Raw genomic sequence first — 109764 nt, 5'->3', positions numbered from 1 at the left:
GTTGTTGCTTCCGGAAACGAAGGTCACCGCGGTGCCGGTGAGGCCCGTGATGCTGCCGGCATTGATGACCGTCGAGACGCCGCCCGTGAACGTGCTGACACCACCCACGTTACCGATGATCGTGCCGCTGTTCGCGATCGTGACATTGCCCGTCGTAGAAAATGCGTCGACGCCGATACTGCCGCCACTGTTCCATGTGCGCAAGGTCGCGGCCGATCCGATCGTGACGTTGATGGCGCCGCTGCCCGACCCCACACTGATGGCGTTCGAGCCGGGAAAATTTGAGCGGACCGTGCCGCTGGTGACGGTCACCGTATTGGTTCCGGCTTGTGTGATGGCCAACACGCCTTCGCCCGTGCTCGCCGTCACGTCCCTGGAGGTGGTCACGGTCGACGTACCCGCACCGACGGCCGTCGCCACGATGGCAATCCCGGCGGCGGAGATGACGCCGTCACGTGCGATCACGATGTTGCCGTTGCCGCCGGATGCCGTCGCGTGAATGCCCTGGCCCGCGGTGATCGTGCCGCTTCCGGTCACCGTCACGTCGCCGCCACCGCTTGCGACTGCACTGATGCCGAGACCCGACGTCACGTTGCCGCTGCCGCTGACGGTCACGCTGCCGGTGCCGCTGGTCGCAGCATCAATGCCGGTGCCTCCGCCGACGGTGGTCACGCTGCCGTCGCTCGTGACGAGCACGGAGCCACTGCCTGTATTGGAGGCACTGAGGGCCGTGCCGGCGGCCGTGTTGATGATGCTGCCGCTGCCCGAGTAGCTGACGGCCCGGCCGTTGCCGACAAGGCCGATTGCGGAGACGGCCGCCTGGTTCGTCGTCACGATGCCGCTGTTGGTCATCGTGATGGTCTGGCCGGAGCCGGTCGGAGCAAGCTGAAGACCGAACCCGTTGACGGTGGTGTTGGCGGTGACGGTGCCGATCGTATCGGCATTGAACGATTGCACCCGGTCGTTGGTCGCGGCGTTCGGGCTGGTGTTGTTGGTCGTATTCGTGGTCGTGATCGTGCTGCCGGGCGCGTCGCACAGCACGGTGACCGGGCTGGAGCCGCTGGTCGAGCAGGATTGCGCCAGCGCGCTCCCGGGATGGCCGGCGATCATTGCGACGAACACGCCTGCACACGCCGTGCTCGCGAGCAGCGAGCCGCGCCGCTTCGACGCATCAAGATCAATCGGCGATGAAAGGACGCGCGGCGCGCCATGCGCCGGAATCTGTTTCGACATGCCCCCGCCCGCTTTTTGCCGCCGAGTCGGCTGAATATTGGAGGCCTTGCCGGCAGATTACTGGAGATTGCAGGGGGCACATGGAGCCCGCAAGATGTGCCACCAGCTCCGTTACCAATTCACTTTTTCTGTGTCCGACCGGACACAGTGTTGCCAGAGCGCGTTCGTCCGGGGGCAGCGCAATCCAGGTGGCGGCCAACCTTTGCCTTAGCCTCAGGAGACAGGACCATTCAGACTATCGCAGCGAACGCGCATATCACTGAATACATGGTCAAAATTGAACCGACGAGCACTCCGGGGACGGATCTTCCGGATGCGGCATGGGACAGGAAGCGTGAGGTATCGGCCACTCGACCGTCATTCTGAATGCGATCCCATGCTATCGGATTGATCGAAGCTGGCACACGCCGCTCGCCCATCACTTCACAAAGCCAAGCCCTTCGCGCGCCGTGTCGACGGCCCATTTGTCGGTCGGCGGCAGCGCGAGCACGCTGTTGAAGTCCGTGCGCGCATGCTTGGCGTCGGACATCATCATGTAGAGGAGGCCGCGATTGGCCAGGGCGGACTGGCTTTTCGGATCGAGCCGGATCGCCTCGTTGTAGTCGGCGAGCGCGCGGTCGTGCTGTCCAAGGTCGCGAAACACGCTGGCGCGATCGTTGTAGACCGCCGAATCTCGCGGCTGTAGCCGAATCGCTTCGTCGAAATCGGCAAGGGCCCGTTTATCGTCGCCCTTCCTGTGCAGGACGACGGCGCGAATGCGATAGGCCTTCTGGAACGACGGCGCCATTCTCGTGACGTCGTCCAGCTCCCGGATGGTACCGTCGGTGTCATCCTTGTTCAGGAACACGATGGCGCGGCAATAATGGCCGCCGGCACTTCCGGGCTCGAGACGGACCGCGCTGTCGCAGTCGTCCATGGCTGCATCGACCTCGCCCTTGTTGAGACGAACGTTGCTTCGCAGCTCGTAGGGCCCGGCAGCGGCTGGATTCCGCTGCATCGCCTCGGTGTAATCGGCGGCAGCGCGATCGGCGTCGCCCTTCACCGCATAGACCTGCCCGCGCATCGTGAGCGCACGGTAGGCCTGCTTGGGGCTGCGTTCGATGGCCTCGGTGAAGCCGGCGATCGCGAGATCGAAATCGCGGTGATTGAAATATTCCTCGGCGCGCGAGGTGTAGGGCGCGCCATAGTCGGGATCGAGGCGGATGGCCTCGTTGTAATCGGCCATCGCGTGATCGCGGTCGCCTTTCGCGGAATAGGCGCGGCCGCGGCAATGATAGGCACGCCCGAAATTCGGGTCGATCCGGATCGCAGCGCTGCAATCGTCGAAGGCGCGATTCCAGTCGCGCTTGAGATAATAGGCTTCTCCCCGCGACTCATAGGCGGCCGCATTGGCCGGATCGGAGGCGATGATCGCGGTCTTCTCGGCGATGACGCGGTCGTTCGACGCCTCGTCGGCATGCGCCGCGGCCGTGGCGGCAATGGTGACCGAGCAAAGCAGACCGAAGAATCGTCCTTTTGAGCCGCAATTCATGCCTCAAAATCCCGCATCGAATCCGAGCCGCCGGCAGGATACCTCGTCGGCCCGGATGGGGAGAAACCTCCCGGACGGCATCGCAGCCCCGGCTGAGACATAAGTCGCAGGCGAGGCCGCGGGCGTTCAATCCCGGCACGAGAGAGGGGGACGCCATCGCACCAACGTCCGCAATGGCGGCAAGACGGACGCTATCTCGCGCCTGTACGCCGCTACTGCGCGCTGAACGGGATCGAGGCACGGGCGCGATAGGTCCACAGCCCAACGTCGCCGCCGATGCCGCCGCGCTCGACGCCGACGGCAATCTGCGCGCCGTTGGCGTAGCGCGCGGCGACGCCACCGGTAGCCCGCGCAGACCAGCCATCGAGCAGGAATGTTGGCGGTGTGGCGGCGACGGCCAGTGCCGAAGCTGCGGCCGTGTCGCCATTGAAGTAATAGTCGCCGTACAGGCCGACATAGGGAGTGACCGTCGCACGGGACAGCCATGCCACCGGGTATGCGAGCTTCACGCCTCCGCTGGCGCGGCCGCTGGTGAAATCGCGCGCGGCCTGCAACGTGCCGAGCGTATCGGTGTAGGCGCTCTCGTGCTCCCACATCGCGTAGACCTTCGCCGACGGTTCGATCAGGAGGCCCAGGTAGCGATAGATGCCCGTGAGGCCGCCGGAAGCCAGCCAACGGCTGCCGGTGAATGAGCCGGCTGCCGTGCCTGCCGTTGCGTTATAGCCGATGCCCGAATAGGCGATCCCCGCGTCGAAACGAACCGTGTCGGTGACGCGCCAGCCGAGATAGGAGCCGAGCGTCCAGCCGTCGCCCTTCAGGCGGCCCGTGAGCACGTCGGAGTGGTAGTCGAAAGTTTCGTAACCTCCGAGCACGCCGACCAGAAGGTTCGGCGTCAGCTTGCGCGTGACGCCCGCGAGCGCGTTGACCTGGTTGCCGTAGAGCATCGGCACCGTGGTGGCGCTCCCAAGCGGCGCGACGCTCCAGCGATCCAGCGTCGCACCGCGCACCTCGGCCCAGGCCAGCCAATCGCGCGGCTCGGCAATGCGCCTGGGCGGCGCCTTGGCCGCTGCCGCATCATTGATCGCTGCAAAGGCATCGTCGACGCGCGAGCCGGGCACTTGCGATGGCGATGCCGGTCGCCTGCCCTGGGCGGAGGCGCGATCGCGGCTTTGGGCCGGATCATTGCCGGCGCCGCGCGGAGCCGGGTCTGTCGTCGCAGCGTCGGGATCGGCGGCAAAGTTGAAGCGGACGCCGCTGCTGTTGGGCATGACGAGCGGCCCGCCGTCGCTGAAGCCTTCGCCGATCGCGCTATCGACCACGCCGGAGATGGCCTGGCCCGAGAATTGCGCCGCCACTGGCGCCGCCAGAGTCTGCATGGCGCGCAGTTTCAGGCTGTCCGCCGGCGTGTTGACGCTCTGAATCAGCGGTGCGGACGTCGAGGCCGTGTAGGTCGCGTTCCCGGCGTAGCTTGCGGTGATGGTGTGGCTGCCGAGCGTCAGCGACCCGGCCGTGAAGGTCGCGACGCCCGCGGCAAGCGTCGCCGTGCCGATCGCAGCACCGCCGTCGCTGAATGTCACCGTGCCGGTCGGCGTGCCGCCACCGCTCGACACCGTTGCGCTGAACGTCACCGGCTGGCCCGCCGCGCTCGGATTTTGCGATGAGGTCACCACCGTGGTGGTCGCCGACTGATTGACGGCCTGGGTCAAAGCCGCCGATGCCGAGCCCGCATTGTTGACATCCCCGGCATAAACCGCGGTGATCGAATGCGATCCGGCCGACAGCGCCGCCGTGGTGAATGTTGCCACGCCGCCGGCGAGCACCCCTGTCCCGAGTGTCGTGGGGCCGTCCTTGAACGTCACCGTCCCCGTCGGCGTGCCCGAAGGCGCCGTGACCGTCGCAGTGAACGTCACCGATTGCCCCAAGCCGCTCGGGTTCAGCGACGAAGTCAAGCCGGTGGTCGTCGTCGACGTCGTCACGGTGACGACGGCCGACGCCGTGTTGCCGGTGCCGCCATTGGTCGAACTGACGGGACCGCTCGTGTTGGTCTTGGCGCCGACGGAGGTGGCCGTGACATTCAGTGAGGCGGTGCAGGAGCTGCCGACCGCAACCGTTCCCCCCGAAAGAGTGATGGGGCCGCTGCCGGCCGCTGCGGTAAAGACGCCGCCGCACGTCGTGGTGAGGGCGTTCGCCGCTGTGATCACCAGGCCCGGCGGAAGGGTGTCGCTGAACGCGACGCCCGTCAGTGCCGTCGAAGCACTGGGGTTGGTGATGGTGAATGTGAGCGTGGTGGTGCCATTGACCGGAATGGACGACGGAGCAAAGGTCGCGTCGATCACAGGGGGCGACAACGGTGCATTGACCACCTGCGGATTACCGCTGAGCGAACCCGTGCTGCCGTTGAAATTGCCGTCGCCACCATAGCTGACCGTGATGGTGTGACTGCCTGCTGCAAGCGCCGGAGTGGTGAAGGTGACGGAGCCTCCGCTCAGCGGCGCGCTGCCGATCGGACTGCCGCCATCGAGGAAGGTCACCGTGCCGGTCGGAGTTCCCGCCCCCGGCGCAACGGCTGCAACGACGGCGGTGAAGCTGACGGACTGGCCGACCGCGCTCGGGTTGACCGAGGACGTCACGGAGGTCGTGGTGTTGGCCTTGTTGACCACTTGCGGATTGCCGGTGAGCGGTCCCGTGCTGCCGTAGTAAAAACTGTCGCCGGCATAGGAGGCCGTGATCGTGTGATTGCCGACAGCGAGCAACGAGGTCGTGAGCGTGCCGGCGTTCGGGAATGGACCCGCGTTGATCGAAGTGCCGCCGTCGAGAAAGTCTGCGGTCATGATCGAAATGCCCACCGCCGCGCCGGACGAGACGGTCGCGGTGAAAGTGACAGGCTGACCGAACACGCTCGGATTTGCCGAAGAGGTCACAGCGGTCGTTGTGTTCGCCGGGGTGACGATCTGTGACGTGTTCAACGACGCGAAGCTGCTGTCGAAATTGCCATCACCGCTATACGTAGCCGAGACCGTGTAGGAGCCCGGGTCAAGCCCGGTGGTGAAGCTGGCGATACCCCCGATCAGGGCCCTCACCGCCCCGCCTGCCCCGGATATGGAAAAGATCACGGTGCCGGTCGGCGTTCCTGCCCCGGGGGTGGACGAGACGACCGCGGTGAAGGTGAACGAGCCGTACGGGCCGGGATTGGCCGAGGAGGTCACGCTGACCGTGGTGGCGGCCTTGTTGATCACGAGCGTATAATTGTTCGAGACGCTGGAGGTGTCCGTATCGGTCGCCGTGACCGTGAAGGAAAACGATCCCGCCGCCGTGGGCGTACCCGACAACAAGCCGGACGGACTGAGCGTGAGTCCGGGCGGAACGGCGCCCGATGCTCCATAGGTGCAGCACCCGGCCGTGCCTCCCGCGCCGGAAAATTGCGTGGAGGTGTATGCATCTCCCACGGTGCCCGGCGACAGGCTGCCGGAGGGCGGGGTTAGCGAGGTCACTGCAAAGGCCGTGGCCGGTGCGGCGAGCAACATCAGAATGAGTGCAGCCATCTGCAACAGCCGCGACGACATCAGCGGGCCGCGTATCGCCGGCCGGCACTTTTCGAGAGTCGAGGCCCGGCTTTCCAGCGCTGAGCGAACCAAGTCTGAACGAACGAACATACCCGCCTTGCACGTTGGCCGGCAAAATCGAGCCGGTCAGCCGTCGCTAGCAGGCAATTGTTTGGTCAATATTTGAGAATCGCCGAGCACGCCCCGTCGGAGCGTGCGTGAATCAGATCGCCCCGCCAATGCGGCACGCGCGCAACAATTCAGGCCGCGATCGGGCCGATGCTCCTGAGAACGAACGCAGGCACGGTCTCTTCGCCGTGCAGCCGCGTCGCGTGCGCGATCAGGCCGCGCATGACATTGGCGCGTGCCTCTTCCGAGACCAGGTGACGCGCCGAGGTGAAGTAGAGATATTCGATCGCATTGCGTGCGCCCGCCGGGCCGATCGCGGTCAGTGCATCCAAAGACGACGCCGGCAATTTCTGCTCCGGCGCGGCAACCATCCAGCCGATCGTCAGGCCGATGTCGTGCGGGCAGCGCGGATTGTCTCTCGCTGCATCGGCGACAGCCGTGTCCAACGCGGCGCGATCTCCGGACGCAAGCACGGAGATTGCCTTCAGGACCCGCATATGGAGATGCAGATCGGAGTCCGGTTCGAACGTTTCGATGCCGCGATCGAAGAATTCGATCGCTTCATCGAAATGGCCGCGCGCGTGACGCAGTTGCCCCATCACGGGAAGGGCTGCGGCAGAATCCGCCGTCTGCGCGAACGCGCGCCCGGCAATGTCTTCCGCGAGGTCGAGGTGACCGCGATCGATGAAGTACAGCAGCTTGGCGGCCGCCAGCATCAGCAGCGGATTCGCCTCGACGGCGGGCAGGCACTCCAGCACCGTGGCGTCGATCTCGCTTTCGATGCGGTAGCGTTCTTCCAGGCTGATCTCGCCGAACGGACTGGTGTGGACCAGGCGCGCGAACAGATGCAGGCACCATTGCAGGGCGATGTCCGCATTGAGGGGATCGTGCGCGCGGTTCCTGCCGAGTTGCTCGCCGCTTGCCAGCCACGCCCGATTCGAGGCCGACAGCAGGCTTGCGGCCTTGTGGAAGCGCGTTTCAAGCGGTTCGTCCGCGGGCGTGCCAAGGCCGGTCGAGGCCTCGATGAGAGCCTGTGACAGCGCATCGACGACGCCGTCCGAAACCCTTCGCGCCTCGGTCGCCAACGACACGGCATCCGCCATGTCGAAACGGAGCCGGAATGCTTTCACGATCCGCTTCGACGGCATGTCCCGCAAGGTCGCGGCACAATCGAGATGCTCGTTGCCGGCGAGAAAGCTCATTTGCAGGACATGGCGCGCGCCGGTTGCGGCGGCGTATCCGTCCTCGACAACGACGACCTCGCGGCCAAGGCCGGCGGCGATCTTGTCTCGGACCTGTTCGACCAGGGACGACACCTGCTGACCGAAGCGATGGCCCTGCGGTCCGAACGTCGGCGCAATAGCAAGGAATCCCTCGATGGCCCCGGGAGACGGTGCCGCGATCCAGACATAGCCTTCGCCATATTGCGTGGCGATGTACTTCGGCGATCTGGCGCTGTCGCCAAGCTTGGCCCGCAGCCTGTTCACCAGGAAGTCGATGTTGCGATCGGAGACGTCGGATTCGGAGGCGAGCTCGTCAAGCAGACGGCCACGGCGCATGAGACGATGCGGATTGCGCGTGAGGGCGAGCAGCAGCGCGCGCTCGTTTCTGGTGAACTTGATCGTCTGCTCGTTACGGCGCGCGAAGAGGCACGTCTCGTCAAGGATCAGATCTCCAAAGCGGAGATCTGGCACTTTGTTCACTCCTACCCCCTTCAGGCCATCACGCGCCGGCGCGAGACAGTTACCCTCTGGAACCGCCCTGCCGCAAGCGTTGCGTGTAACAGCTCTGGATCGCGCGGCTTTTGGACGCGGTGACGATCGATGATTGGGTGAAGAGCGATTAAGCCGCGGTCGCCGGCGGCAGGGCCAGCACCGAATAGATCGCCTGGGCGTCGCGGGAGGCGCGGAGCTTCTTGGCGATGTCCTGGTCGCGCAGCAGGCGGGCGATGCGGGCGAGCGCCTTGAGATGGTCGGCGCCGGCGCCTTCGGGGGCGAGCAGCAGGAAGACGAGATCGACCGGCTGGCCATCCATCGCCTCGAAATCGATCGGACGATCGAGGCGCGCGAACAGGCCGAAAATCTTTTCCAGCTTGGGCAGCTTGCCGTGGGGAATGGCGACGCCATAGCCGACCGCGGTGGTGCCGAGCTTCTCACGCTGCAGCAGCACCTCGAACACCGCGCGCTCGTTCTGGCCGGTGAGCTCGGCAGCCTTGGCCGCCAATTCCTGGAGCGCCTGCTTCTTGCTGTTGACCTTCAATGCCGGAAGTATCGCCTCGGGGGCGACCAGATCGGTAATCGGCATGGAAGTGTTCCGAGGTGAATTAAACCGTCAGGTTCCGAATTGGCCAGCTCGGTTGAACCGAGCCCGGCCGGCGTCAAGAAGGTGAAGCAGGAGCGGGACTTAGCCCAAGTCCCGTTTACGCCCTGATGTGGGGCGCTTCTACTCCAACGCAATCCCGGTGCCAACTCCTGCGTGCGGCTTTGCCCCGGTCATTGTTAAGGGCTGCGGGTCGTACGGGGTCGGGTTTCGGCCCTAGCCGCCCGCCTTGCCGTCCGGTTTGGCCCCTGGCGGGTCGATCCAGCCCACATTGCCGTCGGCCCGGCGGTAAATGATGTTCACCCGGCCGCTGGAGCCATGCTGGAACACCAGGCAGGGCGCGCCGCTGAGGTCGAGTTCCATGACGGCCTCGCTCACCGACATCTGCCTCAGGGAGGTGGTGGCCTCGGCGATGATCACGGGGCTGTAGCCGGTGACCTCCTCCTCGTCCTCCCCCTCGCCCGGGGCTTCGAGCACGTAGGCCGTGGCATCGAGTGCGGCCAGCGCCGCACTGGCGACATGGGCCTTGCGGGCCGAGCGGTCCTTGAGGCGGCTCTTGTAACGCTTGAGGCGCTTCTCGATCATGATCAGCGCCTGGTCGGCGCTGGCATAGGCGTCCGGCGCATTCGAATCGGCCTCCAGCGTAATGCCGGAGTCCAGATGCAGCGCGCAGTCGGTGCGGAAGCCGAAGCCGTCCTTGCTGAGCGTGATGTGGCCTGAATAATTGCCGTCGAAATACTTGCGCAGGACCTCTTCAGTCCGGTCGGTCACGCGGCCGCGCAGGGCCTCGCCGACGCTAACGCTCTTGCCCGAAATCCGAAGAGTCATGTGATGCCTCGCTTGGTTTGCACCCGGCCATGATGACACGTCATCGCGGCCGGGGTTGTTCCCTGCGCATGATCTTTTCGGAAAACCACTATGCGCTTTTCCGGATCATGCGCGTGCTTGGATCGGTCGTAGGGGGAGTGAGAGTAGCGCGATTTGGCGCCAGCGCAATCAGGCCGGTTCGGTGTTGCGGGAGCGGTCGGACATGGCGGTCGAGAGGACGTTACCAAGGGCGCTCTGCTTGTCGCGGCGGCGTTGCACCGAGGACGGAATGCGCATGGCTTCGCGGTACTTCGCGACCGTGCGGCGGGCAATATCAATGCCCGAAGCGCGCAAGCGTTCCACGATCGTATCATCCGACAGGATCGCGGAGGGCTCCTCCGAATCGATCAGCTGCTTGATGTGGTGGCGCACGGCTTCGGCCGAATGCGCCTCGCCGCCGTCGGCCGAGGCGATCGAGGCCGTGAAGAAATATTTCAACTCGAATGTGCCGCGATTTGTAGCCATGTATTTGTTGGCGGTGACGCGCGACACCGTGGATTCGTGCATCTGGATGGCGTCGGCGACGGCCTTCAGATTCAGCGGCCGCAGATGCGCGACGCCATGCGTGAAGAAGCCGTCCTGCTGGCGCACGATCTCGGTTGCAACTTTCAGGATGGTGCGGGCGCGCTGGTCGAGCGCGCGCACCAGCCACGTCGCGTTCTGCAGTGCGTCGGTGAAATAGGACTTGTCGCCGTCCTTGCCGATCTTCTTCGACAGCTCGGAATAGTAGGTCTGGTTGACCAGCACGCGCGGCAAGGTGTCGCTGTTGAGTTCGACATGCCAGCCGCCGTCCGGACCCGGACGGACATAGACGTCGGGCACCATGGTCTGCAGCCGCGCCGAGCCGAACTTCATGCCGGGCTTGGGATTGAGCCGGCGGATCTCGCCGATCATGTCGGCGATGTCCTCGTCGTCCACGCCGCAGAGCTTGCGCAGGGACGCGATGTCGCGCTTGGCGAGCAGATCGAGATGCTCGACCAGGGCCTGCATGGCCGGGTCGTAGCGGTCGAGCTCGCGCAGCTGGATCGCCAGGCATTCGCTCAAATTGCGCGCGCAGACGCCGGGCGGATCGAATTTTTGCAGCACGGCAAGGACGTCCTCGACGTCCTTCTGCGACGCGCCAAGGCGCTCGGCGGCCTGGCCGAGATCGGGCGGCAGATAGCCGGCCTCGTCGACGAGGTCGATGAGGTACTGGCCGATCATGCGCTGCGCGGGCGCGGTGAAGGCGACCGAGAGCTGCTCGGCGAGATGGTCCGACAGCGTGGTCTCGGCGGCGACGAAGGCCTCGAGATTGTAGTCTTCATCGCCGGAGGCGCCGCCGCCCCATTCGGTATAGGTGGTCGGGGCCGCGTCCTGGGCGTTGCGCGCCGCGGCCTCGGCCGGCTCCTCGGAGAAGACGTTGTCCAGGCCCGTGTCCAGGGTCTGCTCGATCTCGGCGCGGGTGCCGAGATCCTTGCTCATCCATTCTTCCTGGCCCGGCTCGAAGGCATCGGTGCCGGCGCTGAAACCATCATCGCCACCCTGACTGCCTGAATCTTCGCCATCGTGATCGCTGAACTGGCCGGCCTCGGCCTGGGCCTCCGCGGGGGCCTCGTCGCTGGCCCGTTCCAGCAGGGGGTTACGCTCGAGTTCCTCCTCGACGAAGGTCGTGAGATCGAGATTCGACAGCTGCAGCAGCTTGATCGCCTGCATCAGCTGCGGCGTCATGACCAGCGACTGCGATTGCCGGAACTCTAATCTCTGCGTAAGCGCCATCTAACAAGAACCGTTCCCGAAATTGGTCCGATTCTTGCTTATCTTAGTCCCGGCCCGATGTACACGGCTTGACGAAACCGAAAAAAGGGCTAGAGGCGGAATTCCTCGCCAAGGTAAAGGCGGCGAACGTCGGGATCGGCGACGATCTCTTCCGGGGTACCCTCGGTCAATATCTCACCGGCATAGACGATATAGGCGCGATCGGTCAGGCCGAGCGTCTCGCGCACATTGTGGTCGGTGATGAGCACGCCGATGCCGCGATTGGTGAGATGGCGGACCAGATCCTGAATGTCGCCGACCGCGATCGGATCGATGCCGGCGAAGGGTTCGTCCAGCAGCATGTAGTTCGGCCGCGTCGCCAGCGCGCGCGCGATCTCGACGCGGCGGCGCTCGCCGCCCGACAGCGCGATCGACGGTGATTTCCTGAGGCGCGTGATGTTGAACTCGTCGAGCAGCGAGTCGAGCTGCTGCTCGCGTTTCTTGCGCGAGGGCTCGACCACTTCGAGCACGGCGCGGATGTTCTGCTCGACGGTGAGGCCGCGGAAGATCGAGGCTTCCTGCGGCAGATAGCCGATGCCGAGCCGCGCGCGCTGATACATCGGCAGCTTGGTGACGTCGTGGCCGTCGAGCTCGATCGCGCCGCGATCGGCCTTGATCAGGCCGGTGATCATGTAGAACACGGTGGTCTTGCCGGCGCCGTTGGGACCGAGCAGACCGACCGCCTCGCCGCGGCGCACATAGATGCTGACGCCGCGCACGACCTGGCGGCTGCCGAACGCCTTTTCCACGCTATGCACAGCCAGGTAGCCCGGCCGCTTCAAGAGCTGCGGCCCGCCGGCGCCGTTCGGCCTTGCCGCGGCCCTGACCGGGTGGACCGCCTGGGCCCGCGGCGGCTCGGGCTGGTAGTCGACCTGATAGTCGTCTTGATAGCCGCCCTGATACTGGTCGGGCGCATGCATCGGCTGGTCGCGGGCAATCGGCGGCGCATCCCGCACCGGGCTCGCCACGAGGCCGCCGACGCTGTCACCGAGCGCGGTGATGTCCTGACGCGCAAATCCTGGCCGGCCGCGCTTGGCGGGGCGCCGACGGAACATGCTGAAGAGATCGACCATCCCCGCCTTCTAACCTTTCGCGGCATTCGCGCGATCTGCGGCCCCGGCTTTGCGATTCGCCGACGCAGCATGAATGAAGGGATGTCTCATGCCCAATGAAACACGCCCGGTAAGCGGCGGACCCCGCTTCGAAAGCCCTGCGCGCTAGATACAGTCTCGCCGGGCAAGCTTCAACCTCGGATCGGGAGCATCCGCAACAAGTCCTTGAAGTTACTTCGGTTTACTTGCGCCGGGCAGCTGCAGAGGCGACCCCGCGGCAGGCTTGCCGCCCGGCCCGCCGGAGCCGCAATCATTGTTGCCGCCCTGCGGCAGCAGGGCCTGCACCCGGCCGCTGTCGGATTCCACCCGCGACACGCCCGTGGTCATGTCGACCATCAGACGGTCGCCGCGCAGCACGTTCTTGCACTGCGTCAGGACCACCTGGCCGCCCGGGCCGCCGCCGAGCATGGTGATGAGGTTGGTCTTGGTGTCGAACACGGCGGTCTCGCCGGTCACCACCTGGTCCTTCTGGGTGACGACGACATTGCCGCGCGCCTCCAGCCGCTTGATCGACGAGGCGCCGCCGGGTCCCGGTGTCGCGGACTGCATCGGCGCTCCCTTGGCGCTGGCGCCCTTCGCCGCCGGCTGCGGCGCGGCCGGCTTGTCGCCGCCGCCGGATTCGTAGAACACCACCAGCGTCTTCGAGGTCATGGTGGTGTCGCCCTGCACGACCTTCACATTGCCGGCGAAGGTCGCTTCCTTCTTCTTGTCGCGCATCTCGAGCGAGGCGGCTTCGATCTGGATCGGCTGATCGCGGTTCTGCGAGAAGCCCTGCATCGCGTTCGGCACGCCCTGCATCGTGCTCTGTGCGATCGCGGCACCGCCGGCGAGCAGCGCGACGCCGAGGGCCAGCGCGGCCGCACCGATGATGGCGCACCGCTTGTCGTCGTTGCGCGGAAAAAGACCGATCATGAAAATCACTTTGAATTGGCAGACTTGTTCTGGGGCGTACGTGTCTTCACGGGCGCAGGCTCGGGCGGCGCAGGCTGAGCCGCGGCGCCGTCGTCCAGCTTGTCGAGATGCATCACCACATTGCCTTCAAAGCGGATGAGATCGCCGCCTTCCGTGATGCGCAGGCGATCCGCGGTCAGCGTGCCGTTGGTCAGCTTGACGTCGACACGCTCGTCCGAGGAGACGGTGCCCTTGCCCATGTCGACGAAAGCCGAGTTCAGCCGCGCCTCATAGCCGGTCGAAGTGCGCAGGAAGATGTCCTTGTGCAGGTCGAGCTGCTGCTGCTTGTTGTCGAAGCGGCCGTTGCGGGCATCGAGGAAGAGCGTGGACTGATCCTCCATCAGCACCTTCGCGCGCAGATCGTGGAGATCGACATGATCGGGGTCGGTGATGTCCTGCGTTGCGGTCTTGGCCCAGAGCTCGTAGGGCCGCCGGTCCGGCGTGTAACCGGCAAGGTGCGGCGATTCCATGGTGATCTTGGTGCCCGACACCACCAGGTTTCCGGAATCGAGCGGCAGCTTCGGCATGATCATGCGGAACGGATTGAAGATCGAGACGCCGACGATGACGGCCAGGGACATCAGCACCGCGCCTGGAACTGCGACGCGCAGAATCCGTACCAGGCGGCTGTGGCGCGCCGCGCTGGCAAACTTCGCCGCAAGCGCGGCGTCGTAGGTGGGATTCTGGGCCGAGTTCACCGCTGCTCCAGCGTGTCGCTAACCTTGTCCAGGCGAAGGCGCCCATTGTACCCGGCGCCGCCGAAATATGCAGCCCGCGACAGGCCGTTACGAAAGTGTCCGAAACGGGGCGGCAGCCTCAGGCTTACCACCGCGCATGGCCTTCACGAATGCGCGAAAATGTCCTCTTCCTCCCAGCCCTGGAGGTCGAGCAGGGCGCGGGTCGGCAGAAACTCGAAACAGGCCTTGGCAAGCGCGGTGCGGCCTTCCCGCACCAGCATGGCGTCGAGCCGCTCGCGCAGGGCATGCAGGTGCAGCACGTCGGAGGCGGCGTAGGCGAGCTGCGGCTCGGTCAGGCTGTCGGAACCCCAGTCGCTGGACTGCTGCTGCTTGGACAGGTCGATATTAAGCACCTCGCGCACGAGGTCCTTCAGGCCATGGCGGTCGGTGTAGGTGCGGGTCAGTCGCGAGGCAATCTTGGTGCAATAAATCGGCCCGGTCATGACGCCGAAGGTCTGGTACAGCACCGCGACGTCGAACCGCGCGAAGTGGAAAATCTTCGTGATTGCGGGATTGGCCAGGAGGGCCTTCAGGTTCGGCGCGTCGGTGTGGCCCTTGGGGATCTGCACCACGTCTGCGCTGCCGTCGCCGGGCGAGAGCTGCACCACGCAGAGCCGGTCACGGTGGGGGTTGAGCCCCATGGTCTCGGTGTCGATCGCCACCGCTCCAGTGTAGCGGGACAGGTCGGGCAGGTCGCCGCGGTGCAGGCGTACGGTCATGGTGTTTCAAAACCTCGGGTCGAATCGGTCTGTCGGCAGAATAGGCTCATTTCGGATTGCCCGCGATGTAACCACTCGGGGCAGGCCACGCAAGCGTCCGCTCAGATCGCGGCCAGCATGATGCAGATCATCGCCGCGACCGCGGTGCGGCTCGGGCCGTCGCGGAAGGCGTAGATGATCGGATCATCCGGCATCTCGCGGCGATGCGCCATCATCAGGGCGCGGCCGAACCAGTACAGCAGCAGCGGGGTCATCAGCCACAGCAGCCAGGGGCGGCTGTAGAGCGGCGTCACCGCGGACGAGGACACATAGAGCGAGAACACGGTCACCGCGTTCATCGCGCTCGCCGCCGCCATGGCCGCGATGATCTGGAGGTCGGTGACCCTGTAGTCGCGGTTGGAGGGATCGGCGAGGCCCGCGCTCTCGCGCATGCTGAGCTCGCTGAAGCGCTTGATCAAGGCGAGCGAGGTGAACACGAACAGCGAGAAGATCAGCAGCCATTCCGACAGCACCACGCCGACGCCGACGGCGCCGGCGACGATGCGCAGGCTGTAGAGGCCGGCGAGCGTGACGACGTCGACCAGCATCTTGCGCTTGAGCACGAGCGAATAGGCGATGGTGGTGGCGAGATAGGCGCCGAGCACGGCGAGGAAGAGCGGCGAGATGAAGAGGGAGGCTGCGACCGCGAACAGCCACAGCGCGGGGATCGCTGATAGCGCCGACGAGATCGGCAAAGTGCCGCCCGCGAGCGCGCGGTGACGCTTGGTCGGGTGCTGCCGGTCCGCGGCGAGATCGAGCAGATCGTTCATCAGGTACGCGCCGGAGGCGCAGGCCGAGAACGCCATGAACGCCAGCAGCGCGTAGCCGAGCGTCGTCCAATTCATCTGATGCGCGGTCAGCGCCGGCACGAACACCAGCGTGTTCTTGGCGTATTGGTAGACGCGCAGCGCCTTCGCCCAGGTCTTCAGCCCGGGATTGCGACCGCCGCGGGTCTCGATGCGATCGATCGTGCCGCGATCGAAGGGAAGCTCGCCCGCGGCGAGATCGGCCGGCGTCACGACGCCATCGAAACCGAGATGCGCGGCGATGCCGGCCGCATGACCGGGAAGCCGGCCGGCGACCAAATAGACCTTCGCACCGCGCGCCCGCGCCGCCAGCGCCTGGTTCAGCACATCGGGATCATAGGGCAGATGGGCGTAGTCGATCTCGGCCTGCGCCAGGACATCCGTCAGCGCCGCCACGCCGGGCCGTCCGCCCGCGCCGAAGCGGGCCAGCAGGCGAGCGGGGCTGGAGAACAGCGCTTCCATCAAGAGCTCGGAACGCAGCAGGGCGCCTTCGAGATCGATGACGAGCGTCCGCGCAGCCGCCGGCGCTGCCGACCGCTCGGGCGCGCTGGAAACGTGCTGCCAGGCAGGCTGCTCCATTCGAAAACGCTCTTGTTTGCCGCAAAATGACCGGCTCCAGGAAAGCGGACCGCCAGGGAGCAGGGAAATGGACGGCAGCGAGCCTAGGAGGCATTCGCTAAGGCTGGCTTAACCCGGGATTGGCGGCACCCCGGCGAGGCCTGGTGGTCTCTTGATCGCTCCAGCTGCGGAACTGCAGTCCGAGCAGGTCGTAACGGACCCGAAGATAGCCGTCGGGGCCGTGCACCACGGCATTGGGCACGATCCGCTCGACCTCCTGGGCCATCACGCCGACATAGAACGTGTCGTCCCAGAGATAGCGAAACCGGTAGAGGCAGATGCCGCTGTCGAGGCATCCGAGCCGCGAAATATCGCGCTTGAGCCGCCTGTCGGACGTGACAGGCGGTGGAGGCGTTGGCGGCAGGGTCGGAACCACCGCCGGCAGGGGCTGCGGCGGAGGCGGCCCGTATTTGTCGTAGGACCGCTCGATCGACCTCGGGGTGTTGGTGTCCTGGCTGTCGCCGCGGCTCTGCGAGACCGGCGCGCCGGTATAGGACAGTTTGGGCTGCGAGAAGATGATTGCTCGCTGGCGCATCGACCTGGCGAGGCCGCCATTGACGCAGCCACCATTTGCAGTCCTGCCCTCCGGGCATCTTGGTTGCGCCTGCGCCTGATCGAAGATCGACAAGCCGGCGACGAATGCCGTGACAAGAGCAAAGCCGCTCAACCCGGTGATGATACGTGTCAAAATTTCATGCTCCCGCCAAGCATCGCGATCCAGCCGCGAACGCGAAGGTTCGGCGTCAATTCGGTCAGATTCTCTTTGATCCAGAAGTGCTCCGCACTCGCTTTCAAGGACAAGCCTTCGCGTAGCGAATACTGCGCAGAACCGCCCGCTCCGATGCGGGTCTTTGCCGGAATGAATTGCTGCGTGACCGGATTGTAGGAGTTTTGATCGCGCCGCATGTAGTTCACCATCGGCGCGACGGTCCAGTTGCCGCTCACGACGGGTTGCTCGAGGCGATACCGATACACGGCGCTGTTGGACCGAAACGACTCGGGAATGATCTTCAACAGCTCCGGATCCAAAACCCTGTTCTTCTCGGCGTTGGTCCACGACGCCGTGAATGTCGTGCTCGACGATGTCGTCCATGCGTATCCGACCGTACCCGACAGCGTGTAGCGGTCGCCAAGTGCATAGGATGAGACTTGATCCAGACGGGTTGCAGTTTCGTGGGCGTAGGACGCTGAAGCCAGCAGCGTCAGGTTTGCCAGCTGGTAGCCGAGCGAGGCACTCTGCGTCGCGACCCGTCCCGGCCCCACCAATGTGGTTGCCTGCGGCTCCGTGCTTGCGGGATCGAGCAGCGCTTCCATGCGATATGCGCCGCGCCAGGTATAGCCGGAGCTGAACGTCAGGATGAGCTGTTCGCCGATGGGCAGGTTGACGCCGACCGTCGGCCCTATGTTCAGCCCTTCCCCGAATGTTGCGAGGTCGACGATGTCCTGATCCATCCGCGCATTCGCCGCGCTGCCATAGAGAGCCGTCGTCCCCGTTGGAAGGTTGACGTTCATGGAGACGAACGGCTGAATTCCGGGAATGCCGAGATAGGTTGCCGTCCCCGAGACGACCGTATCGGTCGTGGTCGTGACGCTGCCGGTCAACCCGGGCGTGGATTGCCGTGACCAGACATAGCCGCCTCTGCCGAGCAGATCGACTTTGATGTTTTCGAGCGGCTGCCCGTTCGCCTGGATCGTCAGGGGTGCATAGAGCTGCGTCCCGGCGCCGGCCGCCGACGAGCCACTGGCAGGGAAACCCCGCGTGCCGCTCCAGGTGGCATATCGCAACTCCTGATCGGCGCTCAGCGACCAGTTCGGCTCGGCGGCATGCGCGAGCGAGGAAACCGTACAGCAGGCCATGACGACACACGCGCGCGTCCATCTGTCTCGAACGGAATCGTAGAGGCGCGCGCGCATGATGGGCTGATATGACATGCAGTTGGATAAACCTGACGGCAATGAGATCGCCGGATGCACGGCGACCTCGCGCTCGGACTCCCAATCAGGCTGCGGCTACGGCTTCTTCCCGGACGTGGGGGCTGGCGGCTTGGGGGGCGCCGGAGGCTTCGGCGGCGGCGGGATGTTCTTCCGTACGGCCCCGTCGGCCATCGACGGAGACCTCGTGTAAGCCATAACCGGGGCGGCACTGATCGCTGCGAACAGCGCCGCGGCGATCATCATTCGATACATCATGAACTTGTTCCTCTTCATAGTCCGTCCGGGAGCAGTGGAAAATTCCAGCCGATGACGGTCGCGGCTGAAAATCTGTTGGCCGCGCGACTGCGCCGGTGCGGCTGTTTGGTGCCTCATGGTGACTTCTTCTGCGCAGACGCGGCCGACTTCGCGGCAGCTGCCTGGGCTTGCGGCTGCGGGGGTGCGGCTTCCGGCGTGGCGATAGCGATCCCGAACAGTCGCCATTGTCCGGCGGCGATCTGAAACACGAGATCGAACTTGATCTGCTGCGGCTGGGTCGGAATGTAACCGGCAAGCCGCAGCATTCCGCGCTGGTCGAGCGACGGCGCTTCGGTGAATTGCGGCGGCAGCAATGCCGCGCCGTACAGATCGAAATTGCGACGCCGCAGGTCGAGAAAATTCAACCCGAGATCGGCGGCGGTATTGCGCGCCTGGAAATCGGGCGCGGCGAGATCGCGCAGCACGGTGTAATTGCCGGTGCGGTTGGCATCATTGAGCGTAAGCAGCGTCGAACGGATAAGATAGAGCGCCTGCTCCAACGTGACAGGCAGCGACGGCTGCGCGGGCGTGGCCGCAGGCGCAGGCGTTTTCTGTTGAGCTTCCGCCCGGTCGTTGCTGCACGACAGCAGCAGAGCCAGTGCAATCAGGGCACGCGCAATCAATTGCATGGACTGGCCGCGCCCGCCTTCACCAGCCGACGCGCATGCCGACGCGTCCGCCCAATCCGCCGCCGTTCGTGCCATAGGTCAGGCCGCCGCTGGCCTGCACATTCTCGCTGACGCGGAGCGCGGCGCTCATAGAGAGCGCATTGGTGTTCTGGAAGGTGCCCCAGTTCGCGGTGACCGCGATCTTCTCGGACGGCATTAGCCACGGTGAACCGGACATCGCAAAAGCCATCGCAACACCGTTGATCGCCTTGCCGGTCTTGCCGTCGAGCTCATTCAGGCGCGCATTGATGCCGGCGAGCTGATTGTTGATGCCTGCGATATCGCCGGAGCTGGCAAGCCCGAGCGCGGCCAGCGACGTCGAGGCGAGATTGCCGGCCGCATCCGTGGTGACGAGTTGCGTCGGCCCGGACTGCGCAGCCGTGCTCGCGGCCGAGGCAATGCCGGCCATCGTGTAGGTATTGGTGGCGGTGCCGTAGACCTGCTGATTGGCGCGCGTCGCGGTGGCGCCGTTGCCGATCGCGGCGGAGTTCGCGAAGGTCGCCGACGCGCCATTGCCGAAAGCCGACGAGTTCGCGCCGGTGGCGTTGGAGCCATTGCCCACCGCGGTATTGGCGACGCCGTTTCCGCTGGCGTTGGCGTTGAGGCCCACCGCGACGTTGGCGCTACCGGTGCCGTTAGCCAGAGCGCCTGCTCCGGTTGCGACATTTCCCGAATTGGCGCCGCTCGCATTGGAGAGATAGCCGCTCGCCGCGTTGAAGCTGCTCGCGCCACTGGCGTTGGCACCGTCGCCGGTCGCGACGTTTCGGCTTCCGGCGCCACTCGCGTTGGCGTTCATGCCGGTCGCGACGTTGGAGCTGATATTGCCGCTGGCGTTGGCGTTGGTCCCGGACGCAATGTTGTTGCTGGCGTTGCCGACGGCATTGGTGTTCGACCCGGCCGCGATATTGCCGCTGCCGTCGCCACTGGCGTGGGCGCTGGACCCGGTCGCGAGGTTTTTGCTGCCGTCGCCGCTGGCAATGGCGTCAAAGCCGCTCGCGGTATTGGAGCTGTTGTTGCCGTTGGCGAGGGCTTCCCCGATCGCGGTGTTGACGCTGTTGTTGCCGCTGGAATTGGCGTTGTCCCCGACCGCGGTATTGACGCTGCCATTGCCGCTAGCGTTGGCGAGGCCGACGGCGATATTGCCACTGACATTGCCGTTGGCGTTTGCTCCGAACCCGATTGCCGTGTTGTTACCGCCTGTGCCGGTGGCGTTTGCATTGGTCCCGCAGGCAAAATTGCCGCCCGATCCGGTTGCCGTCGCACCTTGGGCGGAGGCAGCAGTATCGACGCACACGAACTGGGCCCGGGCTTGCGGAGCGTACGCACCGGTCGCGATCGCGGCGATGAGCCCGGTTGCAAGGAAGGCGGCTGCTCGCGTTCGAAATACGACTGAAATATTCATGTTTAGTCCCCCACTATCTCCCCAATTCGCCATAGGAGAGCGCGCGCCGCGGGGATTTGTAGGCCGACCGCCGTCAATGCCGGCGTCAGTCCGGCGTGACAGCAGCGTGACTCCTGCCTTGCGCAACCTTCAAAGTGCGTCAAAGCGTGTTAGGTGTGTTTCCGAGGCCACGTTCGCCGTGCCCGGTTTGCCATTGGAATGAGAGACAGCGTGCCGCTTCCGAGATTTGGTCTTTCGCTGTTCGGACGTTTTGAACTGACGACGAATGACGGCGTGGTTTCGTTGCCGGGCCGGAAGCTTGCGGGATTGCTGGCCTACCTGGCTTGCACTGCGCCGCGCCGCCAACCGCGCGAGAAGCTCGCGAACCTGCTGTGGGGCTCGCATTTCGAGACCCAGGCGCGGCAGAATCTGCGCCAGAGCCTGGTGCGGTTACGGCGGATTCTCGGGCAGGACTCCCTTTGCAGCGACGACAATGACGTCTGGCTCGCGCCCGGCGTGATCGATTGCGATGCGGTCCGCTTCGAGACCCTGATCGTCGAGGGCAGCCGTGCGTCGCTGGCCGCAGCCGCCGATCTCTACCGCAATCCGTTGCTGACGGATCTGAACATAGAAGAAGACGCATGGTCGGAATGGCGCGACCAGGAACGGGAGCGGCTGGACGGCATGGCCGTCGATTCCATGGTCCGGCACGGCCAGCACGCGCTGCAGTCCGGACATGCGGAATCCGCGCTCAGGACCGCCAACCGGGCCATTGCCGTGAATGCCTTGCGCGAGGATGCGCATCGGCTGGTCATCCAAGCGCTCACCGCCAATGGACGCAAGGCCGAGGCGCTCAAGCGCTATCAGGATCTCGTCGCGCTGCTCAAGCGCGAGCTGAACACGGAGCCCGATGCGGTCACCCAGTCGCTCGTCGCGGAGCTCCGCAACGCCAGACCGTCCGATGCGGCGCGGACGAACGAGCCCCCGGATGGCATTCGGGTGCGGGAGACCGAAGCCGCAGCCGTCGCGGAACGCGACGACGATGCTCCGCCTTCGGAATCGCTTCGCCCGGGCGGCCGCCAGCAGCGCCAGTTGACGATCATGGCCTGCCAGCTGATCGGCGCGATGCCGCTGTCTGCGGAGCGCGACCCGGAGGATGTCCACGACCAGATCGTCGCCTTTCATCAGGTCGCGGCTCGGATCGCGATGCAATTCCATGGCTTCGTCGCCCAGCACCAGGGCAACGGTGTCCTGATCTATTTCGGTTATCCCATGGCGCGCGAGCACGATGCCGAACATGCCGTACGCGCCGGCCTCGCGATCGTCGACGCGGTCCGCACTCTCAACGCACCGGCCGGCACGGCACCGCGGGCGAGCGTCGGGATCGCAACCGGCCTCGTCGTGATCGGCGAGAAGCCCGGGCCCGGCGATCTCAGGCAGCACGTTGCGATCGGCGAGACGCCGAACCTGGCAACGCGGTTGCAAGACGTTGCCGGACCGGGCGAGGTCGCGATCGCCGCCGGCACGCGGCGGCTGCTTGGGCAATTGTTCGACACGCGCGCGCTTCCGGATATCGAGGTCAAGGGACTGCGAGAGCCGGTGCCCGCGTGGCAGGTGCTCGGCGAGGCCGTGGGCGTCAGCCGTTTCGATGCGCGGCGCGCCGATTCACTGTCCGCTCTCGTCGGTCGCCAGGAAGAGACCGAGCTGCTGCTGCGCCGCTGGAATCAGGCGAAATCCGGTGCGGGCCGCGTGGTGCTGATCTCGGGCGAGCCCGGCATCGGCAAGTCGCGCATCGTCGAGAGCGTGCTGACGTGCCTCGAGGACGAGCAACACCGCCGCTTGCGCTATTATTGCTCTCCGCATCATGCGCACAGCGCGCTCTACCCGCTCATCATTCAGCTTCAACGGGCTGCCAATTTCGAACCCGGCAGCAGCGCCGGCGCACGGATCAACAGGCTGGAAGCCCTGCTCGCGCCCGCAACGAAAAATCTGGCCCGCGATGTCGCGCTGATCGCCGAGCTTCTCGGCGTGCCGTCGGACGGACGCTATCCGGCCCTTGCGATCTCCCCGCAGGAGAAGCGGGAGATGACCCTCAATGCGCTGCTCAACCAGCTTTCGGCCGGAACGGTGCAGACACCGGGGCTGATCGTGATAGAGGACGCGCACTGGATCGACCCGACATCGCTCGACCTGCTCGACGCGATCGCGGCTCGCGCCGCAAATCTGCCGCTGCTGTTGCTGATCACCGTCAGGCCGGAATTCCAGCCTTCCTGGATCGGCCAGCCACATGTGACGCTGCTGCCCCTCGGCCGCCTTGGCCGCAGCGACAGCGCCGGCATCATCGATGACGTCGCGGGAGGCAAGCCTCTCCCCGAGCCCGTCGTCGAGCAGATCCTGTCGCGCGCCGACGGCATCCCGCTGTTCGTCGAGGAGTTGACCCGCACGCTGATCGAGCAGGAGCTGTTGCGCGAGACATCCGACAGCGAAGGGACGGAGGGGTCGCGGCGATCGCTCGCCATTCCGGCGACGTTGCAGGCCTCGCTGGCCGCTCGCCTCGACCTGCTCGGCGCGGCGAAGGACGTGGCTTCGATCGGCGCTTCGATCGGGCGGGAGTTCTCCTACGAGCTGATCGCTGCAATATCCGCGCTGCCCCCTGTCGATCTGGATGCCGCGCTTCAACGGCTGACGGCCTCCGGCCTCGTCAGCCGTCGCGGCTCGCCGCCGCAGGCGAGCTACACGTTCAAGCACGCGCTGGTCCAGGATGCCGCCTATGTCGCGATGCTGAGGAGCCGCAGGCAGCAATTGCATGCGGATATCGCGGACACACTCGTCGAACGCTTCCCGGCACTGGCCGAAACCCACCCCGAGATCGTTGCCCATCATTTCGCCGAGGCCGCGCGTGCCCGCGAGGCGGCCGACCACTGGATCAAGGCGGGGCGCCTCGCACACGCGCGATGGGCCAACCGCGAAGCGGCCAGTTTCTTCGAACGGGGGCTGCGCTGTCTCGCGACGCTGCCGCAGACCCGGGACACGATGGAGCAGGCGATCGATCTGAGGTTCGACCTGAAGACCTCGCTTTTTCCACTCGGCCAGTTCGCGCGCATCGTCGCCTATCTTCGCGAGGCCGAAGCGCTGGCCAGAGATCTCGACGATCCCGGACGGCTTTGCCTCGCGTCCGTTCACATGTGCCAGACCCTCAGCCTGAGCGGCCGTCCACAGGACGCCGTCAAGTTCGGGCGGGACGCCCATCGTCTCGCAGAGCAGCTCGGCGAGCTTTCGCTCCGCATCTCGGCATCGCTGTTTCTCGGGCTCGCCTGCTTCTCGACGCTGCACTACGGCGAGTCGGAATCCCATTATCTCAACGTGCTGGACCTGCTCGACGGCGACGCACGCCGCCAGCAATTTTCCCTCGCCGGATATCCGGCGGTGACCGCCCACGGTTTTCTCGCCCGCATCTATGCCGACCAGGGCAAGTTCGCGCGCGGGATCGCTCACGGCGAGGAAGGCATACGCCTCGCCGAGGCGGTCGATCACCCCTATAGCCTCGGCATCGTCAGCTGGTGTTTTGCCGATCTGCTGGCGTCCCGGGGAGAGCTGAACCGCGCAGTCGTGGTGCTGGAGCGCGGACTGGCGGTGGCGCGCGAGTGGAACCTGCCGTTCCTCGTCGCAGGCAATTCCGGCAGCCTCGGCCACGCTTATGCCCTGCTGGGGCAAACGGCCGAAGGCCTGCCGCTGATGGAGCAGGCGCTGAGCGTCTTCGAGAAGATGGGGCATCGATTTGCCCAGGCGCTGTTCCTGTCGCCTTTGGGCGAAGCATATTTGTTCGCGGGCCGGCAGGCGGATGCTCTCAGGGCTGCCGGACGGGCGCTGACGCTGGCCCGTGAAAATGGCCAGCGGAGCGGCGAGGCGGCCGCCCTGCGCCTTCTGGGCGAGGCTTCCAGCGGCGACAGCTCCCCGGACCAGGCCGAAGGTCACTACCGAGCCGCGCTCGCGCTGGCCGATGAACTCGACCTCCGCCCGCTCGCTGCGCGCTGCCGTCACGGCCTCGGAAAATTGTATGTGAACGCGGGACGTCCCGACCAGGCTCGCGACGAGCTTGCTGCCGCGGCGACGATGTACCGCGAGATGGAGATGCGGTTCTGGCTGGTGCAGGCCGAAGCGGAATTGACCGGATTGCCGGACTCCCTGTTGCATGGATCCCACAACCCGGCGTGAGCTTCATATTCCCGGGGGAACGAGCGGCCTGCGGCCCATGCAATTCGCCGCGGCTCACCCTATCTGCCAGTCTCCTCCTCCACTCGCCATGAATCGAGCCCCATGACCGACCAGACGCTCGCCGCGCCTATCGACGATCAATCGGACCGTCCGCGCGGCTTTTCGCGCTACCAGGCGCTCCTCATCGCGCTGCTGGCGTTCACGCAGTTCACGATCATTCTCGACTTCATCATCATGTCGCCGCTCGGCGCCATCCTGATGCCGGCGCTCAACATCACCGCCGCCCAGTTCGGCGTCGCGGTGTCGGCCTACGCGTTCAGCGCGGGGCTTTCAGGCATCCTCGCTGCCGGCTTCGCCGACCGCTTCGACCGCAAACGCCTGCTGCTGTTCTTCTATGTCGGCTTCACGCTCGGCACCCTGCTCTGCGCCATGGCGCAAAACTACCACGTGCTGCTGATCGGCCGCATCGTGACCGGATTGTTCGGCGGCGTGATCGGCTCGGTGGTTCTCGCCATCATCACCGATCTGTTCGCGCTGCACTTGCGCGGCCGCGTGATGGGCTTCGTGCAGACCGCGTTCGCGGCGAGCCAGGTGCTCGGCATTCCCGCGGGACTGTTTCTCGCCAATCACTGGAGCTGGCAGATCTGCTTCGTCGCGATCGTCGGCCTGTCGATCGTCACGATCGCCGTCGTCGCCTTCGTGATGGAGCCGGTCGATGCGCATCTGAAGCTGAAGCAGGACCGCAACCCGTTCCGCCATTTGATCGCGACGGTGTTCGAGCCGCGCTACACGCTGGCCTTCGCCGTCACGACGCTGCTCGCGACCGGCGGCTACATGCTGATGCCGTTCTCCAGCGCCTTCACCGTGCACAATCTCGGCATCGACATGCTGCATCTGCCGACGATCTATCTCGTCTCCGGCCTGTTCAGCATCGTCACCGGGCCGCTGGTCGGCCGCGCCAGCGACGCGTTCGGCAAATATCCGACCTTCGTGTTCGGCTGCGCGATGACCGTCGTCATGGTGCTGATCTACACCCATCTCGGCCACGTCTCGCTGGTGACCGCGATCACCGTCAACGTGCTGATGTTCATCGGCATCTTCTCGCGCATGATCCCGTCGCAGGCGCTGATGTCGGCGATCCCCGACGCGAGCCAGCGCGGCTCCTTCAGCGCGGTCAGCGCCTCGCTGCAGCAGCTCTCCGGCGGCCTCGGCTCGGTGCTGGCCGGCGCCATCATCGCGCAGGCACCCGACGGCGCGCTGATCCATTTCGACCGGATCGGCTACGTCGTCGTCATGACGACCCTCATCACGCTGGTGATGATGTATTTCGTGCAGAAGGCGGTCGCGGAGCGGGCGGGGAGAAGCGTGGTGTGAGGGGGAGGCCCATCAAGGGCCAAGGGCACGGCGATATCGGGATCGCCGCCCTGCCATCTCTACCCGATCGAAGATTTAGGTCTGTTTTGGGACCAAATCCCGCAAAATGGTGCCCAGGAAAGGACTCGAACCTTCACGGCCGTTAAGCCACTGGCACCTGAAGCCAGCGCGTCTACCAATTCCACCACCTGGGCATGCCGTTTGGGGCACGGAGGCGGTTACTACGGTTCGGTGACGCCGTTGTCAATTCATGGTTGGGCGGTTTTGGCGATGCGGATTGCGCATCGCAAACCGGCCCGGTAGAAGCCTGATATCACGCACTCTTCCCGCAGGATTGGCTCCCATGGCATCGAATCTGGAAACTCTCGTCACGGTTTTCGGCGGATCGGGGTTTTTGGGCCGGAATGTCGTCCGCGCGCTGTGCCGGCGGGACTACCGGGTCCGTGTTGCAGTGCGGCGGCCGGAACTAGCCGGATACCTGCAGCCGTCGGGCAAGGTCGGCCAGGTCCACGTCGTCCAGGCCAATCTGCGCTACCCGGCCTCGGTCGAGGCGGCGCTGCGTGATTCGGACATCGTGATCAATCTGGTGGGCGTGCTGGCCGAGGGCGGCGCGCAGACCTTCGACGCGGTCCAGGCCAAGGGCGCCGAGACCGTCGCCAAGGCGGCTGCGGCGGCTGGCGCGCGCATGATCCATGTCTCCGCGATCGGCGCCGACGCCGAATCGCCCTCGCGCTACGCCAAGGCCAAGGCGGCGGGCGAAGCGGCGGTGCTGGCCGCGGTGCCGTCGGCGACGATCTTCCGCCCCTCCGTGATGTTCGGCCCCGAGGACCAGTTCACCAACCGCTTCGCGGCGCTGGCGCGGATGTCGCCGGTGCTGCCGCTGATCGGCGGCGAGACCAAGATGCAGCCGGTCTATGTCGGCGACGTCGCCACCGCGATCGCCGATGCCGTCGACGGCAAGGCCAAGGCGGGCGCGACCTACGAGCTCGGCGGGCCGGAAGTGCTGACCATGCGCGAGATCATCGAGGCGATCCTCGCAATCACCGACCGCCAGCGCATGCTGGCGCCGCTGCCGTTCGGCCTCGCCCGCTTCCAGGCCAACTTCCTGCAATTCGCGCCCGGCGCGTTCAAGCTGACGCCGGACCAGGTCACGCTGCTCGCGCGCGACAACATCGTGTCGGATGCGGCAAAGGCCGCGGGCCTGACGCTGGACGGCCTCGGCATCACCGCCGATTCGCTGGAAGCGATCGCCCCGCAATATCTCTGGCGTTTCCGCCCTCAGGGCCAGTTCCAGCGCAAGAGCGCGTGAGGGTTTCTTTCTTCACCTCTCCCCGCTTGCGGGGAGAGGTCGGATCGCTCTTGCGATCCGGGTGAGGGGGTACAGCTCCAACGACGACCGCACGTGCGGAGAGAGGCCCCTCACCCCAACCCTCTCCCCGTAAGAACGGGGCGAGGGAGCACACCGCCGTTGCGGCCACAGCATCATTCCCGCAAATCTCAAAACTTCAGCTTCTTGAACACCGCTTCCGGCAGCGTCTTGATGATCAGCATCACGAGACGCCATTTGCCGCTGACATAGACGACGTCGGTCTTGTTCTCGACAGCGGCAAGGATCGCATCGCCCACGACCGGCGCCTCGACGGTGAGCGGGCCGATCAGCTTCATGCCCTCCGTCATCTTCGTGCGCACGAAGCCGGGCTTCACGGTGACGACGTGGACGCCGCCGCGGCTGGCGCGGGCTCGCAAGCCCGAGAGGAAAGCGGAGAAGCCGGCCTTGGCCGAGCCGTAGACATAGTTCGAGGCGCGGCCGCGATCGCCGGCGACGGACGACACGCCGACCAGCGTGCCGCTGCCGCGGCCCAGAAACCTCTCAGCGAACAGGCCGAGGATCAGTGACGGTCCTTCGTAATTGGAGCGCATGATCGTGGTGGCGTGCGCGAGATCGCTCTGCGCGCTCTCCTGCGCGCCGAGCAGGCCGACGATCGAGATGACGACGTCGGGCAAGGCCGGAAGGCCCTCGACGAAGCCGTCGAACGACGCCGTGTCGAGCACATCGAATGTGAACGTGCGCGCCTCGACATTGTAGCGCGCGCGCAGATCGGCGGCGTCGGGCTCGAGCGCGGCGACGTCGCGGCCTGCGAGGCCTACATCGTAGCCCGCCTTGGCAAAGGCGCGCGCGGCGGCGCGGCCGATATCGGAGGAACCGCCGAGCACCAGAACAGTCTTGCGTGACGTCACGGCCTAGACCTCATCGAACAGGCGTTGGGAAAGTTTCGAGCGGATGACCCCATCGGGATCGAGCGCTTTGCGGATCGCGTTGAAGCGCGACAGAGCGGGATAGCCGGCCTCGAACGTCGCGCGCGACTGCCGCGCGTCCTTGGCGAGGTAAAGCCGTCCACCTGCGGCCACGACCAGGCGGTCGATCTCGTCGAGGAAGCTCAGGATGTCGCCCTTGACCGGGAAATCCAGCGCGAGCGTGTAGCCGGGCAGCGGAAACGACAAGATGCCGTCGCCCTGGCCGAGCTTCTTGAGCACTGCGAGGAAAGAAGCATCGCCGCGCCGGGCGACGCGATCGAGGATCTCGCCGAGCACGCCGCGCGCGCCGTCTTGGGGAATCACGCATTGGTGCTGCAGGAAGCCGCGCCTGCCATAGATGCGGTTCCAGGCGGCAATCGCGTCGAGCGGGAAGAAATAGGGATAGAGCGAGACCACATGGCTGGTGCCGGCGCGCCGCGCGCCCATGCGGTAGTAGAGCTCGTTGAAGGCGCGGATGCTGGTGCGGTTCAGCGTCATCGACGGCAGATCGATCGGCACTGAGAGGCCCGGCTTCTTGCCAAGGGGAAACGCATCGGCGCCGGCGGCAAGCTCGCCCTTCCCCGCGTGCTCGCCGAGATAGATCAGCGAGCGGCCGAGATTTTGCCCGCGCGCGGCGCAATCGATCCACGCCACCGAATAGGTCGCGGCATCGCCGACATCGAGCGCACGCATCGCCGCGTCGAGATCGGATGCGGAGATTACCCGCTCGCGGATCCACCCGGTCTCGACCGGCCGCAGCCGCATCGTCGCTTCCAGGATCACACCGGTGAGGCCCATGCCGCCGACGGTGGCGAAGAAGGCATCGGAATTCTGTTCGCGCGAGATCTCGATGGTGTCGCCCTGCCCGGTACGCAGCAGGATGCTCTCGACATGGCGGCCGAAGCCGCCCTCGCAATGATGGTTCTTGCCGTGGACATCGGCGGCGATGGCGCCGCCGACCGACACGAAACGCGTGCCGGGCACGACGAAGGGCAGGAAGCCGCGCGGGCCGAAGGTGTCGATCAGGTCAGCCAACAGCACGCCGGCTTCGAGACGGATGCGGCCGGTTGCGGGATCGAACGACCTGACGCGGTCGAACCCGGTCATTCCGATCGTCCTGACCGCGCCGATCGCGGCATCGCCATAGGCGCGGCCGTTGCCGCGCGCCACGGAGCCGGCCACCACGGCCTCGCCCACCGCCTCGAACGAGCGCGGGCGCAGCACATCGCTATCGACGACCGGGAAACGCCCCCAGCCGCTGACGAGGGTCATGGTTCAGCTCCTGCGCCGGGCGCGCGCCGCCCTGGCTCGGAACTGCCTACCGGTCAAAAGCTGATATTGCGTTGAGGCTGTCGGCTAGTTTCGGAGAAGTTAACGGACGGGCACGGGCCGCGTAGCCCGGAACTTACCGTCCCAGCGCCAGCGCGATCAGGCCGAGCGTGCCGACGATGACGCGCCACCAGGCGAACACCGCAAACCCGTGGCGGGTGACGTAACCCAGGAACGTCTTGACCACGATGATCGCGGTGATGAACGACACCACGAATCCGATCGCGATGATGCCCATGTGGTCCATCGTCATCTCGGAGCGGTTCTTGTAGAAATCGTAGGCGAACGCGCCGATCATGGTGGGAATGGCAAGGAAGAACGAGAACTCCGCCGCCGCGCGCTTGTCGGCGCCGAGCAGCATCGCCGCGACGATGCTGGCGCCGGAACGCGACACGCCCGGGATCATGGCCACGCACTGCGCGATGCCGATATAGAGATACATCAGGAGCGGAAACTTGGTGGCGTCGTGCTCGCGCGGCTTGAGGTCGAGCTTGTCGATCCAGAGCAGGATGGCGCCGCCGACGATCAGCGTGAAGCAGACGACCCAGGGATTGAACAGGACGCTCTTGATGTACTTGCCGGCGACGAGGCCGACGACGACAGCGGGCAGGAACGCGACCAGCACGCCGATCACGAAGCGCCGCGAATAGGTGTCGCCCGTGAAGAAGCCGATCACGACGTCCCACAGCTTCCTGAAATAGAGGCCGACGATCGCGAGGATCGCACCGAGCTGGATCAGAACGGTAAACGAATCCCAGAACGCGCCCTCGCCGAGATGGAAGAAGCGCTCGGCCAGAAGCAGGTGGCCGGTCGAGGACACGGGAAGGAACTCGGTCACACCCTCGATGATGCCGAGGATCACTGCCCGTATTGCATCTGACATATTTACGGTCCATTTCCGCTGGAAAAGCGGGGCTCTTCTCGCCTATTCCCCCTGCTCTCGCAATCGCAAAATGCGCCATCACGCTCTTGCTTCGCGGTTTTGAAGGACTAGTGTGGCGCCGCACAAACATTGATGGATTCTTAAGCACCATCAAATAGTCAAAGGCTTCATGTTTACGCTGTTTCATCATCCGTTCTGCCCGCATTCGCGCTTCATCCGACTGATCGCGGGCGAATACGGGCTCGACCTCAAGCTGGTCGAAGAGCGCAGCTGGGAACGGCGCGAGGCATTTCTGCTGCTCAATGCGGCGGGAACGACGCCTGTCCTGGTGGATGACGAGCAGCCGCCGATCCCGGGCGCGGCCATCATCGCCGAATATGTCGACGAGGCCTATGGCACCGACATGGGACCCAAGCGTCTGATGCCGGACACAATCGGCGAGCGCGTCGAGGTGCGCCGGCTGATGGCCTGGTTCAACGAGAAGTTCTTCGAGGAGGTCTCGCACCCGCTGGTGACCGAGCGCATCTACAAGCGCTTCATGAGCGAGGAGAACGGCGGCGGCCCGCCCTCGGCCGACGTGATGCGCGCGGCCAAGGCCAACGTGCGCTATCATCTGGCCTATATCGGCTGGCTGGCGCAGACGCGCAATTTCCTCGCCGGCGACCGGCTCACTTACGCGGATCTCGCCGCCGCGGCGCATCTCTCGGCGATCGACTATCTGGGCGACGTGCCATGGAGCGAGGACGACGCGGCAAAGGCGTGGTACGCGCGGGTGAAATCCCGCCCGTCGTTCCGTCCGCTGCTGAGCGAATGGCTGGCCGGCGTGCCGGCGTCGCGGACCTACGTGGACCTGGATTTTTAGTGAAGATCGTCATGCCCGGGCTTGTCCCGGGCATCCACGTACGTTCTGTCTCCGTGAATGCTAAGCAAGAACGTGGATGGCCGGGACAAGCCCGGCCATGACGAGCGTGGATGCATTGGTGATCAGATCCAGCACCGACACCGTTGAGCTTCGTGCGGCGCTCGAACGCGAGGCGCGCGCGCTTGGCTTCGACTGCATCGGCATCACGGCGCCCGGCACGATCGAGAAGGCCGGAGCGCATTTTCTGGAATTCATCGCCTCGGGCGGACATGGCGACATGGACTGGCTCGCCGCGCAGCCGGAGCGCCGGGTCGATCCGCGCGGGCTGTGGCGGGACGTACGCAGCGTGATCATGCTCGGCGTCAATTACGGTCCCGACTCCGATCCGCTGGCGATCCTGCAAGAGCGCACGCGCGCGGCGATCTCGGTCTATGCGCGGGGCGACGACTATCACGACCTGATCAAGAAGCGGCTGAAGGCGCTGGCGCGCTGGCTGGTTGCGGCCGCGCCGAGCGAAGTAAAAGTGTTCGTCGACACCGCGGCGGTGATGGAGAAGCCGCTGGCGCAGACTGCGCATCTCGGCTGGCAGGGCAAGCACACCAATCTCGTCTCGCGCGAGTTCGGCTCCTGGCTGTTTCTCGGCGCGATCTACACCACGCTGGAGCTGCCGCGCGACGACGCCGAGATCGATCATTGCGGCTCGTGCCGGGCCTGCCTCGACATCTGCCCGACCTCGGCGTTCCCCGCGCCCTACAAGCTCGATGCGCGGCGCTGCATCTCGTATCTCACCATCGAGAACAAGGGACCGATCCCGCACGAATTCCGCAAGGCCATCGGCAACCGCATCTATGGCTGCGACGATTGCCTCGCGGCATGCCCGTGGAACAAGTTCGCGCAGGAGGGGCGCGAGGCAAAACTCGCCGCGCGCGACGAGCTGCGTGCGCCGGGTCTTGCGGAACTCGCACGACTTGATGACGCCGCGTTCCGCGCGCTGTTCACGAAGTCGCCGGTGAAGCGCATCGGCCGCGACCGGTTCTTGCGGAACGTGCTGATCGCGATCGGCAACTCGGGCGAGGCGGCGCTGGCGGAGGAGGCGCGGCAATTGCTTGAGGACGCAAGCCCGCTGGTGCGCGGAGCTGCGGTGTGGGCGCTGGGGCAGTTGGTGACGCGGGAGGAGTTTGCGGCGCTTCGCGCAAACGCCATTGCCGGCGAGCACGATGAGAGCGTGCGCGAGGAGTGGCAGACCGCCGCCTAACCTCGGTGTCATTCCCCGCCTTGTGCGCGCTGCGCACTGGGGCGGGGAATCCAGTACGCCGCGGCTTCTCGATTCCATCACGGCCGTCTCTGGAATACTGGATCGCCCGGTCAGGCTGGGCGATGACAGCGGTTGTCGTGGCGACAACGCTCGACCTCAGACCCTCATCCTGAGGAGCCGCGCAGCGGCGTCTCGAAGGATGCAGGCCGAGATGCAGGAGCGGGGCCTTCATGGTTCGAGACGACGCTTCGCGCCTCCTCACCATGAGGGTTGGGGATCTTGATTTCCCCATCCATTCCCGCAAAGTCGCGCGCATGACAACAAACATGCCCTTCTTCACCCGCGACGGCGCTACGTTCCATCCGACGGAAGTCGCGAACGGTCCATGGGACCCGAAATCGCTGCACGGGCGCGTCATCGTCGGCCTGCTCGGCTTTGCGATCGAGGAGCGCCATTCCGGTCCCGAATTCGTGCCGGCGCGGCTCACCGTCGACATGTTCCGCCTGCCGACCATCGACAAGCCGATCGAGGTGACCACGCGCCTGGTGCGCGACGGCTTGCGCATCCGCGTGGTGGAGGCGGAATTCTTTTCCGGCGGCATCAGCATGGCGCGCGCTTCGTGCCAGCTGCTGCGCAAGACGCAGAATCCCGACGGCAATGTCTGGTCGCCGCCGAACTGGGACGTGCCGAAGCCGGCAGACATTCCCAAGCCCACCGATCCCAGGCTCGGCATGAACGGCAAATGGACGACGCGCCCGATCGTCGGCCACATGGGCGCGCTCGGCCCACGCCGGCTATGGATGAGCGAGGTGCGCGAACTGGTTGCCGGCGTGCCGATGACGCCGTTCGTCCATGTCGCCACCGGCGCAGATTTCGCGAGCCCCTTTGCCAATGCCGGCGACAAGGGGCTCGGCTACATCAACAGCGACGTGACGATCTATCTGCACCGCCTGCCGGTGACGAACTGGATCGGCTTCGACGTGGTGAACCACCAGGCCACCGAGGGCGTCGCGATCGGCGAATGCTGGCTCTACGACGAACAGGGCCCGATCGGCACCGCTACCGTCGCGGCGCTGGCGCAGCGCAAGCCGATGACGAAGGTGCCGCCGCCGTGATCGTCGTTCCGGGGCAGCCCGCAGGGCTGAACCCGGAATCTCGCGCAGTATTCTCTGGATTCTCTGGATTCTCAGGTGCGCAGGAGCGCACCGTAGTTCGCGCTTCGCGCGCCCCGGAATGACGGCTCACGCCAGATGCCGCTTCATCTCGCCCCGCGCCTTTAGCTCGGCGCCCTGCTTGGCGACGATCTTCGTGATCCGCTCCGGTGCGAACTTCAGATCGACGAACGCCGGCGCGGTGTTGGCAACCTCGTGATAGCAGGCGATCTTGCCGTCGTGCAGCGTCATGATCGCGACGCCCTCGAACATCGCCCGCGCGCCGTTCGCTTCCGGCAGGGTTGATCTGTAGCTGAAGGTGTAGCGCGCATAGAGCGTGGTGCCGTCGGACACGGGATCATGCATGTCCCAGCGGAAATCGGTCGCCGTGCGATAGAACCAGTCGTCGATCATCGCCGCGATCTTCTCGCGGCCCGCGAAGGCACCGTAGAAGACGTCGTGGTAGACCCCGTCCTCGGTGAAGAGGTCGGCGAACGCGCGGCCGTTGCGCTGCTCGACGGCATCGCAGAAGGCGCGCAGCATGGCTGTGGTGGTCATCGGCGTGTCTCCCGTATTCCTCTTTCCCTCCCCCCTTGTGGGAGAGGGTGGCTCAATCGCGCTTTGCGCGATTGAGACGGGTGAGGGGTCTGTCTCCGCGAATCCAACTTTCACTGGAATGCGTGGAAAGAACCCCTCATCCGCCTTGCCTTCGGCAAGGCACCTTCTCCCACAGGGGGAGAAGGAAACAAGATCACCCGATCTCGGCCACCGCGGCAAGAATGCGCGCGATGTCCTGCGGGCGGGAGAGGCGGTGGTCGCCGTCCTGGATCAGGGTCAGCACGACGTCGTCGGCCGGGAGGCGATGCGTCAGAGCGAACGCATGCTGCCAGGGCACATCAGGGTCCTGCGCGCCCTGCAGGATGCGGACGGGGCAGCCAAGATCGATGGCGCTGCCGAGCACGAGATGATTGCGGCCCTCCTCGATCAGATTCCGCGTGATCGGATAGGGCGTGCCGTCGCCGTATTCCGACGGCCGCAGCCAGAAGCCCCTGGTTTCGATCTCCTTCTTCACCTCGGCCGGGAACGTCTTCCACATCAGCTCTTCGGTGAAGTCGGGCGCCGGCGCGATCAGCACGAGGCCTGCGAGCGAGCCCTTGCCTTGCTGTTTCTCTTGCCGCTTCCTGATCTCGCGCGCGAGCAGGAGCGCCATCCAGCCGCCCATGGAGGAGCCGATCAGGATTTGCGGGCCTTCGCAGAACCGCTCGAACACCGCGACGCTGTCCTCGAGCCAGCTGCCGATGGTTCCATCGGCGAAATTGCCGCTGGATTCGCCATGGCCGGAATAGTCGAAACGGACCACGGCGCGGCCGTGGTCGCGGCCCCAGGCGTCGAGCGCCACGGCCTTGCCGCCCTGCATGTCCGACTTGAACCCGCCGAGCCAGACCAGGCCGGGGCCTTTTCCGGCGCGGCGGCGCACCGCGATCCTGCGTGCGGACGCGCCCTCGCCCAATTCGATGAAGTCGGGCGCGGGATCAGGAATTGTGTCGGTCATGGAACGTTTACTCTGGCTGTGCGGTTTGAGCTGTCCGGGCTTGTTTTCGAATGCACGGCGGGCATCGGCATTGCCCTTTGGGACGCTTGCGGAACAGAAACAACGTGTCTATGTCGGTCGGCGTGCCCAGGCGTGACCAAAATGCCTCGCATTTGAGGGTTTTTCGACTGCGGTACGAGCGAGTTGCTTGCCGCCAAACGCATCTTCCTTCAAAATAGGCCCTTCTTTCACAACTTTGGAGAACCACCCATTCGCCGTCCCAATAAAGCCCCGCCCGTTGCCAGCAAAGACGGGCCGCGCATCAATGATGATATTCGCAATGCGCAGATCCAACTGATCGATCAGACCGGTGACAACAAAGGCACGGTCGAGACCGTCGTGGCCATCCGCATGGCCCAGGAAGCTGGCATGGATCTGGTCGAGATTTCGCCGAATACCAGCCCTCCCGTCTGCAAGATCATGGATTACGGGAAGTACAAGTATTCCGCCCAGAAAAAAGCCGCCGAAGCCCGCAAGCGCCAGAAGATCGTCGAGATCAAGGAGATCAAGCTCCGCCCGATGATCGACGACCACGATTACGACGTGAAGATGCGCGCGATGCAGCGGTTCTTCGAAGAGGGCGACAAGGTCAAGATCACGCTGCGCTATCGCGGCCGCGAAATGGCGCACCAGGAGATCGGGACCAAGCTGCTGGACAAGATCAAGACCGACGTCGCCGAGCTCGCCAAGGTCGAGCAGGACGCGCGGTTCGAAGGCCGCCAGGTCGTCATGGTGCTGGCGCCGCGCTGACAGCAGTCGTCAGGACTTCAAGCGTTCAACGGCCCGTCCGGATCTCCGGCGGGCCGTTTGTGTGTCAGGTCCTGATCGCCTGCCAGGTTCCGCTGCACTGGTCTCCCATGATGATGCCCTTCCACGAGCCGGCGCCGTTCACGCCGGCGAGCCGGCCGCCGCCAGCCGCATGGGAGGCGCCGACCGAGACCTGGACCGCCACGGCGCCGCCGCGGTTGATCCGGCCCGAGACCCGGCCGCCGCCGGCGGACGAGACCCGGCTGCCGGCAACGGTGAAGGGAACGCTGTAGCCGGAGCTGCAATTGCCCCGGGTGGTGGCGAAGGTGACGTTCCAGACGCCGTCATAGCCGCCGACGCGGGCATCGGCAGTCGAGGGCAGCCCGGCCGTGACGAGCACGGCGAGCAGCGCCAGATGGCGCGGGCGGACGACATCGGTCAGCGAGGAAAGAATTTGCGGGAAATGGGCCATTTTGGTCCTGCTTCTGGCGACAAGGCTTGGACATGAGGGGTGGCAACCTCCAATAGTCGGCGGGCAGGTTTCGGCGGTTCATCGTTGCCAATCGGCCTGTCCTCTGTCATAAGCCCAGCCTTCATCGCCCGGCTGATTAAGGGCTGCCGTGGCGGTGTTTCGTGCGGGTTTCGCGCTTGTTCGCAAAAACCTGAGCACAATCAACGCTCTAACGAGCATTTTTGACGGCCAGCCGCCTTCGCGGGCGGATTTCTTTGGCCATTAGGAGAGCCAAATGCCCAAGCTGAAGACCAAATCGGGCGCCAAAAAGCGCTTCAAGGTGACTGCCACCGGCAAAGTGATGCACGCCCAGCGCGGCAAGCGTCACGGCATGATCAAGCGGACGAAGAAGCAGATCCGTCAGCTCCGCGGCACCCGCGTGCTGTTCAAGACCGACGGCGACAACGTCAAGAAGTACTTCTTGCCGAACGCCTGATCGCGTCCACGATCATTGCATCCGTGCCGCGCATCCCGCGGCAATCCGATAACCAAAGTCATCTCTGAAGGATTTCGTCATGTCTCGCGTCAAACGCGGTGTGACCGCCCACGCCAAGCACAAGAAAGTCTACAAGGCCGCCAAGGGCTTCTACGGCCGCCGCAAGAACACCATCCGCGCCGCCAAGCCGGCCGTGGAGAAGGCCCAGCAGTACGCCTTCCGCGACCGCAAGCGTAAGAAGCGTACCTTCCGCGCGCTCTGGATCCAGCGCATCAACGCTGCCGTCCGTCCGTTCGGCATGACCTACAGCCGATTTATCGACGGCATGGCCAAGTCGGGCATCACCGTGGACCGCAAGGTGCTGTCGGATCTCGCGATCAACGAGCCCGCGGCGTTCCAGGCGATCGCCGAGAAGGCCAAGGCCGCTCTCGCGGCGTAAGGCTCGCGCTAGCGGGCCTTCTGGCCCGCAGCCTTCAGCGCACGTTGCGAATAGCGCTGGGCGACCTCCGCCCGGCAGAAAGCCGCGAACGAGAGATACATGGTGCCGGACTTGTTCCGGTACTTCTGGTCGCAAACGTGCATCTCGCGTTTGTACGCCTGCTGCTGCGCCGTGTTGAGACCGGGCATGAAGTCCGCCTCGCACTTCTTCTCGACGGCGGCGCCGAGCTGGACATCCCCGCTCGCGGTCAATTGGCAATCCCCGAACAGCTTCATCGCGCTTTCGCAGCTCTTCTGGGCGCCGATGGCCTCGACGACCTCGTCCAGCGTCATGGACTTGTCCATGCAGACCATGGCGCGCGCAGGGGTGCCGGCGACCGAGAGAACGACGGCCAGAACGGCCAGACTGCATTTCGAAAGCATCACCAAAAGTCTCCTCGTACCCCCGTTGGTCCCTCGCCCCCGCGCAAGGTTCAACCCAGCCGTTCCCAGCCCGAAATGACCGGCTTTTTGCTTGACGTTACGGCCTTCGGGCGGCGACAACCCAGCCGAATTTTGGCAGCAAGGATTTGACTGTGTCCGACCTCGCAACGCTCGAAACATCCATCCTCGACCAGATCGCCGCCGCCGGCGATGAAGCCGCTCTCGAGGCGGTGCGCGTCGCAGCCCTCGGCAAGAAGGGCTCGATCTCGGCGCTGCTTGCCACGCTCGGCAAGATGTCGCCCGACGAGCGCAAGACGCAAGGCGCCGCGATCAACCAGGCCAAGGACAAGGTCACCGCGGCGCTCACCGCCCGGCGCGACGTGCTGAAATCGGCGGCGCTCGATGCGCGGCTCGCATCCGAAACCATCGACGTCACCCTGCCGCTGCGCGATGCGCCGGCGGAGGCCGGCCGCATCCATCCGCTGAGCCAGGTCTGGGACGAGCTGACCACGATCTTCGCCGACATGGGCTTCTCGGTCGCGGAAGGTCCCGACATCGAGACCGACGACTACAACTTCACCAAGCTGAACTTCCCGGAAGGCCATCCGGCGCGCGAGATGCACGACACCTTCTTCTTCCATCCGAAGGAGGACGGCTCGCGCATGCTGCTGCGGACCCACACCTCGCCGGTGCAGGTGCGCACGATGCTGACCCAGAAGCCGCCGATCCGCGTGATCTGCCCGGGCCGCACCTACCGCATCGATTCGGACGCGACCCACACGCCGCAATTCCACCAGGTCGAAGGCCTCGTCATCGACAAGCATTCGCATCTCGGCCACCTCAAATGGATCCTGCACGAGTTCTGCAAGGCGTTCTTCGAGGTCGACCACATCAACATGCGTTTCCGCCCGTCGTTCTTCCCGTTCACCGAGCCGTCGCTGGAAGTCGACATCCAGTGCCGCCGCGACAAGGGCGAGATCCGCTTCGGCGAGGGCGAGGACTGGCTGGAGATTCTCGGCTGCGGCATGGTGCATCCGAACGTGCTGCGCGCCTGCGGCATCGATCCCGACGAGTACCAGGGTTTTGCCTGGGGCATGGGCATCGACCGCATCGCCATGCTGAAATACGGCATCGCCGATCTGCGCCAGCTGTTCGACAGCGACGTCCGCTGGCTGAGCCATTACGGCTTCAAGCCGCTCGAAGTGCCAACGCTTGCCGGAGGGCTGAGCTCGTGAAATTCACCCTCTCCTGGCTGAAGGATCATCTCGAGACCGACGAGCCCCTGGACAAGCTCGCCGACAAGCTCACCATGATCGGGCTCGAGGTCGAGAACATCGAGGACAAGGCGAAGGCGCTGAAGCCTTTCACCATCGCGAAGGTGATCTCGGCCGAGCAGCATCCGAATGCGGATCGGCTGCGCGTGTGCATGGTCGACACCGGTGACGGTGGCGCGCCGGTGCAGGTCGTGTGCGGCGCGCCGAATGCGCGCAGCGGTCTCGTCAGCGTGTTCTCGCCGCCCGGCACCTACATTCCCGGCAAGGACATCACGCTCGGCGTCGGCACCATCCGCGGCGTCGAGAGCCGCGGCATGCTGTGCTCGGCGGCGGAGCTGCAGATCTCCAACGACCATGACGGCATCATGGAATTGCCGGCGGACGCGCCGATCGGTGCCGGTTACGCCGAATGGGCCGCGCTCGGCGATCCCGTGATCGAGATCAACCTCACGCCGAACCGGCAGGACTGCACCGGCGTGCACGGCATCGCGCGCGACCTTGCCGCCGCCGACATGGGCAAGTTCAGGGATCCCTCGATCAAACCGATCAAGGGCGAGTTCCCCTGCCCCGTGAAGGTCACGGTGGAGGACGCCACGCTCTGCCCGGGCTTTGCGCTCCGCCTCGTGCGCGGCGTCAAGAACGGGCCGTCACCGGAATGGCTGCAGAAGCGGCTGACCGCGATCGGCCTGCGCCCGATCAACGCGCTGGTCGACATCACCAACTTCATGACCTACGACCGCGCGCGCCCGCTGCACGTGTTCGACGCCAAGAAGGTGAAGGGCAATCTCGTCGTGCGCCGCGCGCGCGACGGTGAGACGCTGCTGGCACTCGACGGCCGTACCTACAATCTCGATCCCGCGATCTGCGTGATCGCGGACGAGCACGGCGTCGAATCGCTCGCCGGCATCATGGGCGGCGAGGCTTCGGGCTGCGACGAGAACACCACTGACGTGCTGATCGAGTCCGCGCTGTGGAACGAGATCAACATCGCCCAGACGGGCCGCAAGCTCGGCATCAACTCCGATGCGCGCTACCGCTTCGAGCGCGGCGTCGATCCGGCCTTCATGGTGCCCGGCCTCGAGCTCGCGACCAAGCTGGTGATGGAGATGTGCGGCGGCGCGCCGTCCGAGAACGTCGTGGTCGGCAAGGCCTTCGGCGACGACCGCGTGATCGATTTCCCCGTGACGGAAGTGAAGCGTCTCTCCGGCATCGAGGTGCCGCAGGTGGAGATGAAGCGCATCCTGACCCATCTCGGCTTCATGATGGCGGGCCCCGGCCCGGTGGTGAAGGTCGCAGTGCCGTCCTGGCGCTCCGACGTGCACGGCAAGGCCGACATCGTCGAGGAGATCGTCCGCATCTTCGGCGTCGACAAGGTACCGATGACGCCGTTCGAGCGCGGCGAGGACGCGCGCAAGCCGGTACTGACCCCGCTGCAGCTCCGCACCCGCCGCGCGCGGCGCGCGCTCGCGAGCCGCGGCATCATCGAGGCGGTGACCTGGTCGTTCATCACCAAGAGTGCGGCCGAGTTGTTCGGCGGTGGCCAGCGCGAGCTCGAAGTGGCGAACCCGATCGCGTCGGATCTCTCCGACATGCGCCCGACGCTGCTCGCGGGCCTGATCGCGGCGGCACAGGCCAACGCCAATCGCGGCGTCAGCGACGTCGCGCTGTTCGAGGTCGGTCAGGTGTTCAAGGGCGATCGTCCGCAGGACCAGTTCATGGCGGCGAGCGGCGTGCGCCGCGGCTTTGCGTCGTCCGAAGGTCTCGGCCGGCACTGGACGGGCTCGGCGCAGGCAACCGTGTTCGATGCCAAGGCCGATGCGCTGGCGGTGCTGGCAGCGGCCGGCGCCCCGATGCAGGCGCTGCAGATCGTGTCCGGCGGACCGGCGTGGCTGCATCCGGGCCGCTCCGGCACGATCCAGATCGGCCCGCAGAACGTGCTCGGCTATTTCGGCGAGGTGCACCCGCGCGCGCTCGAGGCGCTCGGCGCCGACGGTCCGTTGATGGTGTTCGAGGTGATCCTCGACCGCATCCCGGAGGCGAAGAAGAAGCCGACACGCGCCAAGCCGCTGATCGAGCTGTCGGCGTTCCAGCCCGTGTCGCGCGACTTCGCCTTCATCGTCGATCGCGGCGTGAAAGCCGCCGACATCGTCCGCGCCGCGCAGGGCGTTGATAAGAAGCTGATCGCCGGCGTCAACGTGTTCGACGTCTACGAGGGCAAGGGCATCGACGACGGCAAGAAGTCGATTGCCGTGGCTGTGACGCTGCAGCCGCGCGAGAAGACGCTGACCGATCAGGAGATCGATGCCGTTGCCGCGAAGATCGTGGCGGAGGTCACCAAGAAGACCGGCGGCACGCTGAGAGCATGATGCCGAAAAGTGTGAAGCGGTTTTCGGACAACATCATGCTCCAGAATCATAGAGCATGATGCTCTGGAATAGCAGGGCATGAGTATCGCCGACTTCCTGCCGAAGGACGTCAGCCTCACAATTGCGATGGCGCTCTGCGCCGTCGCTTTCATTTCCGGCACCGCGCGCGGCTTCTCCGGCTTCGGCTCGGCGCTGATCTTCATGCCGCTGGCGAGCAGCATCGCCGCACCCAGGCTCGTTGCAGCGCTGCTGCTCGTGATCGACTTCGTTGCCGCCGCGCCGCTGCTGCCGGACGCGTGGCGCAAGGCGGACCGCAAGGCTACCGCCGTGATCGTGCTCGGCGCGCTGATCGGCGTGCCGGTCGGCACCTACTTCCTGAGCGTGCTCGACCCCGTCACCACGCGCTGGATCATCTCCTGCTTCGTCGCGGCGCTGTTGCTCCTGCTGCTGTCGGGCTGGCGCTATCGCGGCAAGGACCACGCCTGGCTCTCGGTCGGCATCGGTAGCCTCTCCGGCTTCTGCAGCGGCCTCGCGCAGACCGGCGGCCCGCCGATCGTCGGCTACTGGCTCGGCCGTCCCATCGCCCCGATCGTCGCGCGCGCCAACATCGTGCTGTTCTTCGGCGCCTCGGATTTCTTCTCGATGGTCAGCTACGCGACCACGGGCCTGATCAGTCGCGAATCGCTGCTGCTGTCGCTGATCGTCGGTCCGGTCTACGCCCTCGGCGTCGCCTTCGGCGCATCCCTGTTCGGCCGCGCCAGCGAAAAGGTGTTTCGCGGGATTTGCTATGCGCTGATTGCGATGGCGGTGGTCTTCGGGCTGCCGGCGCTGGACGGGGTGTTGCGTTAGCAATCAGTGTCGTCCCGGCGAAGGCCGGGACCCATACCGCGTGATCTATCGGTTGTAGCCAGCAGACGTACCGAACTACGAATCTTCGCCAAACCACTCCCTGTGGTTATGGGTCCCGGCCTTCGCCGGGACGACGGCGGAGTTTGAGGCGGGCCCCTCGCCCTATTGCGGCCTCGCCCGCCGCTTCTTCGTCGACTGCGTCGGCACATCGGCCGGCTCGTCCCTGATCGCGCCGATCTTGCGGAGCGCAGCGTCCGCGGCGCGCTCGCCGCTTTCCCAGGCGCCGTCGATGGTGCCCCACAGCGTCTCGTGGGTGGCTTCGCCGGCGAGGAAGACATTGCCGATCGGCTCGGTCAGGATCTTTCGCGAGAGCTGGCCGCCGGGCGCGGACGCCGACATCGCGCCCATCACGTAAGGCGAGGCGTTCCATCGCGTCGCGCTGGTCTTCTGCACGGCGGCGGCGGCTTCGCTGCCGAACAGTTTCGTGATCCATTCCCTGGCGAAGGCGACCATCGCCTTCTCGCCCTGCTCGGAGAGATCGCGGCCGAACGAGCCGCCGACGTCGATCGCGCACAGCGAGGAGCCGCCGATATTGGCGTACATCAGCGCCGTGCGGGTCGAGTTGCTCTGCTCGATCAGGATGTCGTCGCGCGACAGGCCGAGCGGATTGCCCGGGAGCTGCAGCACGATGTGGTCGTAGCTGCCGAGGGTGAGCTTCGAGGCCGCGTCCAGCGTTCGCTTGGGGATGTCGGGCGCGAACTTGATCGCGCCTGACGTCAGCACGTTGGTGGAGACGGTGATGATGGCCGCGCGCGCAGCGATCTTGCCGCTTTGCGTCTCGACGCTGACGTCGCGATTGCTCCAGACGATCCGGCTCGCCGGCGTCGACAGGGCGACCGGCGCCTGCTCGCCGAGCTTGGCGATCAGCGTGCCCAGGCCCTGGCGGCAGGCGATCGCGGCGTTGCGGTCCTGCGCCCGCGACTTGTCGATCGCCGAGAGCTCCTTGAGGTCCTTGCCGGCAAAGCTCGCGCCCAGCATGAACTCGGTGGCGCCCGCCCAGTCGCCGAGATCCTTCGGCAGCACGGAGGCGCAGGAGGTGTCGAGCTTGCCGCGCGCGGCCTCGTCGATGGCGCGGTTGGCGCGGACCAGCGCCGCCAGGAATTCCTCGGTCTCGCCGGCGCGTGCGTTGCGGCGGCCGATGCGCATCTTCTGGCCGGAGGGCGCCTGCACCACGTCGAGCCCGGCGCTGCGCGCCAGGCGGATCATCGGATTGGTTTCGGGATTGTGCATCCAGCGCGCGCCGCGGTCGAAGGGCACGTCGAAGGTCGTGGTATCCGTGATGCATCGGCCGCCGACCTGCGACGCCGCCTCCACCACCACGACCTTGCGATTGGCGGCCATGACGCGCCGCGCCGCAGCGATCCCGGCGGCACCCGCGCCGATCACGACGATATCGGCGTCGCGCGGCAGGGGCGCGGCGTTTGCGCGCAGCACCGGCAGCGCGGCAAGGCCCGCCGAGGTGATAAGGAAACCACGGCGCGTGATTGTCATGTCATGGTTTCCGGGGACTTGCGGCAAACGGGAACAGCCCGCGAACCTTGCCGCATCTGATGCTGCACGGCAACCATCATGGTGAATCAATCGTGCTTGACCTCACAGAGAGATGAACCGAATTGCAAGACGTTTCGACCATGATAGAGAAGGGAAAAAAGACAGCCGGAAAAGGCTGTGGGGGAGTTCGACATGGGGACGGTCCTAGATTCAGTCGGCAAAGTGATTGCCGCGTACCTCTCGAAGGAGGTGCCGGGCTATGAGCCGTTCACGCCCAGCGACCCCGAGCATCTGCGCGGCGTCATCGAGCCCGGCGACGTGCTGCTGGTCGAGGGCAACAACCGCATCTCCGGCATCATCAAATATCTGACGCAATCGACCTGGTCGCATGCCGCGCTCTATGTCGGTCCGATCGAGGGCGCCGTGGAGCCCGACGGCGAACAGCATGTGCTGATCGAGGCCAATATCGGCGAGGGCGTCACCTCGGCGCCGCTGTCGAAATACTTCCCCTATCACACCCGTGTCTGCCGCCCGGTCGGGCTGTCCTACGAGGACCGCACCACGGTGTGCCGCTATGCGATCAACCGCATCGGCTTCGGCTACGACACCAAGAATATCCTCGATCTGATGCGCTTCCTGTTCCCGCTGCCGATACCGCAGCGCTGGCGGCGCCGCATGATCGCGCTCGGTTCGGGCGATCCCACCAAGATCATCTGCTCGGCGCTGATCGCGCAGGCGTTCGACGCGGTGCGCTATCCGATCCTGCCCAAGATCACCAAGGCCGGGAGTCGCGCCGCACGGCGCGAGATCCTGCACATCCGCGATTCCTCGCTCTACATGCCCCGCGACTTCGACATCTCGCCCTATTTCGAGGTGGTGAAGCCGACCATCGTCAACGGATTCGACTACACGGCCCTGCATTGGGCCGACAAGCAAAAGCCGCTCGAGGAGGTGGCGGGCACTTTCAGTGTGTTTCCAGAAACGCTCCGTGCGCCGCCGCTCGTTCCTGAAGCGATTGACGAAGAGACGCCGGTTGAAGTTCCGGTTGAGGAAGTGAACGCGCAGCCCGCAGCGATGGCTGCCTCCTTCTGCGAGCATTTCGTGCAGCTCAGCGAGCTCGCAACGTATCGCGCGCGGGCGCGGGAGATGGCGGCTTAGGGCACGCGTCGTCCCGGCGAAGGCCGGGACCCAAACCGCGGAATCCATCCATCGCATGCGGTCCTGGTATCGCGCAGTATTCAACTCCTAATCTTCGCCAAACCACTCCCCGTGGTTATGGTCCCGGCCTTCGCCGGGACGACACCCAGGGTGTGGCCCGATCTCACCCTCTCTCCACCGTCATTGCGAGCGCAGCGAAGCAATCCAGTATCCCTCCGCGGAGACGCTCTGGATTGCTTCGCTGCGCTCGCAATGACGTAAAGGGCTACCTCTCCGCCCGTCCGATCACCGCCATCAGCTCCGCGATCTTCTCGCGCTGGTCGGCCTTGTCGCCGCTCGAGATTGCGTGCTCGACGCAATGGGCGACGTGGTCCTTCAAAACCTCTTCCTCGACCCGGCGCAGCGCGGCGCGCACCGCCGAGATCTGCGTCACGATGTCGATGCAGTAGCGGTCCTCCTCGACCATTTTCGACAGGCCGCGAACCTGGCCCTCGATCCGGCCGAGACGTTTTCCGACAGATGCCTTGATGTCCTTGCGCATGCGTTCTATATACCCCTACCGGGTATGGGTTGCAAGACCCCAGCAAGACGATCGGCAAGGCCGGAGCATGGCAATGAACAACAACGAACACGAGCACCGTCACGACGCGGACACGCATTCCGGATGCGGCTGTTCCGCAAAAGCTGCACAGCCGGCCAAGCCGGCGGCGGCCTCGTGCTGCGGCGGCCAGGGCGATCATTCCGGCCATGCCCATCATCACGGTCATGACCACGGCGACGCCGGAGGCAAGGTCAAGGACCCCGTCTGCGGCATGACGGTCGATCCGGCGACGTCAAAACACCGCTTCGAGCATCACGGCGAGACCTTCCATTTCTGCTCGGCCGGCTGCCGCACCAAGTTCGCTGCCGATCCCGCAAAGTATCTTGCAAAGGAGAAAGCGCCCGAGCCGGAGATGCCGGCGGGCACGATCTATACCTGTCCCATGCATCCCGAGATCCGCCAGGTCGGACCCGGCACCTGCCCGATCTGCGGCATGGCGCTGGAGCCGGAGGTGGCGAGCCTGGAGAGTGGCCCCAATCCGGAGCTCGCCGACATGACGCGGCGGTTCTGGATCGGCGGCGTGCTGGCGCTGCCGGCGGTGGTGCTGGAGATGGGCGGCCATCTCGCGGGGCCCCACAACTGGATCGACCAGACGCTCTCGAACTGGATCCAGTTCGCGTTCGCAACGCCCGTGGTGCTGTGGGCCGGCTGGCCGTTCTTCGTGCGCGGCTGGCAGTCGCTCGTGACGCGCAACCTCAACATGTTCACGCTGATCGCGATGGGCACCGGCGTCGCCTACGTCTACAGCGTGCTCGGCACCGTCGTGCCGCAGATATTCCCCGACACGTTCCGCGGCCATGGCGGCGCGGTCGCCGTCTATTTCGAAGCCGCGGCCGTCATCACCGTGCTGGTGCTGCTCGGCCAGGTGCTGGAGCTGCGCGCCCGCGACGCGACCTCGGGCGCGATCAAGGCGCTGCTCCAGCTCGCGCCGAAGACCGCGCGCCGCGTCGATGAAGATGGCGGCGAGCACGAGGTCGAAATCGACACACTCCATGCCGGCGACCGCCTGCGCGTTCGGCCCGGCGAGAAGGTGCCGGTCGACGGTGTCATTCTCGAAGGCCGTTCCTCGCTCGACGAGTCGCTCGTGACGGGCGAATCCATGCCGGTCACCAAGGAGACCGGCGCCAAGGTTATCGCCGGCACGCTCAACCAGTCGGGCAGCTTCATCATGCGCGCCGACAAGGTGGGGCGCGAGACGCTGCTGTCGCAGATCGTGCAGATGGTCGCGGATGCACAGCGTTCGCGCGCGCCGATCCAGCGGCTGGCCGACCAGGTCGCGGGCTGGTTCGTGCCGACGGTGATCGTCGTCGCCCTCGCCGCCTTCGCCGCCTGGGCCTGGTTCGGGCCGGAGCCGCGGCTCGCCTTCGGCCTCGTCGCCGCCGTCAGCGTGCTGATCATCGCCTGCCCCTGCGCGCTGGGCCTGGCGACCCCGATGTCGATCATGGTCGGCGTCGGCCGCGGGGCGCAAGGCGGTGTGCTGATCAAGAACGCCGAGGCGCTGGAGCGGATGGAGAAGATCGACACGCTGGTGGTGGACAAGACCGGCACGCTGACCGAGGGCAAGCCCAAGGTGGTCACGATCGTGCCTGCGGCCGGTTTTGCCGAGGACGACATCCTGCGCATCGCGGCCAGCGTCGAGCGCGCCAGCGAGCATCCCCTGGCCGACGCGATCGTACGCGCCGCAAAGGAGAAGCAGCTGGCCCTCGGCCAGGTCGAGGACTTCGACTCGCCGACCGGCAAGGGCGCGACCGGCAAGGTCGACGGCAAGTCCGTCGTGCTCGGCAATGCCCGGTATCTGACGTCGATCGGCATCGACACCGGGGCGCTCGACGCCGAAGCCGAGCGGCTGCGCGGCGACGGCGCCACCGTGATCAACATGGCCGTCGACGGCGGGCTCGCCGGCCTGTTCGCGATCGCCGATCCGGTCAAGGCCTCGACGCCGGAAGCGCTGAAAGCGCTGGCCGAGGAAGGCATCAAGGTGATCATGCTGACCGGCGACAACCGCACGACGGCGGAGGCCGTGGCGCGCCAGCTCGGCATCGCCGAGGTCGAGGCGGAGGTGCTGCCGGACCAGAAGAGCGCGGTGGTCACAAAACTGCAGAAGGCCGGCCGCAGCGTCGCGATGGCCGGCGACGGCGTCAACGACGCGCCGGCGCTGGCCGCCGCCGAAGTCGGCATCGCCATGGGCACCGGCACGGACGTCGCGATGGAGAGCGCCGGCGTCACCCTGCTCAAGGGCGACCTCACCGGCATCGTCCGCGCGCGAAAACTGTCGCAGGCGACGATGAGCAACATCCGCCAGAACTTGTTCTTCGCCTTCATCTACAACGCCGCCGGCATCCCGATCGCCGCCGGCATCCTCTACCCGACCTTCGGCGTGCTGCTATCGCCGATCATCGCGGCGGCGGCGATGGCGCTGTCTTCGGTGAGCGTGGTCGGGAATGCCTTGCGGCTTCGTGCGACGCGGCTGTGAGTGTCGCAAAATCCGTGTAAAACAGGTCCATTCGGCGAGACGCGCGGAGAGGACCTGATGCAGCGGATAACGATCACGATCGAGGACGATCTCCTGGCGGAGATCGACGCCGCCGCCGAGGCGCGCGGGTACCAGAACCGCTCCGAGATCATCCGCGATCTCGCGCGCGCCGGGCTGCAACAATCCACCGAGGACACCGCGCAGACCGGCCAATGCGTGGCCGGCCTCATCTATGTCTACGACCACGCCGCGCGCGATCTCTCAAAGCGACTGGTGCAGGAATTCCACGGCCACCATGACCTCGCGCTGGCGACCCTGCACGTCCATCTCGACCACGACAATTGCATGGAGATGACGGCGCTGCGCGGCTCCGCCGACGAGGTCAGGCATTTCGCCGACCACATCATCGCCGAACGCGGCGTGCGTTACGGCCGCGTGGTGATGATCCCGACCGGCGAGGGCAAACATGTGAAGGCGAGGAAGCACGGGCACCGGCACGAGTAGGCCTACCGCGCAGACGATACGAACCCTCTCCCCTTGCGGGAGAGGGTGGCTCGCCGCGCAGCGGCGAGACGGGTGAGGGGTATGTCTCGGCAAGTCCAACTCTCATTTGAGCTCGCGGATAGATACCCCTCATCCGGCGCTTCGCGCCACCTTCTCCCGCAAGGGGAAAAGTTTGCGGGTCCTTGCGGTTTCTTGCGCGACCCACTCGACTTCCATGTGTTTGATAAGACGACTAAATTACGCACGTTCCGGAAAGCGGACGCAACGGCGCGCACCCGCATTTACCGACACCAAACCCGACACCAAAACAACGGAATGTGCAAGATGTCATCCTTCAATCTTAAGAGCCCGAGCGCTCGCGCCAAGTTGGCGGTGCGCAAGAGACCGTATCGCCAGCACCTTGAGCGCGGCCTGACCCTTGGCTATCGCCGAAACCAGGGGCCAGGCACCTGGTGCGTTATCGCTCCCGATGGCCACGGCAGCGAGTGGCTCAAAGCTTTCGGCAGCGCCGACGACGGCGAGTCCGTCGCGGACGGCAAGACGATCTTCAGCTACAAGCAGGCGGCTCAGGAAGCTCGCAGGCTCGTGCGCGGCGGCGACGCCGATAAGGTTGATGCCAACGAGGGCAAGAAGTTTGTGACCCTCGACGAGGCCCTGACCAACTACGGGACCGATTTGGAGAAGCGCGGCGGCAACCCTTACAACGCCACTTCGCCGCGCGAGCATTTGCCCGCGTCGCTTCTGTCGAAGCCGGTGCCGCTGCTCGATGCCACCGAGCTGCGCAAGTGGCGCGACAGCCTCCACGGGCTGACGCCCTCCAGCGTCAACCGCTATCTGAGCAGCATCAATGCTGCCCTGAACCTCGCGGTTGAGCAGGACAGCCGCATCCAGAACTCGCAAGCGTGGAAGATCGGCCTCAAAAGGATACCCGGCGCGACCGAGAGCAATAACGTCATCCTGGTCAATGATCAGGTCCGCACCATCGTCCGCAACGCCTATGCCCGCGATCACGAGCTGGGCCTGCTTACCGATGTCCAGGCCCAGGGCGGCAACCGGCCTTCCCAAGCTGCGCGGCTCCGGGTTCGTGACCTGCTCAACCATCGCACGAGCCCGAAGCTGATGATGCCGAAATCCAGCAAGGGCGGCGGCGCCAAGGCGAAGGAAAAGCGGGTCGAGCGCTTCCCGGTGCCGATCACCCCAACGTTGGCGGCGCGGCTGGCCAAGCACGCCGAAGGCCGCAAGCCGGGCGACAGGCTGCTCTTACAGAGCAACGGCAAGCCCTGGGGCCGCACCGACCCGAAAGACCCGAGCCGGGACGCTGTGGGGGTCGCCGACGACTATGGCGACGATTTCCGCGAAGTGGTCAAGGCAAGCGGTCTCGATCCGGACGAAGTGACAATGTATGCGCTGCGGCATTCCAGCATCGTCAGGCAGTTGATGAAGGGCGTTCACCAGCGGGTCGTTGCTGCGAACCACGACACCAGCGTGGTTGAGATCGAAAGGACCTATTCCAAATACATCACCGACCACACCGATGCGATGACCCGCGCTGCTCTCCTGGATGATGAAACCACGCCGCCCGATAACGTGGTGCAGTTGGCGGCCTAATCGGCACCGCAAAAGAAGAGCCCCGCTTAGGCGGGGCTTTTTTTTCGTTCAGCGGTGGCGCGCTTCACGCGCTCGCGGTGGCATTCCTTGCAGACCGTCATGGTCGCATCCCGGAGGCCGGGGCGCACCTGCACATAGAAGTCGCGGAGCGGCTTCTCCTGGCGGCACGCCTTGCAGACCTTGGTCGCGATAACCTGGGTGTTCATCGTCGGCTGATCTCCGTCATCTTGCCGCAGTGGAAGCACCTCGTGCGGCTGCGTTCTCGGAGCCGCTGCATTTCCTCGATGTAGCGCTCGCGAGCGCGGGACCACTGCGTCTCCTCGCTGGCCATGCGCCGGAGGACGAACATCGGGTCGAGCCGCGTATGGCAGCGCCCGCATTCGACCTCTGTCTCGCCCTCGCGCAGATAGTAGGTCACCGGGACGAAGCCGCGCCCTTCGACGTAGTAGGACCGGTGATCGCAGCCGTCGCGGTCGCCCCAACGGTCGACCACCTTGAGGAATGGCGGCTCGCCTTCGGGCGGCTTCTTGAACCGAACCGGAATGCGCGAAACGTTGTCGTCGCTCATCGCGCGCCCGCCTTGTGATCGGCCCAGCCGGTGCGATCAAGCTGCGCGCGGCACATGCGCCGGACCTGCTCGGCCAGCTTGATCCTGGCCAGCTTGGCAAGCAGCGCGATCTGCTCATGGTCGTGGTCGTCAAAGGTCACGACGATCTTCTTTCCCATCCTTCGGCTTCCTCATCTTGCGCTTCGGCCAGCGGCTTGGCGGTCGCGGCTCGCCTCGATCCTTGGCCAGCAGGCGGGCCCGGAATTCCTCCTGGCCCTTTTCGATCCGTCGCGTCTTGGCCATCTGCGGAATGTCGCGCTCGCGGGTCTTGCGGTCGTGCGCCCGGATCAGCATCGGGGTCAAATTCCAGAATTCATCCGAGCCGTCCTGCGCGTGATAGAGCCCGTGGTCGAACCGAAACAGCGAGAGCACCTGGTCCTCGGTCATCTTCACCGCGTCCTCGTGCGGGATGATCTTCACCAGCTTGCCGGTGCCGTCGTCGGTCAGCATCTCGCAAAGCGTCGCCGCCAGCTTGGTCTTGAACGAGATGCGGCCGCGCCGCCGCATCAATCCTCTTCGACCGGCTCGTCGGTCCGGTAATTCGGGTCCGTCAGCACGTCGGGCCGATAGCGGCCGAGCTTCTCCCTCCGGCACTTGTCGCAGACCCGGCACAGCGGAATGCCGCGCGCATCGTGCTCCCACCGCGACTGCTTGCCGGACCCGCAGGGGCAAAGATTGTCAGCCATATCTCCTCCGCTTCTTTCTCAGCGCGGTGCAGGCAGCAGCGGCTGCATGGTGCCGGTCTCATAGATCGCCTTGAGGCGCGGCTTGATCGCGTCGCCCACGGTCTGGCCATCGGGCATGACAATGTGCGCCAGAAACTCATCCTCGAACGTCGTAATGCCGGTCTCCACGGCTTCCAGCTTGGCCTTGATCACTAGCGCGAGCGCGCGCCAGCGCTGACGGCAGGCCTGCTCCCAGGCGCTGGCCGCAGCTTCCGTTGAACGCGGCCGGTCAAACGCGCCGTGCTGGTTGGCGCGCTGATGCGTGAAACGGCGCTCGCTGCGCTTGGGGAGCGGCAGCCTGAACATCACGCGCCGCTCATTGGCCTCGAAGCAGACGATGGCATGGTCGGTCGAGGTCATGAACGCCGTCGCGCTCGCGCCATAGCGCACGATCATGCGCTCGATCTCGGCGCGACTCTTCTCGACAGGCACCTCGGTGTCTTTGGCAAAGCGCGTCATTGCCGGTGTCCCTTCACGAGCACCCAGCGAGGTGTCGGGTTGCGCTCCCACGACCACTTGACCAGATTGTCCAGGCTGTCCCATGCACGCCTTGGCGACCCATCTTTCATAGGTCGGCTTCGCCTGCACGTCGGCTTCATACGCCAGCTGGCCGGGCGTCTTCGTCATGTGCGCTCCTGATTGAGCGGTGTTTCATAGATGGTCACCAGCTCCACCACGGCGAACTGCTCCCGATACTGGTGATCGGCCGCAAGGGTATCGGCCAGCTGCTTGGCCTGAACCGCCCCGTGCAGCTCGGCCACGATCTCGCCCCTGGTCAGGTTGATGACGCGGAATGTCATTGCAGCCGCTCTTTGATTTGATCGGCGATCAGTTGCCGCGTGTACGCCGCCCAATGATCGAACTCATCGACGGCATCCCTCGGGCTGACGAAAGGGATGGCCGTGAACACCGAGACCGTCATGCAGCCGATGATGTTGTAGGCAACGCCTGGGCTCACACCGTCGATGAGGGCGAGCAACATAGTTGCCGCATTGCGCCCGACATTCGCGTCCCGTTCCGCCCGCTCCTCGCCGCTCATGACGCTGCCGGTCCCATGATCGCGCGGAAGTGCTCGCGGCAAACGTAACTCGTGAGCGGGTGCCGGATGGGGTGCGGGTCGTCGGCGAAGACCACTTCCTCGACCTTGTGCGCGGCAGCCTCGCCGCAAAAGCAGCGCTCGCCCTCGCGACTGCCGGGATGCGCCGCCGACCGCTCGACCAGGCCAAGCAGCCAGACCACCAGATTGGCGCGATCAGGCAGCACCAGCTCGTTGCCGGGGTTCGCGTCGCGCCAGCGGCGGACCGCCCGCATGTCGGCCTCCCACTGCAGGTCGAAGATGTCCTGCAGCTCGGCTGCGTCTTCCTTGGCAGCGGCCAGCTCGGCCTGCAGCGTCTCGAGTTCGCTCTGTTCGGTCACTTCAGCACCTTCTGGATTTCGGCGAGCGACTTCTCGACCTTGTCGGCGATTGCCAGCAGCCGCCGCATGTCGGGCTCCAGCTTGCGCATCTCGGTGAGCGCGGCCTTCGCTTCGGCGATCTGCTCGTGGATTTCCTCGTTGCCGACTTCGTCGCCGAAATTCTCCTCCCGGAGCAGCTTCACCCAGGCGCGCGGCACGCCGAGATCGGTGGCCACCTTCTCATCGGTCCAGCCGCGCCCGTAACCGACCTTTCCGTCGATGTAGACCTCGTTGAGCTTCTCAAAGATGATGCGCCGGTCCTCGCGCGTCATTGCCTTGCCGTGATCCTTTACAATCTGCAGCGCGACTTGCGGCGGCGGCGGTACCTCGACCTTCGGCATCGGCTTCTCCTCAGATTTGCGCATTGCTGCGAACTTCGCCGCATTGAAACATTTCGGGCAGCGGTGGGCGGCAGCGCTCTTGCCAATGCGCCAGCCCTTCGCTTCGAGCTTGCGGGCGACGAACTGCCATTCGATGTTGTCGTCCATGCCCCGACCGTTCGCCATCAGGTTTACCGGGAGCGGCACGGCGGCCTCGCAGCTGGGCGCTCCGCATCGTGCGATGATGCCCCGCACCAGCCTGCCGTCCTCACCGTAGGGCACCCTGGTGTGTTCGAACGCGGTCGAGACGGCGCTACTCATCCTTTGCCCTCGCTTCTGGCAGGAGTCGGTCGATCACCGCGCCGATGATCGAGGACGGCTGGCCCTGGCCGTCGCGGGTGATGGCGCTCGCCATGGTCTCGACCTGCGCGCCGTATTGCAGCGCGAGTGACAACAGGACGGCACCGTCCCGCGCGATAGCCTCGACGGCCTCGCCGCTCTTGCCGCCCGAGATGAAAATCTCGCCGAGCGCGCCGTCCTCGTAGAAGCCGAGGGTCACGGCATAGCCGCGATTGAGACCACCGAAGCTGATGTCGAAGGTCTCGGCACTGCGCCGCATCGGCAAGGTCCTGCGGTCGGTCATCGCATGTATTCCCGATGCTGCTCGTTCGTGTCCAAGTCGACGATGTCGACCCAGCCGATGTCGGGGCGCTGGCGGAAGGCGGACAGCTCGACCATCAGGCTGGGCTCGGTGGCGTGCACCGTCGTGATCGCGCACATGCCGCGCCGCTTCCCGTTGTCGGGGTCCTCGACGCCGTAAAATGCCGATACACGCCACCGCCAGGCCATCACGCCGCCTCTGCGATCTTCGGCTTGCGGCGGCTGCGACGCTCGCTTTCCAGCGCGCCGGAAACCTGGCGGATGCAGGAGATCAGGTCGTTAGCCTGCGCCTTGGTGGTGATCGCCGCAGTGACGTGCAATTCGAGCGCGTCGTTCTCGGTCTTCAGCTGAATGTCGGCCCCCTTGGGAATACGCATAGACTTCTCTCCTTGTTTGCCAGCGCGCTGGCGTTGCTTAAGACGCTTCGTTGAGGATGATGTGCATGACCTCGGTCAGCCGCGCCTGGTACGCGATGCCGATCAGGCCGAGGCAGTCCGCGAACTGCTTGTCGTTCTTCAGATCCATCAGGAACGCGGTGATGGCGACGCGAACAGCCATGGCCTGGCCTTCGGTCAGTGTGTGCCCGTCGATGGTGATCGTCGCCTCCATCACGACCGCTCCTTCTCGGTGAACAGCTCAGCCTGCGGCGCTTCAGCGGCGACCATCGCGCGGTAGTCGATGGCAATAGCCTCCATCAGCTCGATCTCGCGCTTTGCCTGGGCCTCGGTCATGAAGCCGTCGGCGACGCGCCGCCGATAGACGTGCTTGCGGTAGCCGCCGTCGTGGTCTTGGGCGTGTCGCTACGCACGGTGCCCCAGGGATCGTTCGTGCCCTTGTCGGGAATGTTGCCCAGCGACTGCTTATGATCTCCCGCAGCACGCAGCGCAGCTTGTCGATGGTGGCGATCATCAGGCCTTCTCCAACTCGCGCGCCTTGACCCAGGCCTGCGCACTCTCGACGGAGATCAGGACCCGGCGACCAACCCGCATTTCCGTCGGGGCTTTGCCCGCGTACCGCAGATTGAGGTAGTGCCGCTCCGAGATGCGGAAGGCGCGGCAGAATTCCGGGACGGTGTAGGCAAGCTGGGTCATCGGCGGTTCGGCCTTCTTGCGGACTTTGGTTCTCTCTTTGGCGGTGGACATCATCAGTTGGCCCCCTTCCGACGCCGCAGGTACGCATTGATCTGCTTGATTTCGTCAGCGACACACCGGTCAAAGAGCCCGTGCATCTCCGGCTGATGCTCAGGGGCGAAGCAGGCGACGTACTCGGCGACGAGATAGGCCAGGGCCGCGCCCTCGCTGTCGCAGTCCATGCTCTCGCTGATGAGGTGGAATGCCGTGATCAGCCTGGTGACGTTGTCGGCCAGCGCGTCTTCATCAACCGGCACGGCGGCACCTCCAGGACAGTCGGCGGCCGATGTGGAAATAGCGGCGACCGCGCTTCCCGCAGACCGGGTCGGGGGCGATCCGCATGGCATGCTTGGTGCCGGGGGACGGGTTCGAACCATCGACGCGCGGATTTTCGATCCGCCGCTCTACCGACTGAGCTACCCCGGCATCGCCCACGATGCGGCGCTCCCACATCGACTGGAAATCCTCGTCGGCCAGGACCGGCGAGGCCAGCACTGCCGCAAGGGTTTGCAGGAGGGCGCGGCGCGCGATCATCGGCTGCCCTCCTTCAGGGCCTTCTCGACCGCCACGCAGGCCTCGTTGATGCGGCCCTGGTTGACGCCGTCGAAGGCGATCTCGGCAATCGTGTGCTGATCGATCCCCTTGTAGAAATACAGATACGCCGCCTTGATCTTCTCTTCGAAAGTCAGCGACGTTTTCGAGTGCTTCAAATTCATCGCGAACTCTGCTTGCGGCTCGGCCGCGATTTGGTCTGGGGCGCGGGTCGTTGGCTCATATCCTCTCCGCGCGACGACGCACTGCGAGACGCCGCCTCCGTAGCTCCTCCGGACCCAAGGGCGTGACGATCCAGCAACTTGCGAACGCGATAGGCCTCGGCGAAGTGATCGCCCGCATGGCAATGCGAGGTCTCGCTGCGGCAGTGCTCGCCGCAGCAGATCGCCTGTGCAATTTCGAGGTCGCTGGGTCGCTTCATGATCAGTGCTCGGTCTTGTCGGCCTCGGCGTGACCGTTGCTGCGCGCCTGGGCCAGGAACATCGGCATGTCGTCGGTCTCGGCCGTGAGCTGCGCGGCGGCGATGTCGCGCTCGTTGTCGTGGAATTTGCGAAGGCCGAGCATCAAGCTGCCGCCGATCTGATCGAGCAGGCTCTTGATCGACTCGGCGCGGCGCATCAGGTTGTCGCGCTCCGCGTTCACCTTGGTGACCTGGCGGCGCAGGCTATCGTTCTCGAACTCGATGATCGCCTTGTTGCTCTTGAGCACCTCGTTCTCGGTGCGCAGCGACTGCAGCTCAGTTTCAAGCGACGAAATTTCGTTAGCGAGGTTCATGGTCTCTCTCTCCTTTTCAGCGCATCAGCGTCCAGAGCAGCTCGGCGACGTAGAGCAGCACGATCCAGACCGCGAAGTTGGCCAGCAGCATCAGAAGGCGAAGATGGTTGGCGCTCATGTCGAAAGCTTCCTGCGAATTTGGGAGCGGACCTGCGTCGCAAACCAACGGCTGACGACGCTGCCGCGATGGAGCAGGACGACGGATCGCTTTCCATCGGGCCCGGTGAAGTGGATGCGCGTGTGCCGACCGCCTTCCGAAACCCGGACGCTTGAGCCGCCTGCATCGTGGACTGCGGCAATCGCATCGCGCACCACCTTCCGCATCACTCGGCCTTGTTCGCGAGGAGCCGGCGGATGAACTCCTCGTACCGCTCGCAGGCGCGAATGACCGCGCTGTGGTCGATGTTGAAGGTGCGGGCGATCTGATGATAGCTCGCGCCGGTCACGACCTTGGTGAAGGCCATGATCTTCTGGCGCGTGGCGAGAACATCGCGATTGGGTCTTGTCCGCAGGTCCTGGACGGTGACGCCGAACACCTGCGCGCCAACCGAGCACGCGATGGAGCAATGGTTCAGATAAGGTCGTGCTGCGCTGATGGCGCCGAACTCGTCGCACATCTTGCGGAAGCGAGCCCCATCAGTCGCCGCGACAGACATTGCGAGCGAGCTGCACGCCAGTGGCCAGCTTCCCTGCAAGAGCACGTCGTCATTCACGATAAACATTCCCCGACACTCCCCGTTACGCTTCACTCGACGGACGATCACCCGCAACATCGGTCGCGGGCGCAGTCGAAGGTGCTTCGGCTTCGGCTTTCGGCTTAGGCTTCGGCGCGTGCGCGGCAGCATGCGCGTCCATGGCGGCGATGGCCGCCTGGCCAACAGGGGGAGCGTTACCGCTCAGCCGCTGCGCAAGGCGCGGCGAAATATCCTTGGCGATGTCGGAAGCGACGGTGAAGCCTGCATCCTCCATCTCGTCGCGGCCATACATGCCAGCGATGATGTCGGGGCAGTACATGCGCGCCCAGTCGCGGCTCATGTTGTAAAACAGCTGCAGATCGGGCTTCTTGTCCCAGAGCGGCGAGCCCTTCACCTTCCCCTTGTCGTTGTGGCCAGGATGCAGCTTGCCGAGCGTGAACTGGTCGGGATCGGCGTCGAGCGGCGGGAAATAGCGCGGCTCCTTCTCGCCCTTGAACGTGGCCCACACCCGGCAGCGGCGCTTGTCGCCTTCGCCTTCATAGCCAACCTGGAGCCGCGTCAGCAGCGGGGCGCGCTGCTCGATGATCGCGTGGAAGAACTGGCTCTCGTAGGCAACGCGCTCGATCTTCTGACCGTTGACCCACTGCTCGACGGTATAGGTCCAGTTCGCCAGCGCGAGCGGCGAGATATCCAGCTCCTGCGCCTTCATGCAGATGCCGAACATGCCGCCGACGTTGCCCTGGAGCCACGGCGGGATCATCGGACCGGCAGACGACAACAGCTTGGCCGCATCGACCATATCGCGCAGGTTTGCGTAATCGACGCCGCCGCCCTTGAACAGCGTGACAGCTTCCGTGCGCTCGCTGACCACCTTTTCAGCATCGCCGCGTGCAAGATCACCGCGAGTAACGCGGGCGGGCTGCGCCTGCTGCTGGGGCGGCGGCGACTGGGGCTGCTCGGTGGTGACGGTCGTATCGGTCATCACGCAGCCTCCCGCAGCTCGAACTTGATGCGGTCATCGACCGACTTGCGATACCAGTCGGGGAGATCGACGTACTCGGCATCGGGGCGGTCGTCGCCAGGGCCAGGCCAGACGCCGCTGCGATAGCAGTCCAAGAACATCTTGGCGGCCAACTCATTGAGCGCATGGCCGCGCGCCAGGTCCTCGTCCTTGAGGGTCTGGGCGCGCACGCAATAAGGCGGCTTGCTCTCGACCCAAAGCAGCGTGAACGAATTTGCGGGCATACCGAGAGCGCGGGCACCTTCGAGGACCATCGCGCCCTGCTGGTGATAGCCATAGTCGATGATAGAGCGCTGCGTGTCGCGATAGAGCACCGAGCGCGTCGTCTTGAGGTCGACGAAGTCGCCGCTGTCGTTCGGCATCTGGTCAGGCCGCGCCTTCTTCCAGAAACCGCGCGGGTCGCGCCAGATCAGCGACCGCTCGGGTGCGCCGTTGAGCATCCCCTGCTGCACGAGAGGGAAACTGCCGAGCGATATGATCATGCCCTTGGCGTTCTCGACCATCTCGGGCGACATGATGAATTTGCCAGCTGCGATCTGGGCTGCCTTCCAGTCCCGCCATTCCTTCCTGTTGCCCTGGTACGCTACTCCGCCAACGGTGGCGGGCCGCAGCACGCAGTCGTGCTCGAACGGCTCGCCAGCGACGGCGCTGTGCAGGAAACGGCCGAGCGACAGCGACTCGTTCTGCTCGTCATCGGACGAGTGCGCCGGATTGAGTTGCGATTTGTCGAAGGCGTGCTTGGGCGACTTCGCGATGATGTTGCGGAACATCGACGACGAGACGCTGACCTCAACACACAGGTGCGGGCGATGATAATCGGCGAGCGGAATGCCGCGATAAATCCCAGGCGTGGTGATCTGGCTTCCGTCCCACGGGATCGACTGCATGATGACACGAACCTCCGGCGCAAAGCGGTGGCGGCCTTGGCGCAAGCCAAGGGCGACTGAGTGCGATGATTTGGAAGCGGGTCACCTGCTTCAAGGCAGGCGATGACACCGTGGTTTCGAGATCATGAGGGGCGATGGGTGATTGCTCTTCTTTGCGCCCGCCTGATGTGATCGATTGTCAATCTCGCATATTGGACTGTCAACAGCTCGACACAGCGCAGACCCGGAAAGTTTTGCGCGGCCTGTAGCAACACGTAACAACACCGCACCACTGAGTTAGCGCCGCTTGTCGTTGCTACCTGTAAGTTGAGCCAGACCCGTTATTTTGAGGTGCGCGCAAAATTCCTCGTGACACGAGGCGTCATCAGGGATGATGAATTGCCGATGCGGTTCAGCGTCTGGGACAACCCCGAGTCCGAACAGGTTCTTCGCGTGATGTGGATGGAAGGTAGCTCGGCGGCCCTCATCGCAGACGCCCTGCGCACGTCGCGCAATTCCGTCATCGGCAAGGTCCATCGGCTCGGGCTGTCGCGCACCCAGCGCAAGCCGAAGGTCGCGAAGCGGCCGACCAGGTCCAGGATCGCGCAGCCGCGTCCGGGCGAGCCCGTGCCGTTCCTCAAGGTGAAGTGGTTTCACTGCCGCGCCGTGCTCGATCAGCGCGGCAAGGACGGGCTCGCGGTGTTCTGCGGCCAGGCGAAGACCATTGGCTCGCCCTGGTGCGTCAAGCATCGGCGCGCGTTCACTGCAGCGAGGGTGCCCTCATGACAATGAGCGCGGCCCGGTGATCCTCCCGCTTCACCGTGGCCCTGCAAAACGCAAAGGGACACCAATGGCGAAAGCAGCGAACACGACCAACGATTTCGAACCCGAAGTCGTGCAGGAACTCCTGGGGAAGATCGACGGCTACCACGCCGACCTCGCAAGCGAGCGCGGTACGTTCATGAAGACGTGCCGCTCCATTCGCGAGAGCATCAGCAACGTCTACACCGAGGCCAAGGCGCGCGGCATCCCGCAGAAGGAGCTGCGGTCGCTGGTCAAGATCAGGCTCAACGAGGCCAAGAACCGCAGGATTTACGAGGAGCTTGAAGCCGATCAGCAGCAGACGCTGTCGATGCTGGCGACGGCCGAGGGCGTCAAGGACCTGCCGCTCTGGCGGGCCGCCGCCATGATGGGGGATGCAAACGCGACCGCTCATTGATGGGGGCGGCCATGGCGTACAACCCGCGCATCCTGGCGCTCGATCTGGCGTCACGAACTGGCTGGGCCTGCGGCGATTGCAGCGATGCAGCGCCGCGATGCGGCTCCGTGCGCTTCGCCCGCGAGGGCGCGAGCATGGGCGCGCTGTTCGCGGGCTGTAGGCAATGGCTGTCCGACTTCCTCGCCACCGACCCCGACATCAAGCTGATCGTCTTCGAAGCTCCGATGACGCCGCAGCAGATGGCTGGCCGCACGACCGCCGACATCATGCGGCGGCTGAGCGGGCTCTGCGCGGTGGTCGAGGAGCTGACCTCCACGCTGGGCGGCTATGACGTGCGCGAGGCGCGCGTGTCCGATGTTCGGTCCCACTTCATCGGCTCGAACCGCCACAAGCGCGACCAGGCCAAGGGGCTGACAATCAGCGCCTGCCATCGGCTCGGCTGGGCCCCGGCCGATGACAACGCCGCCGATGCGCTCGCGCTCTGGCACTACCAGGCATCGATCCTCGACCCGCAACTCGCAGTGCAGACCTCGCCGCTGTTTCGGCGGCGGGTTGCATCGCCACTGATGGGAGCATGACATGGCGCGCATCCGGACCATCAAACCGGAATTCCCGCAGTCGGAAACCATCGGCAAGCTGTCGCGGGAAGCACGCCTGCTTTTCATCCAGCTGTGGACCATCTGCGACGATGAAGGGAGGACTCGCGCAGCCTCGCGAATGCTCGCGAGCCTTCTCTACCCGTACGACGAGGACGCTCCAAGCCTCATCGAAGGCTGGCTCGTCGAGCTTGAACGTCATGATTGCATCGTCCGTTACGTGGTTGAGGGCTCGACTTACCTCCAGGTCAATAACTGGTTGAAGCATCAGAAGATTGACCGGCCGGGAAACTCCAAGCTGCCGGTTGTCAGCGAGGGTTCGCGATTGCTCGCGAATGATCGCGAGGATGCATCGACGGACCTAGGACCTAGGACCGTAGGACCTAGGACCAATGCCGCGCCTGTCGGCGCGCCGCGCGTTGCGCGCCCTGACGAGCTTGATCTCGGCCAGGCCGAGGCAGCGAAGCCGACCAAACCGCAGCGAGCCGACCCCGAAACCGAGCTGTTCCGCCGAGGCCGGGAGGTCCTCGGCAACAGCGCAGGCGGTGTGATCTCCCAGCTGCTCAAGGCCAAGGGCAAACCCGAGCTTGCACGAGCGGCGGTGGAGGTCGCCGCGACCAAGGAAAATCCCCGCGAGTACATCGGCGCGATCATTCGCGGCAAAGCCGAAGAGGACAGTCCGAGAGGAGCAATCCTGTGAACCAGCGTCTGCGTCTCGATGAGGTTCTTCGCATGCTGGCGAGCGTCGGCTGCGATCCGCGATCCTTCACGGGATCGAAAGCATTCCGCTGCCCTGCGTGTTCGCACCAGCGCCGGAAGAAGTTCTACCGCTGCCTGTCCATCCGGTCCGAGCCGGATGGGTTTTTCTTCCGCTGTTTCCATTGCGACGACTTCAAGGGGAGCTTCCGCTATGACCACGCTCGCGCCGACGACCGCCGCGTTCTTCGAAGCAAGGGGGATATCGCCCGAAACAGCTACGCGGTTCGAAGTTTATACGGGAGCCCTCATCGGTGAGAAGCCGGACCGGCGCGTCGTCCCGAACCCGCGCGGCAACATCGTGGTCTACCCGTTCCTGGAGCACGGCGTGGTCGTGAACGAGAAATACCGGGCCGAGCGCAATGGCGAGAAGGTCTTCTGGCATCGCAAGGGCGGCAAGCGGACGTTCTGGAACGCCGATGCCCTCGACGACCCGGCGCTTGAGGCAGGCACGCAGCCGCTCGTCATCACCGAGGGCATCGAGGACGGCATGGTCGCCATCGAGAACGGCTGGCCGCTCACCGTCTCGGTGCCTGATGGCGCGCCGCCCGTGCCGAAGGATGCTCGCCTGCCGCCGCTCGATCCCCAGGCCGAGCCGAACGGCAAGTTCGAATTCCTGTGGCTCAACCGCGACCGGCTGGGTCGCGTGAAGCGCATCATCCTCGCGGTCGATGACGATGGACCTGGGCAGCGGCTCGCCGCCGAGCTGGTGCGGCGTATCGGCGCCTGGCGCTGCCAGTTCGTCAGCTATCCGACCGGCTGCAAGGACCTGAACGACGTGCGGCGCAAGCTCGGCGCGGAAGCCGTGGGCGCGGTGCTGCGCGATGCCAAGCAGTACCCCGTGCGCGGCCTCTACCGGCTCTCCGAGTACCCGAACCTGCCGACGCTGGTGCCGGTCTCGTGCGGCTGGCCGATCTTCGATGAAGGCGTTGCGCCGGGCAATGGCTGGATGATGCTGTTCCCTGGCGAGTTCATGGTCGTCACCGGCATCCCGAGCCACGGCAAATCGACCTGGATTTTGAACCTGCTGTTCAAGGTGGCGCTGCTCCACGGCTGGCGCGCCGCGATCTTCTCGCCGGAAATGCCGACCGTGCCGTACCTGCGCGACAAGCTTCGCAGGATCGTCTCGGGCAGCGAGGCAGCCGATCCGGCGACCGACGCCTTCATCGAGCGCAATTTCGTCTTCCTCGACAACGATCCCAATGACGAGGAAGAGGACGATATCACGCTGGAATGGATCATCGAGAAGGCGCGCGACGCAGTTTTGCGCGACGGCATTCGCGTCCTGGTCATCGATCCCTGGAATGAGATCGAGCACGCGCGGAAGCGCGAGGAGTCAACGCACGAGTACATCGGCCGCGCCATCCGCATGCTGAAGCGGTTCGCTCGCCGGTACGAGGTCGCGGTGATCGTGCTCGCGCATCCGACGAAGGACGTTTACGAGCGCGGCAAGCTGCGGACGGCGACGCTGTATGACATCGACGGCTCGGCGCACTGGTTCAACAAGCCCGACCACGGGCTGGTGATCGAGCGCGATCCGGTCAAGGCCGAGACCACCGTGCACATCTCGAAAGTCCGTTTTGAGCAGACGGGCTATCGGGGCGCGATCCGGATGAGCTTCGATCCGGGGACGCAGCAATTTCATCAACTTCAGGAAAATCAGGGGGAGCTTGCCTATGAGTGACATGCTGCTGATCCGGCGCGAGCCGATGAAGTTCAATCCGCTGGAAGACGTGCTGATGGATGACGATGCCCCATCGATCTGGGACGGCCCGCACGTCGGCAAGCGGCTGTCCGAGGCGATGCAGACGCTGCGCCTGCTGCCCATGCCGGGCGTCTGCGGGTATCGGCCGGGCTGGCCTCCCTACGTCTACGAGTTCGACGATCTTGTCGAGCAGCACAAGCAGGGCGAGCTGGAGCGGACGCAGCAGATGCAGAACCGCACGCGGCTGCTGCCGTCGCTTCGCGATGTGACGCGCATGGAGGCGGCGATCTGCTGGCCTGCCGAGTACCTGGGCGCGCTCGCGCATCTCGTCCTTGCCGTGAATGCCGTGGCCCTGGCGCACGCCCTGGAGCGCGATGCGGGATGGGTTGCGGCCAAGCGCGGCGGCTATGCCGATACCTGGCGGCAGCGCCACGACCAGGGCTGCGAGATCATCGCTCGCGGATTGCGCAACGAGCTGGTGCCGGTGTTCTGAGCAAGCGATGGAATTTGAGATCCCCCACGGCGCGGAGCGCGAATATCTGATCATCTTCGGCGTGGCTGCGGTCTATATCGGTACCAGCCCGATTGGGGAGCCGTGCATCGTCGGCGCAACGCGCGATCTCAATCTGACCCAGCGCGGCATGCAGCGGAAATGGCTTCGGTGGGAAATCTCGTGCGCCTACTGGGTCAAGGACCGCGACATAGCCGAGGCAATTGCCGCCGAGGTCAACTGCGCGCTGCCACATGACCAGGAGGACAGGCTCGCGGTACGGGCCGAGACGGCCGCTCGGCAGATCGAGGCGGTCGCTCGCGACCGGAACATGCTGCTGACAAATCACGACGCTGCGATGGCTCGGGTGAAATCAGCGGTCAGGCACGTTCAGGAGGTAATCGACGCAGCGAACGCGACCGGCCAGCTTGCCTGGTTCAACGCTGCGTACAGGGCTTGGCGGCTCGATGCTAAAAAAATCGGATGCGGCATGACATACGCTGAAGCGCGGGCGCGGTTGCGCAAGGCTGTGACCAAACGGCTGATTACGTTAAACGTTCTCGATTGCAGCGAAACGTTGCTCGCCGAAATCTTCCCGGCGCTGCTGGAAGTGCGCTGAGAAATTTACGTTGACGGCGCGAAAATTCGGGATCATTCATCGCGCGCAAGCCGCCCGAATTGCGTCCCAGGGCCGAGCAAAACCCTCTCCACCGATTTACGTTGACGGCTGAGTCCGGGCCTGCGCTTGATTGCGCACAGCTCGATGCCCAGAGCCCTAGCGCTCTCGGGTCGAGTCCGTGGTTTCATCATGCACAGCGACTTGGATCAACCGGCTCCGGTAACGGACGCCGGTTGCTTTTTGGCAGCGAGCGCAGCCGATGCTGATCGTGATCGCCATAGCTTTCGAGCTGCTGCAGCTGCACGGGCCTAGCGACCAACTGATCGACATCAACCCGGATCAGGTCGTGAGCCTGCGCAAGCCGCGCGCCGACGAAGGTCACTTCGCGAATGGCGTTCGGTGCCTGGTCAGCACGACCGATGGGAAGTTTTCGACTGTGACGGAGGATTGCGAGACTATTCGCAGCCGGATCGAAGCAGCGAAAATGGGGAGATAAGCTTGCTGCTCTGAACAGAGAAAAGCCCCGGCATGGGCCAGGGCCTTTCGAAGTCGGGGATCAGTGGCCGGTTACGCCAGCTTGTAGGAGGTGACGCCGTCCTCGCGGCTGCGCTCGGCCTTCGCCCCGTTCGGCAGCCGGGTGAGCGCAGCGCGTAGCGTGTGCGCCTGCCAGCCCAGAGCCTCGCACATCTTTTCGACCGTCGAGCCCTTGCCGCTCAGCAGATCGAGCAGCATCGCGCTCTTCGATCCAGCGCGCGGACCCTTCGCCTGGCTTGCCTTCGCCAACGTTGCCACCTTCTTGGCGACCGCCTTCTTAGCGCGGGGAGCCTTGGCGGCCGACTTCTTCGCGGCAGCCTTCTTCGCAGTGGTTTTCTTCTTGGTAGCCATTTCAACTTCTCCTGTTTCGCGGCGACCGGAATGGTCCCGCTGTACTGCCCCGAGCCCATAGACCCTTTCGGGTGCTGGGCAGTGGGCAGCCAGGAGGCTGCGGCGGTTAGGCGATGGCGCTATTTGTCAAAAGCGCTGCAACCCATGTCCGTGTACGTTTTCATCTCTCGTTGCAGTCTCTGAGCGTGCTTAGCGAGACCGTCGTCGGCGAGGCTTTTCCAATAACGAATGTTCGACTTCTCGCCCTGGCACCACGCTTCGCTGCCGCTTTTGGGCTCGATTGTGCTGGCCTTCGCCGCAGCATCAATCTGAGCCTGCGTGAACTCAGCCGCTGATGCTGCAGTGATGCCGACGAGCAGGGTCGAAGCGGCCAATATGATCTTCAGCGTTTTCATTTCTTCGGGTCTCCGTGGTGGCGCGCGTTCGCCGCGCCGTTTCGTTGCCCAGTACATCGCTCTGGTGCGTGCCGACATCCAGTCGAACCGTAGCCATGCCATTGCGAAGATGCTGCAGAAGCAGCAATGGAAGTGCTGGCAGCGGAACCAGCGCTTTCTTCTGGATTGCAGAAAGCAAAAAGCCCCAGCGCAAAGGCTGGGGCGGCTTTCAAGATGCGGCAGGCTGCCGTTGATCAGGGGCGCGCTAAGATCATCGATATGCCGAAACGCTGAAGCGGCACGCGCTCAACTGATCTCGCCAGCCTTCTCGCGCAAGGCTTCATAGAGTTGCGCAGGGCCGAGCAACACGTCTTTTAGACCCTCTCTTACTTGTGCGCTGTCGATGGCCTGCTTGCTCATGGTCGTGTGCGCGGCCAGCGCGTCCATCACCGCGTTCATGATCTCCTTGGAGAGCGTCGGGGAATTGGCGAACTGCGCCTTGGTGTTGTTGCTGGCCTGTAGAACCAGTTCCTCGGATTCCAACAGCTTGCCCTTGATGACGTTGTTCACGTAGACCAGCTGGTCGTCATCGGTCAGGTCGCCCTCGAACAGGTCGTTCACCTTGGCGATGATCTCCTCCAGCCGCGCCTTCTCCTTTTCTTGCACGGAGCCTGAGCCCACCTCGGACAGCGGCGGCAACTTCGGAGCTTCGCCGTTCCCCAGAACGAGCTGGCGCTTGCCTTCGTCCTTAAGGCTGTGATGCGTAAGCTTCACCTTTGACAGGTCGATCCCTTCGCGCTCGCGGCCGAACTCCAGCAACGGGATGAGCCGACGATAGAACATGAACCGCTTCTCGATGGCGGTGTTGCCATAGTCGAAGATTTGCGACAGGAAGCTATACAGGCGCTGGAATGCGCCCATGTCGGCCTTGAACAGGATCAACGCATTGATCTCGCCATTGGCCTCCTCGGTGGCCTTGGTGTCATCTTCTGCTTGTGCTGACCGCAACTTGTCTTGCGCCTGCTTGAACCGCTTCAGAAGGCGATCCACCACCGGCTCAAGGGCCGCAATGAGGTCACCCTGCTTGGCCTTGGGGTTCATCTCGACAGCTGCGACGCGGTCCACCTCAAACTCGTCGTAGTACCCCGACGCGTCGAGCTTGGCCCGCAAATCGTAGACGAGGTTCGGGTCAGTGACGCTCTCCAGTTCGGCTGTCTCGTAGTAGGTCTTGAACGCGGCCAGCACCTCTTCCGAGCTGTTGACGAAGTCCAGCACGTAGGTGGTGTCCTTGCCGGGGTGAGCGCGGTTGAGCCGCGACAGCGTCTGCACGGCCTGGATGCCAGCAAGACGCCTGTCCACATACATGCCGCAGAGCAGAGGCTGATCGAACCCAGTCTGGAATTTGTTCGCGACCAGCAGGATTTGGAACTCGTCGCCCTTGAAAGCGTCCCGGATGTCGCGCCCGTTGAGGCCGGGGTTCAGCGTCTTGCTGGCCTCGGTGAAGGGATCTGGGCCCGACTGGCTGTCATTCACCTCGCCCGAGAAAGCGACCAGCGTCCCGATCTTGTAGCTGCGCGACTTGATGTATTTCTCGATGGCAAGCTGCCAGCGCACCGCTTCAAGGCGGCTCCCCAGCACCACCATGGCCTTGGCGCGGCCTTCTAACAATGGCGCAACATTCGTGCGGAAGTGCTCGACGACGATCTCGACCTTCTGGCTGATGTTGTAGGGATGCAGACGCACCCAGCGCATGATGCTCTTCAGAGCAGCATCGCGCTCGACCTCCTTGTCGTCCAGTTCCTTGCCATTGTGGGCAAGCTTAAACGCCATTCGATAGGGCGTGTAATTCCTGAGGACGTCGAGGATAAATCCCTCCTCAATGGCCTGCCGCATGGAATAGACGTGAAATGGCTCGGGCAGCATGTCAGGACCAGGGCAGCGGCCGAACAGTTGTAGCGTCTTGGCTTTCGGAGTGGCAGTAAAGGCGACGTAGGTGATGCCCTTGTCGTTGGCCCGAGCCGCCATTTGAGCCGCCAGCATGTCCTCTGTGCTGACCTCTCCGCCGTCTCCCAGCTCGGCAAGTTCCTCTGGCGATAGCACCTGCTTGAGCTTTGCAGCGGCGTCGCCGGTTTGAGACGAGTGCGCCTCGTCGGCGATGACCGCAAACCGCTTGCCCTCCGTGGCGGCGAGCTTTCGAACCTCCTCCAGAGCGAACGGAAAGGTCTGGATGGTACAGACGATGATCTTCTTGCCTGCCGCCAATGCCTCTGCGAGCTGCCCGCTCTTGCTCGCTCCTTCGGACTTGATGGTGGCAACGACGCCGGTGGTCCGCTGGAAATCGAACAGCGCGTCCTGAAGCTGGGCGTCGATCACGTTGCGGTCGGAGATGACAATGACGGTGGAAAACAGCTTCTCGTTATTGGCGTCGTGTAGATCGGCGAGGAAGTGCGCGGACCAGGCAATAGAGTTGGTCTTGCCTGAGCCTGCCGAGTGCTGGATCAGGAACTTGCCGCCCGCACCCTCGTCCAGAACCTTGGCCTGGAGCTTCCGAGTGGCGTCAAGCTGGTGGTAGCGCGGAAAGGTGATGCTGGTGATCTTCTTCTTGTCATCGCGCCGGGTTACCAGGTAACGACCAATGATCTCCAGCCAACTATCGCGCTGCCAGACCTCCTCCCAAAGATAGCTGGTTCGATGACCGGCGGGGTTAGATGGATTGCCCTTGGCTCCGTGGTCACCCTTGTTGAATGGCAGGAAAGCCGTTGCAGGACCCGCAAGCTGCGTCGTCATGTGGACTTCGCTGTTACTGACGGCAAAATGTACCAGTGCCCCGCTGGGGAAGTTCAGCAGTGGCTCGACGCTTTGCCCCTTGGGTCGCGGGTGGCGGTCAAGGCGATACTGGTCAATGGCGTCATCTATGCTCTGGGTGAAGTCAGTTTTGAGCTCAGCGGTGGCGACCGGAAGCCCGTTGAGGAACAGCACGAGGTCGAGGCAGTTCTCGTTGGCCGACGAGTAGCGCAGCTGCCGCACCACCCGGAGCCGATTGGCCGAATAGCGAATGAGAATGTCAGCGTTCATTGCCAGGGCTGGCTTGAATTGCGCCAGCGCAATCGGTTGACGCAGTCCGATCAGTTCGACGCCGTGGCGCAGCACATCGAGAGTGCCGCGATCATCGAGCTGCTTGCGGATGCGGTCGAGCAGGATACCCTCAGCACTCGCGCCGTGGTTCTTCGAGAGCGTTTGCCAAGCGGTTGGCTGGGTGGTTTGTACCCAAGCGACAAGATCAGCCGGGAAAAGAGCGCGAGGACGGTTGTAGAGCGCTGCATCGCCTTCCGCGGAGAGCCAGCCGTGCGCGGCAAGATAGCTGCAGATCTCATCCTCGAAGCTAATCTCCTTGTGCAGGTTCATGCGGCGACCATGTCATGGACGGGCGCACTTGCCTCGACGAGCGTACGAACGTCAATCTTGCCTGTTACGGCCGCGGAGATCAGGGTGAGCCGACGCTCCTGAAGGAGAGCGACTGCTTTCACAGCTTCCCCAACGAGGCAATCGACCTTTTTGATCTCACTGTCTAGGAAAGCTCTAATCGCATGTTGCTCCCGAAGCGGTGGAAGAACAAATTTTAGCTGCTTGTATTGGCCGAGGCCAACTCGTGTCCTTGTTGAGTCCACCGAAATTGAATTAATCTGCTCTCCGCCAAAATCCGAGTTGAGAAGATAAACCAAGAAGTTCGCATCGACCGTGCTGCGCACTCGCAACCGGATAACATCCTGCGTCACAATCGCTTCAGCTTCTCCTGGTGGGTAAATGGCCGCTAGCCCCGGTGGGTCGCCAACCTTTGCGATGAGGATATCGCCAGGAATGACACGACAAAAAGACAGCTGTTTCGCCTTTTCATCGGTCACGCACCATTCGCTGACACGGCAATAACCGAGCTGCTTAAGATCTCGGATATAGATGACCGGCACCCCCTCGGATGTCAGTTCGCTGGTCAGGAGGTCACTTCCAAAAGGGCCATTCACGAACGAATGTTGTCTCGGCTCAGCAAGATCATTCAATTTTTGTGGGAGGCCCCAGTGCGCGGGAACGTCGTCTAGCCATTGTAAGCCGGAACGCTTCATCGGCACGTTAGGATCGAGGCCCTTGGTGGTCGCGTGTGAGATGACGGCCTGCCGTTTCTCTTGCAGCAGATGGATTAGCCGCTGCTGTTCTTCGACAAGCGCATCAATTTTTGCGGTTTCTCGGTCGAGAAATTTGGCGATGCCAGTTTGTTCGCTGAGCGGAGGAACGGGAAGAATGAAATCGTTGAAACTGTCCGTCGGCATTCGCCAACGTCCAAGGCCGGATGCGCCCTGCCCAAAGGCATAGAAAATTCGTTGCTCATATCCATTTTGAAACAAATACAAAAAGTATTTGAGCGCAAGGTCTTTCGTTCGCGCCGCGAAAACTCTGTAGTCTGGGCTAGTAACGCCGTGGCCCGTCGACAGATCGACATATCCCGTCAAGAGGTCCATGTGGTTCATGACGAAGTCATCGGGCTCAACTAATTGGTATTTCGAATAATCCATCGATAGCTGGCCATCATTGCTATCGATATCTCGAACTTTGAGACCATGTTGAGTTACTGACAACACATCGTGACCGAGTTCTCCGGCAATCCGTTTTCGGATTTCGAAGAGAGCTTTGATGCGAGCGGCAGACCAGTGTTCCGGAATGTTACCGAGCCAATCGGCACCGCTTGCTCGGTAGCTATCGTAACGCGCGAAGCTCATGCCGCCAGCCCCTCGATCATCGCTTTGATACGTGCGGTAACCTGCGCGAGATCGGCGTCAATCTCTCCCAGAGTACGCGGCGCCTCAAACACATAGAAGAGCCGAGTGAACGGAACTTCATAACCTGTCTTGGTGTTCTCTTCATTGATCCAGGCATCGGGTGCATAGGGCAATACCTCACGCCTGAAGTATGTATGAACAGCTTCCGACAGTGGTACATTCTCGGTGTCCCGCAGTTCGCTATCGGCCTGCGGCTTGCCCTTCGTCTTACCTTTTGTGCCGACAATGATGTTGCCCTTATCATCGCGCAACGGCCGTTCGATGGTGATCGTCCGATAACCAAGGGCCTCGTTAGGGAAGATGCGGGAGAGGGGAACGAATTTCACCCTGCCGCCCTCGGGTGCGACCGGCGGCTTATCGCCGGCCACCAACACGTGCCGCGCGATCTCCTTATCTTCGGCATCGAGTACAGTGGCTAGTTGGGCTTCGACAAAAAGACCGAACAGCCGGGTCACATCAGCGATATGCGCGTCTGTCATCTCCTTACGTTTTGAGCCAAGGCTCTTTCGCATTCTCTGCCAGAACGAGGAAGAGTCGATGAGCTGCACCTTGCCCTTGCGAGCATTCGGCTTGCGGTTGGACACGATCCAGACATAGGTGGAAATGCCGGTGTTGTAGAACATATCGGTCGGCAGGCCAATGATGGCTTCGACTAGGTCGTTCTCCAGAAGGTAGCGACGGATTTCACTCTCGCCTGATCCCGCGCCGCCAGTGAACAGCGGCGAGCCATTGAGGACGATGCCGAAGCGGCTGCCGCCGTCCTGGGCCGGACGCATCTTGGAGAGCAAGTGCAGCAGAAAGAGCAGCGAGCCATCCGACACGCGCGGCAGTCCGGGGCCGAAGCGACCATTGAAGCCCTGGCTCTCGTACTCCTTGCGGACCTCCTTCTCGACCTTCTTCCACTCCACGCCGAACGGGGGATTGGAGAGCATGTAGTCGAACTTCGCGTGAGCGTGTCCATCTTCCGACAGCGTGTTGCCCGCAACTATGTTGGCCACGTCCTGGCCCTTGATCAGCATGTCAGCCTTGCAGATCGCATAGCTCTCGTCGTTCAACTCCTGGCCGAACATGGTCAGACGGGCTTGCGGGTTCAACGCAGCGAGGTGTTCGCCCGCAACCGACAGCATTCCGCCCGTGCCTGCCGTGGGGTCATAGATGGTGCGGACCACGCCGGGTTTGGTCAGGACATCGTCATCCTCGACAAAGAGTAGGTTGACCATCAGCCGGATGACTTCGCGCGGTGTGAAGTGTTCACCAGCCGTTTCGTTCGACAGCTCGGCGAACTTGCGGATCAGCTCCTCGAAGGCCAGTCCCATCTCATGGTTGTCAACGGCCTCGGGATGGAGGTCGATGCCCACAAACTTCTCGGTGACGAGATAGAGCAGACCACTCTTCGCCAGCTTATCGATCTGAGCGGAGAAGCTGAACCGCTCGAAGATGTCGCGCACCGCAGGCGAGAACGCCTGAACGTAGGCGTAAAGGTTCTGGCTGATGTGATCCTGATCACCTATCAGCTTACGCAGATCGAGGTCGGACGTGTTGTAGAAGCTCTGGCCCGATGCTCGGAGCAGGAAGGGGTCCGGGTTCAGACCCGCCTTCTTCTTCGCCGCGAACTCCGCGAGAACCTTGGCCTTGGTCGGCTCAAGAACGCAGTCCAGTCGCCGCAGCACGGTGAATGGCAGGACCACCTTGCCATAGTCAGACTGCTTGTAGTCCCCCCGCAGCAGATCAGCCACGGACCAGATGAAAGAAGACAGATTTTGATGGTTCACGATTTGGAAGACCCCGGATGCCCCTATGGAAGGTCAATCTGTCAAGAACGTCTCCGTGGGACAACCCCAACTTGTGGCTTCCGGACCTAAGCCGGTGCAAAAGAGCAGCGCGGCTGGCGCTACATCGGTGGGTCGATCCTTTTAAGAATGAGATGGCCGGGAGAGTTGGCTAGTTGGGCGCCCTAGGAAGATCGATCTGGTTCCGATGCGATGGACGAACATTCCCATTCGGCGAGTGCGGTTCCAAGGCGACCAGCACCATCGGGTGAAGGCACGGACCGCGAACGCTAGAGTTCGGAAAACGGGTACCGCGCGAGCAGGCAAACTCGGCCTAACCCATTGAAGCCTTTGGGGAATATCGTTCTCCGGGCCGGGGGGCGGTACTGAAAATTAGAAGGTTCCCTATTTCCGAGCGCGGCGGCGCTTCGATTTTAGCGGCCGCTCTTCCGAAATTTCGGGAAAGAAAAATATTTTCTCCGGCCGAAAAGCTTCGCTTTCTCAATGGCATGGCCGCAGATCGGCAATTCCGCGGAACCCACTTAGCGGGTTCCCATTCCGGCTAACTGGGTTCCCTTAAATCGGAATTTGCAGCGGTATTTTGCTGCCGTTTTCAGAACTGGCATGGCATTCCCCCAGGCAGCCCTAAATACCGGCGCTGGGGAATGTTCGTCTAGGGGTCAAAACCCCGCGAAATCAACGGTTTGCCGGGGCCTCGCCCTGGCCCTTCCCAAGGGCTCCGATGGATCAAAACAACGCCGCCGCGCAAGCCGCGCCAGGCGCGAATTGGGCCGCCTGGGCCACGGAAAGGCGGCCCCTTGCCGCCCTGGTCCCCTATGCCCGAAACGCCAGGACGCATTCCGAGGCGCAGCTGCGGCAGATCGCGGCCTCGATCCGCGAGTGGGGTTGGACCACTCCGGTCCTGGTCGATGAAGCCGGGATGGTGATCGCTGGGCACGGGAGGCTGCTGGCTGCCGAGCGGTTAGGGATACGAGAGGTCCCGGTCATCGTCGCTCGCGGTTGGACGGAAGCCCAGAAGCGCGCCTACGTCATCGCCGATAACAAGCTCGCCGAGAACGCAGGCTGGGACGATGCGCTGCTCAAGATCGAGGTGGCCGATCTCACCGCGATGGGCTTCGACCTTCCGCTCATCGGCTTTTCCGACCGCGAGCTGGCGCGGCTGACGAACTCCAACCCTGGTCTCACCGATCCCGACGCGGTCCCCGATCTTCCGGCCGAGCCGGTAGCGCGGCGCGGCGATGTTTGGCGGCTTGGCCGCCACCGCCTGGTGTGCGGCGATGCGACCAATGCGGCCGACGTTGGCCATGCGCTCGCGGGCGTGACGCCGCACCTGATGGTGACCGATCCGCCCTATGGCGCGAATTACGACCCGAACTGGCGCGAGCGCGTCTATCGCAGCGACGGCACCAAGGTCGGCGCGGGAGCGCGCGGGCTGGTGCTCAACGACGACCGCGATGATTGGACCGAGGCCTGGCAACTGTTCCCAGGCGACGTTGCCTACGTTTGGCACGGCGCGCTGCATGTCGGCGTGGTCGAGGCGAGCCTGATCGCGAGCGGTTTCCAAATGCGCGCTCAGATCATCTGGGCCAAGAGCAATTTCGCCATCGGGCGCGGCGACTATCACTGGCAGCACGAGCCGTGCTGGTACGCGGTGCGCAAGCACAAGACCGGCCACTTCAACGGGGCCCGCGATCAATCGACGATCTGGGAAATCCCGAAGCAGCAATCATCGGAGACCGGCCACAGCACGCAGAAGCCGGTCGAGTGCATGAAGCGGCCCATCGAAAACAATTCGTCCGAAGGCCAGGCGGTCTACGACCCGTTCACTGGCTCGGGCACCACCATCATTGCCGCCGAAATGTCGGCGCGCTCCTGCCACGGCATCGAGATCAATCCGGCATACGTCGATGTCGCGGTGCTGCGCTGGCAGGCATTTACCGGCGAGCAGGCGCTTCGCGAGAGCGACGGCCGCCGCTTCAACGACCTGAAGGAGTCTACCGACCATGCCTGCGCGAACGATCCCGACGCAGCTGAAACTGCTGCGCGGCAATCCAGGCAAGCGACCGCTTCGCACTGACGAGCCGCAGCCCGAGGTCGCGGCCAAGCTGCCTGATCCGCCGCCGTTCATCACCGGCTACGCAGCCGACGAATGGTGGACGGTCGGCGCAGAGCTGCACCGGCTCGGCCTGTTGACCATCGTCGATGTCGCCCCGCTCGCCGCCTATTGCCACGCCTATGGCCAGTGGCGCATGGCAGCCGAGGCGCTGGCGCGGATGCAGAACAACGATCCGCTGATGAACGGCATGATCATCAAGACCAAGTACGGCGATGCCGCGCAAAACCCGCTGGTCTATGTCGTGCGCAAAGCGGCAGCGGACATGGTGCGCTACGCTGGCGAGTTCGGTCTGACCCCAGCCGCCCGCACCCGCATCAACGCAGGCGTCCAGGGCGAACAGTCGCAGAGCAAGTTTGCCGGGCTCCTCGCCGGTTAAGCGCACGCCGCAGGGCAAGGCCCGCGCTAAGGCGGTTATCGACTTTATCGAGCGATTGACGGTGCCCAGCGGCACCGGTCAGGGCAAACCGTTCAAGCTCGACGCCTTCCAGAAGCTTTTCATCCGCGACATTTACGAGCCGCACATCGGCGCCAACCGCGCGGTGCGGCGGGCAATCCTGTCGATTGCGCGCAAGAACGGCAAAACCGCGCTCATCGCCGCCATCGTGCTCGCCCACCTGGTCGGGCCCGAGGCTATCGTCCACGGCGAGATTTATTCGGCCGCGAATGATCGCGACCAGGCTGGCATCGTCTTCAAGTTCGCCCGGCAGATCGTTGACCTGGAGCCCGAGCTGGCTGCCGAGATCGAGGTCATTCCCTCGACGAAAACGATGATCGGCAGGCGCACCGGCTCGGTCTATCGGGCGATCAGCGCCGAGGCTGGCACCAAGCACGGCTATTTGCCGAGCCTCGTCATTTACGACGAGCTGGCCCAGGCCAAGAACCGCGAGCTGTACGACGTGCTGGATACCTCGTTCGGCGCGCGGCAGGAGCCGCTGTTCATCACCATCTCGACGCAGAGCAACGACCCCGAGCACGTCCTGTCGAAACTGATCGACGACGGGCTGTCGGGGGTCGACCCCGCCATCGTCTGCCATCTCTATGCAGCCGACGAGGATTGCGACCTGGACGACGAGAGCCAATGGGAAAAAGCCAACCCGGCGCTCGGCAAATTCCGCGACCGCGAGGACCTGGCCACCGCGATCCGCAAGGCGCAGCGCATGCCCGCCGAGGAGCCGAAGGTCCGCAACCTGTTTCTGAACCAGCGCGTCGCTCCGGTCGCCTCGCTCATCAGCCGCGCCGAATGGATGGCGTGCAGCAGCGACGCGGTCCTTCAAGACGGCGAAGAAGTTTACCTGGCGCTCGATCTTTCCAGCGTCGTAGACCTGACCGCGCTGCTGGTCGGATCGGCCAGCGATCCCTGCCGCATCGCGCCGTACTTCTGGAAGCCGCGCGAACACCTGAACGAGCATTCCAACCGCGACTTCGGCGCATCGAGCCGCCGCTACCAGGAATGGGCCGAAGCCGGTCACCTGCTGCTCAGCCCCGGCAGGACCATCGATCCCGAGGCGATTGCGCTGTTCATTGCCGAGCTGACGCAGCGCTATCGCGTGAAGGGCCTGGCGTATGACCGCTGGCGCATCAACGACCTGCTGCGCGAGTTCGACCGCGTCGGTTTGCAAGCCCACCAGGACGGCGACAAGGGCGACGGGCTGGGGCTGGTCCCCTGGGGCCAGGGCTTCAAGGACATGGGCCCAGCCATCGACGCCGTCGAGCTGGCCATCATCGAGCGCAAGCTGCAGCACCCGAACAATCCTATCCTGAACTGGAACATGGCGAACGCCGTGGCCACGATGGACCCGGCTGGCAATCGCAAGCTCGACAAAGACAAGGCCCGGTTTCGCATCGACGGCGCGGTGGCGCTGGCCATGCTCCTCGGGCTGCGCTCGCGCGACCGCACCACGATCAAGCCGGTCGATATCGAGGCGCTGATCGGATGAGCACGCCCTCAAGCGAGTGGAAGCACTTCTACGACACCGGCTTCTGGCAGCGCCGCCGCAAGCTGCAGCTTAAGGCGCATCCGCTGTGCAAGTTCTGCCTGGATCGCGGCTGCGTCGCCATCGCGACCGTTGCCGACCACGTCGTGCCGCACAAGGGCGACTGGAACAAGTTTGCGCTCGGTCCGCTGCAATCGCTGTGTGCCGACTGTCACAACTCGACGAAGCGGTACGTCGAGCTGCGCGGCTATCGCAACGATGTCGACGACGACGGCTGGCCGACCGATCCGAACCACCCGGCAAACAGGAAATGACATGCCGCTTCTGCGATGGCGTGCGGAGCACGGTGAAGCTCCAATTGTCACGCTGGCTTGCGCGCGGACCGTCGAACTCTCGCCGGCAGACGGCAGCGTCGGGTCGAACACGGTCTACATCACAGGCGGCGGCACCATCGAGTCCTTCGGCAACGCCCCTCCCGGCGACATCGACCCGCAGGGACGACAGTGGGGCCTCGCCATCACCAAGACGGTGTTCTTCGACGCCGGGATCATCCTGAAGCAGTCGGACCGCATCGCAACGCTCAGCGAGCGAGATCGCGTGATGCTGACGCCTTCGGTCGGCATCTATCGCTGCAACGGCGGCAGCAACTGGGGCGAAATCCTCTTTGCAGCGACCGGCGCTGCGGAAGTCTCACGCCGCCTCGACGCAATCGATGAGCGGCTCGCCGAGATCGAACGGCAGCTCAAGAAATAAACCCCGAGATGGGCGGCGATTGATTGCTCTGGTGCGACCGCGCACCGGACGCCGCCCGCGCGGGCTTCCTTCTCCGAAAAGGGAAAGACCCCGATGAAGCACGAGAGCCAGAGCGCATTCCGGCGCGAACCGCGCGAGCCGGTCGTGGGCGGAAATCTGTTCACGCGCTCGCTCACTGCGAGGACGCTCGCGAGCCTGCGGCGCAGCAAGGCTGCCGATGTTGCGGCCGAGCTGTGGCCGAACGACCGCGCGCTGGAGCACTTGCTGACGCGCGCTGCGTCCAATCCGGCGATGACTTCCGTGCCGGGATGGGCCGCAGAACTGGCGCAGCGTTACGTCAGCGACGTGATCGAGGCGCTCGGTCCCGCATCGTCTGCGGCGCAGATTTTGCGGAAGTGCCTGGTTCTCACATTCGACGGCTACGGCAGCATCAGCGCGCCGGGCTTCGTCGCCGAATACGGCAACGGTGGCTTTGTCGCGGAAGGCCAACCGATCCCGGTTCGTCAGCTGGCGACCACGCCGACTGTCTTGGACCCGCACAAGCTCGCGGCCATCGCTGTCCTTACGCGGGAGATGCTGGAGTCCTCCAACGCGGAGGCGCTCATCGCGGACGCGCTCGTGAAGGCGGCGGGTCGCATGATGGACGAGGTGCTGTTCGACGCCAATCCAGCTGCCGTCAACAGGCCTGCCGGTTTGCGCCAAGGCGTCGCCGCGCTTCCAGCGAGTGCGTCCGGCGACGGGTACGAGGCCGCATTTGAAGACGTCGCAACGCTGATCAATTCGCTGGCTCCGGTCGGCGGCAACGGTCCCTACATCCTCGTGGGCGCTCCCGGCCGGGCTGTGATGTTGGGCGCGCGCTTCATCGAGCGAAGCGATGTGGACCTCTCCATTTTCGGTTCGAGCGCGGTGATCAGTGACCTGCTGGCGATTGCGCCAGCTGCCCTGGTTGCCGCGATCAGTGCAGAGCCCGAGATCGAGACCGTCAACGCGGCAACGTTGGTGATGGATACCGTGCCTGGCGCTGCTGGCTCGATGGGGCCCGAGCGCGGGCTGTTCCAGACCGACAGCGTCGCCATCAAGGTGCGCTGGCCGGTGTCGTGGGCTTTGCGCGATCCGCGCGGCTTCGCGTGGATGACGCCGACGTGGAAGTGAGCTGAGCGCGGCAGCCGAACCGCTTTCCAGAGAACAAGCAAACCAAGGGTCAACCGAACATCGCATGCGATGGGACGGAGGGATTGTTTATGCGCGTCAAGCAGGACGATGACCTTCAGCCTGACGATGGCGAGTCCTTCGACGATTTCATGGATCGCTGCATGGACGAACTCGGCGACGAGGACGCCTGCCAGCTGATCTGGGACAACGACGGCGATGATGACGAGGACCGCGCCGCCACCGGCATCAAGCACAAGACGCATGCGGGTCAGCTCACCGGCCTCGAGTTCGTTCTCTCGGACGAAACCCCGGACCGCATGGACGATGTCATTCTCAGCGACGGCTGGGACCTCAAGAACTTCAAGCGCAACCCGATTGCGCTGTTCAATCACAAGAGCGACTTCCCGATTGGGAAGTGGAGCAACCTGCGCGTCGAGAACAAGCAGCTCCGGGGCGAGCTGCAGATGGCCCCGTTCGGCACCTCCGAGCGCATCGACGAGATCAGGAAGCTGATCGACGCGGGCATCCTGCGCGCCGTCAGCGTCGGCTTCAAACCGCTCGAAACCAAGCAGCGCGAAGGCAGCGACTGGGGCGTGACCTTCCTGCGTAGCGAATTGGTCGAGACTTCGCTGGTCTCAGTGCCAGCCAATCCAAACGCCTTGGCGGTCGCCAAGTCGCTGAACATCTCCCCGCAAACGATGGACCTCCTGTTCGCCAAGCACGGCAACATGGACGCGAGGACCAGGCGTCGCGGGATCACCGGCGAGCATGCCGATACATCTCGTGTTCGAAAGGGCAGCGCCATGTCTGGCCTGGCTCAACGCATTACCGACTTGGAGACGCAGATCGTCGCCAAGCGGGACCTCCTCGAAGCCCATCTCGCCAAGATGGACGACACCAACGTCAGCGATGCCGATCTGGAAGCGACCGGCAAGTTCAACTTCGAAATCGCCCAGCTCGAAAAGACCCGGTCCGCCCTGGTCGACTCCGAGAAGCTGCTGGCGAAGTCCACGGCCGATGGCAACGGCGCCGGCCGCGGCCGCGCGCTTTCCACGACCGTTATCGTCGGCGGCGAGCGCGAGCGGATTGCGGCACCGGCAGTCATCGTCAATCGCAAGAAGGACCTCGACCTGCTGGACTACATCGTCCGGGCCGCCACCGTGACCTACATCGCCAGGGCGTCTGGCAAGTCGGTCGACGAGACGCGGCAGCGGATTTACGGCGAAGACGACGGCACCAAGGCGATCTGCGAGATCGTCACGCGCGCAGCGTCTGCTCCTGCCATGACCACGGTCGCTGGCTGGGCACAGGAACTGGCGCAGACGACCTATGCCGATCTGATGCCGCTCCTGATGCCGAAAGCGATCCTGACCCGGCTTGCGCCGAAAGGGCTCACGCTGAGCTTCGGGACCTCCGGGCGCATCGTCATCCCCACGCGCTCGCGGACGCCGAGCCTCGCGGGATCGTTCGTCGGCGAAGGCATGCCCATCCCCGTTCGGCAGGGAGCGTTCACCTCGCAGACGCTCACTCCGAAGAAGATGGCGGTCATCAGCACCTGGACGCGGGAAATGGGCGACCATTCCGTCCCCGCAATTGAGGGGCTGATCCGGCAGGCGATCCAGGACGACACCACCGTGGCCATCGACAGCGTGCTGATCGATGCCAACCCGGCGACCACGATCCGGCCGCCTGGCCTGCTCAACGGCGTCGCCGCGACCCCCGCAGCGGCTGGCGGCGGCATCGCGGCTCTGGTCGGCGACATTACCGCGCTGATCAACAGCATCTCGGTGCAGACCTTCGGCAACACGCGCAATCTGGTCTGGCTTGCCAACCAGACCGACATGCTGCGCGCCTCGATGCTGACGGCAGCCAACACCGGCATCTTCCCGTTCCGCGACGAGATCAAGGCCGGGACGTTGAACGGCGTCCCGATCATCGACTCCGCGACGGTGCCGCCCAGGGCGCTGATCCTGGTCGATGCTGCCGACTTCGTCGTGGTCGGCGGCGAGGCCCCGCGCATGGAGATGAGCGATCAGGCCACGCTGCACATGGAGGACACCGCTCCTCTGGACCTGGTCGATGGTGCGGGAGCAGCGGCTGCGCCGCAGCGCTCTCTGTTCCAGACCGACTCGCTCGCGCTGCGGATGATCATGCCGCTCAACTGGGTTCAGCGGCGCGCTGGCACCGTTGCGTGGACGCAGAACGTCACCTGGTGACAAGCGACCCGTGCGCTGCGGCGTGCAGCGCACGGTCATCCCCAACGAGGAGGATTTCCGATGACGACCAAACTGGCTGACGATCCGCAGACCGAGGCTGCCAAGAAGGCGGTCGCCGAGGACAAGAAGGCCGCCGAGAAGTCGCGGGCTGAATATGCCGCGCGGACCAAAGGCAAGCCGACGCCGACGCAGGAGGAGAACGACATCGCGATGCACGGTGGCCATATCCTCCAGCACGAGGACGACGGCAGCGGGCCCGATCCGCACAACAAGCCGGTCGAGGACAAGGCGCTCGACGCCGACAAGCCGCACGCCAGGCCGCAGACCTATTCGACCCGCGCACAGCGCGCTGAATAGGCGATGGCAGGCCGATGGCGAGCTGGCTGACCCGTCTCAATCGGCTGATTTCGAAGTCGGCCGAGGGCGAGTACCGTCCCGGTCCGTATCATCTGCCGATCACGGGCGGCTGGCTTCCTGCTGCCGTGGGCGAATATCTGAACTGGTGGCAGAAGGGCTACGACCCTATCGGGCTGTCAGCGCAATCGGCCATGGTGGAGGCCTGCGTCTCGGCCTATGCGCAAACCGTCGCCATGTGTCCTGGCGATCACTGGCGGCTCAACAACAAGGGCGGGCGGGACCGGGTCAAGAACTCGGCGCTCGCCCGTTTGCTGCGTCATCCGAACGACTATCAGTCGATCAGCGATTTCCTGCTCAACGCGACCCGGTCGCTGTACCTCGACGGCAATTGCTATGCGCTGGCGTTGAGGAACGACCGCTACGAGGTCGACGAGCTGCACCTGATGAAATCGGAGCAGTCGTTTCCTCGCATCGCCGTCGGCGGCGAAATCTTCTACCAGCTGCACGGCAACGACGTGATCTCGGCGCGGCTCGGCGAGTCCTCGGTCCTGGTGCCGATGCGCGACGTGCTGCATATCCGGCTTCACACGCTGAAGCAGCGTTACCCGGTGCCGCTGGTCGGCGAGAGCCCCATTGTCGCTGCCTATGGCGACATCGGCGTCAACAACGCCATCGCGAGGCAGCAGGCTGCGTTCTACATGAACGAGGCGCGGCCCTCTGCGGTGTTGTCCACTGACCTCGTGCTCGACAAAGACCAGGTCCAGGCGCTGCGCGACCGCTGGAACGACCAGGCCAAGGGCTTGCACCAGGGCGGCACGCCGATCCTGACGGCGGGGCTGAAGGTTCAGCCGTGGGCAGTTGGCGGCAGGGACGCGGCGACCGCCGAGATGCTCAAGCTGACGAACGAGCACATTGCGCTCGCCTTTCGCATTCCGCTGCAGATCCTCGGCCTCGGCGGCGCAGCCTACAGCTCGACCGAACTGCTGATGCAGAGCTGGATCGCTTCGGGCCTCGGATTTTGCCTCAACCACATCGAGGAAGCCATCGGCGTGCTGTTCGGGCTGAAAGGCCAGCCCGACGAATATGTCGAGTTCGATACGGCGGCATTGCTGCGGTCGGCGATGAAAGACCGCATCGAAGCGCTGGCGCGCGGCGTCCAGGGCGGCATCTTCGCGCCCAATGAGGCTCGTCAGCAAGAGGGCCTCGACGCCGTCCCATTCGGCGACGAGCCGCGCGTGCAGCAGCAAGTCGTTCCGTTGAGCGCAGCGGGAAAAATCCCGGCCACGCCAGGGCCGCCATCGGCACCACCGGCACCGCTCCCGCCCGAAAAAGGCAACCGCGATGACATTCAACGGGAAGTCAGAAACCTATTTAGGCTCACCGAGCACATCGGACGGCGGCGACTTGCTCCTTGACGCCTGGCGCGAGGCGCTCGCCCAGGTGCTGGACACCCAGCAGCGGCAATGGCAGCGCGACCGCGCCCTGATCGAGGCGCAGGCGTCAGCGACCGTTTCAGAATTCAAGGCCCAGGTCATCGAGCTGAAAGCACAGCTCGCAACGTTGCGGGGCGAGTTCGCCGAGCTAATCAATGCGCGCCTAGCCGAGCTGCGGAACGGCGCGGATGGCGCCCCCGGCGAGCCAGGCCCTCTTGGTCCGCAAGGCGGCCCAGGTGAGCGCGGCGAGCCAGGTGAGCGTGGGCCGCAAGGCGAGCGCGGACTTGAGGGTGGCCTCGGTCAGCGCGGAGAGAAAGGCGACCGCGGCTCGGATGGTGCCCCCGGAGAGCCAGGTGAGCCAGGTGAACCTGGTCCCGCAGGCGAGAGAGGCGAGCGCGGCGAAATTGGTCCAAAGGGTGATGCTGGAGAGAAAGGTGAGCCTGGAGACCGAGGCGGGCGCGGCGAGCGAGGACAAGATGGCGCGCAAGGCGAAAAAGGCGATCCCGGCGAGAAAGGCCAGCAAGGCGACGAAGGCCCGCAAGGCCAGCCCGGTCCTCGCGGCGAGCAAGGCGAGCGCGGCGAAAAGGGTGAGCCCGGCCAGAACGGCAAGGACGGTGCGCCGGGGCAACTGAAGGCCGCGAGCCCGTTTGCCGAGGGCTCCGTCCACTACGAGGGCGATATCGTCACGCATCACGGCTCGACCTATCAGGCGAGGTGCGATACGGCGCGCCCGCCGCCGCATGGCGACTGGGCCTGCATCGCGGCTGCGGGGCGCAACGCCAGCATGCCGATGGTCCGCGGCACCTATCGCGAAGGCGAGACCTACAATTTTCTGAACATCGTCGCCCTCAACGGGTCCGCGTTCGTCGCACGCTGCGATGAACCGGGGCCTTGCCCAGGCGACGGCTGGCAGCTGATCGCGTCGGCGGGGCGCGCAGGCAAGCCAGGGCCGAAGGGCGAGCGCGGCGAGCCTGGACCGCGCGGGCTGCCCGGAGCGAACGCGGCGACCATCGTCCGTTGGGAAGTCAATCGGGCGAGCTACACCATCACGCCGGTTCTGTCGGATGGCAGCCAGGCCGCGCCCATCAACGTGCGAGCGCTTTTCGAGCAGTATCACGAGGAGAGCGATGGCTGACATCAGCATCAAGGTGCTTGAGCCAGCGGCCAGTTACGACCTCGCGTCGCTCGATGAGATCAAGACGCTGATCGGCATCTCCTCGACCGACACCAGCGAAGACGAGCTGTTGCAGATGTGGATCACGACCTATTCCGACATCATCGCAACGACCTGCCGCCGCGTCTTCGCCAAGGAAACCGTCGAGGAAACCTGGCGCGGCGACACCAAGCCGTTCGATACCGACAATGGGCGGGTTTTTCTCACGCACTATCCGGTCGCTGATGGCGACATCCAGTCCGTCACCGGACCCGATGGCGCGGACCTTAGCGGCACCTATGAGCTGGAAAACGCCAGCGGCAAGCTGCAGTTTTTCAACGCGTCCTGGAGCGAGCCGATCCGCGTCACATACACGGGCGGCTATGAGCTGCCCGACGAAGCGCCGCCAGCCCTCAAGCAAGCATTGGCATTGCTGGTTCAGAGCGCGCGGGTGTGGCAATCGCGCTCGATGACGGCGGGCGTGCGCTCGATCTCGCATCGCGAGTCCCGCGTGCAGTTTTTCGACGTGAACCAGGCGCTGGCGAAGATGGGCGGGCCTGGACCGCTCGGCATGGCGGCTGGAATGGTTGAGCCGCTGCTGTCGGCGTACATGCGCTACTATGTTTGAGATCAAGGTCGAAGGCGCGGACGAACTCCTGAAGAAGTTCGAGACCTTCGGCAAGCAGCTCGACGAACTCCACAAGCAGATGCCCGAGGAGTTGGTCGATTGGCAGCGCACCGACATGCGCCGCAAATATCCGAACATCGAGGTCAGCGGCGCCAAGGACGCGACGACGGCCGAGACCGATATCTGGCCGCGCTCGCGCGCCGAGCAGCCCGGAAGCGGCTTCACCAGGCCGAAGCGGCCCGTGGTCGCTGCGCCGAAGCAGTATCGCCTGCGCGGCGCGGGCCGTCAGCCGTCATCGACCCGGCCGATCCTGCGAACCGAGCTGTTCACGAAGCTGGTCGACCGGATGGCAAAGCTTCTCGGCGAGGCGATGAAATGGCCATAAACCTGGACGTTCTGCTGCAATCGCCGATCTTCGATTTCTGGGCGGTCGACTGCACGTTCGTTCCGCTGAAATCGCAGCCCGCTGCGGGCAGCTATCCGGGGCGCGGCATTCTCAACACCTATTCGACCGACGTGACCGCGCTCGACGGCTCGCTCTATTCAGACCAGCGCACCATCCTCGACATTCACGAGAGCGAGTTCGCCGTTCTGCCGATGCAGAACGACCACGTCATCATCCCGGTCGACTGCAACAACGTTCCGAAGGGCGAGTACCAGATCGTCGATGCGGTCAGCGACGGCGGCGGGCAGACCATGCTGACCATCCGCAAGTACGAAACGGTCATGTGATGGGCGTTACCGACACGCAGAGCTATTCGCACGTCATCCGGAACGTGTTCTTCGATGCAGTGTCGGCCGATCCCTTCTTTGCGAGCTATACCTGCCGCAAGAACAAGATGCTGGTCGCTCGGCCAGAGTACCTGCCTTATCTCAGCGTCTACGTCATCGACGAGACGATGCTGCCCGATGGCGACGGCAACGCGGGCGAAGTCCGCTTCATTCACGCGTTGCGCATCGGCTTCTCGGTCCTGGCGGCGAATAACGACCAGGACGCGCTTGAGGCGCAACTCGACGCTGCCTACTGGCGGATCATGAACCGGCTGTGGCCGGACGAGTACATCATGAACCTGCTGGACACGATGAACCCGAACACCGGGCAGCAGAACCCCGACAACACCAGAGTTGAGAGCATCGAGCGCGGCGTGCGCCGCTATGTCTGGGGTAACGCAGCGTTCAACAACGAAACGCCGGTCGGTGAGGTGCAATACGACATCACCTGCCGCCACCGCACCTATTGGTCGCCCATCATCCCGGACGACCTGCTGACCATCGATCTCAAGACCGGCATCAAACCTGGCGACACGCAGGACGAGATGGACCAGCGCCAGCAGCTGCACGCCACCTATCAGTTCGACCCGTCGAGCTTCCGGGCGAAGCGGGACTTCAAGCAAAGGAGCAAGGGCAATGGCCGTTAGCAAGGCATCGCTGCGCGGGCTGCGCATGAACGAGCGACTGGAGAAGATGCGGGAAGCCAGCAAGGCGCAGAAAACCGTCCGCGTCGCACCCGCGAACGACGCCATGCGTCGGCTGCTGAAGCATCCGCACGCTGGCGGCTTTCCCAAGGAAGGCGGCGCGGAGTGGCCGGATGATCGCTTCACGAAGCGCCGGATCGCCGATGGCGACATCACGCGCGAGGAAGACGGGCATAGGGACAAAACTCGGTCCCACCGCAGGCACGAGGACACCAGCGCCGCCTAACCAGGGCGGCGTTTTCATTTTGAGGAGAGCAAGCCATGCCGATCAGCTTTGCCAACATTCCTGCCAATATCAAAGTGCCGCTCTACTGGGTCGAGGTCGATCCCAGCATGGCAGGGCTGCCGACGATCAATCTGCGCGCGCTGATGGTCGGCGTCATGAAAGGCGGTACGGCCGACCCGGATATCGCGGTCCCCATCGGCAGCCAGGCGCAGGCTGATGCGCAATTCGGAGAAGGCTCCGAGCTGTCGCGGATGTTCAAGTCGTTCTTCGCGAACAACTTTGCCAACGAGGTCTGGGGCCTGCCGCTGGCCGAACCGACCGGCGCGTCAGCAGCAACGGGCGACATCGTCATTACGGCTTCGCCGGCAGCAGCGGGCACGATCCATCTCTACGTCGCGGGCGATTATGTCCCTGTCAACGTGCTGACCACTGACACCCCGACGATGATCGGTCAGGCCATCGCCGACGCGATCAACGCCGACACCTCGCTGCCGGTCACGGCGGCGGCGGCAGCCGGTACGGTGACGCTCACTTCGGTCTTCAACAGCGTCAACGCCAACGAGATCAACGTCGCGCTGAACTACTACGGCAGCACGGGCGGCCAGCAAACCCCGGTCGGCCTCGGCATCACCTTGCCCGCAAGCGGCTTCATGACCGGGGGCACCGGCACGCCCTTGTTCACGACGGCGATCACCAACCTGGGCGACGAGCCGTTCGAATATGTCGCGATGCCTTACACGGACAGCAATTCGCTGTTCGAATGGGACCAGGAGTACGGTTTCACCGACCAGGGCCGCTGGGGCTGGCAGCGCGAGCTGTTCGGCCATGTCATCTCGGCCAAGCGCGGCACCTATAGCGGGCTGCTCACCTTTGGCGACACGATGAACAGCGGCGTCGAGTCCATCATGGGGTTCGAGGTCGCGAGCCCGTCGCCATCCTTCGAATGGGCTGCGGCCTATACGGCCAAGACGCAGCGTGCCTTCATCAATGATCCGGCGAGGCCGCTGCAGGCGCTGTCGCTGAACCAGATCAAGCCCGCGCCGATCCATCAGCGGTTCGACTTCATCGAGTTGAACTCGCTCGCCTCGAACGGCATCGCCATCCAGAAGATCGGATCGGACGGCCAGCCGATGATCGCCCGAGAGCAGACGACCTACCAGATGAACCTCTACGGGCAGCCGGACGATGCCTATGAGCTGATGACGACGCTGGCGACCCTGGCCAAGCTTCTGCGCAATCAGAAGCACGCGATTACCTCGAAATTCCCGAGGCACAAGCTGGCCAACGACGGCACCAAGTTCGGCCCTGGCCAGGCCATCGTCACTCCGGGCATCATCAAGGCCGAGCTGATCAACCAGTACCAGCAGGATATGTACGACGGCCTGGTCGAGGACCTGCAAAACTTCAAGCGCAATCTCCTGGTCGAGCGCGATCCGAACGACCCGAACCGGGTCAACGTCCTCTATCCGCCCGACCTGATCAACCAGCTCCGCATCTTCGCGGTGCTCGCGCAGTTCAGGCTGCAGTACGACCGGGGCATCGACACCCAGATCATTGGCAGCAGCACGGGCCCGTACAACGCGGCTTCGGGCGCGGCCTAACCGTCCCATCACATTTCAGGCCTGCACAACCGCGCCATCCCTGTCGCGGCGTTCGGTGCTGGCCGACCGAAAGGAGACTGATCAATGGCCCAGAGAATTGCAGGCATCGCCTTTCTGACGGTGGATGGCACGCAGCTTGCGCTGCGCGGCAACTTCACCGTCAGCCCGTCGCCGGTCGAGCGCACGATGATCGCAGGCCAGGACGGCGTGCACGGCTACCAGGAGCTGCCGCGCGTGCCGTACATCGAGGGCGATCTCTCGACGCTTCCGGGCTTTTACCTGGAGGACTTGCTCGCCGAGACCGACGTGACCGTCGTCGCGCAGCTCGCCAACAACATGCAGTACATCCTCACGGGCGGGACCTGCAAAGGCGGCTTCGAGAACAACACGCGCGATGGCCAGGTGCGCGTGCGCTGGGAGGGCGTGACCTGCCAGGAGGTTAGCCTCGCATGAACGTAGCGCCGAAACGAGAAGGCTTCATCGACGACAAGCCGACGCCGAAGATCATCGACGCCGAGGCGCTCCCCCAGGCGGACGCCAAGCCGTCGCGTTCGATGCCGCCGCCCGAGGTCGAAGCGTCGCCAGCCGAGCTGCCGCCGATGTGGCAGGACGAATGGCCGCTCGTGGTGAAGCTGATCAACAAGCCGATCCACAACAACAAGGGCGAGAAGATTACGGAGATCAGCCTGCGCGAGCCTCGCGCGGGCGACATCAACCGCTACGGCAATCCGGTTCGCATCAACCAGGACGGCGACGTTGTCTGGGACGAGCGCAAGATGACCTACATGATTGCGGCGCTGTCCGACATCCTCGCGCCGTTCATCGAGGACATGCATCCCCGCGATTGGAACACCGTGGCGATGAAGCTCAGAAATTTTTTTCTGCCCGATCCACGGGCCTGGTAGGCGACGAGGACGAGATCATCCTCGACTGCTACCGCCTGGCCCGCTGGTACCACGTCAGCCCGGAAACGTTCTTGTCGATGCCGTTCAGCGAGGTGCGCATTCACCTTGAGCGCACCGCGACGCTGGACCGCAGACAGCAGCCCCCGAAAGACGACGACTGATGCCCAACGAGCAGGAGGAGCTAAAGCTTGTCGTCTCGCTGGTCGACAACGCGTCGGCTGGCATCGACAAGATCGTCGAGAAAACGAAGGAGATGGGCGGCCCGCAGGTCAAGGAAGCCCACGAGAAGATGCGGCGCGGGACCGAGGAGCTGAACAAGGTCTTCAAGGAGGCCACGGGCGGCTTCGGGGACGCGTTCAAGGCTCTCGGCACATTCCGCGGCGGCCTGGTTGCGGGCGCAGGCGGCTTGGCGCTGTTCGGCGTCGAGATGACCAAACAAATCGGCGAGCTGAAGAAGTGGGCCGAGGAGCTGCGCGGCATCAGCCAGGCGGCGCGTCAGATCGGCGTCGATCCAGCGGCGATGAAAAACATCATCAGCCAGTTCGAGGCTGTTGGCGTCAGCGCGGACCAGACGAAAGCCAATCTCGGCAAGATGTCCGAGGCGGTTGCCGACCTCAACCGCCAGGGCAGCGCGCTGCGCCGCGAGCTGCTGCACATGGCGGGACCGACGCCGCAGGCGCAGGCGAGCATGCGCGAATTCCTCGACAAGATCGTCCACGCGAGGTCCGAGGAAGAGCGATATAACGCTGTCGCCGAGGCCCGCAACAACGTCCTGAAGAACGCGCTCGCCAATGGCTACACGCTGCAAGAAGCGACCAACCGTGCGAACGCCTTCACCTCGCACTTTTGGGACAAGACGATGGAGGCGAAGGAACGCCTCAACCAGCTGTCGGCGGAAGATCAGCGCATCCAGAATGAGCGGATCGCCAAGGCGCGCGAATTCGCCAACCTCACTGGCGAGATCAGCGGCGAATGGTCCGACATCATCGAGGAGCTGAAGGCGCCGTTCCTCGACCCCGCGATCAAGGCCGCGAAGACCTTCCTGGAAATCAGCAAGGAAATCCACGAGTGGCTGAAGAAGAATTACGAGCTGGCCAAGCCTGACGAGGCGAAAAAGTCGATCCAGGACACGTTCGGCAAATTCCGGGGGCCGCTCCAGCTCGGCACGCCGCAGGCCGAAGAGCAGAAGAAGACGACCGAGGACAACACGGACGCGCAGAAGAAGCTGAAGGAGTCGAACGACGCTCTGATTGACGCCCTCAAGAGCGGCTTCATGCCGATGAGTTACACGGGGGGCGGCGGCCGCAGAAATCCACTGCTGCAGAACGCGTCGTTCACCACGGGCGGCTCGCAGGGCTTCAGTGGCAGCGGCGGCGGCGGTGGCATGGGCCCGTTCGGCGGCGGGCCCGGCTTCGGCGGCGGCGGCAGCTATGGCGGCGGCGGCTCGGCCGGTTACGGCGGCAGCGGCTCGGGCGGCTACGGCGGCGGCGGTGGTTCGCCCTATGGCAGCGACACGGGCGGCTCGACAGGCGGTCCGCAGAGCGGCCCCGCAGGCGATCCCAGCGTGCCGTCCGACATCCTGGCCAAGGCGCGCTCGGTCGCGCTGCACGGCGGCCCCGGAGCCGTCGAGAGCTTCATGCGCTCGCAGGGCTACCCCAAGGCGGGCAGCTGGTGCGGTGAGTTTGCAGCATCTGTCGTCAAGTCGGTCGGCGGTACGCCGCCGAAAGGCGCGGCCGTTGCATCGAATTGGCGCAACTGGGGCACGCCGGTCGCACCGGGAGACGTGAAGCCTGGCGACATCGCGGTCGCCGACCGAGGCGTGCGCACCGGACAAACCGGAAGCCACGTCACCATCGTTGAAGACATCAACCGGAAAGCCGGGACGTTCACCGGGCTTGGCGGCAACCAGGGACGCGGGTTCGAGTCGCAGTTTGCGTTGAAGGGCTACTCATTCCGTCGCGGCGGCACGCCGAACGGACAAGTCGCCGGGCCCGGCACGGGCGCGGGAGCTGGCGACACGCCAGCGGCGGCAGACGGCGCGCATGGTAGTGGAGGCAGCAACGAACGCGCCGCGATGATGGCGGAAGTCAACAAGGACCCCGCCAGCAAAGAGCTGCTCTACAGGATGATGAAATCGGAGGGCGGTGGCACTCCGACAGTCGAAGCGCTGATGAACCGCGTCCAGATGGTGCGGCAGAAGGTGCCGGGTTATTCGATTGGCCGGGAATTGCGCAGCGGCTTCTACGGCCCGATCAATAAGGGGATCACGCGACCCGTCAGCGAAAACGAGCGGGCGCAATTCGACAAGAGCCTCGCCGAAGCGGTCGGCGGCAGCGACTACATCCAGGGCCGCACCAATCAGGGCATGGCGTCCGATCCAGGCGCGAGGCTGCCGGGTCGCGTTCCGGGCTACAAAGAGGTTTACAATTATTGGGAAGGTCGACGTGGCGGCGTCGACTTCTCAGTCGCCGACAGCGCGCGGTTTGCGCGCGAACAGCTCGACCGGAAGATGGCCGCTGGCAACAAGGTCGAGGGCTCCGGCAAAATCAGCGTCGATGTGAACGCGCCCAAGGGCACCAAGGTCGGCGCCCAAGGCGGCGGCATCTTCAAGGACGTTGAGATCAATCGTCAGACCCAGATGGAGCCCGCACGTAAGGGCCCGGAGACGCTGTCGATATGACCACCATCTTCGAAATCACGCCGAACAAGCCGAGCTGGCGCGATGACTGGGTGCGGGCGACCTACAACAACGCGCCGTTCCATTGCGAGGCCAACACCCGCGAAGGCGGGCGTCGCATCGTCGAGCATCAGTTTCCGAAGAAAGAATATCCCTACGCGGAAGACATGGGCCGTGCAGCGCGCGAGTTCTCGATCCGCGCCTATTGCATCGTCTACTCCCGCGACGACGACGATCTGTACCGCACTGACTATCGCAAGGTGCGCGACAGGCTGATCGATGCGCTGGAGGCCGAAGGTCCCGGCATACTGCAGCTTTCGACGCAGCCGCCGCAAACCGTGGTGGTGACGAAATACCGGATGACGGAGGAGGAGCGCTTCGGCGGCTTCTGCACCTTCGACATCACCTTCGTGGAATACGGCATCGACCCGCTGTTCGATCCCGGCCAAGAGGACACCCAGGCGACGCTGGCGAAGGCATCGCAGAACGTTCGCGACCAGGTGCAGCGCTCGCTTGCGCCGCCGTCGCCCTCCATCGGCACAGCAACGGTTGACGCATGAAGCGCACAGATGCGAACGAGGCCGCTCCGCTCGTTGACCGGATGCTGGCGCTCTTGCTGTCGTTCGTCCCGGCGAAGGGCCAAGCAGGCCTCGACGCCAGAACGGCCATCGGCGACACGCGGGTCAATGCGTACAAGCTGCTGATCGAGGACGCCATAGGGCCGCCCCTCGACAACTGCTTCGACCAGGCGCGCCAAGCGGGCATCACCTGGCAACAGCTCGTAACGGTGCGCGGTCATATCGAGCAGGCGAAACCCGTCTCGCTTGGCGCGGTGCTGCTCCAGAACGCGGGCATCCGGCTTTGCCTGGCGACCGAAGGCTACATTCTGGCGGGAATGACGTTCGTCAGCCGCCAGCAGGTCGATGCGATCAAGGCCGCATTGTTTCAGCCGTTCCAGGACGCAGAGGAGATCGCCGCCGACGATATGGATCAGATGACGTTTCAGTCGCTGATCACGCTGCACGGTGCGATCACCAATCACCTGGTGCAGACCGCGCTGCCGCTGCCGCGCATGCTGAAATATCAATTCTTCAAACCGCTGCCGAGCCTGGTCATGGCGTACAAGCTCTACGACGACGCGTCCCGCGCCGAGGAGCTGCGCGACGAGAACAAGGTCGTGCATCCCGCCTTCTGCCCGATGGTCGGCGAAGCACTGTCGGCGTGATCGATGCCGAAACCGCAGGAAGTCGCCGTCCTGGTCGTCAATGGCCGGAAGTTCGAGGACTGGGAATTCGTCATGGTCCGTCGCAACTGGGGCGACTCCTACGCCTATTTCCAGTTCAGCGCGGCCGAGCGCGACCCGGTCTTCAAACAGGGCGGCCCGTTTCCCGATTGGCAAAAGCTCCAGTTCAAGCCGGGCGACCTTTGCAGCGTCTATCTGGCTGGCTTTCTCGCGATCACCGGCTTCATCGAGGTGCGCCAGGTCGCCTATGACGCCTTCAGCCATGGCGTGATGCTCATCGGCAAGAGCTATACCGCGCTGGGTGCCAAATCGAGCGTCGATACCAAGACCGGCAGCTTCGATAACAAAAACATCGTCCAGATCGCGCAGGAGGTCTGGGCCCCCTACGGCGCAGGCGTCAAGGTGGTCGGCCAGGTCGATATGACCCCGTTCGACAAGCTGCAGAACAATACTGGCGAGCCGGTCTGGGATTTCATGGAGCGCATCGCGCGGGACCGCTGCGCTAGGCTGGCCTGCGATGCCTTTGGCAACTTCCTGCTGATCGGCGAGCACAGCTTCGCCCCCGTCGCAGGATTGGTCGAGGGCAAGAACATCCTGTCCTGCCAGTGCGTCATCGACTCGACGATGGTGTTCGAGACCTACGATGTTCGCGGCAGCTCGCAGGGCAGCGACGATCACAACATGACCGACGCCAGCGAGCAGCAGGCGATCCAGAACACCAGCATTGCGAACGTCCTCTATAGCAAGCTGATCACGCCGATTGAGGAGTCGGTGAAGTCGCAGGGCGAGATGAAGCTCCGGGCGGACTTCGAACAGCGCATCCACGACGGCCAGCAAATCCAAGCCACCATCACCGTGCAGGGCTGGCTGCGCGAAGGCGTCGCGCTCTGGAGCGAAGGCGAGCACGTCCACGTCTATTCGCCGATGGCGATGCTCGATGAAGAACTCGCGATCCAGCAGGTCATTTTCACGCAGGACGACAAGCGCGGGAGCATCACGGTGCTGACGTGCGTCAATCCAGAGTTCCTGAACGCGCATCCAACCTACAACGTGGGGAAATAGGAAATGCATCGGGCCACACCGCTCAACAGCTCCCTGCGGAGCTACTCCGCTGGCGGCGCACGCGGCGTCGTCGATCAGGTCGATGACAGCAAGTTTCTGCAGGAGATGGCTGGCAACTTCATGCACAACGAGTCGCGCAAGGGATGCGAGGCTCCCCAGAACTACGGCTTCACGTCGGTGGTGTTCGACGCCGAGAAGGACGCCCAGGGCAAGATCAAGTCGGCCGCAGAGCATTTCACCAGCTTCATGGGCGGCAGCCGCTCGTTCCCCATCGCAATGATGGATGATCGCCGCCACCGGCTCTTTAAGCTGGATAAAGGCGACACCGCGATGTTTCGCGGGCGCGGCGACAAGCAGCAATTCCACCTGACGAAGGACGGAGGCTTCTGGACCGCGCCGCAGGACAAGACCGTGCGCATGCACCTGGTCCAGCAGGACAGCGAGAGCAACTCGACGATGGACCAGGGCGGCGGCTCATCGGGCGGCAGCTCGGCGGGCGGCCAGGCGGCGACGCGCGATGCGGGCGGCAGTTCGGGCGGTGGCTCTGGTCAGCAAGGCGGCCAGCAGCAGAAGCGCGGCCAGCAATCGCTCTACAAGGACGGCCAGAAATCGCCGCTGTTTGTCGAGGTCACCAAGGACAAGACGCGAATGGGCGGCAACCAGTGCCATCTCGCGCTGGCCGATGGCAACACGTACCTGCACTGCCACACCGACAAGAAGGTCTACGTCGGCGCGGAGGCAGGCAAAGCATCGTTCGATTACCTGGTCACGCTATCGGGCCCGTGCGTCAACAGCCTCGGCAAGATCGGGTGAAGCACGATGCCAGCGGGCTATAACGTCCCTGACATCCGGCTGGTCCAGAACAACGTTTTTCCGCAGTATTCCGTCACGGTCGACTGGTCGCTGCTGCCGGATGGCACGCTCGACGACACCCAGGCGCTTGCCACCGCGATCATCGTCGCGCTCGGCACCAACGCACTCGCGGGCCCGAACGACATCATGCCCGACCCGGACTCCAATGACCGGATGGGCTGGTGGGGCGATATGGACGCCCAGGCGATCTGGGGCGGCTGGGACATCGGCTCCAAGCTGTGGCTGCTGCGTCGCTCCAAGATCACCCCGGCCCAGGCGCGGCAAGGTTCGACGCTGGTGATGGTCGAGAATTACATCGCCGCAGCGATACAGCCTTTCGTCGACCGCAAGATTTGCTCGGGCTTCGATGTGTGGGTGACGCGAGTTGACCCGCAGCGGATCGATGCCCTGCTGCGCATCTATCGCGGGCCCCTTCCAGAAATCGAGCTTCGCTACGCCGTCCTCTGGGACGCCATGCAATCCTCCTAACAGCAGCGAAACAGCGACATGCCATGGTCAACGCCGACATTGCGCGCGGTGCGCGAACTCGTGCGCGATGCGGTCAACGCTTCTTTGCCGGGCGCGGACGCCAACGTGCCGAACAGCGTGCTGCGGGTTCTCTCGGACAACCAGGGCGCTCTCTGTCATCTGACGCTGCAATATGTCGACTGGCTGTCGCTGCAGCTCTTGCCAGACACCGCCGAGACCGAGTGGCTCGATAGGCACGGCCAAATCTGGCTGGTCAACGCCGACGGCTCGACCGGCCGCAAGATGGCGACGCTCTCGACCGGCACGGCAGAATTCCAGGGCCTGGTCGATGGCACGGTGATCCCGACCGGGACGCAGTTGCAGAGCGCGGTCGGCTTGCCCGTTGACTTCAGCTCGCCGAATTCGGTGGTGACCTTCGAGACGCTGGAGGACATCACGACATCGGCGAGCGCGCCAGCGACCGGCAACATCCGCGCGGTCGATGCGGGGTCCTTCGGCAATCTGCCGGACGGCTCGGGGCTCTCGATGCTGCCGACCATCCCTGGAGTCAGCAGCACGGCGTTCGCCTACAGTTTGACGGGCGGGACGGACACCGAGACCGACGACGAGCTGCGCGCTCGCATCTTGCAGCGCATCCGCAACCCCCCGATGGGCGGCGCGCAAGCCGACTATGTCTCGTGGGCCTTGGCGGTCCCAGGCGTCACGCGGGCCTGGGCCAACGTCGAGCAAGGCATCGGCACCATGACGGTGCGCTTCATGATGGACGATCTGCGCGCCGACAATGACGGCTTCCCGCTGCCGCCCGATGTTGCTGCGGTCGGGGCCTATATCGACAAAATGCGGCCCGTCACCGTGAAGGATTGCTTCGTCGCGGCGCCGATCAAGTCTTTCGTCGACCTGACGATAGCGGACCTCAACCCGAACACCGACGAGTGCAAGGCCGAGATCGAGGTGCAGCTCAAGGACATGATGTTCCGGATGGCCGCGCCTGGCCAGACGATCTATTCGGCCTGGATCAGCGCAGCGATCATGCAGGCCCCGAGCGTGATCTCGTTCGATCTCGTCACCAATAACGACTTCGTCATGCCCAACATCGGCAGCATGGCGGTGCTCGGGACCATTCTTTATGAGTGACCGGCACATCCGCAGGGCGGGCAGCGACTATCGCGACGCCTTCCTGGAGCTGCTGCCGCAGGGCCAGGCCTGGCCGAAGCATTCCATCGACAGCGTGCTCCGGCAGGCCTGCGATGGCCTGAACAATTACTGGGGCTACGTCGACGGGCGCGCTGCCGATCTCCTGGAGACCGAGAGCGATCCGCGCAAGACGGTCGAGCTGTTGCCGGATTGGGAGCGCAATTGGGGTCTGCCCGATCCCTGCTACTCCGCGCCGCAGACGATAGCCGAGCGGCAGAACGCGCTCGTCGCCCGGATGACGCTGTACGGCTCGCAGTCCCGCGAGTTCTACATCAGCTTCGCCGCCTTCCTCGGCTACACGATCACCATCACCGAGTATCGGCCATTCATGGTCGGCATCGATTGCTGCGGCGATGATCGCGTCTATGGCGATGGCACCTTCATGCAGGACCAGTGGGGCCGCCCGATCATGGACCCCAACGGCGAGCCCGTCGCCGATGGCGAGCTGAGCGAGTGGCCGAACTACGGCTTGGGGCCACCCGAGAACCGCTACTACTGGACGGTGCATGTGCACCAGGCCGACCTGCAATGGTTCAGGAGCGCATCCGGCCAGTGCGGCATCGATCCCCACCTTCGCATCGGTCACGCGCAGGACCTTGAGTGCATCCTCGCGCGCTGGAAGCCAGCGCACACCGAGATTGTCTACGACTACACCAACCTTCATCCCGGCGACCCGATGGAAGGGACGCCCTAGCGATCCACGCCTTTCAGATCTGAAGCCCGGTTTCCCGCTCGCGCGGGACGCCGCGAGAGGACGCGTGCATGCAGTACAACCAGCCATATGGAATGCCGCCCGAGTCAACGTGGGGCGACACGCCGTACATCAACGGCAACCCCGCGACCGGACAGCAAGGCTCGATCCCGCCAGCTGCCTCTATCGAGTTTCCGCAGCGCGAGATCGTCAACCTGATCCGCGAAGTGAATATCGCGGCGGCGAGCAACTCCGATCTGCAGCAGCTAGCCAAGGCGATCCAGTCGTCGCGCCTGAACTACTCGACGGATTTTGGCACCTCGAACGCCTATGCTGCGCAGCTTGCACCAGCGCCGGACGGCTACTACGCAGGCATGGTCGTCCGTCTCAAGATCGCCCATCCAAATGCGGGCGACTCGACGCTGGCCTGCAACACGCTCCCGCCAGCGCACATCGTTCGGCCAGACGGCACCAACCTGCAGCAGTACGATCTGATCACCGGCCAGATCGCGACGTTCGTTTTCGACGGTGCGAATTGGGTGCTGACCGGCATTTCAGCCGGCGCATCGGGCGGCCCGATCTATCTCACCGCTCCCGTTGATTATTATGTCAACGGCAACACCGGCAACGACACGTTTGACGGATCGCAAGCTGCGGTCGGCACCGCGCCGAAAGGACCGTTCAAGACGCTGCAGCGCGCGTCGAACGCGATCTCGAAGTTCAATCTGAACGGCTTCAACGTCACCGTCCATGTCGCCGACGCGAACAACTATTCAATGTGCGTGCTGCCAGCTGCGGCCGGTCAGGGCAGCATCCTGTGGCAAGGCAACAAAGCGAACCCTCAAAATTGCCTTGTGTCCTGCGGAGACAATGCGGTCGCGCAAGCTTGCTTCGTCGCCCAGGGTGCGAACAACATTCTTAGCGGCTTCCGCTGCGTCGGCAATCTCGGCACTTATGGCGGTGGCATCGCGATCCCTGCGTCGTCCCAGCTCATCATGGACAACATCACGTGGGGGCCGACCAACGGCACGCATCTGACCGTCTACAACGGCGGCATCTGTCGTCTGAATGGCGCAACTGCGGATATCTTCCGGGTCGACGGTCCGCCACTCGGCAACACCTACGCTCCCGCGTGCTGGTTGAGCATCTTCGGTGCCGGTCGCCTCGATATTGTCAACATGTCCACCCCGCCGCAATTCCAGATGATCAACACGCCTATGAACTTCGGTCTTGCCTTCATACAGGCGTCCGATGTCGGCGTGTGCTCGCTTGGGTTCACGGGCGGCATTGCCAACGCGGCAGCTTGCACCGGCAAGCGCTACAACGTGGTGACGAATGGCGTCATCAACACGGGCGGTGCCGGTGCGGCCTATTTGCCCGGCAACATCGCAGGCACGCAGTCATCGGGAGGCCAATACATATGATCTATGATCCGAACGACTGGTATTGGCGCGCCGGGGATGGTCGCGTGTTCGCAAGCGCTCGGCAGCAGATCGTCGACGAGAACGATGCGGAGTTTCTGGCCTTCAAGGAAGTGCAATACCCAACGGATTGGCCGCGCGATGATGCCGGCGGGCAGACCGACGCCGCGCTGCAGGCGGTGGTCGATCCCTACGAGACGATTTTCGTCAACGAGGAATACTACGCTGCGAACCGGCGCTGGCTCGTCGAGACCGGCGGCATCACGTCAAGCGCAGGCGTGCCGCTTGAGACGAACGATCGTTCCAAGACGATGATCATCGGCGCAGGGCTTGCCGCGAGCAGCGACAGTCAGCTCACCACCACCTGGGTCGGCGCAGATGGCAATTTCTATCCGCTGACTAACGCGCAAATGATCGAGCAGGTCGGCGATCTGCAGCGCCACATCGATGCGTGCTTTGTCGCCTATACCGACATCGTCGGGCAGCTCAGAAGCGGCAAGAAGCTTTCGCGCAAGCAGATCGACGATGTGTTCGCGGCGGCGAAGCCGCGACCGGCACCTAAGCAGAAGTCTCCTTCGTCGAAGAAGTGAGCCCATGGCCATCTGCAACATCACTTGCTGGAACGACGCCGACTTCATTCGCGGCTTCGTCTATGAGACCGCCGACACGCCGCCAGTGCCGATTGATCTGACCGGCAACACCATGCGGATGGGCATCCGCCACCGCGCCGAGGATGTCACCGAGGAGATGCTGCTCACCACCGAGAACGGCGGCCTCTCGATCACCGACGCGCCAAACGGCAAGTTCACGCTCTGGATCACGCACGCGCAGCTGCTGGAGCTGCCGCTGGGCGATTACGAGCATTCGCTGATCCGGAGCACCGCCACGGGCCTGCAACTGCGCATCTGGTCGGGGTCGCTGACCGTCAACGCTGGCCCGAGCCGGGGCAACAACACATGAGCTATGATGTCGTCGTCTCGACCGACTATGACGTGATGATCTCAGCCGAGCCGAGCGAAGACGTGCAGGTTTTGCTGGATCGCTCGGTCGAGACCATCGACGTACCAGAGCAGGGACCGCCCGGTCCGCAAGGTCCGATGGGTCCGCCATCGACCGTGCCGGGGCCAATCGGACCGCCCGGCGTAGACGGCAATACGATCCTGTACGGGTCGCGCGATCCGGTCGCGAGCGACGGCAAGAACGGCGACTTCTGGATCAACACCGCGACCAACGTCATCTTCGGCCCGAAGGCGTTCAACGTCTGGCCAGCCGGTGTGTCATTGGTCGGTCCGCAAGGAGCGCAAGGGCCGCGCGGCAACAGCGTGCTCTATGGCGTCGGTGCGCCAGGTGCAGGCGTTGGCATCGATGGCGACTTCTACATCGATACCAGCACGCATTTCATGTACGGGCCGAAGGCGTCGGGTGCCTGGCCAGCCGGAACGTCGCTGATCGGTCCGCAAGGTCCGCAGGGCAACCAAGGCATTCAGGGCAATCAGGGCATTCCGGGGCCAACCGGCACGCGCGGCTCTCTGTGGTACGAGGGCGCGGGCGCACCGGGCGTGATCGCGGGCGCGCTGGCGAACGACAACTATCTCAACACCACCAACGGTGACGTCTACACCTACAGCGGCAGCGCGTGGGGCTCGCCGGTCGGCAATCTCAAGGGTCCGCCTGGCGCGTTGCCTGAAGCGCCGACCGATGGTGGTTACTACACGCGGCGCAACTCGGCGTGGGTTGATGCCGCGCTGACGTTCCTGCGCTTTGATGCGGCGCAGGTCCTCACCGCGCCGCAGCTCGCGCAAGGACTGGCGAACCTCGGGCTGACCAAGAAGAACTACTTCGTCAATCCTGCGATGCAGATCGCGCAGGAATGGGGCACCACTGCGCAGAACGTCACAGCCGGTTCGTCTGTCCCGTTGGACCAATGGATCGTGGCCAGCACCCCAGCGGGCGCCACCATCTCGACGGTCCAATCAACCACCAATGACACGCCTTCCGGTACGCCGCGCCTGCGCGCCGTCGTTACGGCCTCGGCCAGCCCTGCGGCGGGAGACGTGGCCTACGTTTGCCAAATCTTGGAGGGCAACAGGGTCAGGGACCTCAACTCGGGCAAGGCGAACGCCAAGACGGTCACGCTGGCCTTTGGTGTGCGCGAGCCCGCAGGGACCTACTGCGTTTGCATTCGCAATGACCAGAGCACGCGCACCTACATTGCGGAGTACGTCATCGCTGCCGGTCAGGCCAATACCGACGTGCGGGTCAGCGTCACGCTCCAGTTGGATACCTTGGTCAGCGCGACCAACTGGAAGACCGACACCACGATGACGTTCTACGTATTCTGGATGCTGTCGTGCGGGACCTCGTATCAGATCGCTCCGGCCAACAAGAACCAGTGGCTGGCTGGCAGCGCGCTCGCGACTTCCAATCAACACAATTTCCTCGACACCGCTAACAACGTCTTCGAACTGTTCGAGACCAGCTTGACCGAAGGCAATGTCGCGCCGCCATTTACGGTGCCTGAGTACATCAGGGAGTTGGAGGTGTGTGAGCGATATTTGGAGCTGTGCACCTTCGCCTTCTCGGTCATAGGCAGCCCGCAGGCCAATCGCAATTATCAATATCCGGGTCAATGGAGGACCACCAAGCGCGTCGCTCCGACGATCTCGCTGCTAAATCCATTTCAGAACAGGACCGTCAACACTGGGATCGGCTTGTATGGCACCACCGGTTGGTACGCCTCGTGGAATAATACAGACACCTCCGGTGACGACATGCAGTTCAGCGGGACCATCAAAGCGATTGCGAGGTGAGGCAAATGGCTGAGTATCGCCTGACCGAAACCGATCAGATGGTGATCCGCACCGCCGATGGCGCGTACATCCCCAACGATGACGGCAATCGCGACTGGCAGGCCTATCAGCAATGGCTGGCCGATGGTGGTGTGCCCGACCCCTACGTGCCGCCACCGGAGCCGCAACCCGGCATGGTCGCTCCGGTCATTGTCGCGTCCGCGCATGCGACCATCAAGAGCAGCGCCATATCGCTCGCGGGTCAGCCGTTCAACATCGCGACCGCGACCTACACCGGCAAAGGCGTGTTCGCCTTCACTTTCATCAACGCGCTTCCCGACGCGAACTACACGGCGATGATTACCAGCGACTCGGTCGCCGAATTGGCCGATGGGCGGACGGCGGCGGGCTTCACCATCAATACCTACACTGGCGGCGGCGGCGCGGCGCACGATCCGAAGAGCATCGACTTTCAAATTTTCAGGGCGCCGACGCCCATGTGAGGACCGACACTCCCGACCTTGGCCCCGCTTCGGCGGGGCCTTTTTTATTTGACCACCCGCAGGTGCCCACGGCGGACCTGGTCGAGCGCTTCGGCATGCATCGCCTCGGCCTCATCCCAGGTTGAACAGCGGTTCTGGAAACCTTCCAGCGAGCCGCCGAAGATCATCGTCTCGAACAGCAGCGGCGGCCCGTCGCCGAAATGCCGATGATCGATCCCCAGAAAAACGGTGCTGATGTGCACGGAGCCGACGAAGGTTTCAGCGACGCGCCAGGGATCGAGCCCGGTCAGTTTGAACGTCGAGTGTCGCCCGGCTGATGCGCTGGCCCAGTCGTTGAGCGGCACCTTCGCGGCCACCCGGTTGACCAGCACATAGCAGCGGATAGGTTCGAACGCGGCGGGGAGCTGCTCGCCCTCGACGCGGACGAAGGTCGGGAAACGAATGATGTTGTCGTCATCATCCGGCATCGCGGTCCTCCCGCTGCCGTGGCTCCAGGGCCCGCGCCGTCTTCAGCGCCTCCTGCAGCAGCAGCAACGCATCGTCGGTCCTGCCGTGGCGATAGGCTGCAAGCCCGCTGTCCAGCAGGGCCAACAGCCGGTCTTCGGGCTTGCGGTCGTCACCGCTCATTCGCGCCCTCCTGCTTGTCGGTTGCCGCTGGGCACAGCATGGCGAGGATTTCGGTAGCCTTGCGCCTGGCGATCTGCTGCCGCTTGATCATGCCCTCCTGGGTCTGATAGCGCGTGAAGGCGTTCACATCGATGATGCGGGCTGCCAGCTCGATGATCTCGTCCTTGCTGGTCATTTCTTCGACCTCGGTTCGATCAGCCGCCGAAACGCATCCTGTCCTTCCTCGCTCTGGGCCCAGGCGTCGCTCTCTTCCGGGCTCGCGTCGAAGTCCCCGTTGATGTGACGCTTCCGAACGGCCTCGATGGCCTGGGCCCGCTTCTGGTCGTTGAATGACTGCGCGACCTGTGCTGCTACGCGAAGGTCCTTTTCCAGCTGCATCTCGGGGAGATCGAGCGGGGAAAGGAAGTCGTGATAATAGCCGGTCGCCGCGCGGTCGGCCATCTCGTGCAGCCCGACCCCGCGCAGCACGGCAGCCAGCTTGTCCTTCGTGTGCTCGGTCATGAAGGTTCCAGCTCCACGAAGTTGATGGCAACGCGACCGGGCTCGTACTCCTCGACCCAGACGCGATAGGGGCGGCTCGGCGGATAACCAGAGAAGCCGAACGCCTCCAGCACCATCTTGGCGGCGTGCTCGTTCGGGACCTTGCCGGGAACGCGCGAGGAGATTGAAAGATGCCGGAACAGTCCGGAGGGCTGCTCCTCGAATGAGATCGCGGCGACGTAGGACCCGAGCTGCACGGGATATGTCGGATATTCCCTACGGAGCGCGTCGATGCGGTCAGGGTCCGGCCGCTCGTCGAGCTTCAGCGTATTGGTCGGACCGTCCCTGTCGTCCACGATGACCTGCCGCATCTTGTCCCAGGGCATCGGCTTGGCCAGCGCGGACCGGATCGCCGTGGCGATGGCGGCCTTCTCATTGTCGCCGATGATCAGAACGCCACTCATTGCATCGGCCCTCCATCCGGGCTGATTTCCATGACCTCTTCCCTGTGGGTCAGTTTGACCAGCTTGACCGGCTTGCCGCTCGCCTGCGCGATCCAGCGCGCCCAGGGCAGCAAGCTCTGGAGCCGCACCTCGTCGGCCGCGACCAGCGGGATAAGCGTGCCGGGCCCCATCAGGGGCCCAGCGCAGAGGCCTTCACCGGTCTCGTCACTGGAGATGAAGGCCCACACCTCGTCGATCCGCCTCAATTCGTTCGGCGGGGAATGCACTTCCGGATCGTCGTCAGACATCGAACTCTCCTCTTAGTGCCCCTCGGCGGCGAGCGAGCGGGTCAGCGAGATGATGCTGCGCCGTACCTGGTGGCTTTCAACCCTCGACCAGGCCTCGATCAGATCGATGCCGTCCTTGCTCGATACAAACTCACTAACCAAACTGTCCTGCGGCTCGCCCCTTGAGCGGTCCTCGCCCGCCAGCGCCGCCATCGTGGTCTTGAGGAAAGCAGCGATCTCGTTCAGCCGCGTCGACGCGACACGGTTCACGCCCTTCTCGTATTTCTGGATTTGCTGGAAGGTGATGCCCAGCGCGGCCCCCAGCTCGGCCTGGCTGATGTGCAGCTCCAGCCTCCGCGACCGGATGTTCATGCCGGTCTGCCGGTCTTTGTCGTTCACCGCTCGCGGTGATACCTTTTGTCTACGGCGCATGTCTGCGCTCCTTTAATTCCCATGCCCAGTTTTTATTGTTTGTTCTGATGCTCCAACTTGTCCGCTTGTCCTTGAAATTCTCCTCTGTTGTCGCCCCTGGGTCATCGCTCACGCAGCGTGCTCGGCAGGCAGCGCTCCTAGCTGATGAGCGCGCTTCCTCCGCACGGGCGGCTTCGACTTCGCGACTTTCTTCGCCGTCCTCTTCGCGAGCGGCTTGGTCGCCGCTGGCTTCAGCCTGACCTCGCCACGGTAAATGTCGATCTGGTCGTGCTGCTTGAGGTAATGCAGCTTCAATTTGATCTGCGTCGGGGTCAGCCCGGTGTCGCGCACCAGGGCTGAGATCGCGATCCATCTGTCGAGCGACAGATACTCGACGAGCTTGATGCTGCGCGATGACGGCTTCATCACCGGGGCGGCAGGTTGCGGCTTCGGAACGTGAGTTGTGAGTACCTCGCGCATCCCGGCCGCGATCTTGGTGAGCCGCAGCACCAGCTCGGTCAGATCGGCGACTTCTCCCCGCAGCGCCTTCATCTGGTCCGGCAGCGGAACGACGGCGTCGGGTTGCGGCAGCTCCAGCGCCTTCGTTAACGGCTTGGGTTTCTCCGGCCTTTGGTTCTGGGCCTTCAGCGTCACGTTGTCGGCGCGCAGCAACTTGCGGACCTCGGCGCGGGTGTTCATGCGGGCCCGCCAGTCGCTCGCTGTCTTGGCGACGAAGACGCGGCGGACCTCCTTTTCCGGCACCACCTGCCAGGCGATCTCGATGTGGCCGCCATTGGTGTCTCGGGTTTGCCCCTTCACCCCATGGAGCTTCAGTTCGTTGAGCGCGATCTCGGTCAGTTCATTGCTGTACGCCATTCCCTCAACCTATCCCTTGCCGTGCGCCTCGATGGTCGCCGACGCTCGACCACCGAGCGCCGTCGCGATTTCCGTGAAAGTGTGGGTGCGGCCCGTAGAGACGCCGCTGGTGATCTCGCGCCATTGGCCAGCCGAGTCGAACGGCGGCGCGAAGACCGCGAGAGCTTCCTTGGAGTTGAAACGGATCAGCGCGGCGATGCCCTTCTCGGCGCGGCGGATCAGCCAGCGGCGCAGGGCGGGATCGCGGTGGGCATCGCGGTGCTGCGGATCGACCCATATCTGGACGACCTGGATGTTCAGGGCTTCGCCCGTCACGTCGTCGCGGACCGTGACGAAGTCGGGCATAAGATCGAGCACGTAGTGCGACCTATCGGGTCGCGATAGATCATCGGCGTCGTCATTGATCAGCCAGCGGCAATTCCAGAGGCCGCACTCAGGCGGCATCCGCGCCGTGTGATAGACGGCGCATCCCTTGTGGAATTTGTGAAAGCGACAACGTTCGCCTGCAGCCTTTTGCAAGGGCGGCACAGGCAAAAGCTTGCAGCACAACGAGCAGTCACCGCAGCGTCTCATCGGTGCCCGTATCCATCTATGCACATTTTCGCGCGGCTTATGCCGCTGCTTGTGTGTCGATGATGCGACGACGATTGTGGCGAAATAAATCTGATCGCACAAATTTCCTGATCATCGCGCGCTGCTAAAGTTGAAATGCGAGTTGAGTGTTTTTGAGTTGCCGTCCGAGTTGACTCTGGCCAACCCGAACGACAACCTTTAGGACATATGAACCGGCGAGGAAGACTATGCACATGCCCGACTCACCGCACATGGCGATGTCGGGTCCGCCTTGCCGACACTGCCCGCCCTTCGTCATCCGAAGGGCGGGCTTTTTTATTGATCCTGCGCTCCGAGTAAAGTTGTAAGAAATTACAATGCGGCGTGCGACCAGCAGCGATTGTTCGGAAGCGATGCCTGCAATTCGCCAGGCTTAACGAAAATCAATGTGCGAGCCATTTTTGAGACACAAATCCAGCCTTCCAGATGGCTGCTCAAGAACCTTTCAGGCTGCTCATGGACCGCCAAGTATTTGAATTCATCTACAACCTCAAACCGCTGACGGACGCCGCGAGTGTCACGAGAGCGATGGGTGCCGTGCTCAACCATCACGGCATCGATCACTTTTGTCTCAGCTTCCTTCCCGGTCCGAAGCAGACCTATAACGAAGTGGCCATCGAGAACCGGATGCCAGACGGGTACGTGCCGACCTATCTCGAAAAGGGATACACGCACGATGATCCCGTCTTCCACCACTGCAAGACGACGGTGCTGCCATTCCGGTGGTACAAGGACACGCCGTTTGATCCCGTGCGGAAGCCCCGCGCTGCCGAGATCGTGGGGCTTGCGAGAGACCATGGCATGGTCGATGGCGTCGTCGTCCCGGTCGCCTCGACGGGGGGAAGGCTGGGCCAGGTCTTTTTCGGCGGGCGCGAGTTCGATCTGCCTGAGTACAAGCTGCCCGCGCTGCATTTGATGGCGCACTACGCCTTTGAACGGTTGCTTCGACTCAAAGGCGTGCGAGGCGCGCGAGAACATAACCTCACGGACCGCGAGGTGGAGGTGCTGACCTTGGTCGCGGCGGGACTGACCAGCGCAGCTATTGCCGCTCGACTTGGCATCGTTGAGCGGACGGTGAACGCGCACGTCACGCACTGCTGCAAGAAACTCGGCGCTGCAGGCCGGACGCAGGCGGCGGCCATCGCGATCCAGGACGGGATCATCCAGCCGTGACCGGCTCCGCGCCCGAAGTTATAAAGGGCGGATGATCAGCGAAATCCTCGCGCAAATTCGCGGCCCCAATTTTACTGCCGGGATCGTCCTGTTCGACGATGTGGTGGTCGAGGCGGCGCCCATCGTCCGCTACATGCGGCGATGGTCGCGGGATCGGGTGAGGGACTACTGCGCCAAGCAGGGCTGGCAGATCACCGTCGTACACCAGATGCAGCGCGAGGAAGTTGAGGCCCCGCCCAGGGCCCTTTTGGGGGGTGGCGGAAGCAGCCGCCCGCCTGCTAGGACACCGCCATGACCGCCTTGACCCGACGCCGCAGCGACGACGAGCACCAAGAGACTTGGCATATCTATTTCGGCGATGTCCGCGTCGGCACCATTGGCGTGCGCGCGGGAATTCCGACAAGCGCCGACCAGTGGGGCTGGAGTATCGGCTTCTATCCCGGCATGGAACCGGGCGCGCAGCGCAGCGGCTCAGCCGCAAAGTTCGACGAGGCCCGCGCGGCTTTCGAGAATGCCTGGCGGGAGCTGGAGTCGACCCTCAACGAGGACAACTTCGAGGCATGGCGGCGCAGCCGCGACTTTCACGCGTGGAAGAACCGCATGTGGGCCGAGCACTGCCGGATGCCGACGCAAAACGAAAATGGCTGGTCAAAGTGCTTCTGCGGCGAGCCTATCCCGGTCGCCTGCGAAGCCCACATCCATACGGTTCACCGAGGCATCGGCGCATGAAGCACGTCGAGGGCCGACCCTACGCCGACCCGCAAGCCGCCGCCCGCAAGCTGATCGAGCTGTGCGCCAGCACTCAGCCGGTTCAAGACGGCCGCATCCACATCGAGAAGATCAACGAGCCTTTCATCTTCAGGCTCAAAGCCAGCGGCCCTGAGTTCGGCGCTGGCCTTGCCTGCGCCATCGAACAGGGCTGGCTCGAACTGCACGAAAGCGGCACCTATGTGCGGCTGCTGTCTCCGGGCGCGGACTTGCTCACCGGCAAGTAGGAACGACCAGCAGGCGACGCGAATTGCATGGTTGCGGCTGGCCTCTATATAGGGCTGGCTCGGCAGGCGGGTCCCTCCCGTGACCGAGCCCGCCCCGAGGGGGCGCACATGAACCCGATGGAAACGTTCAATCCCGATGAACCCTGTCGCCTGCACGACGGGCTCAATAACGAGTTCATCGACTGGAACCCTGACTGGGCCCCGCGCTACCGGGAGTTTTCCTCCAAGCACGATGACGGAGTCGTCGCTTGGGACGGTCTGCTGCTGGACGGGTGGGTGCCGTTGTAGCCCCCCTTTTCGGTGCTCCCGATCAGCGATCTTGACGCCTCCGACGCGACCCGCTTGGATCGGTGGGCTGTACGTGGAGAGATTGTAATGCGTTTCGCACCCTCTATCGTGCCTGGCTCCGAACGGGACACCTATCTCGTGCTCGATGACTTCGGTGCTCGCCTCGGTCGAGCCTGGCCGGAGACCGACGAGGAGCATACTGATCGCGACACCCTGCTGCGCCATCTTATGGAGGGGCAGTATTCCAACCCCGTCCGGATCGTCAGCTTCAACACCAGCGAAGGCTGGTCGCGCGACGCCTCCGAGGACATCGCGGATGAACTCCACCAGCGATGCATGGGCGAAATTCCCGTCCATCTGGAGGACTTCATTGGTCGCAATGCTGGAAGCAAAGTACTTCAGCTTTCGTTACCGATGCTCGGATTATGATCCCAAAGAGGCCCGAAACCTGTCATTGTCGAGACCATGCCGAGCGTGAACCCAGAAATCCTCAAATGGGCGCGAGAGACCGCCGGTCTCTCGACGGAAGAGGCGGCTGCAAAGCTCGCCCTCGGCGACGCGCGCGGTTTGACGGGGGCAGATCGTCTGGTTGAATACGAGGCCGGTGAACGCGAGCCGACCCGGCCCCTTCTCGTCCGCATGGCTAAGCAATATCGCCGCCCTTTGCTTTCGTTCTACATGGCCGAGCCGCCGAGGCGGGCCGAGCGGGGCGAAGACTTTCGAACGCTCCCTCCCGAGCACTCGATTGCTCAAGACGCCTTGGTCGATGCCCTTATCCGGGACGTCCGTGCTCGGCAGCAGATAGTCCGCGAGGCCTTAGTAGACGAAGAGGAAGCCGTCCCGCTGCCCTTCGTCGGCTCGATGACGATGCGCCAAGGTGCCGAAGTCGTTCTGCGCTCGATTGTCGAAACGCTCCACCTCGATCTGGATCGCTATCGACGGGGCACCAACCGGCAGCCGGGCGGGTTCACTTATCTGCGCGACCAAGCCGAGCAGGCAGGCATCTACGTCCTGTTGATCGGCAATCTCGGCAGCCATCACACGAGCCTCGACGTCGAGACCTTCCGTGGCTTTGCCCTGGCCGACGACGTCGCGCCCTTTGTCGTGATCAACGATCAAGATGCGACAACGGCGTGGGCGTTCACCCTCCTTCACGAACTCTGCCACATCTGGTTGGGAGCGACCGGTGTGAGCGGCGCCTTCGCCGAAAGCGCCGTCGAGCAGTTTTGCAACGACGTTGCAGGCCGCTTCCTGCTTCCTTCCGGCGAACTTCAGGCGTTGAACCTGCGAGGCGAACGGTTCGAGACGGTCGTAGCGAGAATTGGCGACTTCGCTGAACAGCGAAACATCAGCCGGTCCATGGTGTCTTACAAGCTTCTGCGAGAAGGCATCATCGACCACGAACTGTGGAGCCGTCTCACCGCGCTGTTCCGAAGCCAATGGAAGGCTGCTCGTGCAAGCGAACGCGAGCGCAATCGGGAGCGCGAAGGTGGCCCGAATTACTACGTGGTGCGACGACATCGACTTGGCGAAGCTCTCGTCAACCTCACCGGCCGCATGCTGGCGGAACGAGTGCTTTCTCCCACCAAGGCGGGCAAGGTTCTCGGCGTCAAGGCATCCAACGTCTATGGAGTTGTCGGAGACGGCTTCAACGCGGCGCAGGGGTGACGCGTGTTATATCTGCTCGATGCCGACACACTCATCAGAGCTAACCGGGATTACTACCCGCTGGATCGCGTGCCCGAGTTTTGGGATTGGCTGCTGCACCAAGCCGCGCAAGGTAACTTGAAACTACCCGTCGAGATGATCGAGGAGATCAAAGAAGGCACCGATGCCGTTTCTGACTGGATCTCAGAGCGAGAACACTCGGATGCGCTCACGCTCGATGAAGACGTCGATATGGACTTGCTCCGACGCGTGACTGCCGAAGGATATGCGCCCGATCTAAACGATCAGGAACTCGAGATCATCGGTCGAGACCCCTTCCTCATCGCCCACGCGTTGGGGGCACCCGACCAGCGGATCGTTGTTACCGCTGAAGTCTCTAAGCCCAGCAAGCAGCGCG

126 protein-coding genes and 2 tRNA genes (2 of these 128 cut by a window edge) are annotated in these 109764 nt (G+C 64.2%); 64 read left to right on the top strand and 64 right to left on the bottom strand.

What is annotated here, in order from left to right; all coding sequences use genetic code 11:
* The 16 genes from A7X65_RS40580 to A7X65_RS14045 all read right to left on the bottom strand — a co-directional run.
* Positions 1 to 1233 carry the beginning of an autotransporter outer membrane beta-barrel domain-containing protein gene (locus A7X65_RS40580; protein ID WP_082884936.1) on the bottom strand. The gene continues 1881 nt to the left of window position 1, outside the view, so the window shows 1233 of its 3114 coding nt (coding positions 1-1233); the start codon lies at positions 1231 to 1233; the stop codon falls past the left edge of the window.
* Between the two features lie 418 nt (positions 1234 to 1651).
* Positions 1652 to 2764, bottom strand: coding sequence for a tetratricopeptide repeat protein (locus A7X65_RS14120; protein WP_063685698.1), 1113 nt, complete (start codon positions 2762 to 2764; stop codon positions 1652 to 1654).
* Between the two features lie 212 nt (positions 2765 to 2976).
* The gene (locus tag A7X65_RS14115) at positions 2977 to 6306 is read right to left on the bottom strand and encodes an Ig-like domain repeat protein (protein WP_167358244.1); all 3330 of its coding nucleotides are present in this window, start codon (positions 6304 to 6306) and stop codon (positions 2977 to 2979) included.
* Positions 6307 to 6566: 260 nt separating this feature from the next.
* Positions 6567 to 8129, bottom strand: coding sequence for a winged helix-turn-helix domain-containing protein (locus tag A7X65_RS14110; protein WP_167358243.1), 1563 nt, complete (start codon positions 8127 to 8129; stop codon positions 6567 to 6569).
* 148 nt (positions 8130 to 8277) lie between these two features.
* A complete protein-coding gene (gene ptsN, locus A7X65_RS14105) occupies positions 8278 to 8739 on the bottom strand; it encodes a PTS IIA-like nitrogen regulatory protein PtsN (protein WP_063681444.1) in 462 nt (153 codons plus the stop codon).
* A gap of 231 nt (positions 8740 to 8970) precedes the next feature.
* Positions 8971 to 9582 (bottom strand): ribosome hibernation-promoting factor, HPF/YfiA family, encoded by a 612-nt coding sequence (gene hpf / locus A7X65_RS14100; RefSeq protein ID WP_063685693.1) that lies wholly within the window; start codon positions 9580 to 9582, stop codon positions 8971 to 8973.
* 168 nt (positions 9583 to 9750) lie between these two features.
* A complete protein-coding gene (rpoN, locus tag A7X65_RS14095) occupies positions 9751 to 11376 on the bottom strand; it encodes an RNA polymerase factor sigma-54 (RefSeq protein ID WP_063685691.1) in 1626 nt (541 codons plus the stop codon).
* Between the two features lie 89 nt (positions 11377 to 11465).
* Positions 11466 to 12488: an LPS export ABC transporter ATP-binding protein gene (gene lptB / locus A7X65_RS14090; protein ID WP_063685689.1), complete on the bottom strand. Its 1023-nt coding sequence runs from the start codon at positions 12486 to 12488 to the stop codon at positions 11466 to 11468.
* Between the two features lie 210 nt (positions 12489 to 12698).
* Entirely contained in the window at positions 12699 to 13439 is a 741-nt protein-coding gene (locus A7X65_RS14085) for an LptA/OstA family protein (protein ID WP_063687684.1), read from the bottom strand.
* A 5-nt stretch (positions 13440 to 13444) separates the two neighbouring features.
* The gene (gene lptC, locus A7X65_RS14080) at positions 13445 to 14176 is read right to left on the bottom strand and encodes an LPS export ABC transporter periplasmic protein LptC (protein WP_063685687.1); all 732 of its coding nucleotides are present in this window, start codon (positions 14174 to 14176) and stop codon (positions 13445 to 13447) included.
* A gap of 143 nt (positions 14177 to 14319) precedes the next feature.
* Positions 14320 to 14934 carry a ribonuclease D gene (locus tag A7X65_RS14075; RefSeq protein ID WP_063685685.1) on the bottom strand — a complete coding sequence of 205 codons (615 nt, stop codon included), beginning with the start codon at positions 14932 to 14934 and terminating at the stop codon, positions 14320 to 14322.
* A 101-nt stretch (positions 14935 to 15035) separates the two neighbouring features.
* Positions 15036 to 16358, bottom strand: a complete 1323-nt coding sequence (locus tag A7X65_RS14070; RefSeq protein WP_082884933.1) for a UbiA family prenyltransferase — start codon at positions 16356 to 16358, stop codon at positions 15036 to 15038.
* 97 nt (positions 16359 to 16455) lie between these two features.
* Positions 16456 to 17085 (bottom strand): tail fiber domain-containing protein, encoded by a 630-nt coding sequence (locus tag A7X65_RS14065; RefSeq protein WP_156527804.1) that lies wholly within the window; start codon positions 17083 to 17085, stop codon positions 16456 to 16458.
* Complete coding sequence (locus A7X65_RS14060) at positions 17082 to 18371, bottom strand: hypothetical protein (RefSeq protein ID WP_156527803.1); 1290 nt, start codon at positions 18369 to 18371, stop codon at positions 17082 to 17084. Before A7X65_RS14060 ends, A7X65_RS14065 begins: the two co-directional genes overlap by 4 nt.
* A 329-nt stretch (positions 18372 to 18700) precedes the next feature.
* Positions 18701 to 19255 carry a hypothetical protein gene (locus A7X65_RS14050; protein WP_063685678.1) on the bottom strand — a complete coding sequence of 185 codons (555 nt, stop codon included), beginning with the start codon at positions 19253 to 19255 and terminating at the stop codon, positions 18701 to 18703.
* A 19-nt stretch (positions 19256 to 19274) separates the two neighbouring features.
* Positions 19275 to 20696 carry a YadA family autotransporter adhesin gene (locus tag A7X65_RS14045; RefSeq protein WP_063685676.1) on the bottom strand — a complete coding sequence of 474 codons (1422 nt, stop codon included), beginning with the start codon at positions 20694 to 20696 and terminating at the stop codon, positions 19275 to 19277.
* 210 nt (positions 20697 to 20906) lie between these two features.
* Here A7X65_RS14045 and A7X65_RS14040 point away from each other — a divergent pair, with 210 nt between their 5' ends.
* Positions 20907 to 24890: an ATP-binding protein gene (locus tag A7X65_RS14040; RefSeq protein ID WP_063687680.1), complete on the top strand. Its 3984-nt coding sequence runs from the start codon at positions 20907 to 20909 to the stop codon at positions 24888 to 24890.
* 102 nt (positions 24891 to 24992) lie between these two features.
* Complete coding sequence (locus tag A7X65_RS14035; RefSeq protein ID WP_063685674.1) at positions 24993 to 26264, top strand: MFS transporter; 1272 nt, start codon at positions 24993 to 24995, stop codon at positions 26262 to 26264.
* A gap of 107 nt (positions 26265 to 26371) precedes the next feature.
* Here the strand turns inward: A7X65_RS14035 and A7X65_RS14030 are convergent.
* A tRNA-Leu gene (locus tag A7X65_RS14030) sits at positions 26372 to 26458 on the bottom strand.
* 149 nt (positions 26459 to 26607) lie between these two features.
* Between A7X65_RS14030 and A7X65_RS14025 the strand changes: the two genes are divergently transcribed.
* Positions 26608 to 27573, top strand: a complete 966-nt coding sequence (locus tag A7X65_RS14025) for a complex I NDUFA9 subunit family protein (protein WP_063685672.1) — start codon at positions 26608 to 26610, stop codon at positions 27571 to 27573.
* A 188-nt stretch (positions 27574 to 27761) separates the two neighbouring features.
* On the opposite strand, the gene A7X65_RS14020 is transcribed toward A7X65_RS14025, so the two are convergent.
* The 3 genes from A7X65_RS14020 to A7X65_RS14010 form a co-directional block, all read right to left on the bottom strand.
* Positions 27762 to 28502 carry an SDR family oxidoreductase gene (locus A7X65_RS14020; RefSeq protein ID WP_063685670.1) on the bottom strand — a complete coding sequence of 247 codons (741 nt, stop codon included), beginning with the start codon at positions 28500 to 28502 and terminating at the stop codon, positions 27762 to 27764.
* Positions 28503 to 28505: 3 nt separating this feature from the next.
* Positions 28506 to 29831: an FAD-binding oxidoreductase gene (locus A7X65_RS14015; RefSeq protein WP_063685668.1), complete on the bottom strand. Its 1326-nt coding sequence runs from the start codon at positions 29829 to 29831 to the stop codon at positions 28506 to 28508.
* Positions 29832 to 29964: 133 nt separating this feature from the next.
* Positions 29965 to 30771 (bottom strand): undecaprenyl-diphosphate phosphatase, encoded by an 807-nt coding sequence (locus A7X65_RS14010; protein WP_063685665.1) that lies wholly within the window; start codon positions 30769 to 30771, stop codon positions 29965 to 29967.
* 169 nt (positions 30772 to 30940) lie between these two features.
* On the opposite strand from A7X65_RS14010, the gene A7X65_RS14005 reads away from it, so the two are divergent.
* The 3 genes from A7X65_RS14005 to A7X65_RS13995 all read left to right on the top strand — a co-directional run bounded on the left by A7X65_RS14005 (position 30941) and on the right by A7X65_RS13995 (position 34003).
* A complete protein-coding gene (locus A7X65_RS14005; RefSeq protein ID WP_063685663.1) occupies positions 30941 to 31633 on the top strand; it encodes a glutathione S-transferase family protein in 693 nt (230 codons plus the stop codon).
* A gap of 118 nt (positions 31634 to 31751) precedes the next feature.
* Positions 31752 to 32888, top strand: coding sequence for a tRNA epoxyqueuosine(34) reductase QueG (gene queG / locus A7X65_RS14000; RefSeq protein WP_245323523.1), 1137 nt, complete (start codon positions 31752 to 31754; stop codon positions 32886 to 32888).
* A gap of 326 nt (positions 32889 to 33214) precedes the next feature.
* Positions 33215 to 34003: an acyl-CoA thioesterase domain-containing protein gene (locus A7X65_RS13995; RefSeq protein ID WP_208608611.1), complete on the top strand. Its 789-nt coding sequence runs from the start codon at positions 33215 to 33217 to the stop codon at positions 34001 to 34003.
* A gap of 126 nt (positions 34004 to 34129) precedes the next feature.
* Here the strand turns inward: A7X65_RS13995 and A7X65_RS13990 are convergent, their stop codons facing one another.
* The gene (locus tag A7X65_RS13990; RefSeq protein ID WP_063685658.1) at positions 34130 to 34597 is read right to left on the bottom strand and encodes a nuclear transport factor 2 family protein; all 468 of its coding nucleotides are present in this window, start codon (positions 34595 to 34597) and stop codon (positions 34130 to 34132) included.
* 193 nt (positions 34598 to 34790) lie between these two features.
* Positions 34791 to 35591: an alpha/beta hydrolase gene (locus A7X65_RS13985; RefSeq protein WP_063685655.1), complete on the bottom strand. Its 801-nt coding sequence runs from the start codon at positions 35589 to 35591 to the stop codon at positions 34791 to 34793.
* A 249-nt stretch (positions 35592 to 35840) separates the two neighbouring features.
* Here A7X65_RS13985 and infC point away from each other — a divergent pair, with 249 nt between their 5' ends.
* Positions 35841 to 36380: a translation initiation factor IF-3 gene (infC, locus tag A7X65_RS13980; RefSeq protein WP_082884999.1), complete on the top strand. Its 540-nt coding sequence runs from the start codon at positions 35841 to 35843 to the stop codon at positions 36378 to 36380.
* A 64-nt stretch (positions 36381 to 36444) separates the two neighbouring features.
* Here infC and A7X65_RS13975 read toward each other — a convergent pair whose 3' ends face one another.
* On the bottom strand, positions 36445 to 36849 hold the full coding sequence (locus A7X65_RS13975; RefSeq protein ID WP_063685651.1) for a hypothetical protein: 405 nt from the start codon (positions 36847 to 36849) through the stop codon (positions 36445 to 36447).
* A gap of 274 nt (positions 36850 to 37123) precedes the next feature.
* On the opposite strand from A7X65_RS13975, the gene rpmI reads away from it, so the two are divergent.
* Positions 37124 to 37324, top strand: a complete 201-nt coding sequence (gene rpmI, locus A7X65_RS13970) for a 50S ribosomal protein L35 (RefSeq protein ID WP_008539890.1) — start codon at positions 37124 to 37126, stop codon at positions 37322 to 37324.
* A gap of 79 nt (positions 37325 to 37403) precedes the next feature.
* Positions 37404 to 37763 carry a 50S ribosomal protein L20 gene (gene rplT / locus A7X65_RS13965; protein WP_063685649.1) on the top strand — a complete coding sequence of 120 codons (360 nt, stop codon included), beginning with the start codon at positions 37404 to 37406 and terminating at the stop codon, positions 37761 to 37763.
* A gap of 8 nt (positions 37764 to 37771) precedes the next feature.
* On the opposite strand, the gene A7X65_RS13960 is transcribed toward rplT, so the two are convergent.
* Positions 37772 to 38185 carry a hypothetical protein gene (locus A7X65_RS13960; RefSeq protein WP_063687678.1) on the bottom strand — a complete coding sequence of 138 codons (414 nt, stop codon included), beginning with the start codon at positions 38183 to 38185 and terminating at the stop codon, positions 37772 to 37774.
* A gap of 152 nt (positions 38186 to 38337) precedes the next feature.
* On the opposite strand from A7X65_RS13960, the gene pheS reads away from it, so the two are divergent.
* The 3 genes from pheS (at position 38338) to A7X65_RS13945 (ending at position 42674) form a co-directional block, all read left to right on the top strand.
* The gene (gene pheS / locus A7X65_RS13955; protein WP_063685647.1) at positions 38338 to 39420 is read left to right on the top strand and encodes a phenylalanine--tRNA ligase subunit alpha; all 1083 of its coding nucleotides are present in this window, start codon (positions 38338 to 38340) and stop codon (positions 39418 to 39420) included.
* Positions 39417 to 41825, top strand: coding sequence for a phenylalanine--tRNA ligase subunit beta (pheT, locus tag A7X65_RS13950; protein WP_063685645.1), 2409 nt, complete (start codon positions 39417 to 39419; stop codon positions 41823 to 41825). Before pheS ends, pheT begins: the two co-directional genes overlap by 4 nt.
* A 78-nt stretch (positions 41826 to 41903) precedes the next feature.
* Positions 41904 to 42674 (top strand): sulfite exporter TauE/SafE family protein, encoded by a 771-nt coding sequence (locus A7X65_RS13945; protein WP_063685643.1) that lies wholly within the window; start codon positions 41904 to 41906, stop codon positions 42672 to 42674.
* Positions 42675 to 42836: 162 nt separating this feature from the next.
* Here A7X65_RS13945 and A7X65_RS13940 read toward each other — a convergent pair whose 3' ends face one another.
* Positions 42837 to 44225 (bottom strand): flavin monoamine oxidase family protein, encoded by a 1389-nt coding sequence (locus A7X65_RS13940; RefSeq protein ID WP_063685641.1) that lies wholly within the window; start codon positions 44223 to 44225, stop codon positions 42837 to 42839.
* Positions 44226 to 44417: 192 nt separating this feature from the next.
* On the opposite strand from A7X65_RS13940, the gene A7X65_RS13935 reads away from it, so the two are divergent.
* Positions 44418 to 45383: a YiiX/YebB-like N1pC/P60 family cysteine hydrolase gene (locus A7X65_RS13935; RefSeq protein ID WP_063685639.1), complete on the top strand. Its 966-nt coding sequence runs from the start codon at positions 44418 to 44420 to the stop codon at positions 45381 to 45383.
* Between the two features lie 265 nt (positions 45384 to 45648).
* Here the strand turns inward: A7X65_RS13935 and A7X65_RS13930 are convergent, their stop codons facing one another.
* Entirely contained in the window at positions 45649 to 45924 is a 276-nt protein-coding gene (locus A7X65_RS13930; protein WP_063685637.1) for a metal-sensitive transcriptional regulator, read from the bottom strand.
* 73 nt (positions 45925 to 45997) lie between these two features.
* On the opposite strand from A7X65_RS13930, the gene A7X65_RS13925 reads away from it, so the two are divergent.
* The 3 genes from A7X65_RS13925 (at position 45998) to A7X65_RS13915 (ending at position 50569) form a co-directional block, all read left to right on the top strand.
* A complete protein-coding gene (locus A7X65_RS13925) occupies positions 45998 to 48457 on the top strand; it encodes a heavy metal translocating P-type ATPase (protein ID WP_063685635.1) in 2460 nt (819 codons plus the stop codon).
* Between the two features lie 57 nt (positions 48458 to 48514).
* The gene (gene nikR, locus A7X65_RS13920) at positions 48515 to 48961 is read left to right on the top strand and encodes a nickel-responsive transcriptional regulator NikR (RefSeq protein WP_063685633.1); all 447 of its coding nucleotides are present in this window, start codon (positions 48515 to 48517) and stop codon (positions 48959 to 48961) included.
* A gap of 324 nt (positions 48962 to 49285) precedes the next feature.
* Positions 49286 to 50569: a tyrosine-type recombinase/integrase gene (locus A7X65_RS13915; RefSeq protein ID WP_245323519.1), complete on the top strand. Its 1284-nt coding sequence runs from the start codon at positions 49286 to 49288 to the stop codon at positions 50567 to 50569.
* A gap of 26 nt (positions 50570 to 50595) precedes the next feature.
* Here the strand turns inward: A7X65_RS13915 and A7X65_RS13910 are convergent, their stop codons facing one another.
* The 23 genes from A7X65_RS13910 to A7X65_RS13810 all read right to left on the bottom strand — a co-directional run bounded on the left by A7X65_RS13910 (position 50596) and on the right by A7X65_RS13810 (position 59395).
* On the bottom strand, positions 50596 to 50775 hold the full coding sequence (locus A7X65_RS13910) for a hypothetical protein (RefSeq protein ID WP_063685629.1): 180 nt from the start codon (positions 50773 to 50775) through the stop codon (positions 50596 to 50598).
* Positions 50772 to 51137: a hypothetical protein gene (locus tag A7X65_RS13905; protein ID WP_063685627.1), complete on the bottom strand. Its 366-nt coding sequence runs from the start codon at positions 51135 to 51137 to the stop codon at positions 50772 to 50774. The genes A7X65_RS13910 and A7X65_RS13905 overlap by 4 nt, the downstream gene beginning before the upstream one ends.
* Positions 51134 to 51295 carry a hypothetical protein gene (locus tag A7X65_RS41685; RefSeq protein WP_156527801.1) on the bottom strand — a complete coding sequence of 54 codons (162 nt, stop codon included), beginning with the start codon at positions 51293 to 51295 and terminating at the stop codon, positions 51134 to 51136. The genes A7X65_RS13905 and A7X65_RS41685 overlap by 4 nt, the downstream gene beginning before the upstream one ends.
* Positions 51267 to 51683, bottom strand: a complete 417-nt coding sequence (locus A7X65_RS13900) for a hypothetical protein (protein ID WP_063685625.1) — start codon at positions 51681 to 51683, stop codon at positions 51267 to 51269. Before A7X65_RS13900 ends, A7X65_RS41685 begins: the two co-directional genes overlap by 29 nt.
* Positions 51683 to 51862 (bottom strand): hypothetical protein, encoded by a 180-nt coding sequence (locus A7X65_RS13895; RefSeq protein WP_063685623.1) that lies wholly within the window; start codon positions 51860 to 51862, stop codon positions 51683 to 51685. Before A7X65_RS13895 ends, A7X65_RS13900 begins: the two co-directional genes overlap by 1 nt.
* A gap of 18 nt (positions 51863 to 51880) precedes the next feature.
* A complete protein-coding gene (locus tag A7X65_RS13890) occupies positions 51881 to 52528 on the bottom strand; it encodes a hypothetical protein (protein WP_208608610.1) in 648 nt (215 codons plus the stop codon).
* Complete coding sequence (locus tag A7X65_RS41680; RefSeq protein WP_156527800.1) at positions 52525 to 52701, bottom strand: hypothetical protein; 177 nt, start codon at positions 52699 to 52701, stop codon at positions 52525 to 52527. The genes A7X65_RS13890 and A7X65_RS41680 overlap by 4 nt, the downstream gene beginning before the upstream one ends.
* Positions 52698 to 52940 (bottom strand): hypothetical protein, encoded by a 243-nt coding sequence (locus A7X65_RS13885; RefSeq protein ID WP_063685620.1) that lies wholly within the window; start codon positions 52938 to 52940, stop codon positions 52698 to 52700. The genes A7X65_RS41680 and A7X65_RS13885 overlap by 4 nt, the downstream gene beginning before the upstream one ends.
* A complete protein-coding gene (locus A7X65_RS13880; RefSeq protein WP_063685618.1) occupies positions 52937 to 53317 on the bottom strand; it encodes a hypothetical protein in 381 nt (126 codons plus the stop codon). Before A7X65_RS13880 ends, A7X65_RS13885 begins: the two co-directional genes overlap by 4 nt.
* Complete coding sequence (locus A7X65_RS13875) at positions 53314 to 53997, bottom strand: hypothetical protein (protein WP_063685616.1); 684 nt, start codon at positions 53995 to 53997, stop codon at positions 53314 to 53316. The genes A7X65_RS13880 and A7X65_RS13875 overlap by 4 nt, the downstream gene beginning before the upstream one ends.
* A complete protein-coding gene (locus A7X65_RS13870; RefSeq protein WP_063685614.1) occupies positions 53990 to 54319 on the bottom strand; it encodes a TSCPD domain-containing protein in 330 nt (109 codons plus the stop codon). Before A7X65_RS13870 ends, A7X65_RS13875 begins: the two co-directional genes overlap by 8 nt.
* Positions 54316 to 54525 carry a hypothetical protein gene (locus tag A7X65_RS13865; protein WP_063685612.1) on the bottom strand — a complete coding sequence of 70 codons (210 nt, stop codon included), beginning with the start codon at positions 54523 to 54525 and terminating at the stop codon, positions 54316 to 54318. The genes A7X65_RS13870 and A7X65_RS13865 overlap by 4 nt, the downstream gene beginning before the upstream one ends.
* Positions 54525 to 54713, bottom strand: coding sequence for a hypothetical protein (locus tag A7X65_RS13860; RefSeq protein WP_063685610.1), 189 nt, complete (start codon positions 54711 to 54713; stop codon positions 54525 to 54527). The genes A7X65_RS13865 and A7X65_RS13860 overlap by 1 nt, the downstream gene beginning before the upstream one ends.
* Positions 54714 to 54750: 37 nt before the next feature.
* Positions 54751 to 54945 carry a hypothetical protein gene (locus A7X65_RS13855; RefSeq protein WP_063685607.1) on the bottom strand — a complete coding sequence of 65 codons (195 nt, stop codon included), beginning with the start codon at positions 54943 to 54945 and terminating at the stop codon, positions 54751 to 54753.
* A complete protein-coding gene (locus A7X65_RS43550) occupies positions 54945 to 55067 on the bottom strand; it encodes a hypothetical protein (protein WP_283806158.1) in 123 nt (40 codons plus the stop codon). Before A7X65_RS43550 ends, A7X65_RS13855 begins: the two co-directional genes overlap by 1 nt.
* A gap of 177 nt (positions 55068 to 55244) precedes the next feature.
* Complete coding sequence (locus A7X65_RS13850; RefSeq protein ID WP_245323516.1) at positions 55245 to 55481, bottom strand: hypothetical protein; 237 nt, start codon at positions 55479 to 55481, stop codon at positions 55245 to 55247.
* The gene (locus tag A7X65_RS13845; protein ID WP_063685605.1) at positions 55481 to 55723 is read right to left on the bottom strand and encodes a hypothetical protein; all 243 of its coding nucleotides are present in this window, start codon (positions 55721 to 55723) and stop codon (positions 55481 to 55483) included. The genes A7X65_RS13850 and A7X65_RS13845 overlap by 1 nt, the downstream gene beginning before the upstream one ends.
* A gap of 93 nt (positions 55724 to 55816) precedes the next feature.
* Positions 55817 to 55892 (bottom strand) — tRNA-Phe (locus A7X65_RS13840).
* 104 nt (positions 55893 to 55996) lie between these two features.
* A complete protein-coding gene (locus tag A7X65_RS13835; protein WP_063685603.1) occupies positions 55997 to 56182 on the bottom strand; it encodes a hypothetical protein in 186 nt (61 codons plus the stop codon).
* A gap of 259 nt (positions 56183 to 56441) precedes the next feature.
* Positions 56442 to 56792 carry a hypothetical protein gene (locus A7X65_RS13830; RefSeq protein ID WP_063685601.1) on the bottom strand — a complete coding sequence of 117 codons (351 nt, stop codon included), beginning with the start codon at positions 56790 to 56792 and terminating at the stop codon, positions 56442 to 56444.
* 323 nt (positions 56793 to 57115) lie between these two features.
* Positions 57116 to 57514 (bottom strand): helix-turn-helix domain-containing protein, encoded by a 399-nt coding sequence (locus A7X65_RS13820; RefSeq protein ID WP_063685597.1) that lies wholly within the window; start codon positions 57512 to 57514, stop codon positions 57116 to 57118.
* Between the two features lie 16 nt (positions 57515 to 57530).
* Entirely contained in the window at positions 57531 to 58469 is a 939-nt protein-coding gene (locus A7X65_RS13815) for a recombinase RecT (protein ID WP_063685595.1), read from the bottom strand.
* Complete coding sequence (locus A7X65_RS13810) at positions 58469 to 59395, bottom strand: PD-(D/E)XK nuclease-like domain-containing protein (protein ID WP_156527799.1); 927 nt, start codon at positions 59393 to 59395, stop codon at positions 58469 to 58471. Before A7X65_RS13810 ends, A7X65_RS13815 begins: the two co-directional genes overlap by 1 nt.
* A gap of 384 nt (positions 59396 to 59779) precedes the next feature.
* On the opposite strand from A7X65_RS13810, the gene A7X65_RS43545 reads away from it, so the two are divergent.
* The 8 genes from A7X65_RS43545 to A7X65_RS13770 all read left to right on the top strand — a co-directional run bounded on the left by A7X65_RS43545 (position 59780) and on the right by A7X65_RS13770 (position 65255).
* Entirely contained in the window at positions 59780 to 60160 is a 381-nt protein-coding gene (locus A7X65_RS43545; protein WP_063685591.1) for a GcrA family cell cycle regulator, read from the top strand.
* Positions 60161 to 60224: 64 nt separating this feature from the next.
* Positions 60225 to 60593 carry a GapR family DNA-binding domain-containing protein gene (locus A7X65_RS13800; protein WP_063685589.1) on the top strand — a complete coding sequence of 123 codons (369 nt, stop codon included), beginning with the start codon at positions 60225 to 60227 and terminating at the stop codon, positions 60591 to 60593.
* An 11-nt stretch (positions 60594 to 60604) separates the two neighbouring features.
* Positions 60605 to 61171, top strand: a complete 567-nt coding sequence (locus A7X65_RS13795; protein WP_156527797.1) for a hypothetical protein — start codon at positions 60605 to 60607, stop codon at positions 61169 to 61171.
* A gap of 1 nt (position 61172) precedes the next feature.
* Complete coding sequence (locus A7X65_RS13790; protein WP_063685585.1) at positions 61173 to 61889, top strand: hypothetical protein; 717 nt, start codon at positions 61173 to 61175, stop codon at positions 61887 to 61889.
* A gap of 210 nt (positions 61890 to 62099) precedes the next feature.
* Positions 62100 to 63629, top strand: coding sequence for a DnaB-like helicase C-terminal domain-containing protein (locus A7X65_RS13785; RefSeq protein ID WP_063685583.1), 1530 nt, complete (start codon positions 62100 to 62102; stop codon positions 63627 to 63629).
* A gap of 1 nt (position 63630) precedes the next feature.
* Positions 63631 to 64143, top strand: a complete 513-nt coding sequence (locus tag A7X65_RS13780) for a hypothetical protein (RefSeq protein ID WP_063685581.1) — start codon at positions 63631 to 63633, stop codon at positions 64141 to 64143.
* 7 nt (positions 64144 to 64150) lie between these two features.
* Positions 64151 to 64759 carry a hypothetical protein gene (locus tag A7X65_RS13775; RefSeq protein ID WP_063685579.1) on the top strand — a complete coding sequence of 203 codons (609 nt, stop codon included), beginning with the start codon at positions 64151 to 64153 and terminating at the stop codon, positions 64757 to 64759.
* A 259-nt stretch (positions 64760 to 65018) separates the two neighbouring features.
* Entirely contained in the window at positions 65019 to 65255 is a 237-nt protein-coding gene (locus A7X65_RS13770; protein ID WP_063685577.1) for a hypothetical protein, read from the top strand.
* A 71-nt stretch (positions 65256 to 65326) separates the two neighbouring features.
* On the opposite strand, the gene A7X65_RS13765 is transcribed toward A7X65_RS13770, so the two are convergent.
* Together A7X65_RS13765 and A7X65_RS13760 are read right to left on the bottom strand one after the other, a co-directional pair.
* Positions 65327 to 65644 carry a DUF3489 domain-containing protein gene (locus A7X65_RS13765; protein ID WP_063685575.1) on the bottom strand — a complete coding sequence of 106 codons (318 nt, stop codon included), beginning with the start codon at positions 65642 to 65644 and terminating at the stop codon, positions 65327 to 65329.
* A 119-nt stretch (positions 65645 to 65763) separates the two neighbouring features.
* Complete coding sequence (locus A7X65_RS13760; RefSeq protein WP_063685573.1) at positions 65764 to 66039, bottom strand: hypothetical protein; 276 nt, start codon at positions 66037 to 66039, stop codon at positions 65764 to 65766.
* A 126-nt stretch (positions 66040 to 66165) separates the two neighbouring features.
* Here A7X65_RS13760 and A7X65_RS41665 point away from each other — a divergent pair, with 126 nt between their 5' ends.
* Positions 66166 to 66312: a hypothetical protein gene (locus A7X65_RS41665; RefSeq protein ID WP_156527796.1), complete on the top strand. Its 147-nt coding sequence runs from the start codon at positions 66166 to 66168 to the stop codon at positions 66310 to 66312.
* A 12-nt stretch (positions 66313 to 66324) separates the two neighbouring features.
* On the opposite strand, the gene A7X65_RS13755 is transcribed toward A7X65_RS41665, so the two are convergent.
* Genes A7X65_RS13755 through A7X65_RS13745 form a run of 3 tightly spaced genes read right to left on the bottom strand, consistent with a single transcriptional unit; the run spans position 66325 to position 72619 of the window.
* Complete coding sequence (locus tag A7X65_RS13755; protein WP_063685571.1) at positions 66325 to 69423, bottom strand: type I restriction endonuclease subunit R; 3099 nt, start codon at positions 69421 to 69423, stop codon at positions 66325 to 66327.
* Positions 69420 to 70787: a restriction endonuclease subunit S gene (locus A7X65_RS13750; RefSeq protein WP_063685569.1), complete on the bottom strand. Its 1368-nt coding sequence runs from the start codon at positions 70785 to 70787 to the stop codon at positions 69420 to 69422. The genes A7X65_RS13755 and A7X65_RS13750 overlap by 4 nt, the downstream gene beginning before the upstream one ends.
* Entirely contained in the window at positions 70784 to 72619 is a 1836-nt protein-coding gene (locus A7X65_RS13745) for a type I restriction-modification system subunit M (protein ID WP_063685567.1), read from the bottom strand. The genes A7X65_RS13750 and A7X65_RS13745 overlap by 4 nt, the downstream gene beginning before the upstream one ends.
* Before the next feature lie 739 nt (positions 72620 to 73358).
* Here A7X65_RS13745 and A7X65_RS13740 point away from each other — a divergent pair.
* From A7X65_RS13740 to A7X65_RS13700, 9 genes are all read left to right on the top strand, one after another.
* Positions 73359 to 74714: a site-specific DNA-methyltransferase gene (locus tag A7X65_RS13740; RefSeq protein ID WP_063685565.1), complete on the top strand. Its 1356-nt coding sequence runs from the start codon at positions 73359 to 73361 to the stop codon at positions 74712 to 74714.
* The gene (locus A7X65_RS13735) at positions 74641 to 75129 is read left to right on the top strand and encodes a phage terminase small subunit P27 family (protein WP_063685563.1); all 489 of its coding nucleotides are present in this window, start codon (positions 74641 to 74643) and stop codon (positions 75127 to 75129) included. The genes A7X65_RS13740 and A7X65_RS13735 overlap by 74 nt, the downstream gene beginning before the upstream one ends.
* Positions 75107 to 76690 (top strand): terminase large subunit, encoded by a 1584-nt coding sequence (locus tag A7X65_RS13730; RefSeq protein ID WP_063685561.1) that lies wholly within the window; start codon positions 75107 to 75109, stop codon positions 76688 to 76690. Before A7X65_RS13735 ends, A7X65_RS13730 begins: the two co-directional genes overlap by 23 nt.
* On the top strand, positions 76687 to 77001 hold the full coding sequence (locus A7X65_RS13725; protein WP_063685559.1) for an HNH endonuclease: 315 nt from the start codon (positions 76687 to 76689) through the stop codon (positions 76999 to 77001). Before A7X65_RS13730 ends, A7X65_RS13725 begins: the two co-directional genes overlap by 4 nt.
* 1 nt (position 77002) lies before the next feature.
* Positions 77003 to 77440, top strand: a complete 438-nt coding sequence (locus tag A7X65_RS13720) for a hypothetical protein (protein ID WP_063685557.1) — start codon at positions 77003 to 77005, stop codon at positions 77438 to 77440.
* Between the two features lie 93 nt (positions 77441 to 77533).
* Positions 77534 to 78592: a phage major capsid protein gene (locus A7X65_RS13715; protein ID WP_063685555.1), complete on the top strand. Its 1059-nt coding sequence runs from the start codon at positions 77534 to 77536 to the stop codon at positions 78590 to 78592.
* A gap of 89 nt (positions 78593 to 78681) precedes the next feature.
* Positions 78682 to 80808, top strand: coding sequence for a phage major capsid protein (locus A7X65_RS13710; RefSeq protein ID WP_082884931.1), 2127 nt, complete (start codon positions 78682 to 78684; stop codon positions 80806 to 80808).
* A 60-nt stretch (positions 80809 to 80868) separates the two neighbouring features.
* A complete protein-coding gene (locus tag A7X65_RS13705; protein WP_063685553.1) occupies positions 80869 to 81165 on the top strand; it encodes a hypothetical protein in 297 nt (98 codons plus the stop codon).
* Between the two features lie 14 nt (positions 81166 to 81179).
* Positions 81180 to 82580 carry a phage portal protein gene (locus A7X65_RS13700; RefSeq protein WP_063685551.1) on the top strand — a complete coding sequence of 467 codons (1401 nt, stop codon included), beginning with the start codon at positions 81180 to 81182 and terminating at the stop codon, positions 82578 to 82580.
* Between the two features lie 181 nt (positions 82581 to 82761).
* Here the strand turns inward: A7X65_RS13700 and A7X65_RS43120 are convergent, their stop codons facing one another.
* Positions 82762 to 83289 carry a hypothetical protein gene (locus tag A7X65_RS43120; RefSeq protein WP_245323510.1) on the bottom strand — a complete coding sequence of 176 codons (528 nt, stop codon included), beginning with the start codon at positions 83287 to 83289 and terminating at the stop codon, positions 82762 to 82764.
* Between the two features lie 93 nt (positions 83290 to 83382).
* Here A7X65_RS43120 and A7X65_RS43115 point away from each other — a divergent pair, with 93 nt between their 5' ends.
* The 22 genes from A7X65_RS43115 (at position 83383) to A7X65_RS43010 (ending at position 101507) form a co-directional block, all read left to right on the top strand.
* Complete coding sequence (locus tag A7X65_RS43115; protein ID WP_063685547.1) at positions 83383 to 83733, top strand: hypothetical protein; 351 nt, start codon at positions 83383 to 83385, stop codon at positions 83731 to 83733.
* Positions 83726 to 84379, top strand: a complete 654-nt coding sequence (locus A7X65_RS13685) for a head-tail connector protein (protein ID WP_063685545.1) — start codon at positions 83726 to 83728, stop codon at positions 84377 to 84379. Before A7X65_RS43115 ends, A7X65_RS13685 begins: the two co-directional genes overlap by 8 nt.
* Complete coding sequence (locus A7X65_RS13680) at positions 84372 to 84764, top strand: hypothetical protein (RefSeq protein ID WP_063685543.1); 393 nt, start codon at positions 84372 to 84374, stop codon at positions 84762 to 84764. Before A7X65_RS13685 ends, A7X65_RS13680 begins: the two co-directional genes overlap by 8 nt.
* A complete protein-coding gene (locus A7X65_RS13675; protein WP_063685541.1) occupies positions 84755 to 85111 on the top strand; it encodes a hypothetical protein in 357 nt (118 codons plus the stop codon). Before A7X65_RS13680 ends, A7X65_RS13675 begins: the two co-directional genes overlap by 10 nt.
* A complete protein-coding gene (locus tag A7X65_RS13670) occupies positions 85111 to 85797 on the top strand; it encodes a hypothetical protein (RefSeq protein ID WP_063685539.1) in 687 nt (228 codons plus the stop codon). Before A7X65_RS13675 ends, A7X65_RS13670 begins: the two co-directional genes overlap by 1 nt.
* Complete coding sequence (locus A7X65_RS13665) at positions 85787 to 86080, top strand: hypothetical protein (protein WP_063685537.1); 294 nt, start codon at positions 85787 to 85789, stop codon at positions 86078 to 86080. Before A7X65_RS13670 ends, A7X65_RS13665 begins: the two co-directional genes overlap by 11 nt.
* A gap of 35 nt (positions 86081 to 86115) precedes the next feature.
* Complete coding sequence (locus A7X65_RS13660) at positions 86116 to 87681, top strand: phage tail sheath C-terminal domain-containing protein (RefSeq protein ID WP_063685535.1); 1566 nt, start codon at positions 86116 to 86118, stop codon at positions 87679 to 87681.
* An 84-nt stretch (positions 87682 to 87765) separates the two neighbouring features.
* On the top strand, positions 87766 to 88134 hold the full coding sequence (locus A7X65_RS13655; RefSeq protein WP_063685533.1) for a phage tail tube protein: 369 nt from the start codon (positions 87766 to 87768) through the stop codon (positions 88132 to 88134).
* A complete protein-coding gene (locus tag A7X65_RS13650) occupies positions 88131 to 88586 on the top strand; it encodes a phage tail assembly protein (protein ID WP_063685532.1) in 456 nt (151 codons plus the stop codon). Before A7X65_RS13655 ends, A7X65_RS13650 begins: the two co-directional genes overlap by 4 nt.
* Before the next feature lie 160 nt (positions 88587 to 88746).
* Positions 88747 to 91266 carry a CHAP domain-containing protein gene (locus A7X65_RS43015; protein WP_063685531.1) on the top strand — a complete coding sequence of 840 codons (2520 nt, stop codon included), beginning with the start codon at positions 88747 to 88749 and terminating at the stop codon, positions 91264 to 91266.
* On the top strand, positions 91263 to 91823 hold the full coding sequence (locus A7X65_RS13640; protein WP_063685528.1) for a DNA circularization N-terminal domain-containing protein: 561 nt from the start codon (positions 91263 to 91265) through the stop codon (positions 91821 to 91823). Before A7X65_RS43015 ends, A7X65_RS13640 begins: the two co-directional genes overlap by 4 nt.
* Positions 91820 to 92488, top strand: a complete 669-nt coding sequence (locus A7X65_RS13635; protein WP_063685526.1) for a hypothetical protein — start codon at positions 91820 to 91822, stop codon at positions 92486 to 92488. Before A7X65_RS13640 ends, A7X65_RS13635 begins: the two co-directional genes overlap by 4 nt.
* A gap of 3 nt (positions 92489 to 92491) precedes the next feature.
* A complete protein-coding gene (locus A7X65_RS13630) occupies positions 92492 to 93568 on the top strand; it encodes a phage baseplate assembly protein (RefSeq protein WP_063685524.1) in 1077 nt (358 codons plus the stop codon).
* Positions 93569 to 93571: 3 nt separating this feature from the next.
* Complete coding sequence (locus A7X65_RS13625) at positions 93572 to 94381, top strand: phage baseplate assembly protein domain-containing protein (RefSeq protein ID WP_063685522.1); 810 nt, start codon at positions 93572 to 93574, stop codon at positions 94379 to 94381.
* A 6-nt stretch (positions 94382 to 94387) separates the two neighbouring features.
* Positions 94388 to 94909 (top strand): phage GP46 family protein, encoded by a 522-nt coding sequence (locus A7X65_RS13620; RefSeq protein ID WP_063685520.1) that lies wholly within the window; start codon positions 94388 to 94390, stop codon positions 94907 to 94909.
* 18 nt (positions 94910 to 94927) lie between these two features.
* Entirely contained in the window at positions 94928 to 96043 is a 1116-nt protein-coding gene (locus tag A7X65_RS13615) for a baseplate J/gp47 family protein (protein ID WP_082884929.1), read from the top strand.
* On the top strand, positions 96036 to 96797 hold the full coding sequence (locus tag A7X65_RS13610) for a YmfQ family protein (protein ID WP_063685516.1): 762 nt from the start codon (positions 96036 to 96038) through the stop codon (positions 96795 to 96797). Before A7X65_RS13615 ends, A7X65_RS13610 begins: the two co-directional genes overlap by 8 nt.
* 68 nt (positions 96798 to 96865) lie before the next feature.
* Positions 96866 to 98218 (top strand): hypothetical protein, encoded by a 1353-nt coding sequence (locus A7X65_RS13605; RefSeq protein ID WP_156527794.1) that lies wholly within the window; start codon positions 96866 to 96868, stop codon positions 98216 to 98218.
* Positions 98215 to 98805 (top strand): DUF4376 domain-containing protein, encoded by a 591-nt coding sequence (locus tag A7X65_RS13600; protein ID WP_063685512.1) that lies wholly within the window; start codon positions 98215 to 98217, stop codon positions 98803 to 98805. Before A7X65_RS13605 ends, A7X65_RS13600 begins: the two co-directional genes overlap by 4 nt.
* Before the next feature lie 4 nt (positions 98806 to 98809).
* A complete protein-coding gene (locus A7X65_RS13595) occupies positions 98810 to 99175 on the top strand; it encodes a hypothetical protein (protein WP_063685510.1) in 366 nt (121 codons plus the stop codon).
* Complete coding sequence (locus A7X65_RS13590; RefSeq protein ID WP_063685508.1) at positions 99172 to 101025, top strand: collagen-like triple helix repeat-containing protein; 1854 nt, start codon at positions 99172 to 99174, stop codon at positions 101023 to 101025. Before A7X65_RS13595 ends, A7X65_RS13590 begins: the two co-directional genes overlap by 4 nt.
* Before the next feature lie 5 nt (positions 101026 to 101030).
* Positions 101031 to 101507 carry a hypothetical protein gene (locus tag A7X65_RS43010; protein WP_063685504.1) on the top strand — a complete coding sequence of 159 codons (477 nt, stop codon included), beginning with the start codon at positions 101031 to 101033 and terminating at the stop codon, positions 101505 to 101507.
* A gap of 44 nt (positions 101508 to 101551) precedes the next feature.
* On the opposite strand, the gene A7X65_RS13580 is transcribed toward A7X65_RS43010, so the two are convergent.
* The 9 genes from A7X65_RS13580 to A7X65_RS13545 all read right to left on the bottom strand — a co-directional run bounded on the left by A7X65_RS13580 (position 101552) and on the right by A7X65_RS13545 (position 105306).
* Positions 101552 to 101974 carry a hypothetical protein gene (locus A7X65_RS13580; RefSeq protein WP_063685502.1) on the bottom strand — a complete coding sequence of 141 codons (423 nt, stop codon included), beginning with the start codon at positions 101972 to 101974 and terminating at the stop codon, positions 101552 to 101554.
* The gene (locus A7X65_RS41650) at positions 101964 to 102134 is read right to left on the bottom strand and encodes a hypothetical protein (RefSeq protein WP_156527793.1); all 171 of its coding nucleotides are present in this window, start codon (positions 102132 to 102134) and stop codon (positions 101964 to 101966) included. The genes A7X65_RS13580 and A7X65_RS41650 overlap by 11 nt, the downstream gene beginning before the upstream one ends.
* Positions 102124 to 102309: a hypothetical protein gene (locus tag A7X65_RS13575; protein ID WP_063685500.1), complete on the bottom strand. Its 186-nt coding sequence runs from the start codon at positions 102307 to 102309 to the stop codon at positions 102124 to 102126. The genes A7X65_RS41650 and A7X65_RS13575 overlap by 11 nt, the downstream gene beginning before the upstream one ends.
* A complete protein-coding gene (locus A7X65_RS13570) occupies positions 102306 to 102635 on the bottom strand; it encodes a hypothetical protein (protein ID WP_063685498.1) in 330 nt (109 codons plus the stop codon). Before A7X65_RS13570 ends, A7X65_RS13575 begins: the two co-directional genes overlap by 4 nt.
* Positions 102632 to 103078, bottom strand: a complete 447-nt coding sequence (locus tag A7X65_RS13565; RefSeq protein ID WP_063685496.1) for a hypothetical protein — start codon at positions 103076 to 103078, stop codon at positions 102632 to 102634. Before A7X65_RS13565 ends, A7X65_RS13570 begins: the two co-directional genes overlap by 4 nt.
* Positions 103075 to 103365: a hypothetical protein gene (locus A7X65_RS13560; RefSeq protein ID WP_156527792.1), complete on the bottom strand. Its 291-nt coding sequence runs from the start codon at positions 103363 to 103365 to the stop codon at positions 103075 to 103077. The genes A7X65_RS13565 and A7X65_RS13560 overlap by 4 nt, the downstream gene beginning before the upstream one ends.
* Before the next feature lie 12 nt (positions 103366 to 103377).
* The gene (locus A7X65_RS13555; protein WP_167358242.1) at positions 103378 to 103743 is read right to left on the bottom strand and encodes a helix-turn-helix domain-containing protein; all 366 of its coding nucleotides are present in this window, start codon (positions 103741 to 103743) and stop codon (positions 103378 to 103380) included.
* 141 nt (positions 103744 to 103884) lie between these two features.
* On the bottom strand, positions 103885 to 104631 hold the full coding sequence (locus A7X65_RS13550) for a hypothetical protein (protein ID WP_063685492.1): 747 nt from the start codon (positions 104629 to 104631) through the stop codon (positions 103885 to 103887).
* 9 nt (positions 104632 to 104640) lie between these two features.
* Entirely contained in the window at positions 104641 to 105306 is a 666-nt protein-coding gene (locus tag A7X65_RS13545; protein WP_156527791.1) for a hypothetical protein, read from the bottom strand.
* 363 nt (positions 105307 to 105669) lie between these two features.
* Between A7X65_RS13545 and A7X65_RS13540 the strand changes: the two genes are divergently transcribed.
* The 8 genes from A7X65_RS13540 to A7X65_RS13505 form a co-directional block, all read left to right on the top strand.
* A complete protein-coding gene (locus tag A7X65_RS13540) occupies positions 105670 to 106416 on the top strand; it encodes a helix-turn-helix transcriptional regulator (protein WP_245323507.1) in 747 nt (248 codons plus the stop codon).
* A 31-nt stretch (positions 106417 to 106447) separates the two neighbouring features.
* Positions 106448 to 106711: a hypothetical protein gene (locus A7X65_RS13535; protein WP_063685488.1), complete on the top strand. Its 264-nt coding sequence runs from the start codon at positions 106448 to 106450 to the stop codon at positions 106709 to 106711.
* Complete coding sequence (locus A7X65_RS13530) at positions 106708 to 107145, top strand: hypothetical protein (protein WP_063685486.1); 438 nt, start codon at positions 106708 to 106710, stop codon at positions 107143 to 107145. Before A7X65_RS13535 ends, A7X65_RS13530 begins: the two co-directional genes overlap by 4 nt.
* Positions 107142 to 107411 carry a hypothetical protein gene (locus A7X65_RS13525; RefSeq protein ID WP_063685484.1) on the top strand — a complete coding sequence of 90 codons (270 nt, stop codon included), beginning with the start codon at positions 107142 to 107144 and terminating at the stop codon, positions 107409 to 107411. The genes A7X65_RS13530 and A7X65_RS13525 overlap by 4 nt, the downstream gene beginning before the upstream one ends.
* Positions 107412 to 107519: 108 nt before the next feature.
* Positions 107520 to 107699: a hypothetical protein gene (locus A7X65_RS13520; protein WP_063687668.1), complete on the top strand. Its 180-nt coding sequence runs from the start codon at positions 107520 to 107522 to the stop codon at positions 107697 to 107699.
* Between the two features lie 87 nt (positions 107700 to 107786).
* Entirely contained in the window at positions 107787 to 108128 is a 342-nt protein-coding gene (locus tag A7X65_RS13515) for a hypothetical protein (RefSeq protein WP_063685482.1), read from the top strand.
* A gap of 36 nt (positions 108129 to 108164) precedes the next feature.
* On the top strand, positions 108165 to 109367 hold the full coding sequence (locus A7X65_RS13510; protein WP_063685480.1) for an ImmA/IrrE family metallo-endopeptidase: 1203 nt from the start codon (positions 108165 to 108167) through the stop codon (positions 109365 to 109367).
* A gap of 3 nt (positions 109368 to 109370) precedes the next feature.
* Positions 109371 to 109764, top strand: the 5' portion of a protein-coding gene (locus tag A7X65_RS13505; protein ID WP_063685478.1) for a DUF4411 family protein. The gene runs 116 nt beyond the window's last position; 394 of the gene's 510 nt are visible here — the first part of the coding sequence; its start codon is at positions 109371 to 109373; its stop codon lies off the right edge, out of view.

The organism is Bradyrhizobium stylosanthis (assembly GCF_001641335.1).
Lineage (GTDB): Bacteria > Pseudomonadota > Alphaproteobacteria > Rhizobiales > Xanthobacteraceae > Bradyrhizobium > Bradyrhizobium stylosanthis.
This window is presented reverse-complemented; position numbering and strand designations above follow the sequence as displayed.

Bases quoted from the DNA above. Each gene is read 5' to 3' on its own strand.
- A7X65_RS13755 (WP_063685571.1), bottom strand. From the start codon at position 69,423: ATGAACCTGCACAAGGAGATTAGCTTCGAGGATGAGATCTGCAGCTAT.
- A7X65_RS14005 (WP_063685663.1), top strand. From the start codon at position 30,941: ATGTTTACGCTGTTTCATCATCCGTTCTGCCCGCATTCGCGCTTCATC.
- A7X65_RS14010 (WP_063685665.1), bottom strand. From the start codon at position 30,771: ATGTCAGATGCAATACGGGCAGTGATCCTCGGCATCATCGAGGGTGTG.
- A7X65_RS41680 (WP_156527800.1), bottom strand. From the start codon at position 52,701: ATGACATTCCGCGTCATCAACCTGACCAGGGGCGAGATCGTGGCCGAG.
- A7X65_RS13665 (WP_063685537.1), top strand. From the start codon at position 85,787: ATGGCCGTTAGCAAGGCATCGCTGCGCGGGCTGCGCATGAACGAGCGA.
- A7X65_RS13935 (WP_063685639.1), top strand. From the start codon at position 44,418: ATGGGGACGGTCCTAGATTCAGTCGGCAAAGTGATTGCCGCGTACCTC.
- A7X65_RS13590 (WP_063685508.1), top strand. From the start codon at position 99,172: ATGAGCTATGATGTCGTCGTCTCGACCGACTATGACGTGATGATCTCA.
- A7X65_RS13850 (WP_245323516.1), bottom strand. From the start codon at position 55,481: ATGATGTCCACCGCCAAAGAGAGAACCAAAGTCCGCAAGAAGGCCGAA.
- A7X65_RS43015 (WP_063685531.1), top strand. From the start codon at position 88,747: ATGCCCAACGAGCAGGAGGAGCTAAAGCTTGTCGTCTCGCTGGTCGAC.
- A7X65_RS13785 (WP_063685583.1), top strand. From the start codon at position 62,100: ATGACCACGCTCGCGCCGACGACCGCCGCGTTCTTCGAAGCAAGGGGG.
- A7X65_RS13795 (WP_156527797.1), top strand. From the start codon at position 60,605: ATGGCGTACAACCCGCGCATCCTGGCGCTCGATCTGGCGTCACGAACT.
- A7X65_RS13655 (WP_063685533.1), top strand. From the start codon at position 87,766: ATGGCCCAGAGAATTGCAGGCATCGCCTTTCTGACGGTGGATGGCACG.
- A7X65_RS13875 (WP_063685616.1), bottom strand. From the start codon at position 53,997: ATGAGTAGCGCCGTCTCGACCGCGTTCGAACACACCAGGGTGCCCTAC.
- A7X65_RS13700 (WP_063685551.1), top strand. From the start codon at position 81,180: ATGGCGAGCTGGCTGACCCGTCTCAATCGGCTGATTTCGAAGTCGGCC.
- rplT (WP_063685649.1), top strand. From the start codon at position 37,404: ATGTCTCGCGTCAAACGCGGTGTGACCGCCCACGCCAAGCACAAGAAA.
- A7X65_RS14075 (WP_063685685.1), bottom strand. From the start codon at position 14,934: ATGACCGTACGCCTGCACCGCGGCGACCTGCCCGACCTGTCCCGCTAC.
- A7X65_RS13855 (WP_063685607.1), bottom strand. From the start codon at position 54,945: ATGGAGGCGACGATCACCATCGACGGGCACACACTGACCGAAGGCCAG.
- A7X65_RS14115 (WP_167358244.1), bottom strand. From the start codon at position 6,306: ATGGCTGCACTCATTCTGATGTTGCTCGCCGCACCGGCCACGGCCTTT.
- A7X65_RS13975 (WP_063685651.1), bottom strand. From the start codon at position 36,849: ATGGCCCATTTCCCGCAAATTCTTTCCTCGCTGACCGATGTCGTCCGC.
- A7X65_RS13810 (WP_156527799.1), bottom strand. From the start codon at position 59,395: ATGCAGTCGATCCCGTGGGACGGAAGCCAGATCACCACGCCTGGGATT.
- A7X65_RS13835 (WP_063685603.1), bottom strand. From the start codon at position 56,182: ATGAATTTGAAGCACTCGAAAACGTCGCTGACTTTCGAAGAGAAGATC.
- A7X65_RS13660 (WP_063685535.1), top strand. From the start codon at position 86,116: ATGCCGATCAGCTTTGCCAACATTCCTGCCAATATCAAAGTGCCGCTC.
- A7X65_RS13615 (WP_082884929.1), top strand. From the start codon at position 94,928: ATGCCATGGTCAACGCCGACATTGCGCGCGGTGCGCGAACTCGTGCGC.
- nikR (WP_063685633.1), top strand. From the start codon at position 48,515: ATGCAGCGGATAACGATCACGATCGAGGACGATCTCCTGGCGGAGATC.
- A7X65_RS13930 (WP_063685637.1), bottom strand. From the start codon at position 45,924: ATGCGCAAGGACATCAAGGCATCTGTCGGAAAACGTCTCGGCCGGATC.
- A7X65_RS14050 (WP_063685678.1), bottom strand. From the start codon at position 19,255: ATGCAATTGATTGCGCGTGCCCTGATTGCACTGGCTCTGCTGCTGTCG.
- A7X65_RS13715 (WP_063685555.1), top strand. From the start codon at position 77,534: ATGAAGCACGAGAGCCAGAGCGCATTCCGGCGCGAACCGCGCGAGCCG.
- A7X65_RS13710 (WP_082884931.1), top strand. From the start codon at position 78,682: ATGCGCGTCAAGCAGGACGATGACCTTCAGCCTGACGATGGCGAGTCC.
- A7X65_RS13510 (WP_063685480.1), top strand. From the start codon at position 108,165: ATGCCGAGCGTGAACCCAGAAATCCTCAAATGGGCGCGAGAGACCGCC.
- A7X65_RS13565 (WP_063685496.1), bottom strand. From the start codon at position 103,078: ATGAGTGGCGTTCTGATCATCGGCGACAATGAGAAGGCCGCCATCGCC.
- rpmI (WP_008539890.1), top strand. From the start codon at position 37,124: ATGCCCAAGCTGAAGACCAAATCGGGCGCCAAAAAGCGCTTCAAGGTG.
- A7X65_RS13820 (WP_063685597.1), bottom strand. From the start codon at position 57,514: ATGTTTATCGTGAATGACGACGTGCTCTTGCAGGGAAGCTGGCCACTG.
- A7X65_RS13775 (WP_063685579.1), top strand. From the start codon at position 64,151: ATGGAATTTGAGATCCCCCACGGCGCGGAGCGCGAATATCTGATCATC.
- A7X65_RS13650 (WP_063685532.1), top strand. From the start codon at position 88,131: ATGAACGTAGCGCCGAAACGAGAAGGCTTCATCGACGACAAGCCGACG.
- A7X65_RS13705 (WP_063685553.1), top strand. From the start codon at position 80,869: ATGACGACCAAACTGGCTGACGATCCGCAGACCGAGGCTGCCAAGAAG.
- A7X65_RS13990 (WP_063685658.1), bottom strand. From the start codon at position 34,597: ATGACCACCACAGCCATGCTGCGCGCCTTCTGCGATGCCGTCGAGCAG.
- A7X65_RS14035 (WP_063685674.1), top strand. From the start codon at position 24,993: ATGACCGACCAGACGCTCGCCGCGCCTATCGACGATCAATCGGACCGT.
- A7X65_RS13895 (WP_063685623.1), bottom strand. From the start codon at position 51,862: ATGGCTGACAATCTTTGCCCCTGCGGGTCCGGCAAGCAGTCGCGGTGG.
- ptsN (WP_063681444.1), bottom strand. From the start codon at position 8,739: ATGCCGATTACCGATCTGGTCGCCCCCGAGGCGATACTTCCGGCATTG.
- A7X65_RS13620 (WP_063685520.1), top strand. From the start codon at position 94,388: ATGCCAGCGGGCTATAACGTCCCTGACATCCGGCTGGTCCAGAACAAC.
- A7X65_RS43550 (WP_283806158.1), bottom strand. From the start codon at position 55,067: ATGACCGAGGCCCAGGCAAAGCGCGAGATCGAGCTGATGGAGGCTATT.
- A7X65_RS13815 (WP_063685595.1), bottom strand. From the start codon at position 58,469: ATGACCGATACGACCGTCACCACCGAGCAGCCCCAGTCGCCGCCGCCC.
- A7X65_RS13670 (WP_063685539.1), top strand. From the start codon at position 85,111: ATGGGCGTTACCGACACGCAGAGCTATTCGCACGTCATCCGGAACGTG.
- A7X65_RS13830 (WP_063685601.1), bottom strand. From the start codon at position 56,792: ATGAACCTCGCTAACGAAATTTCGTCGCTTGAAACTGAGCTGCAGTCG.
- A7X65_RS13535 (WP_063685488.1), top strand. From the start codon at position 106,448: ATGATCAGCGAAATCCTCGCGCAAATTCGCGGCCCCAATTTTACTGCC.
- A7X65_RS13800 (WP_063685589.1), top strand. From the start codon at position 60,225: ATGGCGAAAGCAGCGAACACGACCAACGATTTCGAACCCGAAGTCGTG.
- A7X65_RS13595 (WP_063685510.1), top strand. From the start codon at position 98,810: ATGGCCATCTGCAACATCACTTGCTGGAACGACGCCGACTTCATTCGC.
- A7X65_RS13635 (WP_063685526.1), top strand. From the start codon at position 91,820: ATGAAGCGCACAGATGCGAACGAGGCCGCTCCGCTCGTTGACCGGATG.
- A7X65_RS13780 (WP_063685581.1), top strand. From the start codon at position 63,631: ATGCTGCTGATCCGGCGCGAGCCGATGAAGTTCAATCCGCTGGAAGAC.
- A7X65_RS13675 (WP_063685541.1), top strand. From the start codon at position 84,755: ATGGCCATAAACCTGGACGTTCTGCTGCAATCGCCGATCTTCGATTTC.
- A7X65_RS13740 (WP_063685565.1), top strand. From the start codon at position 73,359: ATGGATCAAAACAACGCCGCCGCGCAAGCCGCGCCAGGCGCGAATTGG.
- A7X65_RS13995 (WP_208608611.1), top strand. From the start codon at position 33,215: ATGCCCTTCTTCACCCGCGACGGCGCTACGTTCCATCCGACGGAAGTC.
- A7X65_RS43120 (WP_245323510.1), bottom strand. From the start codon at position 83,289: ATGCGTGACGATATCGCCCTCGTAGTGGACGGAGCCCTCGGCAAACGG.
- A7X65_RS13625 (WP_063685522.1), top strand. From the start codon at position 93,572: ATGCATCGGGCCACACCGCTCAACAGCTCCCTGCGGAGCTACTCCGCT.
- A7X65_RS13915 (WP_245323519.1), top strand. From the start codon at position 49,286: ATGTCATCCTTCAATCTTAAGAGCCCGAGCGCTCGCGCCAAGTTGGCG.
- A7X65_RS13735 (WP_063685563.1), top strand. From the start codon at position 74,641: ATGCCTGCGCGAACGATCCCGACGCAGCTGAAACTGCTGCGCGGCAAT.
- A7X65_RS13515 (WP_063685482.1), top strand. From the start codon at position 107,787: ATGCGTTTCGCACCCTCTATCGTGCCTGGCTCCGAACGGGACACCTAT.
- A7X65_RS13860 (WP_063685610.1), bottom strand. From the start codon at position 54,713: ATGCGTATTCCCAAGGGGGCCGACATTCAGCTGAAGACCGAGAACGAC.
- A7X65_RS14015 (WP_063685668.1), bottom strand. From the start codon at position 29,831: ATGACCCTCGTCAGCGGCTGGGGGCGTTTCCCGGTCGTCGATAGCGAT.
- A7X65_RS13610 (WP_063685516.1), top strand. From the start codon at position 96,036: ATGAGTGACCGGCACATCCGCAGGGCGGGCAGCGACTATCGCGACGCC.
- A7X65_RS13765 (WP_063685575.1), bottom strand. From the start codon at position 65,644: ATGGCTACCAAGAAGAAAACCACTGCGAAGAAGGCTGCCGCGAAGAAG.
- A7X65_RS41650 (WP_156527793.1), bottom strand. From the start codon at position 102,134: ATGAGCGGTGACGACCGCAAGCCCGAAGACCGGCTGTTGGCCCTGCTG.
- A7X65_RS13890 (WP_208608610.1), bottom strand. From the start codon at position 52,528: ATGACGAAGACGCCCGGCCAGCTGGCGTATGAAGCCGACGTGCAGGCG.
- A7X65_RS13530 (WP_063685486.1), top strand. From the start codon at position 106,708: ATGACCGCCTTGACCCGACGCCGCAGCGACGACGAGCACCAAGAGACT.
- A7X65_RS13985 (WP_063685655.1), bottom strand. From the start codon at position 35,591: ATGACCGACACAATTCCTGATCCCGCGCCCGACTTCATCGAATTGGGC.
- A7X65_RS13630 (WP_063685524.1), top strand. From the start codon at position 92,492: ATGCCGAAACCGCAGGAAGTCGCCGTCCTGGTCGTCAATGGCCGGAAG.
- A7X65_RS14120 (WP_063685698.1), bottom strand. From the start codon at position 2,764: ATGAATTGCGGCTCAAAAGGACGATTCTTCGGTCTGCTTTGCTCGGTC.
- A7X65_RS13560 (WP_156527792.1), bottom strand. From the start codon at position 103,365: ATGTCTGACGACGATCCGGAAGTGCATTCCCCGCCGAACGAATTGAGG.
- A7X65_RS41665 (WP_156527796.1), top strand. From the start codon at position 66,166: ATGGAAGTGCTGGCAGCGGAACCAGCGCTTTCTTCTGGATTGCAGAAA.
- A7X65_RS13550 (WP_063685492.1), bottom strand. From the start codon at position 104,631: ATGGCGTACAGCAATGAACTGACCGAGATCGCGCTCAACGAACTGAAG.
- A7X65_RS14085 (WP_063687684.1), bottom strand. From the start codon at position 13,439: ATGATCGGTCTTTTTCCGCGCAACGACGACAAGCGGTGCGCCATCATC.
- lptB (WP_063685689.1), bottom strand. From the start codon at position 12,488: ATGGTCGATCTCTTCAGCATGTTCCGTCGGCGCCCCGCCAAGCGCGGC.
- A7X65_RS13885 (WP_063685620.1), bottom strand. From the start codon at position 52,940: ATGAGCGGCGAGGAGCGGGCGGAACGGGACGCGAATGTCGGGCGCAAT.
- A7X65_RS13575 (WP_063685500.1), bottom strand. From the start codon at position 102,309: ATGACCAGCAAGGACGAGATCATCGAGCTGGCAGCCCGCATCATCGAT.
- A7X65_RS13640 (WP_063685528.1), top strand. From the start codon at position 91,263: ATGACCACCATCTTCGAAATCACGCCGAACAAGCCGAGCTGGCGCGAT.
- A7X65_RS13600 (WP_063685512.1), top strand. From the start codon at position 98,215: ATGATCTATGATCCGAACGACTGGTATTGGCGCGCCGGGGATGGTCGC.
- A7X65_RS43115 (WP_063685547.1), top strand. From the start codon at position 83,383: ATGCCGATGGTCCGCGGCACCTATCGCGAAGGCGAGACCTACAATTTT.
- hpf (WP_063685693.1), bottom strand. From the start codon at position 9,582: ATGACTCTTCGGATTTCGGGCAAGAGCGTTAGCGTCGGCGAGGCCCTG.
- A7X65_RS14025 (WP_063685672.1), top strand. From the start codon at position 26,608: ATGGCATCGAATCTGGAAACTCTCGTCACGGTTTTCGGCGGATCGGGG.
- A7X65_RS13945 (WP_063685643.1), top strand. From the start codon at position 41,904: ATGAGTATCGCCGACTTCCTGCCGAAGGACGTCAGCCTCACAATTGCG.
- A7X65_RS13580 (WP_063685502.1), bottom strand. From the start codon at position 101,974: ATGCCGGATGATGACGACAACATCATTCGTTTCCCGACCTTCGTCCGC.
- A7X65_RS13770 (WP_063685577.1), top strand. From the start codon at position 65,019: ATGCTGATCGTGATCGCCATAGCTTTCGAGCTGCTGCAGCTGCACGGG.
- A7X65_RS13925 (WP_063685635.1), top strand. From the start codon at position 45,998: ATGAACAACAACGAACACGAGCACCGTCACGACGCGGACACGCATTCC.
- A7X65_RS13960 (WP_063687678.1), bottom strand. From the start codon at position 38,185: ATGCTTTCGAAATGCAGTCTGGCCGTTCTGGCCGTCGTTCTCTCGGTC.
- A7X65_RS13520 (WP_063687668.1), top strand. From the start codon at position 107,520: ATGAACCCGATGGAAACGTTCAATCCCGATGAACCCTGTCGCCTGCAC.
- A7X65_RS14045 (WP_063685676.1), bottom strand. From the start codon at position 20,696: ATGAATATTTCAGTCGTATTTCGAACGCGAGCAGCCGCCTTCCTTGCA.
- A7X65_RS13760 (WP_063685573.1), bottom strand. From the start codon at position 66,039: ATGAAAACGCTGAAGATCATATTGGCCGCTTCGACCCTGCTCGTCGGC.
- A7X65_RS13870 (WP_063685614.1), bottom strand. From the start codon at position 54,319: ATGACCGACCGCAGGACCTTGCCGATGCGGCGCAGTGCCGAGACCTTC.
- A7X65_RS13900 (WP_063685625.1), bottom strand. From the start codon at position 51,683: ATGCGGCGGCGCGGCCGCATCTCGTTCAAGACCAAGCTGGCGGCGACG.
- A7X65_RS41685 (WP_156527801.1), bottom strand. From the start codon at position 51,295: ATGGGAAAGAAGATCGTCGTGACCTTTGACGACCACGACCATGAGCAG.
- A7X65_RS43010 (WP_063685504.1), top strand. From the start codon at position 101,031: ATGGCTGAGTATCGCCTGACCGAAACCGATCAGATGGTGATCCGCACC.
- A7X65_RS13570 (WP_063685498.1), bottom strand. From the start codon at position 102,635: ATGACCGAGCACACGAAGGACAAGCTGGCTGCCGTGCTGCGCGGGGTC.
- A7X65_RS13790 (WP_063685585.1), top strand. From the start codon at position 61,173: ATGGCGCGCATCCGGACCATCAAACCGGAATTCCCGCAGTCGGAAACC.
- A7X65_RS13725 (WP_063685559.1), top strand. From the start codon at position 76,687: ATGAGCACGCCCTCAAGCGAGTGGAAGCACTTCTACGACACCGGCTTC.
- A7X65_RS13905 (WP_063685627.1), bottom strand. From the start codon at position 51,137: ATGAGCGACGACAACGTTTCGCGCATTCCGGTTCGGTTCAAGAAGCCG.
- A7X65_RS13525 (WP_063685484.1), top strand. From the start codon at position 107,142: ATGAAGCACGTCGAGGGCCGACCCTACGCCGACCCGCAAGCCGCCGCC.
- A7X65_RS13750 (WP_063685569.1), bottom strand. From the start codon at position 70,787: ATGAGCTTCGCGCGTTACGATAGCTACCGAGCAAGCGGTGCCGATTGG.
- A7X65_RS13540 (WP_245323507.1), top strand. From the start codon at position 105,670: ATGGCTGCTCAAGAACCTTTCAGGCTGCTCATGGACCGCCAAGTATTT.
- A7X65_RS14070 (WP_082884933.1), bottom strand. From the start codon at position 16,358: ATGGAGCAGCCTGCCTGGCAGCACGTTTCCAGCGCGCCCGAGCGGTCG.
- A7X65_RS13680 (WP_063685543.1), top strand. From the start codon at position 84,372: ATGTTTGAGATCAAGGTCGAAGGCGCGGACGAACTCCTGAAGAAGTTC.
- rpoN (WP_063685691.1), bottom strand. From the start codon at position 11,376: ATGGCGCTTACGCAGAGATTAGAGTTCCGGCAATCGCAGTCGCTGGTC.
- A7X65_RS13940 (WP_063685641.1), bottom strand. From the start codon at position 44,225: ATGACAATCACGCGCCGTGGTTTCCTTATCACCTCGGCGGGCCTTGCC.
- A7X65_RS13865 (WP_063685612.1), bottom strand. From the start codon at position 54,525: ATGGCCTGGCGGTGGCGTGTATCGGCATTTTACGGCGTCGAGGACCCC.
- A7X65_RS43545 (WP_063685591.1), top strand. From the start codon at position 59,780: ATGCGGTTCAGCGTCTGGGACAACCCCGAGTCCGAACAGGTTCTTCGC.
- A7X65_RS13720 (WP_063685557.1), top strand. From the start codon at position 77,003: ATGCCGCTTCTGCGATGGCGTGCGGAGCACGGTGAAGCTCCAATTGTC.
- A7X65_RS13685 (WP_063685545.1), top strand. From the start codon at position 83,726: ATGGCTGACATCAGCATCAAGGTGCTTGAGCCAGCGGCCAGTTACGAC.
- A7X65_RS13605 (WP_156527794.1), top strand. From the start codon at position 96,866: ATGCAGTACAACCAGCCATATGGAATGCCGCCCGAGTCAACGTGGGGC.
- A7X65_RS13910 (WP_063685629.1), bottom strand. From the start codon at position 50,775: ATGAACACCCAGGTTATCGCGACCAAGGTCTGCAAGGCGTGCCGCCAG.